Annotated in this window: 104 protein-coding genes, 1 tRNA gene, 2 pseudogenes and 1 riboswitch (1 of these 108 only partly in view); of the genes and pseudogenes, 46 read left to right on the top strand and 61 right to left on the bottom strand. The window is 62.5% G+C overall.

What is annotated here, in order from left to right; all coding sequences use genetic code 11:
* Positions 1-152 precede the first annotated feature (152 nt).
* Entirely contained in the window at positions 153-1,232 is a 1,080-nt protein-coding gene (tagH, locus tag AC0L2A_RS08365) for a type VI secretion system-associated FHA domain protein TagH (RefSeq protein WP_473608323.1), read from the bottom strand.
* A 201-nt stretch (positions 1,233-1,433) separates the two neighbouring features.
* Between tagH (AC0L2A_RS08365) and AC0L2A_RS08370 the strand changes: the two genes are divergently transcribed.
* The 3 genes from AC0L2A_RS08370 to AC0L2A_RS08380 are packed head-to-tail and all read left to right on the top strand — an operon-like array spanning position 1,434 to position 4,566.
* Positions 1,434-3,761 carry a type VI secretion system Vgr family protein gene (locus tag AC0L2A_RS08370; protein WP_473608325.1) on the top strand — a complete coding sequence of 776 codons (2,328 nt, stop codon included), beginning with the start codon at positions 1,434-1,436 and terminating at the stop codon, positions 3,759-3,761.
* An 11-nt stretch (positions 3,762-3,772) separates the two neighbouring features.
* The gene (locus tag AC0L2A_RS08375; RefSeq protein WP_473608326.1) at positions 3,773-4,198 is read left to right on the top strand and encodes a DUF6484 domain-containing protein; all 426 of its coding nucleotides are present in this window, start codon (positions 3,773-3,775) and stop codon (positions 4,196-4,198) included.
* On the top strand, positions 4,198-4,566 hold the full coding sequence (locus tag AC0L2A_RS08380) for a hypothetical protein (protein WP_473608327.1): 369 nt from the start codon (positions 4,198-4,200) through the stop codon (positions 4,564-4,566). Before AC0L2A_RS08375 ends, AC0L2A_RS08380 begins: the two co-directional genes overlap by 1 nt.
* A gap of 14 nt (positions 4,567-4,580) precedes the next feature.
* On the opposite strand, the gene AC0L2A_RS08385 is transcribed toward AC0L2A_RS08380, so the two are convergent.
* From AC0L2A_RS08385 to AC0L2A_RS08465, 17 genes are read right to left on the bottom strand one after another with little or no spacing between them, the layout of a single operon-like run.
* Entirely contained in the window at positions 4,581-5,531 is a 951-nt protein-coding gene (locus tag AC0L2A_RS08385; protein WP_473608329.1) for a hypothetical protein, read from the bottom strand.
* Positions 5,532-5,555: 24 nt separating this feature from the next.
* Complete coding sequence (locus tag AC0L2A_RS08390) at positions 5,556-6,530, bottom strand: DUF4150 domain-containing protein (protein ID WP_473608330.1); 975 nt, start codon at positions 6,528-6,530, stop codon at positions 5,556-5,558.
* Entirely contained in the window at positions 6,531-7,556 is a 1,026-nt protein-coding gene (locus AC0L2A_RS08395) for a beta-ketoacyl synthase N-terminal-like domain-containing protein (RefSeq protein ID WP_473608332.1), read from the bottom strand. It lies immediately after the preceding gene.
* A complete protein-coding gene (locus AC0L2A_RS08400; RefSeq protein WP_473608333.1) occupies positions 7,553-8,656 on the bottom strand; it encodes a DUF2169 family type VI secretion system accessory protein in 1,104 nt (367 codons plus the stop codon). Before AC0L2A_RS08400 ends, AC0L2A_RS08395 begins: the two co-directional genes overlap by 4 nt.
* On the bottom strand, positions 8,656-9,183 hold the full coding sequence (tagF, locus tag AC0L2A_RS08405) for a type VI secretion system-associated protein TagF (protein WP_473608335.1): 528 nt from the start codon (positions 9,181-9,183) through the stop codon (positions 8,656-8,658). The genes AC0L2A_RS08400 and tagF overlap by 1 nt, the downstream gene beginning before the upstream one ends.
* On the bottom strand, positions 9,180-12,716 hold the full coding sequence (gene tssM / locus AC0L2A_RS08410) for a type VI secretion system membrane subunit TssM (protein ID WP_473608336.1): 3,537 nt from the start codon (positions 12,714-12,716) through the stop codon (positions 9,180-9,182). Before tssM ends, tagF begins: the two co-directional genes overlap by 4 nt.
* Before the next feature lies 1 nt (position 12,717).
* Positions 12,718-14,040: a type IVB secretion system protein IcmH/DotU gene (icmH, locus tag AC0L2A_RS08415; protein ID WP_473608337.1), complete on the bottom strand. Its 1,323-nt coding sequence runs from the start codon at positions 14,038-14,040 to the stop codon at positions 12,718-12,720.
* Positions 14,041-14,044: 4 nt separating this feature from the next.
* Complete coding sequence (gene tssK / locus AC0L2A_RS08420; protein WP_023801305.1) at positions 14,045-15,379, bottom strand: type VI secretion system baseplate subunit TssK; 1,335 nt, start codon at positions 15,377-15,379, stop codon at positions 14,045-14,047.
* Between the two features lie 39 nt (positions 15,380-15,418).
* Positions 15,419-15,871 carry a type VI secretion system lipoprotein TssJ gene (tssJ, locus tag AC0L2A_RS08425; protein WP_023801306.1) on the bottom strand — a complete coding sequence of 151 codons (453 nt, stop codon included), beginning with the start codon at positions 15,869-15,871 and terminating at the stop codon, positions 15,419-15,421.
* Between the two features lie 4 nt (positions 15,872-15,875).
* Positions 15,876-17,357 (bottom strand): type VI secretion system-associated FHA domain protein TagH, encoded by a 1,482-nt coding sequence (gene tagH / locus AC0L2A_RS08430; RefSeq protein WP_473608339.1) that lies wholly within the window; start codon positions 17,355-17,357, stop codon positions 15,876-15,878.
* Positions 17,354-18,439 (bottom strand): type VI secretion system baseplate subunit TssG, encoded by a 1,086-nt coding sequence (gene tssG, locus AC0L2A_RS08435; RefSeq protein ID WP_473608340.1) that lies wholly within the window; start codon positions 18,437-18,439, stop codon positions 17,354-17,356. The genes tagH (AC0L2A_RS08430) and tssG overlap by 4 nt, the downstream gene beginning before the upstream one ends.
* Positions 18,403-20,277, bottom strand: a complete 1,875-nt coding sequence (gene tssF / locus AC0L2A_RS08440) for a type VI secretion system baseplate subunit TssF (RefSeq protein WP_473608342.1) — start codon at positions 20,275-20,277, stop codon at positions 18,403-18,405. Before tssF ends, tssG begins: the two co-directional genes overlap by 37 nt.
* A gap of 1 nt (position 20,278) precedes the next feature.
* Positions 20,279-21,034: a type VI secretion system baseplate subunit TssE gene (tssE, locus tag AC0L2A_RS08445; RefSeq protein WP_473608459.1), complete on the bottom strand. Its 756-nt coding sequence runs from the start codon at positions 21,032-21,034 to the stop codon at positions 20,279-20,281.
* Positions 21,021-21,476: an Hcp family type VI secretion system effector gene (locus tag AC0L2A_RS08450; protein WP_287070029.1), complete on the bottom strand. Its 456-nt coding sequence runs from the start codon at positions 21,474-21,476 to the stop codon at positions 21,021-21,023. Before AC0L2A_RS08450 ends, tssE begins: the two co-directional genes overlap by 14 nt.
* 49 nt (positions 21,477-21,525) lie before the next feature.
* On the bottom strand, positions 21,526-23,031 hold the full coding sequence (gene tssC, locus AC0L2A_RS08455; RefSeq protein WP_236378436.1) for a type VI secretion system contractile sheath large subunit: 1,506 nt from the start codon (positions 23,029-23,031) through the stop codon (positions 21,526-21,528).
* Positions 23,032-23,034: 3 nt separating this feature from the next.
* Positions 23,035-23,574 carry a type VI secretion system contractile sheath small subunit gene (tssB, locus tag AC0L2A_RS08460; protein ID WP_027154109.1) on the bottom strand — a complete coding sequence of 180 codons (540 nt, stop codon included), beginning with the start codon at positions 23,572-23,574 and terminating at the stop codon, positions 23,035-23,037.
* 6 nt (positions 23,575-23,580) lie between these two features.
* Entirely contained in the window at positions 23,581-24,774 is a 1,194-nt protein-coding gene (locus tag AC0L2A_RS08465; RefSeq protein WP_473608343.1) for a type VI secretion system protein TssA, read from the bottom strand.
* Positions 24,775-25,107: 333 nt separating this feature from the next.
* Here AC0L2A_RS08465 and tssH point away from each other — a divergent pair, with 333 nt between their 5' ends.
* Positions 25,108-27,873, top strand: a complete 2,766-nt coding sequence (gene tssH, locus AC0L2A_RS08470) for a type VI secretion system ATPase TssH (protein ID WP_473608344.1) — start codon at positions 25,108-25,110, stop codon at positions 27,871-27,873.
* 166 nt (positions 27,874-28,039) lie between these two features.
* On the top strand, positions 28,040-28,279 hold the full coding sequence (locus AC0L2A_RS08475; protein ID WP_023801316.1) for a hypothetical protein: 240 nt from the start codon (positions 28,040-28,042) through the stop codon (positions 28,277-28,279).
* A 665-nt stretch (positions 28,280-28,944) separates the two neighbouring features.
* Here AC0L2A_RS08475 and AC0L2A_RS08480 read toward each other — a convergent pair.
* Together AC0L2A_RS08480 and AC0L2A_RS08485 are read right to left on the bottom strand one after the other, a co-directional pair.
* Positions 28,945-29,636: pseudogene (locus AC0L2A_RS08480) on the bottom strand (DUF899 domain-containing protein).
* Positions 29,608-29,931, bottom strand: a complete 324-nt coding sequence (locus tag AC0L2A_RS08485; RefSeq protein ID WP_473608346.1) for a hypothetical protein — start codon at positions 29,929-29,931, stop codon at positions 29,608-29,610. Before AC0L2A_RS08485 ends, AC0L2A_RS08480 begins: the two are co-directional and overlap by 29 nt.
* Positions 29,932-30,756: 825 nt before the next feature.
* Here AC0L2A_RS08485 and AC0L2A_RS08490 point away from each other — a divergent pair.
* From AC0L2A_RS08490 to AC0L2A_RS08505, 4 genes are all read left to right on the top strand, one after another.
* Positions 30,757-30,975, top strand: a complete 219-nt coding sequence (locus AC0L2A_RS08490; RefSeq protein ID WP_473491534.1) for a hypothetical protein — start codon at positions 30,757-30,759, stop codon at positions 30,973-30,975.
* A gap of 238 nt (positions 30,976-31,213) precedes the next feature.
* Positions 31,214-32,500: an SDR family oxidoreductase gene (locus AC0L2A_RS08495; protein WP_473608347.1), complete on the top strand. Its 1,287-nt coding sequence runs from the start codon at positions 31,214-31,216 to the stop codon at positions 32,498-32,500.
* On the top strand, positions 32,500-32,973 hold the full coding sequence (locus tag AC0L2A_RS08500; protein ID WP_473608348.1) for a DUF2269 family protein: 474 nt from the start codon (positions 32,500-32,502) through the stop codon (positions 32,971-32,973). Before AC0L2A_RS08495 ends, AC0L2A_RS08500 begins: the two co-directional genes overlap by 1 nt.
* 59 nt (positions 32,974-33,032) lie before the next feature.
* Complete coding sequence (locus AC0L2A_RS08505) at positions 33,033-33,983, top strand: NAD(P)/FAD-dependent oxidoreductase (protein ID WP_287216961.1); 951 nt, start codon at positions 33,033-33,035, stop codon at positions 33,981-33,983.
* A gap of 60 nt (positions 33,984-34,043) precedes the next feature.
* On the opposite strand, the gene AC0L2A_RS08510 is transcribed toward AC0L2A_RS08505, so the two are convergent.
* The gene (locus tag AC0L2A_RS08510) at positions 34,044-34,661 is read right to left on the bottom strand and encodes a TetR/AcrR family transcriptional regulator (RefSeq protein ID WP_473608350.1); all 618 of its coding nucleotides are present in this window, start codon (positions 34,659-34,661) and stop codon (positions 34,044-34,046) included.
* 97 nt (positions 34,662-34,758) lie between these two features.
* Between AC0L2A_RS08510 and AC0L2A_RS08515 the strand changes: the two genes are divergently transcribed.
* Positions 34,759-34,983, top strand: a complete 225-nt coding sequence (locus AC0L2A_RS08515; RefSeq protein ID WP_023801326.1) for a hypothetical protein — start codon at positions 34,759-34,761, stop codon at positions 34,981-34,983.
* A gap of 37 nt (positions 34,984-35,020) precedes the next feature.
* On the top strand, positions 35,021-35,464 hold the full coding sequence (locus AC0L2A_RS08520; protein ID WP_473477169.1) for a GFA family protein: 444 nt from the start codon (positions 35,021-35,023) through the stop codon (positions 35,462-35,464).
* A 74-nt stretch (positions 35,465-35,538) separates the two neighbouring features.
* On the opposite strand, the gene AC0L2A_RS08525 is transcribed toward AC0L2A_RS08520, so the two are convergent.
* A complete protein-coding gene (locus tag AC0L2A_RS08525) occupies positions 35,539-35,856 on the bottom strand; it encodes a hypothetical protein (RefSeq protein ID WP_473477171.1) in 318 nt (105 codons plus the stop codon).
* A 186-nt stretch (positions 35,857-36,042) separates the two neighbouring features.
* Here AC0L2A_RS08525 and AC0L2A_RS08530 point away from each other — a divergent pair, with 186 nt between their 5' ends.
* The 3 genes from AC0L2A_RS08530 to AC0L2A_RS08540 all read left to right on the top strand — a co-directional run bounded on the left by AC0L2A_RS08530 (position 36,043) and on the right by AC0L2A_RS08540 (position 37,650).
* Complete coding sequence (locus AC0L2A_RS08530; protein ID WP_473608351.1) at positions 36,043-36,864, top strand: SIR2 family NAD-dependent protein deacylase; 822 nt, start codon at positions 36,043-36,045, stop codon at positions 36,862-36,864.
* Between the two features lie 81 nt (positions 36,865-36,945).
* The gene (locus AC0L2A_RS08535; RefSeq protein WP_287228727.1) at positions 36,946-37,194 is read left to right on the top strand and encodes a hypothetical protein; all 249 of its coding nucleotides are present in this window, start codon (positions 36,946-36,948) and stop codon (positions 37,192-37,194) included.
* A gap of 141 nt (positions 37,195-37,335) precedes the next feature.
* Positions 37,336-37,650 carry a hypothetical protein gene (locus tag AC0L2A_RS08540; RefSeq protein ID WP_473608352.1) on the top strand — a complete coding sequence of 105 codons (315 nt, stop codon included), beginning with the start codon at positions 37,336-37,338 and terminating at the stop codon, positions 37,648-37,650.
* Positions 37,651-37,663: 13 nt separating this feature from the next.
* Here AC0L2A_RS08540 and AC0L2A_RS08545 read toward each other — a convergent pair.
* A pseudogene (locus AC0L2A_RS08545) lies at positions 37,664-37,993 on the bottom strand (thiamine pyrophosphate-dependent enzyme); the annotation flags it as partial.
* 694 nt (positions 37,994-38,687) lie between these two features.
* Positions 38,688-40,010, bottom strand: a complete 1,323-nt coding sequence (locus tag AC0L2A_RS08550) for an NAD(P)/FAD-dependent oxidoreductase (protein ID WP_473608354.1) — start codon at positions 40,008-40,010, stop codon at positions 38,688-38,690.
* Between the two features lie 703 nt (positions 40,011-40,713).
* Between AC0L2A_RS08550 and AC0L2A_RS08555 the strand changes: the two genes are divergently transcribed.
* Complete coding sequence (locus AC0L2A_RS08555; RefSeq protein WP_091590277.1) at positions 40,714-40,959, top strand: hypothetical protein; 246 nt, start codon at positions 40,714-40,716, stop codon at positions 40,957-40,959.
* 16 nt (positions 40,960-40,975) lie between these two features.
* Positions 40,976-41,191, top strand: coding sequence for a hypothetical protein (locus tag AC0L2A_RS08560; RefSeq protein ID WP_027154083.1), 216 nt, complete (start codon positions 40,976-40,978; stop codon positions 41,189-41,191).
* Positions 41,192-41,400: 209 nt separating this feature from the next.
* On the opposite strand, the gene AC0L2A_RS08565 is transcribed toward AC0L2A_RS08560, so the two are convergent.
* Entirely contained in the window at positions 41,401-42,105 is a 705-nt protein-coding gene (locus AC0L2A_RS08565; protein WP_091590822.1) for a phosphoribosyltransferase, read from the bottom strand.
* 301 nt (positions 42,106-42,406) lie between these two features.
* Between AC0L2A_RS08565 and ku (AC0L2A_RS08570) the strand changes: the two genes are divergently transcribed.
* On the top strand, positions 42,407-43,210 hold the full coding sequence (ku, locus tag AC0L2A_RS08570; RefSeq protein ID WP_473608355.1) for a non-homologous end joining protein Ku: 804 nt from the start codon (positions 42,407-42,409) through the stop codon (positions 43,208-43,210).
* 41 nt (positions 43,211-43,251) lie between these two features.
* Positions 43,252-44,292: an ATP-dependent DNA ligase gene (locus tag AC0L2A_RS08575; RefSeq protein ID WP_473608356.1), complete on the top strand. Its 1,041-nt coding sequence runs from the start codon at positions 43,252-43,254 to the stop codon at positions 44,290-44,292.
* Between the two features lie 32 nt (positions 44,293-44,324).
* On the opposite strand, the gene ligD is transcribed toward AC0L2A_RS08575, so the two are convergent.
* Together ligD and ku (AC0L2A_RS08585) are read right to left on the bottom strand one after the other, a co-directional pair.
* Positions 44,325-46,874, bottom strand: a complete 2,550-nt coding sequence (gene ligD / locus AC0L2A_RS08580; protein ID WP_473608358.1) for a DNA ligase D — start codon at positions 46,872-46,874, stop codon at positions 44,325-44,327.
* Between the two features lie 3 nt (positions 46,875-46,877).
* Positions 46,878-47,747, bottom strand: a complete 870-nt coding sequence (gene ku / locus AC0L2A_RS08585; protein WP_473608359.1) for a non-homologous end joining protein Ku — start codon at positions 47,745-47,747, stop codon at positions 46,878-46,880.
* A 177-nt stretch (positions 47,748-47,924) separates the two neighbouring features.
* Here ku (AC0L2A_RS08585) and AC0L2A_RS08590 point away from each other — a divergent pair, with 177 nt between their 5' ends.
* On the top strand, positions 47,925-48,152 hold the full coding sequence (locus AC0L2A_RS08590) for a hypothetical protein (protein WP_236378400.1): 228 nt from the start codon (positions 47,925-47,927) through the stop codon (positions 48,150-48,152).
* A gap of 60 nt (positions 48,153-48,212) precedes the next feature.
* Here the strand turns inward: AC0L2A_RS08590 and AC0L2A_RS08595 are convergent, their stop codons facing one another.
* Positions 48,213-48,587: a KTSC domain-containing protein gene (locus AC0L2A_RS08595; protein ID WP_473608360.1), complete on the bottom strand. Its 375-nt coding sequence runs from the start codon at positions 48,585-48,587 to the stop codon at positions 48,213-48,215.
* Here AC0L2A_RS08595 and AC0L2A_RS08600 point away from each other — a divergent pair.
* From AC0L2A_RS08600 to AC0L2A_RS08610, 3 genes are all read left to right on the top strand, one after another.
* Positions 48,581-49,228: an alpha-ketoglutarate-dependent dioxygenase AlkB gene (locus tag AC0L2A_RS08600; protein WP_473608361.1), complete on the top strand. Its 648-nt coding sequence runs from the start codon at positions 48,581-48,583 to the stop codon at positions 49,226-49,228. The genes AC0L2A_RS08595 and AC0L2A_RS08600 overlap by 7 nt on opposite strands.
* On the top strand, positions 49,225-49,662 hold the full coding sequence (locus AC0L2A_RS08605; protein ID WP_473608362.1) for a GFA family protein: 438 nt from the start codon (positions 49,225-49,227) through the stop codon (positions 49,660-49,662). The genes AC0L2A_RS08600 and AC0L2A_RS08605 overlap by 4 nt, the downstream gene beginning before the upstream one ends.
* A gap of 150 nt (positions 49,663-49,812) precedes the next feature.
* Positions 49,813-51,087: a DUF763 domain-containing protein gene (locus AC0L2A_RS08610; protein ID WP_473608364.1), complete on the top strand. Its 1,275-nt coding sequence runs from the start codon at positions 49,813-49,815 to the stop codon at positions 51,085-51,087.
* Positions 51,088-51,129: 42 nt separating this feature from the next.
* On the opposite strand, the gene AC0L2A_RS08615 is transcribed toward AC0L2A_RS08610, so the two are convergent.
* Entirely contained in the window at positions 51,130-51,573 is a 444-nt protein-coding gene (locus AC0L2A_RS08615; RefSeq protein ID WP_023801352.1) for a PPC domain-containing DNA-binding protein, read from the bottom strand.
* Positions 51,574-51,802: 229 nt separating this feature from the next.
* Between AC0L2A_RS08615 and AC0L2A_RS08620 the strand changes: the two genes are divergently transcribed.
* Positions 51,803-52,591 (top strand): TIGR02587 family membrane protein, encoded by a 789-nt coding sequence (locus AC0L2A_RS08620; RefSeq protein ID WP_473608460.1) that lies wholly within the window; start codon positions 51,803-51,805, stop codon positions 52,589-52,591.
* Positions 52,588-53,028 carry a TIGR02588 family protein gene (locus AC0L2A_RS08625; protein WP_473608365.1) on the top strand — a complete coding sequence of 147 codons (441 nt, stop codon included), beginning with the start codon at positions 52,588-52,590 and terminating at the stop codon, positions 53,026-53,028. The genes AC0L2A_RS08620 and AC0L2A_RS08625 overlap by 4 nt, the downstream gene beginning before the upstream one ends.
* A gap of 162 nt (positions 53,029-53,190) precedes the next feature.
* Here the strand turns inward: AC0L2A_RS08625 and AC0L2A_RS08630 are convergent, their stop codons facing one another.
* Both AC0L2A_RS08630 and AC0L2A_RS08635 read right to left on the bottom strand, forming a co-directional pair.
* Entirely contained in the window at positions 53,191-54,903 is a 1,713-nt protein-coding gene (locus AC0L2A_RS08630; protein ID WP_473608366.1) for an HAD family hydrolase, read from the bottom strand.
* 88 nt (positions 54,904-54,991) lie between these two features.
* Positions 54,992-55,963 (bottom strand): SDR family oxidoreductase, encoded by a 972-nt coding sequence (locus AC0L2A_RS08635; protein ID WP_473608368.1) that lies wholly within the window; start codon positions 55,961-55,963, stop codon positions 54,992-54,994.
* A gap of 279 nt (positions 55,964-56,242) precedes the next feature.
* On the opposite strand from AC0L2A_RS08635, the gene AC0L2A_RS08640 reads away from it, so the two are divergent.
* The gene (locus tag AC0L2A_RS08640; RefSeq protein WP_473608369.1) at positions 56,243-57,775 is read left to right on the top strand and encodes an FAD-dependent oxidoreductase; all 1,533 of its coding nucleotides are present in this window, start codon (positions 56,243-56,245) and stop codon (positions 57,773-57,775) included.
* Positions 57,776-57,814: 39 nt separating this feature from the next.
* Here the strand turns inward: AC0L2A_RS08640 and AC0L2A_RS08645 are convergent, their stop codons facing one another.
* The 4 genes from AC0L2A_RS08645 to AC0L2A_RS08660 all read right to left on the bottom strand — a co-directional run bounded on the left by AC0L2A_RS08645 (position 57,815) and on the right by AC0L2A_RS08660 (position 61,589).
* Entirely contained in the window at positions 57,815-58,585 is a 771-nt protein-coding gene (locus AC0L2A_RS08645; RefSeq protein ID WP_473608370.1) for a TIGR01458 family HAD-type hydrolase, read from the bottom strand.
* Between the two features lie 97 nt (positions 58,586-58,682).
* The gene (locus AC0L2A_RS08650; RefSeq protein WP_473608372.1) at positions 58,683-59,636 is read right to left on the bottom strand and encodes a dihydrodipicolinate synthase family protein; all 954 of its coding nucleotides are present in this window, start codon (positions 59,634-59,636) and stop codon (positions 58,683-58,685) included.
* Positions 59,626-60,621 carry a Gfo/Idh/MocA family protein gene (locus tag AC0L2A_RS08655; protein ID WP_473608373.1) on the bottom strand — a complete coding sequence of 332 codons (996 nt, stop codon included), beginning with the start codon at positions 60,619-60,621 and terminating at the stop codon, positions 59,626-59,628. The genes AC0L2A_RS08650 and AC0L2A_RS08655 overlap by 11 nt, the downstream gene beginning before the upstream one ends.
* Positions 60,618-61,589 (bottom strand): Gfo/Idh/MocA family protein, encoded by a 972-nt coding sequence (locus AC0L2A_RS08660; RefSeq protein WP_473608374.1) that lies wholly within the window; start codon positions 61,587-61,589, stop codon positions 60,618-60,620. The genes AC0L2A_RS08655 and AC0L2A_RS08660 overlap by 4 nt, the downstream gene beginning before the upstream one ends.
* Before the next feature lie 110 nt (positions 61,590-61,699).
* Here AC0L2A_RS08660 and AC0L2A_RS08665 point away from each other — a divergent pair, with 110 nt between their 5' ends.
* From AC0L2A_RS08665 to AC0L2A_RS08695, 7 genes are all read left to right on the top strand, one after another.
* Complete coding sequence (locus tag AC0L2A_RS08665; RefSeq protein ID WP_023801363.1) at positions 61,700-62,449, top strand: FadR/GntR family transcriptional regulator; 750 nt, start codon at positions 61,700-61,702, stop codon at positions 62,447-62,449.
* 40 nt (positions 62,450-62,489) lie between these two features.
* A complete protein-coding gene (locus AC0L2A_RS08670) occupies positions 62,490-64,076 on the top strand; it encodes an ABC transporter substrate-binding protein (protein WP_473608376.1) in 1,587 nt (528 codons plus the stop codon).
* Between the two features lie 82 nt (positions 64,077-64,158).
* A complete protein-coding gene (locus tag AC0L2A_RS08675; RefSeq protein ID WP_473608377.1) occupies positions 64,159-65,118 on the top strand; it encodes an ABC transporter permease in 960 nt (319 codons plus the stop codon).
* Positions 65,118-66,020, top strand: coding sequence for an ABC transporter permease (locus AC0L2A_RS08680; RefSeq protein ID WP_287327350.1), 903 nt, complete (start codon positions 65,118-65,120; stop codon positions 66,018-66,020). The genes AC0L2A_RS08675 and AC0L2A_RS08680 overlap by 1 nt, the downstream gene beginning before the upstream one ends.
* A 19-nt stretch (positions 66,021-66,039) precedes the next feature.
* Positions 66,040-66,957 (top strand): dihydrodipicolinate synthase family protein, encoded by a 918-nt coding sequence (locus tag AC0L2A_RS08685; protein ID WP_473608378.1) that lies wholly within the window; start codon positions 66,040-66,042, stop codon positions 66,955-66,957.
* A gap of 2 nt (positions 66,958-66,959) precedes the next feature.
* The gene (locus tag AC0L2A_RS08690; protein WP_128247496.1) at positions 66,960-67,967 is read left to right on the top strand and encodes an ABC transporter ATP-binding protein; all 1,008 of its coding nucleotides are present in this window, start codon (positions 66,960-66,962) and stop codon (positions 67,965-67,967) included.
* A 2-nt stretch (positions 67,968-67,969) separates the two neighbouring features.
* Entirely contained in the window at positions 67,970-68,938 is a 969-nt protein-coding gene (locus AC0L2A_RS08695; protein ID WP_473608379.1) for an ABC transporter ATP-binding protein, read from the top strand.
* Positions 68,939-69,054: 116 nt separating this feature from the next.
* Here AC0L2A_RS08695 and AC0L2A_RS08700 read toward each other — a convergent pair whose 3' ends face one another.
* The 14 genes from AC0L2A_RS08700 to AC0L2A_RS08765 all read right to left on the bottom strand — a co-directional run bounded on the left by AC0L2A_RS08700 (position 69,055) and on the right by AC0L2A_RS08765 (position 83,637).
* On the bottom strand, positions 69,055-69,819 hold the full coding sequence (locus AC0L2A_RS08700) for a hydroxymethylpyrimidine/phosphomethylpyrimidine kinase (RefSeq protein ID WP_473608381.1): 765 nt from the start codon (positions 69,817-69,819) through the stop codon (positions 69,055-69,057).
* Complete coding sequence (locus AC0L2A_RS08705) at positions 69,810-70,415, bottom strand: thiamine phosphate synthase (protein WP_473608382.1); 606 nt, start codon at positions 70,413-70,415, stop codon at positions 69,810-69,812. Before AC0L2A_RS08705 ends, AC0L2A_RS08700 begins: the two co-directional genes overlap by 10 nt.
* Positions 70,412-71,185: a thiazole synthase gene (locus tag AC0L2A_RS08710; RefSeq protein ID WP_128172631.1), complete on the bottom strand. Its 774-nt coding sequence runs from the start codon at positions 71,183-71,185 to the stop codon at positions 70,412-70,414. The genes AC0L2A_RS08705 and AC0L2A_RS08710 overlap by 4 nt, the downstream gene beginning before the upstream one ends.
* 4 nt (positions 71,186-71,189) lie before the next feature.
* Positions 71,190-71,387: a sulfur carrier protein ThiS gene (thiS, locus tag AC0L2A_RS08715; protein WP_287100067.1), complete on the bottom strand. Its 198-nt coding sequence runs from the start codon at positions 71,385-71,387 to the stop codon at positions 71,190-71,192.
* Positions 71,356-72,357 (bottom strand): glycine oxidase ThiO, encoded by a 1,002-nt coding sequence (gene thiO / locus AC0L2A_RS08720; RefSeq protein WP_473608384.1) that lies wholly within the window; start codon positions 72,355-72,357, stop codon positions 71,356-71,358. Before thiO ends, thiS begins: the two co-directional genes overlap by 32 nt.
* Positions 72,354-74,183 (bottom strand): phosphomethylpyrimidine synthase ThiC, encoded by a 1,830-nt coding sequence (gene thiC, locus AC0L2A_RS08725; protein ID WP_473608385.1) that lies wholly within the window; start codon positions 74,181-74,183, stop codon positions 72,354-72,356. Before thiC ends, thiO begins: the two co-directional genes overlap by 4 nt.
* 101 nt (positions 74,184-74,284) lie before the next feature.
* Positions 74,285-74,401: riboswitch (TPP riboswitch) on the bottom strand.
* Positions 74,402-74,502: 101 nt separating this feature from the next.
* Entirely contained in the window at positions 74,503-76,143 is a 1,641-nt protein-coding gene (locus AC0L2A_RS08730) for an ABC transporter ATP-binding protein (RefSeq protein ID WP_091590315.1), read from the bottom strand.
* Complete coding sequence (locus tag AC0L2A_RS08735; protein ID WP_473584247.1) at positions 76,140-77,063, bottom strand: ABC transporter permease; 924 nt, start codon at positions 77,061-77,063, stop codon at positions 76,140-76,142. The genes AC0L2A_RS08730 and AC0L2A_RS08735 overlap by 4 nt, the downstream gene beginning before the upstream one ends.
* Positions 77,064-77,066: 3 nt before the next feature.
* The gene (locus tag AC0L2A_RS08740; RefSeq protein ID WP_473608386.1) at positions 77,067-77,981 is read right to left on the bottom strand and encodes an ABC transporter permease; all 915 of its coding nucleotides are present in this window, start codon (positions 77,979-77,981) and stop codon (positions 77,067-77,069) included.
* An 81-nt stretch (positions 77,982-78,062) separates the two neighbouring features.
* Positions 78,063-79,571, bottom strand: a complete 1,509-nt coding sequence (locus AC0L2A_RS08745) for an ABC transporter substrate-binding protein (protein ID WP_473608388.1) — start codon at positions 79,569-79,571, stop codon at positions 78,063-78,065.
* Positions 79,572-79,675: 104 nt separating this feature from the next.
* Positions 79,676-80,581, bottom strand: coding sequence for a 5-dehydro-4-deoxyglucarate dehydratase (gene kdgD / locus AC0L2A_RS08750; RefSeq protein ID WP_287176748.1), 906 nt, complete (start codon positions 80,579-80,581; stop codon positions 79,676-79,678).
* A 63-nt stretch (positions 80,582-80,644) separates the two neighbouring features.
* Positions 80,645-81,397: a FadR/GntR family transcriptional regulator gene (locus tag AC0L2A_RS08755; RefSeq protein ID WP_473608389.1), complete on the bottom strand. Its 753-nt coding sequence runs from the start codon at positions 81,395-81,397 to the stop codon at positions 80,645-80,647.
* Positions 81,398-81,592: 195 nt separating this feature from the next.
* The gene (gene trxC / locus AC0L2A_RS08760; RefSeq protein WP_473608391.1) at positions 81,593-82,039 is read right to left on the bottom strand and encodes a thioredoxin TrxC; all 447 of its coding nucleotides are present in this window, start codon (positions 82,037-82,039) and stop codon (positions 81,593-81,595) included.
* A gap of 35 nt (positions 82,040-82,074) precedes the next feature.
* Positions 82,075-83,637, bottom strand: a complete 1,563-nt coding sequence (locus AC0L2A_RS08765) for a bifunctional aminoglycoside phosphotransferase/ATP-binding protein (RefSeq protein WP_473608392.1) — start codon at positions 83,635-83,637, stop codon at positions 82,075-82,077.
* Positions 83,638-83,965: 328 nt separating this feature from the next.
* On the opposite strand from AC0L2A_RS08765, the gene AC0L2A_RS08770 reads away from it, so the two are divergent.
* Together AC0L2A_RS08770 and AC0L2A_RS08775 are read left to right on the top strand one after the other, a co-directional pair.
* Positions 83,966-84,802: a universal stress protein gene (locus AC0L2A_RS08770; RefSeq protein ID WP_027154046.1), complete on the top strand. Its 837-nt coding sequence runs from the start codon at positions 83,966-83,968 to the stop codon at positions 84,800-84,802.
* Positions 84,803-84,937: 135 nt separating this feature from the next.
* Complete coding sequence (locus AC0L2A_RS08775) at positions 84,938-85,171, top strand: hypothetical protein (RefSeq protein ID WP_128172638.1); 234 nt, start codon at positions 84,938-84,940, stop codon at positions 85,169-85,171.
* A 162-nt stretch (positions 85,172-85,333) separates the two neighbouring features.
* Here the strand turns inward: AC0L2A_RS08775 and AC0L2A_RS08780 are convergent, their stop codons facing one another.
* Positions 85,334-86,458, bottom strand: a complete 1,125-nt coding sequence (locus AC0L2A_RS08780) for an aminopeptidase (protein ID WP_473608394.1) — start codon at positions 86,456-86,458, stop codon at positions 85,334-85,336.
* Positions 86,459-87,487: 1,029 nt separating this feature from the next.
* On the opposite strand from AC0L2A_RS08780, the gene AC0L2A_RS08785 reads away from it, so the two are divergent.
* From AC0L2A_RS08785 to AC0L2A_RS08795, 3 genes are all read left to right on the top strand, one after another.
* Complete coding sequence (locus tag AC0L2A_RS08785) at positions 87,488-87,934, top strand: SRPBCC family protein (protein ID WP_128247485.1); 447 nt, start codon at positions 87,488-87,490, stop codon at positions 87,932-87,934.
* Between the two features lie 268 nt (positions 87,935-88,202).
* Complete coding sequence (locus AC0L2A_RS08790) at positions 88,203-89,261, top strand: adenylate/guanylate cyclase domain-containing protein (protein WP_473608395.1); 1,059 nt, start codon at positions 88,203-88,205, stop codon at positions 89,259-89,261.
* 526 nt (positions 89,262-89,787) lie between these two features.
* On the top strand, positions 89,788-90,876 hold the full coding sequence (locus tag AC0L2A_RS08795; protein ID WP_473608396.1) for a hypothetical protein: 1,089 nt from the start codon (positions 89,788-89,790) through the stop codon (positions 90,874-90,876).
* A 344-nt stretch (positions 90,877-91,220) separates the two neighbouring features.
* On the opposite strand, the gene AC0L2A_RS08800 is transcribed toward AC0L2A_RS08795, so the two are convergent.
* A tRNA-Pro gene (locus AC0L2A_RS08800) sits at positions 91,221-91,297 on the bottom strand.
* A gap of 203 nt (positions 91,298-91,500) precedes the next feature.
* Between AC0L2A_RS08800 and AC0L2A_RS08805 the strand changes: the two genes are divergently transcribed.
* Positions 91,501-93,021, top strand: a complete 1,521-nt coding sequence (locus AC0L2A_RS08805; protein WP_473608398.1) for a phosphomannomutase/phosphoglucomutase — start codon at positions 91,501-91,503, stop codon at positions 93,019-93,021.
* A 40-nt stretch (positions 93,022-93,061) separates the two neighbouring features.
* Here AC0L2A_RS08805 and betB read toward each other — a convergent pair whose 3' ends face one another.
* The 4 genes from betB to betI form a co-directional block, all read right to left on the bottom strand.
* The gene (betB, locus tag AC0L2A_RS08810; protein ID WP_128172644.1) at positions 93,062-94,525 is read right to left on the bottom strand and encodes a betaine-aldehyde dehydrogenase; all 1,464 of its coding nucleotides are present in this window, start codon (positions 94,523-94,525) and stop codon (positions 93,062-93,064) included.
* Between the two features lie 162 nt (positions 94,526-94,687).
* Complete coding sequence (gene betA, locus AC0L2A_RS08815) at positions 94,688-96,349, bottom strand: choline dehydrogenase (RefSeq protein ID WP_473608399.1); 1,662 nt, start codon at positions 96,347-96,349, stop codon at positions 94,688-94,690.
* On the bottom strand, positions 96,349-97,878 hold the full coding sequence (gene betC, locus AC0L2A_RS08820) for a choline-sulfatase (RefSeq protein WP_473608401.1): 1,530 nt from the start codon (positions 97,876-97,878) through the stop codon (positions 96,349-96,351). The genes betA and betC overlap by 1 nt, the downstream gene beginning before the upstream one ends.
* On the bottom strand, positions 97,875-98,465 hold the full coding sequence (gene betI, locus AC0L2A_RS08825; protein WP_473608402.1) for a choline-binding transcriptional repressor BetI: 591 nt from the start codon (positions 98,463-98,465) through the stop codon (positions 97,875-97,877). The genes betC and betI overlap by 4 nt, the downstream gene beginning before the upstream one ends.
* 225 nt (positions 98,466-98,690) lie before the next feature.
* Here betI and AC0L2A_RS08830 point away from each other — a divergent pair, with 225 nt between their 5' ends.
* The 3 genes from AC0L2A_RS08830 (at position 98,691) to greA (ending at position 101,633) form a co-directional block, all read left to right on the top strand.
* A complete protein-coding gene (locus AC0L2A_RS08830; RefSeq protein ID WP_473608403.1) occupies positions 98,691-99,857 on the top strand; it encodes an acetyl-CoA acetyltransferase in 1,167 nt (388 codons plus the stop codon).
* A 129-nt stretch (positions 99,858-99,986) separates the two neighbouring features.
* A complete protein-coding gene (locus AC0L2A_RS08835) occupies positions 99,987-100,991 on the top strand; it encodes an asparaginase (protein ID WP_473608404.1) in 1,005 nt (334 codons plus the stop codon).
* A gap of 168 nt (positions 100,992-101,159) precedes the next feature.
* The gene (gene greA / locus AC0L2A_RS08840) at positions 101,160-101,633 is read left to right on the top strand and encodes a transcription elongation factor GreA (protein WP_473608406.1); all 474 of its coding nucleotides are present in this window, start codon (positions 101,160-101,162) and stop codon (positions 101,631-101,633) included.
* Here greA and AC0L2A_RS08845 read toward each other — a convergent pair.
* The 4 genes from AC0L2A_RS08845 to AC0L2A_RS08860 all read right to left on the bottom strand — a co-directional run bounded on the left by AC0L2A_RS08845 (position 101,630) and on the right by AC0L2A_RS08860 (position 105,866).
* Positions 101,630-102,019 carry a type II toxin-antitoxin system death-on-curing family toxin gene (locus tag AC0L2A_RS08845; protein WP_473608407.1) on the bottom strand — a complete coding sequence of 130 codons (390 nt, stop codon included), beginning with the start codon at positions 102,017-102,019 and terminating at the stop codon, positions 101,630-101,632. The genes greA and AC0L2A_RS08845 overlap by 4 nt on opposite strands.
* A complete protein-coding gene (locus AC0L2A_RS08850; RefSeq protein ID WP_023800850.1) occupies positions 102,016-102,237 on the bottom strand; it encodes an AbrB/MazE/SpoVT family DNA-binding domain-containing protein in 222 nt (73 codons plus the stop codon). Before AC0L2A_RS08850 ends, AC0L2A_RS08845 begins: the two co-directional genes overlap by 4 nt.
* Positions 102,238-102,306: 69 nt before the next feature.
* The gene (scpA, locus tag AC0L2A_RS08855) at positions 102,307-104,430 is read right to left on the bottom strand and encodes a methylmalonyl-CoA mutase (RefSeq protein WP_473608408.1); all 2,124 of its coding nucleotides are present in this window, start codon (positions 104,428-104,430) and stop codon (positions 102,307-102,309) included.
* Entirely contained in the window at positions 104,427-105,866 is a 1,440-nt protein-coding gene (locus tag AC0L2A_RS08860) for a methylmalonyl-CoA mutase subunit beta (protein ID WP_473608410.1), read from the bottom strand. The genes scpA and AC0L2A_RS08860 overlap by 4 nt, the downstream gene beginning before the upstream one ends.
* A 257-nt stretch (positions 105,867-106,123) precedes the next feature.
* On the opposite strand from AC0L2A_RS08860, the gene AC0L2A_RS08865 reads away from it, so the two are divergent.
* Positions 106,124-107,671 (top strand): helicase HerA-like C-terminal domain-containing protein, encoded by a 1,548-nt coding sequence (locus AC0L2A_RS08865; RefSeq protein WP_128172653.1) that lies wholly within the window; start codon positions 106,124-106,126, stop codon positions 107,669-107,671.
* 120 nt (positions 107,672-107,791) lie between these two features.
* On the opposite strand, the gene AC0L2A_RS08870 is transcribed toward AC0L2A_RS08865, so the two are convergent.
* Positions 107,792-108,616, bottom strand: coding sequence for a L,D-transpeptidase (locus AC0L2A_RS08870; protein ID WP_473608411.1), 825 nt, complete (start codon positions 108,614-108,616; stop codon positions 107,792-107,794).
* Between the two features lie 229 nt (positions 108,617-108,845).
* Complete coding sequence (locus AC0L2A_RS08875) at positions 108,846-109,508, bottom strand: haloacid dehalogenase type II (protein ID WP_023800845.1); 663 nt, start codon at positions 109,506-109,508, stop codon at positions 108,846-108,848.
* 157 nt (positions 109,509-109,665) lie between these two features.
* Between AC0L2A_RS08875 and AC0L2A_RS08880 the strand changes: the two genes are divergently transcribed.
* From AC0L2A_RS08880 to AC0L2A_RS08895, 4 genes are all read left to right on the top strand, one after another.
* A complete protein-coding gene (locus AC0L2A_RS08880) occupies positions 109,666-110,544 on the top strand; it encodes a branched-chain amino acid aminotransferase (protein ID WP_473608413.1) in 879 nt (292 codons plus the stop codon).
* A 107-nt stretch (positions 110,545-110,651) separates the two neighbouring features.
* Entirely contained in the window at positions 110,652-111,248 is a 597-nt protein-coding gene (locus AC0L2A_RS08885; protein WP_473608414.1) for a superoxide dismutase, read from the top strand.
* 198 nt (positions 111,249-111,446) lie between these two features.
* Positions 111,447-111,890, top strand: coding sequence for a c-type cytochrome (locus AC0L2A_RS08890; protein WP_473608415.1), 444 nt, complete (start codon positions 111,447-111,449; stop codon positions 111,888-111,890).
* Positions 111,891-111,899: 9 nt separating this feature from the next.
* Positions 111,900-112,731: the 5' portion of a c-type cytochrome gene (locus tag AC0L2A_RS08895; protein WP_473608417.1), read on the top strand. 116 nt of this gene lie beyond the right edge of the window; only the first 832 of its 948 coding nucleotides appear in the window; its start codon is at positions 111,900-111,902; its stop codon lies beyond the right edge, outside the window.

Here is a 112,731-nt window from a genome sequence, read left to right on the forward strand (position 1 = left end):
AGGGGGCGCCTCGCTCCGCGATCAAAGGTTCTGCACCGCGGCAGCGCTCCGAGGTAACGGCATGGATCCCAGGGTCTGCGCGCGTCGCTTCGCTCCTTGCTTGCCCTGGGATGACGAAGTGGAGGGGTGGGGCACCTGCCAGGGTTTCCGGTCTACTTTTGCTTGTCGGCTTTGGCATAGGCTTCGCTGAAATAGGCCAGGAATATGTCCAGCATTCCGTTTTCGTGTGCTTCCTCCATGGTCCGCCATTTGGCGACGAAGGCGTCCCAGGCCAGGCCCTTCTTCGATGTGAACGACGTCGGTGGGAGTTTTTTGCTGATCGCCTCAGGCGACAAATCGTCAAGCAGCCGGGAGAGCGCAGCTTGCATGGCTGCATAGGTGGCAAATTCGTGCGTCTTGAGATCGCGGAACGCGTCTTCGACACTGTGCCTGGCATCAAGGTAGCCGGATCTGCGCCGCGCAAACATGATTTCGAGGATGTCGTCGGTTCCCGGGACGAACTTTAGGGGATTGTTGTCGGCAGCGCTGATCATCGTCCGGTGCGTGCTCCTGGCCAGTATTTTCGCAGCCGCACGTGCCTTCAGCAGCTGGGCCAGCTCCTCGACAACCGTCCGCAGCACCGCGCCGATTTCGGCGCCCACTTCATGCGGATCACGCGATTGAAGCAGTTCCGGCGCGATGCCGGCTGCGATCGCGATGTCCCGCAGCACCTCGTCTCTGGTCGTAGCGAGAGGCGCGGGCGGCGAAGCGAGAGGCGCGGGCGGCGAAGACTTCGACACCGGTGCTCTCTGCCCGGGCCGTTGCTCCACCGGCTCGAAGAAAGCCTGGTCTCCGAAATTCTGCGGCCGGCCGGTTGCGACAGGCATTTGTCGCTGCGTCGAACCGTGGCTGCTTCGAGGATCACTTGTCGCGGCGCGCTCGTCATCGATCGAAACCAGGACGACATAGCGGCCGATCAGCAACCGGTCGCCTTGAACAAGCCGGTGAGGGCCGGCCATGCGCTGGGTCGATCCGTTGACGAATGTGCCGTTGCGCGAGATGTCGTGCAGCCAGAACGCGCCTGCCTGGTAACGCACTTCGCAGTGTCTGGCGGAGATGAACTTGTCGGGATCGGGCAAGGTCCAGTCACAGGCCTCGCGGCCGATTTCAAAGCTGCGATCACGAGCGGAGTAGCCGGTCGACATACCGGCGGGCAGGGAGACGACATTGTTGATCTGCAGCCTGATGTACATTCAAAATCGCCGTCGATCCTGTCGGGAAAACTCACCCAGGACACCCCATTATACCAGCAATTTCTGAGCGCGGCGGCACAGAAGCGTTCAAGTCGATGATTCCACTGGCGACCAGGCTGCAGTCGCCAAGCGTCCCCTTTGGTCGGTGCAAGACATGTGCTAGGCTCGGGCAGAAACGAGCGGCGGGAGGGGGCACGACCCATGCCGAACGAACGTGCTACGGTTGTGCAGACGCCGGTTGGCGCTGAGCTGTTGACCTTCACGCATCTTGTCGGGCGCGATGAGATCAGTCGTTGTTTGGCCTACACGGTCGGGTTCGTCAGCAGCAGCCCCGAAATCGATCCGCTGAAGATGCTGGGCGGTGCGGTTTCGATCGAAGGTGAATCCGATCCCAAACGCTGGTTCAGCGGCCTTGTCTCCGAGTTTCGGCTGACCCGGATCGAGGACCGTCTGGCTTACTACGAAGCCGTCATCAGGCCATGGCTTTGGTTTCTCGGCAATACCACCGATTGCCGTATTTTCCAGAACATGAGCGTCATCGAAATCGTCGAGGAGGTTTTCTCGAAATACAGCACGGCAAAATTCGAGAAGCGCCTGCAAGGGTCTTATCCGCCGCGTGAGTACTGCGTCCAGTATGACGAGAGCGATCTCGATTTCGTGCAGCGGCTGCTCGAGCACGAAGGCATCCTGTATTTCTTCGAGCACGACGAGGGCAAGCACACGCTTGTGCTGGCCGACGCCATGAGCAAGCTCAAGCCGGCGCCGGGCTATGAAAAGGTGCCTTATCACTTTGAAGGGCAGGGCTCCCGGCGCGATGTCGAATACATCACCGAATGGATTCCGGGCAGCTCGGTGCGGCCGGGCGCCTATGTCCATACCGACTATGATTTCGAGAAGCCGGGCGCCGACCTGATGGCCAAATCCGCCCAGCCGTTCAGTCACAAGCTGGCCGCGGGCGAGAATTACCGCCAGCCCGGCGCGCATCTCGACGTCGGCCGCGGCGACAGCCTGGCCGCGATCCGGCGCGAGGAAATCCAGGCCGTGCACCAGCGCATCGCTGCAGTCGGCACCGTGCGCGGCCTGTTTTCCGGCTGCACGTTCAAGCTGGACGGCTTCCCAAGGGAAGACCAGAACCAGGAATATCTGGTGGTCAGCGCCGAATACAGGCTGTTCGATCCGGGCTACAGAGCCCTTGCCGACGTCGAAAGCGAGAACTTCAAGGTGATCCTCGGCGTGGCGCCGACCGCCTTGCCCTATCGCCCGCCGCGGGTCACGACACGGCCGATCATGCGCGGTCCGCAGACGGCGACGGTGGTCGGCCCGTCCGGCGAGGAAATTTTTACTGACAAATATGCCAGAGTGAAGGTGCAGTTCCACTGGGACCGTCTCGGCAAGAAGGACCAGAACAGTTCCTGCTTCGTGCGCGTGTCGCAGACCTGGGCCGGCAGCGGCTGGGGTTTCATCCAGATACCGCGCATCGGCCAGGAGGTGATCGTCGACTTCATCGAAGGCGACCCGGATCTGCCGATCATCACCGGCAGGGTCTACAACGCCTCGCAGATGCCGCCCTACGGACTGCCGGGCAACGCCACGCAATCCGGCTGGAAATCCGACTCCTCGAAAGGCGGCGGCGGTTACAACGAGCTGATGTTCGAGGACAAGGCCGGCTCCGAACTGGTCAATTTCCAGGCACAGAAGGATCACAACCTTCTGATCAAGAACGACCGCACCAAGCTGGTGCAGCACGACCAGTCCGACCGCATCGACCATGACGCCAAGCACTCCGTCGGCCACAACCTCGACGAGGACGTCGGCAACAACAAAACGGTCAAGGTCGGCGTCGACCAGACCACGGATATCGGCAACAACGACACCGAGATGGTGGGGGTGAATCGTTCGCTGACGGTGGGGTCAAACGAGACGATCGGCATTGGGGCGAACTCGACGGAGACGATTGGGATAGCGCACACGCAAACGGTTGGCGCTGTCCAAACGGTGACCGTCGGCGCGGCTCGGGTCGACTCGGTCGGAACATCGGAGACCCGAACCGTGGGTGGCCCGCAGGCGAATACAATCGGTGCGACGCGGTCGGTCAGTGTCGGTGCGGCGCAGAGCCATACGATCGGGGCGAGCGACAGCTGGACCATATCGGCCAGCCAGAGTATCGAGATCGGCGCGGACCAGGGCATCAAGATTGGTGGCGCCCAGATGGCCGAGATCACCAAGACGCGCAAGATAGAGATAGGCGTCGATGACAGCACACAGGTAGCGGGTGCGCATGAGCTGAAAGTCGGAAAAAAGAGCCTGGTTCAGATCGCCGACGACTCTGCCTTCAATGTAGGCAAGAATTATACGCTTGAGGCGAAGGATTCGATCACGCTGAAGTGCGGAAGTGCCGAGATCATCATGAAGAAGGATGGGACGATCAACATCAAAGGCAAGGATGTTTCCATTGATGCTTCTGGAAAAATCAGCGGTAAGGCATCCAGCGACATCAAGTTCAAGGGCAGCAAGATCCACCAGAACTGAAGAGGTGAAGCATGGCCGACGTTCGTGGTCGCATCGATGGTGTCGTGATAGGCATTTTCTTGGGATTTGACGACACGTCGCCGCTGGTGGTCTTTCCTGGGAACCTTGTCGAGACGGCGGTTGCCGCAAGGAGCCTGACCAAACTCGATGCCAGTATGATCGGCGCTGAAGTAGCGCTTCTCTTTCAGGAGGGCGATCCCTTGCGCCCACTGATCGTGGGCAAACTTGTGGATTCTTCACGCCGAGCCGACGCCAAGCAGATCGTGCGCGACGGTGAATTGGTCCACATTGTCGGCAATGAGCGCATCGAACTGCGTTGCGGCAAGTCGGTCATTATCATGGAGAAGGATGGCCACATCACCATCCGAGGAACCTATGTCACCAGCCACGCCAGCGCGGCCAATCGAATCCGCGGCGGCTCTGTGAACCTGAACTGATGCCGGCGCCAATCCTTCACGAGATCGTGCGCCAGCATGTCGAACAGGCAGCCTTCCTGTGGACGGTGTACCATTATCATCTGCTGCATCCGGACGAAAACCCGGACATGGACGACGAGCGCCTTGCGAGGTTGATAGAGCGCCTTGAAGCTTATCTCGACGGGGCCAGGGTCGCGGGCGAGGCAGGTCGCAAGATCGCGCAACAGTGCTTCGAAGAGATTCCGGAAGCGGGAGAGCTGTTCGTGGTGCAGATGCTCTCCGCTCAAAAACCGATCCGCATCATCGACCTCGACCTTGCCAAGGTGCAGCGCTTTATCGAAGTCAACCTGGAAAAGCCTGAGGCGACCGTCGACACCTCGGAGCCGTAACCTTCCGAGGCGGACTAGTCCGATCTTTCGAGGAGTTCGGGAGGCACGGGCATGAGGGTCCAAGCTATGCCGTCGTGACGAGCCAGGCCTTCGCGATCGAAGTACCAGATAATGCCCTCCTTCACCTCGATGTTCTTCGGGCTGCGATACTCGGCAGGCAGGGCCAAGGTCTCCAACAGATTCAGCTTCGCGTCGAATATGAAGATTGCCGTCTTGCCCAGCACATAGAGTTTCGAGCGGTCGAAGCGGATACGGAGGAACTTCTCGAGCAAACCTTCGACAGAGGCGTCCTCCATCGTGCCCGGCCCCGTTCCCGTAACAATCGTGCCGCCACCGCCCACAGCAACAAGGCGCGACTCGTCTACAAAAACAAGGTCATACAAGGCCTGATTGTTTGGGAGCTCTGCCGGGCTCCATATGCCATCGTTGTAAAAGTAGAGGCAACCTTTTGCCGCATGCTTGGGCCGGCTGTGCGTGTATCCGCAGACCGCCAGTTTTTTCGGGCTAATCGCGGCGATGCCCTCGAAGAAATTGTTTGCCATACCATCGACATCGCGCTCGCAAATCCGGACCCATTCATCCTTCCTGGGCCTGAAATAGACTTGGGAACCGTCGCCGCACACATAGAGGATGCCCGCATTATGGGTGATGGCGAGCGTCGAACCAAGATCCTCGGCATCCTCGCTGAGGACGCCGGCACCGGGGATCTTTTCGTAGTCCACGTCCTCGGTAAGAAAGTAGAGGTCGCCTTCATTGGTTAGCGCGACGAACACATTCTCGTTATCGCTCTCGAACGGGTAGGCGCAAACCGAGACGACTGTTCTGGGGATGTCAACATCCGCGACCTGTTGTTCTGTCGTGTCCTGAAACATGAGAAAGCGCGAGTACGGATCCTCGTCGTCGAGTTCGGTCGGGACCGCGGCGATAAGATCTGGGGCAATGTAGCCCGACGCTCGAATCTTCATCTGCGCTCTCCTGCTGTTGTCTGTCTATTTTCTAGGCTTTGGCGGCTTCATCGTCTTCTTGGCTTCCTTGCCGGGCAACGGGTTGGAGGTTCGACCCTTCTGGCCTGGCCCGAATGCGCTTTGTTGTGCCTCGACCGCTTCCTTTGCCTTGTTGATGCAATTTGCATTGAGATCCTGGAGGTCACCGAGAGATGAAATGGTTGCCTTGGTGATCTTGCTCATCGGTGCAACGCCGAGCTTGCCTTCCTCTTTCAACTTGGCTTTCGCAGCCACTAGGTCTTTGCCCTTGAGTTTGGCCAAACCGGGTCGGCCCAGCGTGACGATCTTTTCACGGTCGGCCTCATGAATCCGTTCGTGATCATCAGGGCTGAGACAGACGCAAACCCCCTCTCCGAGCGTCGGAGCGTTGGCGATGCGCGTGGATGCAACATCGGCGTCGGCCCGACTGCCGGTCCGGAAACACTTGTCCGGGACGATGTGATGTGCCTCGCCGCCGTTGTCATTGCAGACCGCGGCGATCGCATCATAGGAGCCAATCAGGCATTTTTCCGTGCTGTAAATGACTCCGGCGCCGGTGGCCAGTTTCGGAAAGGTCAGCGTATTTCCCTGCGGAGAGGCGTGATTGTTGGTCGACAGGTCCGTCATTCGGTTGACGGGTTCGCCGTCGGCCTTGACATTGCTCGACCAGGCGACGGCGTATTCCTTGCCGGTATTCTTCGAAGTGATGATGCCTTTCTTGGCCGCGCAGCCGGCCTCAGTGCCGGTCGTCTTGGTGTAGTAGGACTTGTTTTTCTGCGTTATCGTCTGACCGCCGATCTTGACAGTGCTGGTGCCTTTGTCCGTGTCACTGTCGAAGCCGAAAGAAGGGTAGGGAATCGGAACGCCAGGGGGTGTTGCCGGATTCTCCGGCGGCGTGAAGCAGACATCAGGAAAGGCCGCTATGACCTTGTTACCCTGCGCCTTGCAGGCGACTTCAAGGCTGTTGGCGTAGACTGTCATCTATGCAGCCCTAGCAGCAAAGATAGCGGCGCCGCAGGCACCGGAGTCGTCGGAGGCCTCGATCAGTACCGGATTGCCCGCCGCGTAGCCCTTCCTTGCCGCCGCAAGGGCCATGCCGATCATCACCGGCACCGCCGCCGCCCCGATATTTCCAAGCGATTCGCCCGGCGACCACAGGTCCTGAAAGTCATGGGCACCCCGCACGAGCCGAAGGCTTGCCAGGGCCGTTTGCTTGAACCAGTACTGCTCGCCGATAAGGTCCGAAATACGGAACCCCAATTGGTTCATCTCAATGCCGGCTTCGTTCAGCGCGTGCCGATAGGCGGTCGTCATTCCGTCGCCGCGCAACGGTTCGTCAGCCTCGTTGTAGATGAATGCATTCTCCCGGGCGAGGCCGAGACCGTGCAGTCTGAGTGCGGACCCGTGACCTGTATGGGTGCACAAAACAGCGCCCGCAGCTTCGCCGGGGATAAAGCCGTTCGGATTGTTGGTGGCCAGCAAGCGGCGGTTCGCCAGATAGAAGCCTATCGCTTCGGGAGTGAGATAGCTGTCCACCCCGGCGACAATGACTGCTGACGTTCCCCCTTCGGCCAGCAGTCGGCGCGCCTGCTCAAGCGCTACCAGACCGGATGGCCGGCCATGCGATACGATGCGAGATCGTGGGTCGACGTCCATATCGAGGACCGCGCACACGTTCCGCAAGAACACTGATACATCCTGGACGGAAGAACTAGGCCGCGACGCCTCTGGAAGGCACAACAGCATCGGAGTCCGTTCGCGTGCTTCTGGCACCGCAGTGCATATCTCGCTTATCGCAGCCGCTACCATATGGATCATACGTTTTTGGCCGATCCATCTTCGCGGCATACTGACCGGGGCGCCAAGCAGCCATTCGCCTTCGCCATCGGCGTAAGGCGTCTCCTTGAAGCCGTCCAAGCGCGCGCGGAGCGCCGCACAAGACGACGGTGCATCAAGACCGACAGCCGTCACCATACCGGTCGCTATGATATCGAGCGCAGCCGTCATGCGTCCTCGACCTCCGGCTGAATCGGCTCCGCGATTGGACGCACATATGGCTTCTTGACGACTTTGGCGTGGAGCATGCCTGGCGTCGGCGGCCCGACCCAGCATTCCGTAAAGTCGAGGATCGTGCGCTGAAGGCGTTGCGACACACGCCAGACCAATGAAAAGCGACGGTTCTCGGTGTCGAACAAAACAGTGTCCGGATGGATATCGGCCTCGAATGCCTTGGCGTGGCCCTTGAACATCGCAACTTTGATGGCCGTGGCTGGCATTCTAAAATGTTCGCGCCCCAGAGGTGTCAAATTGACAAGCTGCACTTCCTCGCCGCCGCGTGGCGGATCGATCTGCTGGTCGGGCGGGGCCATCTGGAAGTAGCGTTCGTCGAAGTCCGGCGGCAGAAAAGGGAAAATGTTATTGGCCCAGTTGTCGTCATAGGTGCCGCCATATTCAATGCGGCCCGGCCAACCGCGGCCCATCGGACCGAAACTCATCGGCTTGTAGTCGCCGAAGGGTGAGCGCATGTCCTCACCAATCGCCTGCGTATTGGGAAGACGCAAACCTGGGACCAGGTGTTGGTTCTTCGCGCGCGACCAGCCCGTTCCGACCGGGTTGTATTTGTAGCTGGCGGGGAGCTTGTCCTCCGGGTCCAGTCTGTCGACGCCACCCCAGGCAACGTCATAGGAGATGGGTAATTTCAGGAAGGGCCGCGGCGACGTGGCGGTAAAGACCGGGCCGATGGAGCGCCATTCGCGGTGACCGACGACCTCGAACAGTTTCGACCAATTGCCCACCTTGATGCCGACCGGCACACGCTCGGCTGGTCTGCCGTTTGGTGCGTAGGCACAGCCATTGGCGACGATGTCACAGCGTGACTTGCGGAAGGCGAAATCGGTTTCCCACAGTGTGGCGGAGTAGCCGGGTTCGCCGGTCTGTGTATCGGCAAAAACCAGCGGCACCTGTTCGGCCGATTTTTGCACCAGCCCGCCAGGCGTCGCAGGAAAGTCGAACGTGCCTTTGACCACCACTACGACCCACTCACGGCCGGTCGTGTCCGCACTCACGGAGAATTCGTGCCGGTAACCCATCTGGTTCCAGATCCGCATCAGCTGGTCTCCAAGCTGGTGGCGAAGATCTGCTCCAACGTCCCCTGCGGCGCCAGCGGATCAACATCGAAAATGTCCGAACGGGCGGTCCACATCACCATATCGCTGATGACCTCTTCGCCCGGCTCGACAGACGGCACCGGCAGCGTACTTAACGCGCCATCCAGTTCATCAGGCGTGATCTCGCCGCGCTGTGCGGCAAAGGCAGCCTCTTCGATCCCGGCAAACCACGTATCGGCGCGAGCCAGTTGAATGAACGCATCAGGAAGCTGCGCAACGACGCTCAAAGGGAACTGCCGGCCGACCCTGTCGGCGCTCTGCAGAATAATGCCTGCCGATGGCCCGAACGCAGCCGGGCCGGCCAGGAAGCGCAGCGCGGTGGTGCGCGGCCAGGTTTCCATGCCGATCAGCGGCACGATGTGCTGCGCCAGCCAGCGGTCCCAGATGCGCACAAAATCCCCCGGCAGCCGCCGCGTGACGAAATCGCCGGTGGCGGGCATTTTGCCGTAAAAGCCAGGCAGGATCATATCTGCGGCGGACATGAGAATTTCTTGAACATCTGCAAATTGTATGGGTTCTCGACGCTTGCCGCCTTGAGTTCGAAATCGGCGTACATGCCTTGCGTGCCCAGTCGCAGGCTGTAGACGTCGGACAGCGAGGTGCCGGTGAAGCGGCCGCTGCGCAGCAGCCTCAGCCACGCCCAGCTGCCGGTTTCGTTCAGCATGACTTCGGGCGAGCCGTCGATCGGCTGGAAGGCCAGCGAGATCACGCCGGTGCCGTCCTTGCCGGGCCAGGTCATCGGTTGCGGCCGCGTCGCGTTGTTGTAATAGACGAGGTTCTGGCCATCGAGATTGAGCGTCACGCGCGTGACGTTGGGCGACAGGTCCTTCGGTTGCAGCGTAAAACTCATCACCGGGCCGGTACCGCCTGGAAACAGATCGTCGCGGATCCGCCTGGCCTGTTCGAACGCCGCCAGGGCCGCCGCGTCGAGGCCGAAATCGGCGCGCCATTTCCATGGCTGGCTGGCGGTGTCGACGTAGCTGATCAAATGGTCGTTGATGAAGGTGTCGATCATCCCGGCCGGCCCGAACAGGCGGGCGAAATCGCGGACATTGACGTCAACCGCGCTTTCGGGGCTGAACGGATAGCGGTCGTTCAGCGCCGCCTGGCAGAACGGCAGGATGTCGGCGCGCCAGATGGCGTTGAGCTCCGAGGTGACCGCCTTCTGGGTCAGGCCGCTGGTGTCGCCGGCAATGCCGCCGAGCCAGTCGTCGACCGGATCGGGGAGGATCTGCGCTTGCCTGGCGACCGCTCCGGTCAGTTCGGCCAGCCCACCCTGTTTCTTGATGGCGTCCTGCGGGTCGGGATTGGCCGTGACCGTCTGCAGCACGTTCGAAAGTGCGGTCAGCGCCACCACCGCGGCATCGAGTGCCGGCGGCTGGCCGTCGACCTCGGCGATCGCCCCCTTGAGCGGCTTGAAGTGTTCGGCAACCAGAGTGCCGGTAAGATCGACCTCGTTGGCGGAGCCTGCGCGCGGCAGCAGTTTTGCCCCTGTCTTTACGATCTTTCCCAGCTTCCCCAGCTTGCCGAGCAGTTTCGAGGTGCCCTTGGCTGCCGCCTTGTTGTCGGCCGGCGCTTCATCGGACCGGGTCAGCTCGGTCTCCTGAACGACCGCCGTAAGCAGGCGCTTCAGCGCGGAATCGGCGCTCGACAGGTCTTTTAGGTTCTCGCTGGCGACGTTCAGGTCGGCCAATGGCGCGAGCCTGATATCGCGCAGGATGCTGTCCCATTGCGCGATGTAGTCTTCGTAGTAGAGTTTCAGGATATCCTCGGACAGCGCCGAGACAGAAGTTTCGGAATTTTCCGAACAGCCTCCGGCAAAAACCGCCCGATCGAGTGCGGCCTGGGCGGCGACATCCTCGATCCGGTCGAGAATGGCATCGTGGAAGCCGGAATAGGTGAACGCGCCCGAAATGCCGACGCGCAGCGTCTTGTCGGAACGCCGCGCAAAAACCTTGGCGCCGTTGGGGCCGGCGAAATTCGCCGGGATCCATTCCTTTAGGCCGGCCACCGCCGGGTCGGCCAGCAACTGCCTGTAGGCACGCGCCGGCAGCGAAATCGTGCAAACCGTTTTCAGCGCCTCGGCGACCAACGCCTGATCCGCTGATATGTAGCTATCGTCGACCGTCATGCGACGGATCGCGGCAAGCTGGTGCTCTTCCGCGTCGGCGGTCGGAAACGGCGCCGCCGGTGCGAATTCCGGCAAGTCGTTGACCCACCAGCTCTGGACGTAATCGGCGTCCATCTGCGACAGGCCGGTCATCATGCGATAGGTTTTTAGCGCCCCCAGCATGAAATCCGGATCGCGGATCTGCCGCCACATGGTCGCCTCGAGCAGGGCGACCATGTGCGGCTCGAGGACGTTGCGCAAAGCGTGCTCGTAAGTGTCGGCCTGCGCCCGCAGCAGCTCTGCCGACGCCGACGGCCCGAGCAGGTCCTGGGCGCTGCTCGGCGGTGCGGTACGGGCGTTTGCGACCTCGGCCATCGCATAGAGCGCGCTGTCGATGGCGGGCTGCTCCACCGATGCCGGGCTCGCAGCGGCTGCGGTCAGCGGCGCCTGCAGCGCTTCGAATTGGCCCGCCTGCGCTGCGATCGCATTGCGGTTGTCATAGTAGGACCAGGTGAACATCGCACCGGCCAGCAGGGCGGCGGCGGCACAGGCGGCCGCGGCGCCACGCCAGATCCAGGCGCGGCGGCGCTGCGCCAGCGGATCGAACGTCCCCAGGCCGGCTTCCCTGAAAATGACCTCGGTCAGCAGGTTCTTCAGGAAAAAGCTGCGTTTTTCAACGCGCGGCGCCGGCATCGCCCGTCGCGGCGGAAGACCGAAGGATGACGACAGCGCCGCGGTCAGCCGGTCGATAGGCGCCCCTTCCTGGGTTGCCGACGTCAGATAGAGGCCGCGCAGCCAGGCGGCTTCTTCGTAGCGGCTTTCGCCGAACATCGCCTCGACCAACACCTGGATAGGCTCGGACAGGCTCGTCAGCTGGGCGGGAAACCTGAAAATCTCGGCGCGGGCGGCGAGTTTGTCCTCGTCCTCCAGGCGCGGCACCAGCCGCCGCTCGAGTTCCGTCGCAAGGGTGGCGATTTCCCGTTCAATGGTCTTTGCGTCGACACGTGCATCCAGCGCGAAGGTCGTGCCCCACACCTGCTCGCGCGAGGCCGTCGACAGGCCGCCGAAGAAAGCCTCGAAACCCTTGATCAGATCGGCCTTGGTCAGCATCAGGTAGACTGGAAGGCGGATTTCGAGCCGGTCGTTGAGCTCTGCCAGGCGACGACGGATCTTGCGGCCATGCGCCTTGATGGCTTCGTCGCCCTCTGAAAGCGCATCGATCGACAGCGCGACGATCACGCCGTTGAGCGCCCGGCGGCCGCGATGCTTTTTCAGGAGGTCGAGGAAGCCCAGCCATTCCGCCGCATCGACGTCCGGCTGGCTCTCCTGCTGCACGTAGCGGCCCGCCGTGTCGATCAGAACTGCATTCTCGGAGAAAAACCAGTCGCAGTTGCGGGTGCCGCCAACCCCCTGCAGGTCGTCGGTGAGGTCGATCGGAAAGTTCAGGCCGGACTGGCGCAAGGCCGTGGTCTTGCCGGTGGCCGGCGGCCCGACGATCACGTACCAGGGCATCTCGCGCAGGAACTTGCGTCCGCCCAGTTTGCGGCGCTTCAATTCGACCATCACCTCGGCGAACTTGGCGCCGACGGCGGCGACGTTCTCTTCGCCGGGGCTCAGCGGTTTCTCCACCACGGGCGCAGCGATTTCGGCGACGAACATGCGGTTGGCCCGGATCGCCCGGCGCTGCGCGACGATCAGCCAGATCAGCCAAAAAATGACCAGCAGCGCAATGATGACGATGCGGACATTTTCCGAGGCGAAGGGTTCGTAAGCACCGACCCTGACGATCGGGCCGAACACCCAGATAACCAGAGAAAGCAGCGCGATGCCGATCAGCGTCCACAGCCAGCGCGATGTCAGAACCGCCCAGAGGAAGCGCAGGATGAACATCTCACAGCCTCTTTTCGACCAGCACCTCGACGCGGCGGTTCAAGGCCCGTCCCGCGCGGGTGCTGTCGTCGGCCACTGGATCGGTAGCTGCACGTCCTTCGAAGCGAATGCGGTCCTGCGGCACGCCGTTCTGGACCAGCATCTCGGTAATGGTTGCCGCGCGCGCTTCCGACAGCCGCTGGTTGGTGGAAAGCGGATTGGATCGTTGCAAAGGAATACTGTCGGTATGGCCGACCACGGTGATGTTTCCGATCAGTTCCTGATTGGCGAGGATCACCTTGGCGATTGACCCGATCAGCGGTTCGAAGCCTTCCGTCAGTGTCGGCCGCGACGACTGGAACAGTTCGGGGTTGGAGGCCTGAATGATCAGCCTGGCCAGCGAAACGCTCTCGGTGCCGCTTAGCGCGGCCCTGAGGTTGTCCGGCGCTCCGGCCTGAAACTCCGGCACCAGCGCGAAATCCACTGCCTCCGGCGGCGGCGCGTCGACCTGTGGCGATGTCCGGCTGATCTCGCCGCGGGCTGGCGGCGGCAAAGCACGAACCAGCGTCGAAAGCTCGACCGCCTGACTGCTCAGTCCCATCGACAGGCCGAGATAGATTGCAGTGGCGAGAACCGCCGCGCCGAGCCCCATCACCCAGATCGGCACGATGAACCGCTGCGGCTCGTCGGATGCGTTCACGCCTTTCCAGTTCGGCGACAGCGGCGCGCCGTCGGCGTCGGCATCGCGCAGAAAGCGCGCCGCAGCAACGCGAACCGCATTGAGCGAGCGGTCGCCCGACCGGCCTGGAACACGATATTTGCCGCGGAAGCCGAGCGCCAGGCAATGATATTGCAGTTCGAGCAATTCGCGATCCCGGTTCGGATGCCGCTCCAGTTCGTCGAGACGCGTGAAGAACTGGGTGCCGGCATCGACATCGCCTCGCAGCATCACCACAAGCGGCTGGCGCGGCCATGCGCTGGCGCCGCCCCATGGCGTGTTCAGGGCCAGGTCATCGAGCAATGCCGCCACCACCCAGGCTGCCTGGTCGGCGCGCTCCAGGGAGGACCCCGCCGCCATTGCCGCGTCACGTGCCCGAACCAACTCATCGAGCAATCGGGTGCGCAACGCTTCCGGGTTTTCCGGCGGCAGCGCGCTTTCCAGCTCGGGCGCGAACTCGAGCAGCGGCGCGAATGCGTTGACCAGCGTATTGGGATGCGTACGCGAGCGTTTGATTGGCACGCCCGACAACAGTGGCGTCATCGGTCGCGGCATCGGCGCGCCGGTCAGTCGTATGCGCGTGCGTTCGCGATCCTCCGACAGTCCGAAAGGATCATCCCGGCTCATCATCTCACCTGTTTACCGAATAGCAGTCGACCTGCGGCTCGCTCGGCAGCACGCCCGACACGCCAATGACGAAGCCGGGGGCATCGAGCAACGAGGCCCAATGCTCGCTTTTCTGATCCAGCTCAAGGCACAGCCGATCGCCATCGTAGGGGATTTCGCGCGGCTGGGAATGAAGCGGTTTCAGTGGAATGCCAGGCAGGCGGGATTTCCACAGGCCCTCGAACTGATCGGCCGAACCGACGGTCGCCTGGTTGACGAAAATCTTGCGCAAGGCATCTTCCGACAGCTCGGAACCGACCCGGATGACGATCCGGCTGGCCACCAGCAGTTTTGGGTTGTCGATGCGGATCTTCCAGACATTGGTCGAATGCCGCATGACCGGCAGCGCGCGTGATTTAGGCTCGATGTAGCGCAGGCTCAGGATGAGCGAGCGCAGGGCGTCGGCCAGCGCCGAATAGGCGGGGCCGGGCGCCATGTGATCGTAGGCCGGCAACTCGCTTAGCCGTCGCGCGCTCGAGCCATAGGTCGCCATTGAACCGGCAAGACCGGCAAGCTCCAGGTAAAGCTCGGCCGGATGGAAAACATCCTGCGCCAGCATGTGCGCCAGTCGCGGACGCGCCGCATTGGCGAGATTGAGCATCAGCAGGTCTTCGACGCTGCGCCCTGGCCCGCCCATGACCATTTTGCCATGCGCCTCGGCGATCTGGTCGAGGCCGGTGACAACTTCCAGAAGCAGCTGCCGGTACCAGGCCACCGCTCCGGTAACCAGTGTCGGCGGCAGGAACGTCTCGTCCAGCGAGACGCCACCGTCGGCTCGAACCCCTTTGATGTCGGCTATCGGCAGCGCGGTGTAGCCGCCAACCGATTTTCCCGGTGCAATCAGCAGCGCCTGCGGGCGGGCGATTTCGATTTCTTCAGGATCCGAACCGCCCTGGACGGCGTCACGCACCGAAACGATCCGCCCATGATAGCGCGCGCCTGTCGATGCGGCGTGCGCCGGATCGAAGCCGACACCGCCGGCAGGCTCGAGCGGCAGGGCGACCAGCACCGGTCCGGCGCCGGTATCGGCGGTGACCGGCAGCGGTCGTGGCGCGTCCATCAGGTCCGGGATGGAGAAGGGGGTTCCATCCGGAAAGATGCCCCGTGCCGACAGGATCGAGACCTGGCCGGCATCGAGCATCGCCTGGTCCAGCGTCAGCTGCTGAAAGCCGAACGTATGCAGCTGCCCGGCCTGCAACGCGCCGCGCACGGTCGCCTCGAAAAAGCGATCCTGCTGCTGAAAATGCTGGGTCCGGAGAAACAGGCCCTCGGACCACAGCACCCTGTTTGCATCGCTCATGCCGCTACTTCCTGCATCGAGCACCCCTTGCCCTGGCCGCTAGGCGGAAATGCCGCCGCTGCCAAGCGTGACGTTGACGGTAACTGTTGATCCCGACGACACCGACTTGGTTGTACGCCAGGTCCGGCCGCCGGGCTCGCGAACGAGGGCAACGAAGCCCAGGGCAGCCGCGTCCGGCTCGACCGTGATGGTTTTGGATGCGGTCTTTCCAGGCCCGACGGAGATCTGGTCGGATCCGATGAGATCGCCTGCGAGTGCGGAGCCGGCATCCCCCTGCAGGGCGAAATAATCGGCCGAATTGAATTTGCCGGTGCTGCGCAGCCGCATCACCAGGACCGTCACCGGCCGGTCGCCGCCGCCTGGTCCCGGGTTCATGCCGGCCGCGCCGGTCAGGTTGACGGTCACCGCGGATGGTTTCGGCGGACCGCTCTGGCAAGCAGCAAGCAGCCCGGTTGCGCCCAGGGCAACGATGAATTCGCGGCGATCGATCATGTTTTCACTCCTCCTCATATGCATCCCGAAAATCAGCGCCGATTTCGCCCAAAAAGCTCGATTCCGCACTCTGGGCGATGTCACGATGGCGTTTCTGGTAAAGCTCCCACAGTTTTGCGCGGCGCCCGCCCGAAAGCACGGTGGCGATCGCGGAACTCGATTTGAGCTCTTGCTCGATCGCGGCCGGGTCAAAACGGTCTATCATTCGTCGCAAGGCGGACTGCACGCCTCGCCAGGCGCGCACATGATGTTGCGCGAGATCGCGGACCGCGTCGGCGATTGCCGCTTCACCGGCCAGAAATCCGGGGCTGCGCTCCGCGATGAGGGTCACGATGGCGTCGTCGACCGTCGGCAGAAACTTGAGCGGATTGACTTCAGAGGCCCCAACCACCGTCTGGGCGACGCGCGCGTTGCCTTTTTCCTCGGCTCGCTTGCGCAGCAGCTGCATCAGGCCTTCCATCATCAGCCGATACTCGCGACCGAATTTTTCCATTTCCGCGACGCTGTCGCGTCCGGGAAAATCGGCTTCCTCGACACCCATGCCGCGCAAGAATGCGCTGCGAAGCGCCGTGTTCGCCGGTTGCGCCGCTGCCGGGGAGGGGGCGGGCCTGGGCGCGGCACGTGGCGGAGAAGGGCTAGCTGCCGCGGGGCCCGGCAAATCCCAGGGATTGGCCGGCTGCGGCTCTCCGGCGCTATATTTGTGTTGACCGGTCGAGCCGGCGCCGTTTCTCAAATCGGGCGACGCGGCCGGCCCGAAACCGAAACCGTCATCGAATTCGGATGACTTTCTTGGAACAGACTGGCTTGAAACGGGCTGGCCTGGAACGGGCTCGCTTGCACCGGAAGGCGCCGGATCGAAGCTGAATGGGTCTGCGGCGTCCGGCGCACGACGCGGTTCGGAATAGCCGGCGCCGTTCGGCGCCGGCGTCGCTACCGGGTCGAGGCTGAACGGGTCGTCGAAGGCAGGCGAACTGCGCTGGTTGGCGCGCTCGAACGCTCCTGGAACGGGTTGCTCGAACGGGTTCGGCAGATCGGCGGGACGCGGCCGGCGCGGCTCTTCTTCGACCGTGGCTGAGAAGAAGTCATCGCGGCCGATGCTTACCGGCGCTCGCGATGCCGGCGGTGACCGCTCTGTGAACGTTTGGCTGGCCGCTGGTGCGTGAGCGACCGGCGTCTGCAGATCGACGCATACGATGTAGTCGCCCAGCCTCAGCCGCATGCCGTTCTGAAGACGGGCCGAGGTGCCGGTGCCGAGCGGGCTGTCGGAATCGTTTATGAACAATCCGCTGCTTGATGTGTCGGTGACGAAATAGCCATCCCGCCCGCCGGTGATCCTGCAATGGGCGCGTGAAACGAACATGTCGGGATCGTCGATCTGCCAGTCCGCGTCCGCGCTGCGGCCGATCACCAGTTCACCCTCGTCCAGCCGGGTCTGCCGTACCGCCTGGGTGCGTGGTCCGTGCTCCAGCGTCAGCAGCAGACTCATGCCGCGACCTCCGCCATTTCCGGCCGCCATCCGACGATCGTCCGCAGCCGCATATCGTCAGCATCGCCCCTTTCGGTGGGCCGCGCAAGCCAGGTGGTTCGGCCGAGCTGTACCGCTCCGATACGCGGCGGCGGCACAGCTTCGCGCGCCAGCACGATCCGCAGATCGACGTCGAGCGATTCGCCGACCATGTCGCGAACCGCCTGCTTGAACATTTTCAGGCGTTGGCCGCCCGGCAGGAAGGTCTTGAACTCCTCATAGCCGATCGGGCCGACGCGGAGCTCGATCCTGCTTTGGCGGCTGAAAACGCGCGGGCCGATCGTCGCCCCGCGACCCAGCACTGCGTAAGCCTGGGTAAGCCGGGTCTGGAGCGTCGCCGGTATGGTCATCCAGGTGGCAACGAACTCCTTGATCGCGACCGGCACCTTGAACGCTTCCGCCAGGAACAGCGTCAGCCGCTCCGGGCCGTCGACCTGGCTGGCGAGCGACGCAGCCTGGCGAAGTTTTACGGCGTCGAGATCGGAATTTTGGGTGCCGGGAAGTCCGGTTCCCGCCATCGCTTCAAGCATGGCCCTGACCCGGCCGCCGACCGCACGTTCGACCTGTACCGCCGGATGCGCGTCCGCCCAGGCCCGATAGTACAGGGCGATCATCCGGTGCTGGAGAATGTTGACGAAATCCACGAACGTCGTGTCGACGGTCTGGTGTGCATCAGCGCCGGTGAACCAGCGCTGCGACAGACGATCGAGCACCCAGCGTGTCAAATGAAGCGGCATCGGGCCTTCCGGTCCCATCAGCCCGAGATTTGCAACGGTGACCCGGGCCGGTGTCCCGTCCGTCCCCGGCGTCTTGTCCTTCGCTTCGCGGAATTCAACCACGTCCTTGGCGGAAAAGCTGAGGCGCACATGCTGTCCGAGCCTTGCCGGCTCGCGATCGGCGCGGCCGGAATAGCCGAACAGCCCGCCGCGTTGTTCGAGCCGGCGCAACAGTTCGAAAAAGTCGAACGTATCGTCCAGCGCTTCGGCCCGGCCCGGGTCGAGATTGCCTAGATCAGGTAGCGATTGCCGGGCGTCATCGGCCATGGCACATCCTCCTGCTTCTGCAGCAGCCGCGTGCGGGTCCGCACAAAGCCGTTTATTCCGGCGTGACGGGCAAACAGCCGGGCAAGCAAGGCCGAAAGCAGCAATGTGCTTTGCCCGGCCAGGACCGACTGGTCCACATGCAATGTCACTTCCGTGCCGCGTCCGAAGCACATCGGCCCATCGATCTGCAGCCGTTCGATGACGGAGCGCGAGTCGATGCGAACGATCGAGTGCACGTTGCGAGCCAGGCTCGGATCTCCCCGGTCGGCGTAAAGATCGAGCAGCGCATGCAGCGGATCGACACCGCGGCCTTCCTTGGCGAGGCTGAGGAAGTTGAGGGCCAACTGCGCCACCAGCCGCCATGCGAGATTATCGGCTCGGGATTCGCTTTCGGCGCCCGCGGGCAGCGCCGCCGGGATCGCCGGCTGCGGCGGGCGCAAGGCACCGGTAAGCCGGACCGTTTCGACCGGATCGCCTGTCTCCAGCGTCAAGGTAGGGTTGTCGTCGAGGATCGGCAGATCGCGGTTGGTGCAAAGCGCCATGATGTCGAGACGTTTCAGCGGCCGGTTCGCCGGGCTTCCGGCCGGCCGTGAAACCGAAAGGAAAACGTCGTCTCCGGTGTAGGAAGTCCGGGTCAGTCCGTCGCGCCGTTCATCTTCGGTGGCCCGGCGAGGGCGCCGTTCGGTGGAATAGACCCAGCCATTGCTGCGGTTTTGCCCCAGGCTGAAGAGTTCTGGAATTTCGGCGTCAGGACCCTCGGCATCGGCGTCCTCGACATGGGTCACCCGATAGATTTCGAAGTCGCGCGCCCGCGTGCGGTCGGCATGCAGCACTTGCCGCGTTCTGCGCGGATCAAGTTCGATGACGTTGCAGTCACGCTCGAACAGGTTGATGATCGGTGTCGCGAAAAGTTCGAAATCCGCCGGCGTCACATCGGCAAGCTCGGGCACCGGGCGCCGGAACATGAAGATGATCTCGACCCCGGCCTCGCATCGGCGCACGACCGGTTGCAGTCCTGAAACCCGCACGTAGTGAAAGCGCTCGGGCATCATGAAATATTCACGCAGCAGGCGGTAGCCTTCGAATGTCGGCCGGGTACGAGGCATCAACGCCTCGTCGTCGCTGATGCCGACCATTTCGGGTTCCGGCAACCGCGATAGCGGATTGGCCTTGCCCTCGGCGCGTGCGCCAACCGCCGAGCAGGCGCCGAAAATCGCGTCGAACAGCAATGGCGCCTTGGTGCGCCCGGCAAAATGGAAATCAAGCCGGTCGAGCGCCAATTCGCCGAGCTTGCCTTTTCCTGTTCGACCCAGCGTGATGCGCAGCGCCGCCTCGCCGGCTACGCCGCCGATCGGTGTTATGCCGGCCGCCGCCAACCCGCTGCGATCCTGGAAATAGCTGACCGAAATGATGGTTATCGGCCACAGCGTGATTTCCTGCGCGGTGGTGAATGTGCAGCGCGTCGACAGGCCGGGTTGCAGACTGGACACCAGACGCGTGTTCCGCTTGATGACATGGCCGGCAATCATCGACTGGACCTGCTGGCCGGGTTTCAGCACTGCCATCGCCGTTGCCGGCGCCGGGGTAACCAGATCGGGATAAAGGACATCCAGCACGCTGCGTGAAAACCGCGAACGCTCGGCGTCGACTTTCAACCGGGTGCGTGCAGCGAGGAAAGCGACGCCGTCGAGCAGCCGCTCGACATACGGATCCGGGCAGGGGACGGTATCGAGAGAAAGATTGCGTGCCACCGCCGGATGCATGTCGGCAAATTCCGCCGCGAGTCCGCGGATATGGGTCAGTTCCTCCTCGTAATATTCTACGAAGACCCGATCCATCTCAGCTTTCCCTGAATTCGGTCCGCGCCAAGCCGTTATCGAGGTTGACTGTCGTGCGCAGGCGCATGCGTTCCGGCGTCGGCGTCATGATCAGCACAGCGTCTATCTCGATTTTCAGGCCCGCATTCTTGTCGCCAAGGGTCACCGCTACCTTGGTTGCGCTTTCCTTGAGACGCGGCTCGAACGTGGCAAGGACCGAGCGGATCTCGCGCGCCAGCGCCTCGCGATCAAAGTCGCGCGACGAACGGCCCGAAAACGACGGCACGCCGTAATTAACCACGCTTCGGCGCACTTCGGGAAAATCGGCCAGCGATGGTGGATTGTCCACAACCTGTTCGTTTTCGAAATCGGTAAGAAGCGGGACAGCTTCGAAGCGCTCGGTGTTGAACAAGGCCTCGATGTCGCGCCGTACCGCCTCCCTGAGGACGCGGGCCGATACGACCACGCCACGGCTTTCGATCTCGGCGCGGTGTTGGGTCTGAAAGCCCAGGCGGTGCAGACGCCGCTTCTGATCGGACGTCAGCTCCGCGTCGGCGTCGATAAGCCGCGCGCTGCCGGCAAGCAGCGTGTCCAGCCGGTCAGCGCCCAGCTCGTCCTGCAAGGTCTGGCGCAGCCCGTCGATCTCGGAGGTGACGCCCGGCAGGTCGTTGACGAGGCGGTCCCAAAGAGAGGGCTGGACCGCCTCGCGTTTCGCCCGCGAACTGCCGGTAACCTGCAGCTTGTCGGCGCCGGGCCGCCGCGCCTCACTTGCCGACATAGACATCCATTTCGATTTCGTCATCCTTGTCATAGACGAACTTGATCTTCTTGTAGGCGAAGCTGACCTCCTCCTCGATCAGGTCTTCCTCGTCCTCGGCCTGCGTCATGTCGTATTCCATGATCGAGGCGTCGGTCAGGGTGACGACCAGATAGTCGCTGGTCTCGCCATCGATGGTCCGGCGGGCGGAGAACACCACTTCGTCCAGTGCCTTGTTGTCGAATAGCGCCTTTTTCAGATACGGCGATGACTTGTCATAATGCTTGGTGAACTTGATCATCCCCAGCGACACGCGACCGCGGCGTGAGAGCGAATTCGGATCGTATGGCGCGATTATCTTGTAATCGACCCCGTGGACTTCGATTTCGTCCTCATGGCCGTCTCGAACGCTTGGCCCTTTGATATCCGGAACTTTTAGAAAACCATCAATTTTCACGGGCATTGTCTTCCTCCAGCGTTTTCAAAACAAAACAGGATTATGTTTCTGCAAATCAAGCCTTTACGGACGGAAGTTCCGACACCAGACGAAGCGAGGCGTTGATGCCCTCCAACTGGTAATGCGGGCGCAGATAGAAGCGGGCGTTGTAGTAGCCCGGCCGCCCCTCGACGCTGTCCACCTGGACTTCTGCGGCGGCAAGCGGGCGCTTGGCGCGCGCCTTGTCGTCGGCAAAAGCCGGGTTGGCCAGCACGTATCGGTTGATCCACTCGGTCAACCAGATCTGCATGTCCGACCGCTCCTTGAACGACCCTATCTTGTCGCGCGCGATGGCCTTGAGGTAATGCGCAAACCGGGAAACCGGGAACAGATAGGGCAGGTTGGCGCTCAGCCGCTCGTTCGACTGCGCGTCGGGATCGACCAGCCGGCCGGCGCGGGTCTCGTCGTCCTGCAGCGAATGCGCGCCAATGAAAGCCGCCAGATCGGTGTTCTTGCGGTGCAGGATGGGCATCAGGCCGAGCTTGGCCAGTTCCGCTTCGCGCCGGTCGTCGATGGCGACTTCCGTCGGACATTTCATCGCCACCGATCCGTCGTCGGTGGGGAAGGAGTGCACCGGCAGGTTGATGACCGTGCCGCCATTCTCGACGCCGCGGATCTGCGTGCCCCAGCCATAGAGCTTGTGGCTGCGGTTTATGTTCACGCCCATCGGGAAGGCGGCGTTCATCCAGACATATTTGTTGTGGTCGCCCTGGACCTCTTCCTCGAAAGTGAAACCCTTCACCGGAACGGTATCCGTGCCGTAGGGAAGCCGTGCCAGGACCCGCGGCATCGTGAGGCCGATATAGCGCGCATCCTCGCTCTCGCGCAGCGATTGCCACGAGGCGTAGGCGGCGTTGGAGACGATCTGCTGCAGATCCTGCGGGTTCGGCAGTTCCTGCCAGCTGTCCATGCGGAACAGGCGCGGCGAGGCCGCCGCGATGAACGGCGTGTGCGCCGAGGCGCAGACGCCCGAGATGTTGCGCAACAGGCCGACGTCACGCGGATGGTTGGAGAATTCGTAGGCGCCGATCAGGCAGCCGATCGGCTCGCCGCCCAGCATCGAATACTCGTCCGTATAGACCTTCTTGAAGATCGGGCTCTGGTCCCACATCTGGCCTTCATAGTCTTCAAGCGTGTCGGCGAGCTGCTCCTTGGAAATGTTCATCACCCGGATCTTCAGCTTCTGATCCGTCTCGGTGTTGTTGATGAGATACCACAGGCCGCGCCATGTGCCTTCCATTTCGCGCACTTCCGGCGCGTGCAGGATCTCGTTGACCTGCTCCGATAGCATCTTGTCGATGCCCGCGATCAGCGACTTGATCGACTTGATCGCATTGGACGAGATGGTCGTGGTGTCGGATCGCGACTGTGCCGCCAGCGCGAGGTTGCGAACGAGTTGCTGCAGCTTCTCGCTGTCGTCCTTCTTGACCTTGAAATCCTTTTCCAGGAGCCCGCTGAATTCTCCGAGATCGATGGTCTCCGCCTCGGCGGCGACGGCTGCGGTCTTTTGCTGTTCGGCCATGACTTACACCTCAACCTTGTCTTCGTCCGACAATGCCTGGCTGGCGATTTTGCCAAGAAGCGGCTCGTTGTTCAGAAGCTGCGCTATGCGCTTTTCGGCGTCGACGCGGCCATCCATGAAGCCGAGCAGTTCTTCGAGCTGGCGACGCATCTTGAGGATCTCGGCCAGTTGCGGGACTTGCTCGGCAATCTTGTCCGGGGCGAAGTCGCCCATCTTGGTGAAGGTAAGATCGAGTGCTAGCTCTTCGTCCCGCTCGGCGCCCTCCGCCTGGGGCAGCGTATTCTTCACGCGGGCTTTGACGCGCGGCCCAAGCGCCTCCATGAAACGCGGGAAGCGGTTCGCATCGGTCTCGACAAAGGAGCGGTCCAGCACCGACTTCATCGCTTCCTTGGTCTGTGAAGCGCCGGAAAGATCGGCCATCACCCCCATGACGAACGGCAATTCGATCGTCGTCGGGCTGCCATAGGTTTCCACGTCATAGGCGATCTGCACGCGCGGAGCGCGGTTCCGTTCGATGACTTTCGCTTTGCTTTCAGCTGCCATGGCTCGTTACCTTTCATCCTTCTGGGCCGTCTTCTTGGCATCGGGAACGCCGGCAAGCAGCCGGAATTCCTTCAGCCCCGAGGGGGCGAGATCTTCCATCAGTTCAACGAAATCCATATGCACCATCCGGCGCACCCGGCGGGCGAGGTGCGGGATCGGGCTCGACGGTTCGGTGCGGTCATAAAAGGCGACGACGAGGTCGAGGCATTTCACGACGTCGTCGCGCGAGAAAATCCGCTCCGGCAACCCCGTGCTCGGTTCCGCGTAACTCGCCATACTTGCCATGGTATCGGCTCCATGACCCTTTGCAGGCATTTGACCGTTTCGAGCCGGCATTTCCGGATCTGCAGTCGTGGCGGCTGGCTCGGCCGCGCCGTTCGTCGCGGTCTCGATTGCCGAATTCCGTTCGAGGGTCGACAGCAAACGCTGCAGAAACCGTTTCAATTCCGGAACAGCGGCGCCACCGCCCTGTAGACGGACGTTGAGAGCCGTCTCGACCGCATCAAGAGCCGTGATCGCCGCTTGAGCATCGGCAATGAGGGACATCATCTCCGCATTGGCTTGATCGGCCTGCGCCTTGCATCCGCCATGAACCCGGTTCAGCAGTTGACCGTGCGCGCTGGCCAGCGCTGCCTTTTCCGCCGCATTCAGTCCTGAAGCCGCTTCCAGAAGCATGACCCGTTCGTCGAGTGCGCCTTGTTCCAGGTCGCGTCCGCTGATCGGTCCCATAGGGCGCGGCGCGAAGAAAATCATTTGCCGCAAGTCCGCCAGCAGCCCGTCCTGGCCATTCTGGAGGTCGAGCAGGGCGTTGATGCGACGCAAGGCGGCGTCGCGTGGTGAAGCACTGGGCCGCAGGGCCGGGTGCATGGTCTCCCAATGCAGATCGAAGGTCTGCGCAACAAGGGTCAGGCCATGCGCAAGCCCGGCGAGCCGCTGCTCGTTGGCCAGCGCGCGCGTGACAATGACGAGCAGACGCAGATCCCGGCCATGCGCACGCAATTCCTCTGCCTTGTCGAGGACGGCAGGCCAGTCGACCGGAATGGTGCTTCGCGACGAGGGCTGGTTGTGGCCGCCATGGACGACCTTGACCTGCGGCTCGGTGAGACGCTCCAACTCATGAAAGGCTGGATCGTTGCGCAAATCCTCCCCTGACGGATTTTCACCGTCCAGCGGATTCAGCCAGAGTGCGAGATCAAGCACACCATCCCCCAACGCGCGGCTCTTGGGCCGTGCCTGACCCAACGTTACCACACTGCGACACTTTACCACAATTTAGTTGATGCTCAATCTCAATACGAGCCTGCAACCGGCGCGCTGGGCTCGAAAGCGCTGGCTCGATTGTCGAACCCTGTCGGTGAATGCATCGCCGACAGGCGGGGCGTTCGATGGCGTTGCAGCCGATGGCGCCGGCGCCTGCCGGCACGGAAGAAATCGACTGAATCGAACACCCGGACGGCCCGCTCATAAACGCTCTTTGTCAAGTCGCTGCTTATGTGGCAATTTGTTGGCTGGCAGATTGGAGGGGCAAGTTCGATGGAACAGCGCCGGTCGTCGCAGAGCTTTAAACGCAAGGAACTGGTCGGCAAGCTCAACCCCGTCTGTTTGCGCGCCTTCAAGGCTGCGGCCGACACCGCCAAGCTGCGTGGCAATCCTTATGTCGAGCTCGTTCACTTCATCGAGCAGCTGGTGCTTTCAGAGCGCTCGGATGTGCAGCTGATACTGGCAGACGCCGGGGTGGATGCGAGCCGGCTCACGGCCGATATGACACGCGCCGTCGACAAGCTGCCTTACGGCGCCACTTCGATCGAGGAATTTTCCGATCATATCTTTCACGCCATCCAGGAGGCCTGGGGCCTGGCGGGACTGGAATTCAGCGTCGAGGAAGTGCGCAGTGCGCATATTCTGCTCGCCTGCCTGAAGACGCCGGTGCTGGAGGGCCTGCTGTCGAAGATCAGCGGCGAATTCGACAAGATCGATGCGCAGGCCGTTATTGCGCGGTTCGCAGACGTCATGGAGGGTTCGCTCGAAGCCGGCGCCGCGACTGCGGTTGCCGCCGCCGAAACACCGCGGCGGGCTCCGGGCGGGGATTCGGCGCTGGCCAAATATGCCACCGACCTGACCCAGCGCGCCCGCGACGGCAAGATCGATCCGGTCGTCGGCCGCGATCCCGAGATCAGGCAGATCGTCGATATCCTGATGCGGCGCCGGCAAAACAACCCGATCCTGACCGGCGAGGCGGGGGTCGGCAAAACCGCGGTCGTCGAGGGCTTTGCCTTGCGCATTGCCGAGGGCGACGTGCCGCCGACGCTGCAGGGCGTCAGCGTGCGCATGCTCGATGTCGGCCTGATGCAGGCGGGCGCCAGCGTAAAGGGCGAATTTGAAAAACGGCTGAAGGCGGTCATTGACGAGGTGCAATCCTCGGAAACGCCGGTCATCCTCTTCATTGACGAAGCGCACACCTTGATCGGCGCCGGCGGCGCGGCAGGAACCGGTGATGCGGCCAATCTGCTGAAGCCGGCGCTGGCGCGCGGTGAGCTTCGCACGATCGCAGCAACGACTTGGGCCGAATACAAGCAGCACATCGAGAAGGACCCGGCGCTTACCCGTCGCTTCCAGGTCGTCAAGATAGAGGAGCCGTCGGAAGCGGTCGCCGTTCTCATGCTGCGTGGTGTCGCCGGTGTCCTCGAGCAGCATCACAAGGTGCAGATACTCGATGAGGCGATCGAGGCGGCGGTCAGCCTGTCCCACCGCTACATCCCGGCACGGCAACTGCCCGACAAGGCCGTGAGCCTTCTCGACACCGCCTGCGCCCGTGTCGCCATTTCGCAGCATGCCACCCCGGCCGAGGTCGAGGACATCATGCGCCGCCGCCAGGCGCTGGAGGTCGAGCGCGCCATCATCGGCCGCGAGGCAGCGATCGGCATCGACGTGGCCGACCGGCAGGCTCGGGTCGAAACCGGGCTTGCCGAGACCGAACTCACGCTTGCTGCCGCGCAGCAACGCTGGGATCGGGAAAAGGCGCTGGTTGGCGAGATACTCGAACTGCGCGCCAGGCTGCGCGGCGAGGGTGTGCCGCTCGACGCCGTGGAGCCTTCGGGGGCGGTCGCCGAAACCGCAGGCGCCGATGTATCTGAGATCAAAGCGCCCGAACCCGATGCGCCCGAACCCGATGCGGAAGCAACGGCCGCTGCCGGTCCTTCTCCACCCGACCCGGCTGCCGATCTCGCGCGGCTGCGCGAGCTGATGGCCGAACTCGCAGAAGCGCAGGGCGAGACGCCGCTGATCCTGCCGTCGGTCGACCGCAACGCCGTGGCGGCGGTGGTGCAGGACTGGACCGGCATCCCGACTGGCCGGATGCTGTCGAGCCAGACCGAAAAGGCGCTGCGGCTCGCCGTCACGCTGTCCGAGCGCGTGGTCGGTCAGGATCACGCCATGGAAATGATTGCCAAGCGCGTGCAGACCAGCCGCGCCGGGCTCGGCGCGCCCGAAAAGCCGGTGGGGGTGTTTCTGCTCTGCGGTCCCTCGGGCGTCGGCAAGACCGAAACCGCGCTGGCCCTGGCCGAGACGCTCTATGGCGGCGAGCAGAACCTCATTTCGATCAATATGTCCGAGTTCCAGGAGGCGCATACGGTCTCTACCTTGAAGGGCGCGCCACCCGGATATGTCGGCTACGGCAAGGGCGGCATTCTCACCGAGGCGGTCCGGCGCAAGCCCTATTCGGTGATCCTGCTTGACGAGGTCGAGAAGGCGCATCCGGATGTGCATGAAATCTTCTTCCAGGTCTTCGACAAGGGAATGATGGACGACAGTGAAGGCCGGCGGATCGATTTCAAGAACACGCTGATCCTGCTCACCTCGAACGTTGGTTCCGAAGTCATCATGGACCGGACCAGCAGCGGCACGGTGCGGGCGGGGCTCGACGATCTCGACACAGCACTGCGCGCCCCGCTGCTGAAGGTTTTTCCAGCGGCCTTCCTGGGCCGGGTGGTGACCATCCCTTACTACCCACTCTCGGACATGATGATCGAAGCGATCACCCGCCATCAGTTCGCCAAGATCGCCCGCCGGCTGCGCTCGAGCAACGATGCCGAGTTGGTGATCGGTGACGGTGTCATGGATCTGGTCAAAGCCCGCTGCACCGAGATCGAATCCGGCGGCCGAATGATCGACGCCATTTTGACAAACACGCTTCTGCCGGAGTTGAGCCGTGGCGTTCTGAACCGGTCGCTCGAGGGCGAGAAGATGACGAAGGTGACGGTTGGAGCCTCCGAAGGAGGTTTCACCTATTCCTTCGAATAGCTGAGCAGCAATCTGTGGTTAACCGGCGCCGTAGCACCGCTCAGGGTTGATCCGCCGCATTTTGCGCCCGAGTACCAGAGCCAATTTGGCGTGGTTTCGCGCGTCGGTTGCATCCTGGCCCCAGACACGCTACTATACCCTCTCGCGTTCCCGGGGGGGAAGGTGGATGAGCATCGTCCATAGGGTCGGTCCAGTTCTAGATCAGGCGATTGCCGCAGTCCTCAACAGGGCCGGCTATGGCGACACTGTCTCGGTCAAAGCGGCATTAAACCAGGTTCGGCAGGCTGCACCTGGTTTGGTCGCATCCAACGACGATCTGACCGAAGCCATTCTCGAAGTCGCTGCTGCCCTGGGCCTGTTGGTGGCTTTCGATGAGCACGAGCAGTATCCGCTCAATCCCGCTTAGTTATCCGATCACCGCTCGAAAGATCTAATGCATGTCGCGTAAGCGGTTTTGCGATAACGACATGCATAAACATGAATCCATTCAGCCGAGACGCGCTTTAGCGAGATAATCCGGCCCCTCATGGAACCCTTTAGCAATCGACGAGTTGCGTTCAAAGCTGAAGGTGACGGTCATGGCAACCAGAGAGAGCGATCGTGGCTTCCGAGAACTGGTCCGTTCGGAAGACAATCGTCGGAGCCTACGCAAGCGATTAGGACTGGAAGGCGATCCAACCCTGTCGCCGAGGCTTCTCGCATTAGCTCTGAAGCTTCAGAAGGAGCTTGACCGGCGCGAGCAAGAACTGGCTGACGAGAACCCTCCATCACCCTGAAGTCACAGCACTCATTCCGGTGACCGTAGGTGACGCGTCAGAGAGCGGGCCATAAGACCCCTGCCGACGCCGTTCGCGAATTGATCGGCGCCGAAGACAATCGTCGTCACGTACACACGCTGTTGGGGCCGGCGTTTGATCCAGAATTACCTCCAACACTTGCCCCATTGCTCGAAGCCATTGGCAAGGCCAAGGACGAATCCCAACACTGTTACGAATAGGGAAGCAACAGCTTGTGGGTGCGACGGATATTTCTCGTTTTACCGTCCGGCATCATTCCACCGTCCTCGCGGGCCTACGCGTAGCGGTCGTGGCGGCGCACCCAGTCCATTCCCTCGGCTTCGTTGCGCCCCCTTGGCATGAGGTCGAGCATGGCGTAGGTGCCCATCATCACCTCTACACCGCGGCCGAAGGTGGAGTACGTGTGAAAGACGGTGCCAGCCTCATCCTTGTAGAAGGCGCTCAGGCCAGGCCATTCCTCGCCGGTTTCCCGCCATTCGCCGTAGTTGTAGTCGATGTGCCCGGTGGCGACCTCTTCGGGCGTGAAACTGACCCGGAAATCGTAGTTGAACGGACTGCCGTTGAGGACACCCATCGGAACTGCCAGCCCATACGTCTGCGGTAGCGCTCAATATCGGCAAGCGGCGCGCGCGAGACGGCGATCATGGTTACATCGTGATGCGCCAGATGCTTGTTCATGCCGTCGGTGTGATCAGCCATGAACGAGCAACTCGGGCAGCCTTCCTTCCATCCCGGTGCGAACATGAAATGTTGCATGAGAAGTTGCGAGCGGCCGTCGAAGAGATCGGCGAGCGCACGCGGACCATCCGGCGTGTCAAACACGTATTCCTTGTCGATACGCACCCAGGGCAAGGCGAGCCGCTCGCGTGCGACCTTGTCGCGAAGCTGCGTGAGTTCCTTCTCCGCTCGCAGGAGGTCCCGGCGGGCGGTCAGCCAGTTATCGCGTGAAACAACAGCGTGTTGCATTGTCAGTTTCTCCTTGGGTTTGGGCGACGGAAGTGTTGCAGTGTTGCGAACGGGCGGAAAAGAGCTTCAGCCACGGCGATACGTGAAAGAGGCTCATCAGCAGGTACATCAGGGCCATGTCGTTGATCGGCATGAAAGGCGGGGCGGCAGAGCACATGGTCATGCTCGAGCCGACAGTAGAAATCCAGGCCATCAGTGCAAAGGTCGGTGCGGCGGCGAGCCCGAGCCAGCGGGCAAAACCGACCGCCTGCCCGAGCAACGAAGTGGCTTTCTCTTTTGCTGCAAACATCGTCATTTCCGGTCCTGCGGTCGAATTCGCCGTTTCCACGGTTTTGATAAAAAGACGCTATCTCGGGCAGCCGGAGAGGTGAGAGTTACAAGTGTGACGGGATTTCAATGTGGGGCTGCAAACGGACCTGCAGCAATCGCCTACCGCAATAATCAGGAGCGCGCATTTAGCCCTCAATCCAACGCATTCTACCCGCGTCCTGGCCGACACGGAAACGAATGAGACGACGCCCAGTTGCGAGCATCGCTTGCTGGAGCTGCGTTGGTCGGTCGAGGCCAATGGTGTTTCTAATGGAACGCTAATATACATGGACGCTCGAACGAGCAGCGCCTGCCAAATACCTGGGGAACGCCATGCGAAGCCTCGTCTTCACGATGTGTATCGCCACCGCAACTGCCGCCAGCGCCCATGATTGGTACGAGGACAGGATTGACCCACTGACGAAATTCAAGTGTTGCGGTGGCTCTGATTGCCGCGCCATACCTCGGTCGTCGGTACGGTCCAGGATAGACGGTGGTTACACTTACTTGCCGCATAATTTCAACATCCCACGGGACCGTGTGCAGGAATCGCCGGACGGCCAATACCACATCTGCGAGAGTACCTACGTCGTCACTAATCAGCTGTATTGGCGTTGCTTTTTCGCCCCTCGCGCAAATGTCTCTCTAATTCTCCCACATTAAGACACTGCCTGAATTCCTTGCCGCCCGGACAAGTGGAGCTGGACCAGTCCCAGTGCTTCGGCCGGAGAAGCAGCTGTTGTGATCGATCATCCGGGGAACATTTTCGTCAACCTTTTATTAAGCAGAGAAGCTGGTTTGGAGCAGATCAATGGGCATTTTTTCCGACCTTGATAAGAAATTGACGGAAAATCTCTACGCGCACGGCAACGACCTCGTCGATCCTGCTGCGGATCTTCCCGAGAGCGTCGAGGAACGGGTCGAACTCTTGATGCCGTTCGTTCAGCCCGAGGCTCGCGAGTTGGTCCGCTCGCAAATCCTTGGTCTCATTCATGAGTACATGAATGAGGATTCCGCCCCATCGCGTTAGAGACCGTGGTCATGCGGCGCCGGGAGGACAATCGTGTGGGAGCAACGCTGCAAGCGCGCACCATAAACAGCAGTAAACGTCGCCACTTTCGACTTGAACGCCTATGGTCATCATCAACCCTGAGCCGCCGGCCGAAAGACGGGTGCTTTCGCAGCGCCGGAAAAACATCGACGATGTGGAGGAGATTCGCGCCGAATAGAACGGCGACGATCTCGTGGCTGCCGGAGATCGGGGTCCGATGAGAATTCTCGTTGTTGGAGCCACCGGCTTGATCGGCGCTTCGATCTGCGCCCGCCTCGTTTCCGAAGGACATGAGGTGGTCGGCATCGCCCGTAGCCCTCGGGAAAATGCAGCCCGTGATTATCAGACATTGGTGCTGGATATGGCCGCCGCGCTACGCCCTGAAGATTGGCTGCCGCATCTGACTGGCGTCGATGCCGTGGTGAACTGCGCCGGCGTTCTGCAGGACAGCCCGCGCGAAAAGACCGGGCAAGTCCATCGCGATGCGGCGGCGGCTCTTTTTCTCGCCTGCGCGGGGGCCGGCGTTGCCAAGGTGATCCACTTCTCGGCAATGGGAGTGGATCGGGCACAGCCCTCGTCGTTCTCGTCGACGAAATATGCCGGCGATCAGGCGCTGATGGCGCTTGACCTGGACTGGATAATCCTTCGCCCTTCGGTGGTGCTCGGCCGGCCTGTGTTTGGGGCCAGTGCATTGTTTCGCGGCCTGGCCTCGCTGCCGGTCCTGCCGTCAATGCCAGATACCGGCCGGCTGCAGGTCGTGCAGCTCGAGGATGTGGTCTCGACGGTGCTCTTTTTTCTCAATCCCGGCAGTCCGTCTCGTCTGGCGCTGGAACTCGCCGGTCCCGAACAGCTGACCATGGATGAGATTGTCGGTACTTTCCGCCGCTGGCTCGGCTGGGCTCCTGCAGCCAGGCTGGTCTTGCCGGGCTGGGGTGCGCGGCTTCTCTATCGCCTCGGCGATTTTGCCGCGATGCTCGGCTGGCGGCCCCCAATGCGCACCAACGCCGCCAGGGAGATCGCACGGGGGGCGCTCGGAGATCCCTCGGACTGGATTTCCCTGACAGGCACGCGGCCACAAAGCCTGGCGCAGTTCCTCGCGCTAAACCCTGCGACGGTGCAGGAAAAATGGTTTGCCGGGCTTTATTTCACCAAGCCTGCAATCTTCGTCGTGCTGCCGTTCTTCTGGATCATGACGGGGGTTGTGTCGCTGACCACTGGCTACGGCAACGGGATCGGCCTCATGCAAAGCACGGGGGCTGGCATGTTGTCGGCGCCTGCCGTGATCGCCGGCGCTGTTGCCGACATCGTCGTCGGCGCACTGATAGCCTGGCGGCCAACGGCGCGAAAAGGCCTCTACGCTGGCATCGCGCTCTCGCTGTTCTATCTGGCCGTGGGCACTTTCCTGCGCCCGGACCTGTGGAACGAGCCACTTGGGCCATTCCTGAAGGTCTTGCCGATCATCGTCCTTCACTTCGTTGCCTTGGCGATCCTGGAGGAGCGCTGATGCTCTATTTCGTACTGAAGTTCCTGCATGTCATCGGTGCCAGCGTGCTGCTTGGCACCGGGGCCGGCATCGCATTCTTCATGCTTCTCGCCCACAGGACCGGCAATGCGGCAACAATTGCGGCAGTGGCGCGCATCGTCGTGGTCGCCGACTTTCTGTTCACGGCAACCGCCGTCGTGGCGCAGCCGATAACCGGCGTCGCGCTCGCCTGGCTGGCGGGCTACTCGCTCTCCGAAGGCTGGATCGTGCTGTCCATCGCGCTCTATATCGTCACCGGTGTGTTCTGGCTGCCGGTGGTATGGATGCAGATGGAAATGCGCAATCTGGCGTCCGCAGCCGCCAAAACGGGGACCCTGCTGCCGGCCCGGTATATCAGGCTTTTCCGGCTGTGGTTCGCCTTCGGCTTTCCCGCCTTTGCTGCCGTCCTCGGGATTTTCTGGCTGATGATCGCGCGGCCGACGATCGAGTGGTAACGCCTTGCAGCGACAGATGTCGTGGCTTCGATTTCGGCGCTGGAACATCTTTCCCATGAATGCGTTCGGCGCGGATGGATCAACCCGCGCGCAAACGCCGACATTCAGCCTCGTCCGCCACTGAAGCGGATGTTCTCATCGTTGGCGGTGGACCTGCGGGGCTGGCGGCGGCTATCTATCTCGCCAGGTTCCGTCATCGGGTCGTCGTGGTCGACGCGGGTGAACCGCGCGCGAGGCTGATTGCGGAAAGCCGCAACTGTCCGGGATTTCCGGAAGGGATCAGCGGCCCCGATCTTTTGCAGCGGCTTCGTTCCCAGGCCGCCAAGTTCGGAGCGACACTGATCCAGGATCACGCGTCATCGGTCGAGCCGACCGTAGGCGGGTTCGGCGCCGAAACCAACGGCGGGCGGATCGTCGCCCGCAAGGTATTCCTGGCGACAGGTATGGTCGATGTCGTGCCTGCAATTCCGCGTCTGCGCGAGGCCATCGCCAAAGGCAGCGTACGCCTTTGCCCGGTTTGTGACGGCTACGAAGTCATAGATCGTCAGGTCGCGGTCATCGGTCACGAGGCGCAGGTGCTGCGAGAGGCCTTGTTCCTCAAGCAGTATACGCAGCACGTCACAATGATCGCACGCTATCTTCCAGATTTTTCCGCCAGCACACGACGCGTGGCCACGGAAGAGAACATTGCTATTTGCGACGCATTCAAAAAGTTTGTTCCCACCGACAGCGGCTACCAGGCCATCCTCAAGGACGGCGAGGTGCGCCATTTCGACGTCATCTATCCGGCGATGGGATGCCAGGTGCGTTCCGACCTTGCGCTGGCAATGGGCGTCAAATGCTGCGACGAGGGCTATGTCATCGTCGACAAGCATCAGCGGACTTCGGTCGAGGGGGTGTATGCCATCGGCGACCTGGTCAAGGCTCTGAACCAGATCGCAGTCGCCTTCGGCCACGCTGCGATCGCTGCGACCGATGTTCACAATGACCTGGCCCTCGGCTACGAATAACGCCCCTGAACATTAAAGGGCACAGATATACGGTAGGCGGGGCGAGCGGGATGGCACCAGCTATTGTTGTGGTGCTGGGTTTCCCAGCCCCTCCAACAGTGTGCTCAAGGCCGCATCCAAGGGGGCCGATCCCACCTTTTCGGGCACCAGGAGTCCATCGATCGCAAGCATGGTCATGCCGTGGATGAGCCCCCAGCCGGCTGCCGCCTGACCTTCTATAGGCCGCTTGCGAATGCTCCCCGCGGCCTGGCCCCGCCGGAGGATTTCGACGAGAACGTCGAATACCGCCAGCGCCCGCTCATTGAGATGCATTCCCACCGCTTTTCCCTCCTCCGCGCTAAACATCAGGCGGTAGAGAGCCGGATTGTCCGTTCCGAACGCGACGTAGGCTCGAGCTATCGGAATAATTTCCTCGCGCAGAGTTTTCGGCGCTTCAGCGTTCGCCGCCGATAGGGACACGCGCAGCCGGTCGAACCCAATCATAGCGATCTCCGCAAGCAGCGCGGACTTATCGGGGAAGTGCTTGTACGGTGCCGCGTGGCTTACGCCAGCCCGGCGGGCAACTTCCCGCAGCGTAAACTGCCAGCCCTTCTCCTCCCGAAGCATATCCAGCGCCGTCTCGATAACCGCACGGCGGAGATCGCCGTGGTGATAGGGGCGGTTGGGTGCGTCCTGCATGCTACCTCAAAGTTTCTTGGGAATACATTGTTGACACTGGCTACTTTAGGGACTACATCAGGGGCGTAAGTTTCTTCTGTCTACATCGGAGTGGACCATGAACGCAATCGCAAAAATCACCGATGCAGATCGGCTAGGCAGTCTCCTCGCCGGCCAGCGTGCTGCCTTCATGCATGATGCTGCGCCTTCGCTGGCGCAGCGACGCGCTGATCTGGCCAAGTTCAGGGTCACGATCATCGGGCGCCGCAAGGCGATCGAAGATGCCATCAATGCCGATTTCGGACATCGATGCTTCGGCGATTGGAATTCCGTTTCCCAATGACAACGAGGAGCATCAGCACATGACCATGGACCCATCGTTGGCGCTACGCGGCTCCTGCGAATGCAGCGCTTGCTCGTTCGAGGTGCATACGTTGCCGAAAGCCAGGTTCCGGTGCCACTGTTTGATCTGCCAGGCCTTCAACGGCAAACCGTTCGCGGATGTGGTCGCCGTTCGCGCCAAGGGTGTCGTGCTGAAAAACGCCGGCAATATTTCATTCAAGAAATACCGTCCGCCGCCGAACTTCAATCGCGGGGTCTGCCGGACCTGCGGCAAGCCGGTTGTGGAGGTTGCCGGCGTCGGGCCGCTCAAGGTGATGTTCATCCCGGTCAGCAATTTCGAGCCCGAGGCCCGGCTGCCGCCGGTTCGGATGGATATATTCTATCACCATCGTGTGCTGGACGTGCCCGGTAGCCTGCCCAAGTACAGCGGCTATTACCCGAGCCTTTTGGCAGTCGGGAAAATGATCATGAGTGGCTTGTGAATTGGTGAATCGATTTACTTGGGTGCCTGTGCCCGTTTCATGTTCGGGACCATAAGCTCTCGAAACCAATCTCGCTAGCGCAGCAGGGCTGCCAGCAGGAAGGCCGCGGCGGCTACGAGAACGACTGCGGCAATCACCAGCACCGGCCAGTTCTTGCCAGGCTGAAGACCAGGCTCGCTTGCTGCCGGTCGCATCGCATCGCCGAAGCTTGCTTCATTCGTGAACTCAGGCTGTCGCCGTGGACGAGCCTCGGCGACAGGATTTGGCATACCGGCCGCTTCGGCGTCGGTCTTTTCAGGTGCCGCGGCAGGGTCGAACCCCGGGGTCTTGTCCTGTGTCGCCCCGGCCTGAATATCGCCTCTCGCTTTGGTCTGATCTCGTCGGACGGCCATCATGGTCTCTCCCCTGACACCAAACTTCGATCTGGCTCAGCGGTTCCAGTCTGCGCCGCATTTGCTGAACACACCCGATTTTCCGAACAGACCCGGTTTCTGAACAGACTTGGCGCTGATCCGGCTTCTGCGGAACAGAGGGCGGCTTTCGCAGTTGTGTTTGGATCATTGCCTGGTGAGTTGGCCATGCCGTCTGCACTTGAGCAACTGGCTCAATCCGTGAAAGAGCGACGAGCGATCTTGTTCGTGGGGGCGGGTGTGTCGATGAGCGTCGGCCTGCCATCCTGGGAGACGCTCATCGAGCATATGGTGGATGAACTCGGCCTCGATCGAGACGTGGTCGACAGGCCAGAGTCCAGTTACCAGGCTCTTGCCGAATATTACCGGCTAAAGCATGGCAGTCTCGGCCCCTTGCGCAGCTGGATGGATCGCGAATGGAGCGTCTCGCGGGAAAAAGTCAAGCGATCGGCGATCCACAAGCTGATCGTGTCACTCGATTTCCCGATCATCTACACAACCAACTATGATCGAAACCTTGAGGTTGCGTTCGAAGTCCACGACCGCGCGTTCGTAAAAGTGGCCAATGCCAAGGATATCGCCAAGGTGAACGGCGAGGTTACCCAGATCATCAAATATCACGGCGATTTCGACGACGACGCATCGCTGGTCCTGGCGGAGTCCGACTATTTCGAGCGGCTGTCGTTCGAGTCGCCGTTGGACGTGAAGTTTCGCGCCGACGCACTCGGGCGCACCGTCCTGTTCATCGGCTACAGCATGTCAGACATGAACATCCGTCTGTTGCTGTATCGGCTTTGGGAAACCTGGCGCCGGTCCGGTTATGAAAGGAATCGTCCGAAATCGTTCGTCTTCATGCCGCAACCGAGCGTCGTCCAGGAAGCGGTCCTCGGACGCTGGGGTATCGACATGCTGACCGACGAGGCCGATCGGCCGGAGGATGCTCTGGTGGCATTCCTGAGCAAGCTCAAGGACGCGATAGACCAGGCTTAGTGCCGATGCGTTCGGCCGGGAACATTGTAGATCGTTGCGACGTTCATAGCTGCGAAGGGATGCTGTTTGCGGAGGCCTATGATGGGCCAGTTCCAAATGATCGATCTCGTTTCCGTCATCGACGCCTGCACCACCGACCGCGCCGCAGGGCGATTGGTGTCGATGGCCAAAGCCGTCGAAGAGTTGCGGGTGCTGACCGGTGATTTCATCTCGCCGGACGAAATCGTGGCCAACGCACTGTCGCCGGTGGCGTGGGCGCGCGGCTGCGCGGTCCTTTTCGACGAGCAGCCGGGCGCCGATATCCTGCACACGCCATGGCAGGATGCCTGACTGAGGACGCCTGAGCGCGCCGAATATCGGCAGCCGCGCCGGCCGGGCGCTGCACGCATTGCATATGCCGCCGCCGGGAGCGCTGGCGGCGGTACCGCAACAGGAGTGTTTAGCCACAATCCGTGAAACCGGAGAAATGCTATGAACAAAAACGAGACCCGTTACGAACATGGCGCGACAAAGTACCCGGCAAAGAAAGATGCCGACGCGTCGGATCAATTCTCGCAGGAGGCAGCCGGCAACAAGATGCCTGCCGGCGGCATGGGCCTGACCCGGTCAAGGGACGAGGTGGAGGACAAAACCCATCAATCCGAAGGGCAGGACCCGCCCAGGCGGTCTACGCCCAGCGCAGCGACCGAAAAGACATCCGGCGCCGGTCCGTCGATCGCCGAGCGTTCCAAGGACGCCAAGGCTCCGAAGAGCGGCCGCCAGCCAGGCGCCTACACCAAGGACTGACCGGCCAGGGAGCTCAGCCCATCATCGTCTTCAGCGGCTCCCTAGCGAGGTTTGCTTCGATCTCCTTGCGGCCCGGCGTTTCCCGCAGGGCTGTGCGCATGTTCTTGCGATATTCGTTCGGCATGCGCGGCGGCAGCATAGGTTCATATGCGTCGACGACCGCCTCTATGATCACCGGACCTTCCGCGGCAAATGCAGCATCAAGAACCCCATCGACGTCCTCAGGCCGGGTGACGCTGTAGCCGATGCCCCCCATGGCTTCCGCGGCCAGGGCGAAATCGATCGGCTGGAGTTCGCAGGCAAATTGCGGGTTGCCGAGGAACATCATTTGCTCCCAGGCGATCTGGTTGAGCATGTTGTTCTTGATCACCAGAAGCTTGAGCGGAAATCCTGTAACGCACGGCCGTCGAAATGTGTCGACAAGGATCTCGGCGGTGTTGGGCATGGTTGCCTCCAGTGTGTTGTCCCGGGCCAATGACCGCCCCAGGCCAAGGACAACCGGGAGAAGCAGGGCGAGGGCGCTTGTAAGAAGCGGCGCTGAGATTGACGCCTCCGGCGTGGACGAGGTGCGGGGCCGCTCCGCCTGTGGAAGAGCTGGGTGAGATAAAGCCGTGCGTGCCCCGCGCAGGGGGCGAGCATCCACAGGTTGGTTAAGACGTTGTCGACGACACCCCAGCGCCGTAGAAACCGGTCTCCCGCATGATGCCGTAGTGCAGGGCCACGGCGTTGAGTTTGCGCTGCCACGTGTGTAGGTTGCGGCAAACATCCCGGCCGCTGGCGCGGCGTATGGGCCGAGCAATTCGCCTTACCGGCAGAAGCAGAAAACGCTAGAATGAACTCCTGCGACGGTTCCAACTGCGCCAAAGACGAGCGCGATGAGCGCGGCGCTCTCCCGAGCGGATTCTGGTGCAACTCCTACCACGTTGCGCTCATGCACCCGGAGACTTGACTGCGAGGGAACGTGGGGATTCCGCTCACCCGTCTGCTGACACTTTGACTTCGCTTGGTGCGCGTCAGGCCTGACTTCCGGCTGATCTTCAGATAGCGGCGATGTCCAGCTTCGAGCCGTCGACCAGACGCGACAGGCGGAACGGTGTAGGATCGACGCATGGCTTGTCGTTTACGACAAGCTCTGCGGCCAGATAGCCAAGCCCCGGGCCCAAACCGAAGCCGTGGCCCGAGCAGCCCGCCGCGAGGACGAGGCCTTTCACCCCGTCCACCTGCGACACCACAGGCACTGCGTCCGGCGTGCAATCGACGAAGCCGCCCCAGGCACTATCGATCTCTATATCGCCGAGTTGGGGGAAGGTCTTCCGGACACTCTCCACCACTTGGCTTACCAGCCATTTTAAGGGTGGAGGATCCAGCACCCGATTCTGTTCGAAGATCCGATCGTCGCTGGTCAGCAGCGCCGGCATTGAATCCGGCCCCGAAAGGAACGATTGGCCGATGCCGAGCCTGACGTTCTTCAGGCGACGCAAGAATTGCGGCATGAATTCCCGGCTATACCGGATAGCCTGGGGCGTGATTTCGAGGTTCGCCTTGCCGCTGATCGCAAGCGTATAGCTGCCGTCCAGTCGGCGCGTGATCGTGCAGTAGGGTGTGGAGACCGCCTCGCCTATGTTGATTGTCGGGGTGGAACGCAGCGCGGTCTGCCGGATGCTCGCTTGGGGGAAACTGATCCCGAGCGGCCTAAGGAAGCGCGAGGACCAGGCGCCAGCGGCGCACAGCACCGCGCTGGTTCTGATGTAGCCCTTCTCCGTGTGCACGCCCGCAATCTTGCCATTGGCCAAGTCGAGCGCCCGCGCGGCGCATTCCTGGTGGATGGTGGCGCCCAGAGCTCTGGCCCCATCGGCGATAGCCGGCGCGGCGAGCGCAGGTTCGGCCTTACCATCCCGGTCCGAATAGGTCCCGCCGACCCATTTGTCGCGCGCTTCGGGGACGCGCTCGGCCACCTCCGCCCGGCTCAGCATGCGGGTGTCGACCTCGTACTCCCTGGCGACCTCGCGCCACCTTTCCCAGCCGGCGAGCACAGCCTCGTCGTGAGTGGCATAGACGAGACCGCAGCGTCGAAATCCAAGGTCCCGATTGATATCGCGCGTCAGCTCGTCCCACAGTCGCATGGAGATCACCGAGAGCGGCAGTTCGCGCCGATCGCGGTTCTGCTGGCGGCACCAACCCCAGTTTCGGCTCGATTGTTCACAGGCGACGTGGCCCTTCTCGAGCAGAGCCACAGAGAGGCCACGCTTCGCCAGGAAATAGGCGGCCGTAGAGCCGAGGATGCCGCCGCCGACGATGACGACGTCGACCTCGGCCGGGAGACGCTCATCGCTGTGAATGCGTTCGACTCGGGGCGACATGTTCCAACCAACCTCGGCTGCCAAGAATGCGGAAGCAAAGTTCCGATCAGCCCTTCATCGCATCGTGCGCTCGAAAGAATGTGCCGAAATCATCCAGGACTTCGCCAGATGTGCGGGTTTTTGATCCCTTGATCGATACGAGATGCTCAAGCCCGACCGAGTTCCAGTTCGGCGCAGGGCGGCGTAACCTGCTCGCGAGTCCGTTGGATCGCGCTTGAGGGTCTTGAGCCTGCGAGCGAAGTTGTTGGCAGCAACGAAGTCGGCGAGGTGTTACCTGAGCTGATCGTGGCTCTCGTAGTAGAAGCGTTTGACCGTGGCGTCCTTGATCGTGCGGTCCATCCTCTTGCAGCTTTACGCGCTCGCTGCGGCGGGGCGTCAGACGTGGACATAGGCGATCAGTCGCCGAACGACGGAGATGCTCTGATGTTCCATCGGAACACCGCGGGGAGAAAAACTGACGGATCATGGCAAATGCGGATAGCAGCCCGGAGCAGATGAGCGAATAGACGGTTTATTCGGCCGCCATCTCGGAACGATCCCGCCGCCCTGCCATTATCGCCATAAGGACAGGCTCAGATCGTGGTGGCGCACGATTGGTCCGGTTCGGCAAGGACCGTGGCCAACTGCAATCACCGGAAGTGGACGGTTCCGCCAGCTATCTGGGCCTCAAAAAATCGAACGCAAGGCACCTTGGAGGAAACCAATGGCTGGACGCAGAACCCATGAGCAGCAATTGCGCATCATTGAAAAGCGGGAGAACACGAAGGGCGCCGGCAAGGATTTCGACGCAGAGGCTGACCTGAAGCGATCAGCAGCGGAACGTGAAGCGCTGCGCAAGGGGTCGGAAATCAGGTCCAAGACACCCGACCTCGTTGACCCTGACGATCGCAACATCCTTCGCGGAGAAAATCAGCAGAGCGTTCATCACAAGAACCGTCCCGACGACTAAGAATTGGAGCAAGCCCATGGCAAAAGGTAGCAAGAAGCACATCGGAGCGGGTGCGCGGGGAAAGGGTTCCGGTGCAGGCGCCATGACCACCACCCCAAAGGACAAGCTCGAGGAAAACAAAGTCCTGTCCAACCGCGACAAGGCCCAGCACACGAAGCAACGCGGTCTGGATTCCAGGCAGATCGCGACTGAGCAGCGCCAGGATCACGCTGCCAATCGTTTGCGCGATTGACGGCTCAACCGCCGCTGGCGCGCGGTGGCGCGGCCCTGACCGGGGCCGCGCTTCAGGTCGGCTGCGAGCGCAAGGGGAGGGGCCGTTTGGCTCAGGCCAGGCCTATTCGCCACTGAAGAGCGGTTCTATCGGATGGCGCGATTTGGTCATTTTGAGTTCGCGCAGAAATATCGCCGCGCTCGACGATCGCCATCGGTTGTCGGTCCTTGCTAGCCATGGCGTGCTCCTTCGGCAGATCGCGTCGACGACCTGCTCTCAAACTGCTCTGCCTCACGCAGCAGCCGGATCACTTCCGCGTCCGTGGTCTGTTCGAAGTCCTCATAATACCGGCTCACCGCAACAAACGGCTCAGGCGTGGCGAGACAGACCACTTCGTCCGCATCGGCTTTGATCAGGTCCAGCGTGTCCCGAGGTGCGACCGGGACGGCCAACACGACATGCGCGGCGCGATCCTTCCTTAGCGCCTTGAGCGCCACTCTGACCGTGCCTCCGGTCGCAATGCCGTCATCGACGACGATGACGGTCCGGCCCAGGACCGAAGCCGCAGGCCGGCTTCCGAGATAAAGGTTTCTGCGACGTTCGATTTCGAGCAGTTGCCGCCGCTTCTCTGCTTCGACGTATTCGTCTGACGGCCGGACCAAAGCCATCGCCTCCTCGTTGAGGACGAGCTGCGGATTTTCCCCGTCGACGACCGCGCCGATGCCATATTCGGAATGGCCCGGCGCGCCGATCTTGCGCACAAGCAGCACGTCGAGCCGGGCACGGAGTGCCTTCGCCACTTCGAAGCCAACCGGCACGCCGCCGCGCGGCAGCGCCAGCACCATTGGATCGGTTGCCGCGAACCTGGCCAAAGCGGCGGCAAGCTGGCGCCCCGCATCCGTTCGATCTTTGAATCCCAAGGCGTCAAAGCGCATGGTCTTCACCCTTTTGACCCTGGCATCGCGCTGCTCAGGCCCGGATTGTCGAAAACACCCCGGCCGGTCGCGCTCCTCGACCAAAATTCCTTACTGGCGAAACGACGATAGGAGGCAATTGTTTCGTCTCACCTTGGTAAAAATTTGCCGAGCCATGCGATTGGCCCCGGTTCTGCTGCTGGCCCGGAGGGCGTCTCAGGCAATGGGCTAATGCCGTGGCCTTGGCGCGCGAAAAAAACGCTGCTGGAACAATCGATCGCCCTGCTGCGTTCGACTGTTTTACTCCTGCCGGGGGTGCTCGATGGCGCCACGTCCTTTCTGGAAAGGCTATCTGAAGCTTTCGCTGGTGACCTGTCCGGTGGCGATGACGCCCGCTACCACCGAGAGCGAGAAGGTCCGGTTCCATACGCTCAATCGCAAGAGCGGGCATCGGGTGGTCAGCCAATATGTCGATGCCGTCAGCGGCAAGCCCGTTGCTGAAGACGACGAGGTGAAGGGCTACCAGCGCGGCGAGGACGAATACGTCCTGCTCGAGGACGACGAGATCGAAGCGGTTGCGCTCGAGAGCACGCGTACCATCGATATCGACATGTTTGTCGATGCCGAAAGCATCGGCTGGATCTGGTACGACAAGCCGCACTATCTCACCCCTGACGACCCGGTAGGGGAGGAGGCATTCTCGGTCATTCGCGGCGCAATGAAATCGACGGGGACGGTCGGAATATCGCGACTGGTCATGTACCGCCGCGAGCGCGCCGTCATGCTTGAACCACGAGGCAAGGGCATCGTGCTGTGGACACTGCGCTATGGCGATGAGGTTCGCGATCCCGAGGATTATTTTGGCAAGATCGACGACGTCAAACCCGATCCGAAACTGATGGATATGGTCTCGACCCTGATCGATGAGCGAACCAGGCAGTGGGATCCCGCCATGACCGGAGATCCGGTCCAGGCGCGGCTGCTGGAGATCATTGCCTCGAAGAAGAAGGGCAAGAAGGGTCCGGCCAAGGCGAAGGCCAAGGCCGAGCAACCGGCCAGCAACGTGATCAACATCATGGATGCGCTGCGCAAGAGCATCGGCTCGGAGCCCGGAAAGCGGAAATAAGCGCCTGGGAGCAGGCTGGGCTGGGAGACAAAGGCAGCACAATGAAGGTCATACCCCGCGATCCTGCTTTCGACAGCACCCGCCGATCCAGCGATTTCCTCCTGCCGCTCGATACGCCTCCAATGGAGGCAAAGGCGGCCGATGCGATTCCCGAAGGAGATGGATGGCAATACGAACGCAAATGGGATGGTTTTCGCTGCCTGGCATTTCGCCAGGATGATGCGGTGGAGTTGCGCGCAAAGTCAGGCAAGCCGCTAGGACGCTATTTTCCCGAACTCCTCGCGACATTGAAGGGACTGCCGTCGCGCCGTTTTGTCGTCGACGGGGAAATCGTCATCTCGGTCGACGGCAAGTTTTCGTTCGACGCGCTCCAGATGCGGCTTCATCCCGCCGAGAGCAGGATCCGCAAGCTGTCCGCCGAAACCCCGGCTAGCATCGTCCTGTTCGACATGCTCTGCGATCAGCACGGAACCGTCTGGTTGGCGCGGACCCTGAAAAAACGGCGAGCGATCCTTGAGGCTTTCGTCGCTTCGGCAAACCGCAGGAACATCGTGCTTTCGCACTGCACGCGCGATGTGAAGGAAGCCCGCTCCTGGCTAGGGGATGCCGGACATGGGGCGACAGACGGCGTCGTTGCCAAGCGGCTGGACGGTCCGTACCAACCGGGGGTGCGCGCGATGGTGAAGGTGAAGCGGCTGCGGTCGGCCGATTGTGTGGTCGGCGGCTTTCGCTATCTCAGCAGCAGTCGTCAGGTCGGATCATTGCTGCTGGGTCTGTACAACGAGGCCGGCAAGCTCGACCACGTCGGTTTCACCTCGACCATTGCCAAGGAGGACAGGGCCGAGCTTACCCGCAAGCTCGAAGCCATGCGCGAGCCACCGGGCTTTACCGGAAAGGCGCCGGGCGGGCCGAGCCGCTGGAGCACCGAGCGCAGCGGCGAATGGGAGCCGGTGCGGCCCGAACTGGTGGTCGAAGTGCGCTTCGATCACGTCACCGGCGACCGTTTCCGGCACGGCACCAAGTTCCTGCGCTGGCGACCAGACAAGGCGCCCGAGCAATGCACTTTCGAGCAGATCGCCTGATTATTCCGATGCATGCACTCGCAGTGCCGTCCTCAAGCCGCTCTCTTGCGCCGGTTTGCACGGTCTTCGATTGGCGCTGCGGCCGCGCGGAAATCCTGCCAGGGGTCCGACGACAGCGAGGCAAGCCGGGTCGGTGTGTTCTCGACGGTAAAATAGGCCGGTCCGATGCCGGGGCCGAGCTCGTCCCAGGCAAGCGGCATCGACACCGCCGCACCCGGTCGTGCTCTTGTCGAATAGGGTGCGACCGCGGTCGCACCACGCTGGTTGCGCAGATAATCGACCAGGATTTTCCCGCGCCGTTTCGATTTGGTGATGGTCGAGACGTAGCGGTTGGGACTGTCGGCGGCCATGGAGTCGGCAATCGCCTTGGTGAAGGCTTTTACAGCTGGCCATTCGGCTTTCGGCTTCAATGGCGCCACGACGTGCAGACCCTTGCCGCCGGAGGTCTTGATGAAGGGGACAAGCCCCGCATCCTTCAGCCGGTCGCGGGTCTCGACGGCGGCTTCGATCACCGCCTCCCACCTCACGCCTTCGCCGGGGTCGAGATCCATGATGATCGTGTCCGGACGCTCCCAATCGCTCACCGTCGAGCCCCAGGGGTGGATCTCCAGCGACGCCGACTGGACGAGACCGATCAGCCCGTCGAGATCATTGATGCTGATCAGCCGCTCGTCTGGCGGATCCTTGGGGTCGTGGACCAGTACGATGTTGGGGTTCAGCCCCTTCCAGGCATGCTTCTGGAAGAATTGCTCGCCCGAAATCCCGTTGGGACAGCGCACCAGCGCCAGCGCGCGGCCGACGATGTAGGGCGACACATAACGCCAGACCTCGGCATAATAGTCGGCGAGGCCTTCCTTGGTCACGCCCTCGTCCGGCCAGTAAAGACGGTCGGGATGGGTGAGCTTGACGGTCCGGCGCTGAGGTTTAGCCGTCTCCTTGCTCGTCTTCGGCGTCTCGCGCGTGATTTCTTTCGCCGGCTTGTCTTCGCGCAACCCGCGGAACGAGGCGTGGCGCAGATGGCCGTCGGCGGTCCACGCCCGGAACTCGACTTCGGCGACGAGGTCCGGCCTGACATAGCGGACTTGCCGAGCCTCGTCGGCGCTCAGCCGTTTTTCGAACGGGCTTGACGGAATGCGTAACCGCTCGAGCTTCTTGAACAGGCTCTCGGCGACCGCTGCCGTGTAGCCGGTGCCGACGCGCCCGACATGATGCAGCTTGCCGTGGTCATAGACACCCAGGACAAGCGAACCGATCGCCTTGCGCGACGTTGTCGAGGGGACATAGCCGGCCACGACAAATTCCTGCCGCGCCGAGCATTTCGACTTCACCCAGTTCTTGCTGCGGCCGGCGCGGTAGGGCGCATCGCGAAGCTTGGAGACAATGCCTTCCAGGCTCAGCCGACAGGCATGTCGCAGCACCAGGGCGCCATCCTCCTCAAAATGACCGCTGTAGCTGATGATGCCGCTGTTACTGCCGATGATTTTTTCCAGCAATTCCTTGCGCTTGATTAACGCAACGTCGCGCAGATCGTAGCCGTCGAGATGAAGCAGGTCGAAGACGTAGAAGTGAAAGCGATCACTGCGGCCCTCGCTGAGATCGGCTTGCAGCGCGGAAAAATCCGATGCGCCGGCTGACGTCTCGACCACGAGTTCACCGTCGATCAGCGCCGTCCCGACAGGGATATCGGCCAGCGCCGAAACGACCGCCTTGCCGAATTTCTTCGTCCAGTCGAGACCGCTCCGCGTCAACAGTTTGACGCGGCCGGCTTCGATCCTGGCCTGCAGCCGGTAGCCGTCGAATTTGATCTCGTGCAGCCAGCGCTCGCCCGACGGCGCTGACGAGACCAGGGTCGCCAGCGTCGGTTCGACGAAATCGGGAAGCGCCGCCTTCTTGGCGCCCTTGATCTTTGACGGTTCGGGAACGCTGATAGTGGCGGGGGCCTCTTCCGCTGGAGCTGGCCTGGTGCTGCCGCCGCGGCGCCTGCGAATGCGCCCTGTCTTAGACGACCAGCCGGGCTCTTCGCCGGCGACGTCCTCTATCTTGCGGCCGGTGGCGACGGATTCCGGCCGCTCGTCCAGAATGTCGGGATCACGTTCGGTGCGCGCGGCGTCATCGTCGCCTTTGATCAGTAGCCAGTTCTCGCGCTTCTCCCGGGGCTTTCCGGCCATCCGCACAAGATGCCAGCGGCCGCCAAGCTTCTCGCCGTGAAGTTCGAAGTCGAGATGGCCTTTCGCATAGCCGCGATGCGCGTCGCCGATCGGCGTCCAAGTGCCTCTGTCCCAAAGGAGGACGGTGCCGCCGCCATACTCGCCCTTCGGGATTGTGCCTTCGAAGTCGCCATATTCCAGAGGATGGTCCTCGACGTGGACGGCAAGACGCTTCTCGCCGGGGATCAGGCTCGGCCCTTTTGTGACGGCCCAGCTCTTCAGGACGCCATCCATTTCGAGACGAAAATCATAATGGAGCCGGGTGGCATCGTGCTTCTGTATGACGAAGCTGTTCCCGGTCCTCGGCGCCCTGCGGCCCTGCGGCTCCGGGGTAACGGAAAAATTGCGCTTCTTGCGGTAGGTCTCGAGCGCCATCGGTCAGCCGGCCTTCCGACGCGGCGCTGTCTGCTTCGCCTTGGCATGGCGCGCTGGCTTTGACTTTGCCGCGGGCTTTCTTGTCGAGGGCTGCTTCCCGCCAACGCCGGCACTCTGGCGCAGCGCATCCATAAGATCAACGACCCTCTCCCGCTTGGCCGGCTTCGGAACGGCGATCTTCTTGCCCTCGAGCTTTGCCTTCACAAGCTCGGCCAGCGCCGCCTCATAACGGTCGTCGAATTTGGTCGGATCGAATTTGCCTTTCTTGGTCTTGATGATGTGTTCGGCCAGTTCGAGCATCTCGCCCTCGATCTTCAAGTCGGGGATGTTGTCGAAAGCCTCCTCCGCCGAGCGCACCTCGTAATCGAAATTCAGCGTCGTTGCGACCAGGCCTTCGTCATAGGCGCGGACAAGCAGGGTCCGGACGCGCCGAAACAGGACGGTCTGGGCGATGGCGGCGACTTTCTTCCTGCGCATGCCTTCGCGGACCAGCCCAAACGCTTCCTCCGCGTGTTTGTCCGACGGGGCCAGGTAATAAGGCTTGTCGAAATACACGTCGTCGACATCGGAACAGCCGATGAAGGCCGAGACCGACAGCGTCTTGTCGCTCTCGGGGACAGCGGCTGAGACCTCATCGGGTTCGAGCATGACGTACTCACCCGAGCCGATCTCAAAACCTTTGACCTGGTCGTCCTTCTCCACCGGCTTGCCGCTATCGCTGTCGACGAAGGCGCGATGCACCCCATGGCCGGTGGCGCGGTTTATCGTGTGGAAAGCGATCCGCTCTGAGGTTGAGGCAGCCGTGTAGAGCGCCACCGGGCAGCTGAGTTCTCCGATTTTCAGAAAACCCTTCCAATTTGCTCTCGGCGCCAAGACGATAGCCTCACTGTCACAAGCGTTTGCACTGGAAATGCAACGTGGCGGCGCGGAGATTTGTTCCTTTGGCGCCTGCGCGGCGATGATCAGAAGGGTCATGGGCCAGCAGACAAGCCATTCCGCTGCAACCAAATTCACCACCCGCCGTTGTCGAGCAGCAAGGAGCGGTTGGCCATGACGGGATTGTCATTGAAGAGACTGTCGTTTTTGTCGGCGCTGGTGGCGGCTCTGGCTCTGGCGGGTTGCAGCAACGAGGCCGAGCCGACACAGGGCAGCACCAGCAGCACTGAGCCGACACAGAGCAACACCAACACCGTCGATCAAAATCCCGAGGTCGACAAAGACCCGACGCCGAAGACGACCACGGGCGGCGATCAACCCGGAACGCCGCCGGCGCAATGAGGGATCGGCCGACTGACCGGATTCTCCCGGATGCATGACGCGCGACAAGGGCTAAAGATCTCATCCCGACTGGCTCTGCTCGACCAAATGGTAGCTATACCGGTCTCGAATGAAAGCGTTGAAGAACCGGCCTTTTGGCGAGGCGTTGCGGAATGCGGCGTACGTTTGCGGCGGCACGTTGTGGTAATCGTAGCGATTTCCGCTTGGGACAAACCATACGGAGAGGATCCTCGTCGCCGGATCGTAATTCATACGTTGAATAGCAGCTGAAGGCATTTCCCAACACTCGGCCCCAATACTCGCCGCGTCTGGACAATAACCCACCAGGGCAAGCCAGGTTCCGTCTCGCCCGAGATGGGGGCGATGATCGGCCGGCTCGTCGCCTCCAAGGCCTTGCCGCCTTGGGCCGGCTTCACCAATTAGGGTTGATGCCATCGCTCAAAACCAGGCAGCGGCAATTCGCCGGACAAGGCGACCTGTTTCTCGCGCCCGACTTTCACGCACGTGACGACCTGCCGGAAGGATTTTGCTACCAGCCGGAGTTGATCACGGCGGCGGAAGAGGCCGAACTGGTACGGCAGCTCGAAAGTCTCGCCTTCCAGCCTTTCGACTTTCATGGCCATCTGGCAAACCGGCGCGTCGCCGGTTTTGGCCTGCGCTACGATTTTGACCAACGCAAAGTCGTCGAGGCGCCGCCGATCCCTGCTTTTCTGATGCCGCTCAGGGATAAGGTGGCAGCATTTGCGCGGCTGCCCGCCGATGCTTTCGTGCAGGTCTTGATCAACGAGTACCGGCCCGGGGCGGGTATCGGCTGGCATCGCGACAAGCCGCATTTCGATGCCGTGGCCGGCGTTTCTCTTCTTGCGCCATGCAGCTTTCGGCTCCGCCGGAAGAACGGCACGAGATGGGCTCGCCAGACCGTCACCCTCGAACCAAGGTCGGCTTACCTGATGACGGGCCCGGCGCGCACCGAATGGCAGCACAGCATCCCAACGGTTTCCGCGCACCGCTATTCCATCACCTTGCGGACCCTGCACCCTCAACGGTCGCCTCGATCAGAAGCGATAGTTCGATGACCAGAATCGAGACCGGCTCCTGTTTTTGCGGTTCGATAAGTGCTGAGATGCATGGTGACCCGTTCTGGATTTGCTCCGATCACGATGACGATTGTCGCAAGGCGATAGGCAGCCCACTGACCGTCTGGGTCGGCTATCGACCGGCCCAATTCAGATTGCTCACCGGCGCGCCAAAAAAATTCTCAAGGACCCGAGGCGTGCTCCGCACCTTCTGCGCCGATTGCGGGACATCCATAGCCTACTTCGACCAGGGGCTTCCCGAGGAACTTTATCTGACGATCGGCTTCTTCGACCACCCCGAGCGCTTTGCGCCGCAGGCTCATGCCTATTGGGACATGAAGCTGCCGTGGGTGGAATTTGGCGACCATCTGCCGCGTGTGGGAAGATATTCAAGGCGGCGCAATCCGGCGGTCGGAAATCCGGCCGACCGGTAACCGGCAACGCCGCCGATGGGACCCGAATGGCCCAGCTGAATTGAATTGCGATCAGTTTGTAATCCAAACGGACCGGCATCATCGCTTCTTCACGCCGCTTTCTATACTATCTGTTGAGCGCAAGGCATAGGTCGGAACAGGCAGAAAAATTTGGAACAACGATCGGGAAGCGCAGACCTTCCACTTCATGGCGGACGCGTGCCGAAATGGCTCGGCGACCGTATGACGCGCCTTGGAGCCGTCATGTGCGAGGCGATCATTCACCATTACGGTCGCGAAGAGCTGCTGCGCCGGCTGGCGCATCCCTTCTGGTTCCAGTCGTTTGGCGCCGTCATGGGAATGGACTGGCATTCCTCCGGCATCACGACCAGCGTCATCGGCGCCCTGAAACGGGGTTTGGCTCCGCTCTCCGGCGAACTCGGCATTCACGTGTGCGGCGGCCGCGGCGCGCATTCGCGCAAGACCCCGCATGAGCTTGCCGTCATCGGCGAGCGCGTCGGCTTCGATGGAACAGGCCTGGCGACGGCCAGCCGGCTTGTCGCCAAGGTTGACAGCGCCGCCGTCCAGGACGGCTTCGACCTTTATCTGCATGGCTTTATCGTCACCGATGACGGCGATTGGGTCGTGGTGCAGCAGGGCATGAACGGCGACAGCAAGGTGGCGCGCCGCTATCACTGGCTGTCCGAAGGCCTGAAGAGTTTCGTCGACCAGCCGCATGCCGCCATCGAAGGCGCCAACCAGGGCGAGATCGTCAACCTGACCGACCGCCGCGCCGACGCCTCGCGCAAGGGCCAGTTGAATCTCCTGCAAGATCTCGGACCGGATCGCATTCTGAGGGAGTTCGCTGCGCTCGAACGTGATGTGGCTGTCGCACCGGAGCCCGATCAGCCAATGCTGCCGCATCTGGTCATGCCGGCGCACCACGACGTTCGCGAAAGCGATGTCGTCATGCGTCGTCTTCATGGCAACATGGCGGCGGCTGCCGAGCGTGGCCCCGCCGATTTCTCCGAGCTTCTCCTGGTGCCCGGCGTCGGTGCGCGCACGGTGCGGGCGCTGGCGCTGGTCGCCGAGGTTTTGCATGGCGCGCCATGCCGGTTTTCCGATCCCGGGCGCTTCTCGCTGGCACATGGCGGCAAGGACAGGCATCCATTCCCCGTGCCGCTGAAGGTCTATGACGAGACGATCGGCGTGCTAAAGTCGGCCGTCCACAAGGCCAGGCTCGGTCGCGACGAAGAACTCGGCGCCTTGAAGCGGCTCGACGAGCAGTCGCGGCAGGTCGAACGCTATGTCACCGGCCCCAGTCTGAAGGAAATCGTTGCCGGAGAGTTCGATCAGTCGCACCTGCTCGGCGGCCGCAGCGTGTTCGGCTGGGAGACCGCACCCGAGGCGCCCGCGGATGCTAAACAAATCAAACAAAAGGGATGATCGGACCGGAACGCAGTTCAGCGGACCTGGCCTGATCCGTGTTCAGGCATCCAGATCAATCAAGGCGATGCCGAGTTCCGGACGTTTTCTGCGGCGCAGATGACCAGGCGTTTCCACCAAAGTGACTTCGAGTGTAGGCCGAACAATGCCATCGAGCAGATGTCCGCCCTTCGTGCTGCCGTCGCGCAATCCGAGCACCGCATGGACGTGAAGGCTGGGCTTGCCGTCGTCGCCGATCGCAACGTCGCCGATCGCGCTGAGCACCTCGCACTGCTCCAGCACCGGGATTTTCCGATAAGTTTTTTCCTCGATGTCGAACCAGCCGACAGTCGCCTTTTCGAAGGCGCCGAGCGCGGTCAGCGAGGCGCCGCCAATATCGTTATCGACAGCGAAAGATGTGAGCGCCGCGAACGCTTCCTCGCCGGGATCAAGCACCACAACGAACGTCCTTTGTCCGGCGCTTTCGGCGACGAGCTGCGATTTCATGATTTCACTCCAGACGCTGTGTCGGCTTTGGGTTGTCATTCGATCGAGATGTTGAACGGAAAGCTGGCTGGCGAGTTCCCATAGCGCCGTTCGACTGTGGAGAAGTTGCAGTGGCCCGGAACAAAGATCGCGCAGGAAGCATTGTTCCCCTCAGGCTATCTCCAGGGGAGCGGACGTGGCGACAACCGATATCACCGTCAGGCATGCGCCAACGCCGCGTGAGTTCTGGATTGGCCTTGGCCGTGCTTTTGCCGGAGCGTTGATCTTCGCCGCCCCGGTGCTGATGACCATGGAGGCCTGGGCGCTTGGCTTTCACCTTCACCCACTGCGGCTCGCCCTGTTCCTCGCTGTCACCTTGCCAATGCTGGTGCTGCTGCACAAGTACGGAGGCTTTCGCCACACGGTGGCGCTGCGCGACCGCATCGCCGATGCTTTTGTGGCGATACTTGTGGCCGCTGTAGCGGCTACGGCGGTGTTGTTTATTTTCGGCATCGTGACCGCCGAAATGCCGCTGCGGGAGGTGATTGGCAAAATTGCGGTGCAAATTGTCCCAGGCAGTCTCGGGGCATCCTTGGCACGCGCTCAGCTCGGCCCGAGTTTGTTGGAGGAGGAGGACATTCCCGAGCCCGGCTACACCGGAGAGCTGTTCCTGATGGTGGTCGGAGCGCTGTTTCTATCGGTGAACATCGCACCGACGGAAGAGGTCGTCCTCATCGCCTACAAGATGGAGCCCTGGCAGGAAATCGCCCTGGTGGTGGTCACCCTCGCTCTCATGCACGCCTTCGTCTATGAGTTCGAATTCCGCGGCTCGCACAGTCCCGAGCCAGGCGCTGGATTCGTCAGCATCTTCTTTCGCTATGCGATCGTCGGCTATGTCCTGGTGATGCTTGTGAACCTCTACATCTTGTGGACCTTCGGCAGGACCGATGGCGCCGGCTTTTCGGAGACACTCAGTGCAGTCGTGGTTCTGTCGTTTCCTGGCGCGCTCGGGGCGGCGGTTGCGAGGCTCATTCTGTGACAAGGAACCCCGCAAAAGGCGACAAGCAACAGCAGTCCGACAACAAAGCAAAGACACGCAAACCCGGGACTTCGCTCACGGAGTGGGTCGTAGCGGGTATAAGTTCCGTAGTCCTGCTTGCCGTGCTCGGTTATCTTGTCGTCGATGGCGTGAGCACGCGCGATGGGAGCGCCCGGATCGTTGTGCTGCCGCTTGGCGTCGCGGCCACCGAGGGCGGCTACGTGGTCGAGTTCGCCGCTGCAAACAGGGCGGGGAAATCAGTTGCTGCTGTCGAGATCAAAGGTGAGCTCCGAAATGGCGATGAGGTCGTCGAGGAGAGCAGCGCTACGCTCGACTATGTCCCACAAAAATCCCAACGGAAGGGCGCGTTGATCTTTCGTCGCGATCCCGAGGGCTATGACCTGCGCCTGTTTGCTAGTGGATACAGTGAACCCTGACCAGTCAAAACGCCATGGATGAAAGGGAACTCGGCGTGGATGACGCGGTCAACCGGCCACTGCTTCGCCCTGCTGTAAAAGCGACATGGCTGCAGAGAACCAACACGGCCGGTGCCTCCGAGAATGATGTGCGTGGGCGATCCTTTCGCACCCTATTCCTCTCTATTCCTCCGGGGCGGTGGCAGGAGCCGTATAACGGCGACGCACCGCATCCAGAACGTGCTTGCGGCTCTCCTGCGCCGACAGCTTTTGGTCCTTTTCCGCCTCGGCGGTCTCGCGCGCCAGATCCTTGTCCCTGATCTGTCGGCGAAACCATTCGGAATAGTCGCCGGCGCGCAGGTGATGCTCCCAGGTTCTGTCGTCGATGCCCTCGGCAATCTGAGCGAAGATCATCAGGTTGTGGGCCCGGAGGTTCATCGCGTCGTCGGGACCTCTGAAATAGAAGCTGCCGGCCTCGTCGAGTTGACCTTCTGCATATTTGCGGCTGTGACGCTTGAGCGACTGGCGCGGCTCGATCGCTTTGACCATGGCAATTTTCTTGCGGGCTTGCGGCCGCCAGAACAGCACACGCTCGCCTTTTGGCGTGGGAATATCCTTTGGCGGCTTGGTGTCCGTCTCCTGACAAAAGGCCTTGATGACATTCTTGGCCTTGGGACCGAGGGCAATGACGGCAGTGACCAGACGCAGGGCGTCGGTCGAGATCGCTTCCGGATGAACGGTGATCAGGACAGTGCCCGGCAATTCCAACGACAGGATGGCGCGCGTGTCGTCGCGCCTCTTGGGCAGAAGATGATGCGCCTCGTCGATGACCAGCCAATGCGGCCTCGCCGTACGGTAGCGGAAATTGCCAAGACCGGGGAGCAGGTCGGCAAAGAAGCCTGGTCGCTCGTTGACCCGCAACGCCAGCCCGTTGACGACCACATTGGTGTCGGGCTTTTCGATCAGGTCGAGCACTTGTGCCTTTGTCGGTTCGCTTGAGGCATCGCCTACCCGGACGGCGCCTTCGAGGCCATCATAGTCGCCTTCCGGATCGAAAACGCAGAATTGAAATCCGTTCTCGACGAAGCGTTCCGTCAGCGCGGTGGCCAAGGTGGATTTGCCGATGCCGGAGCTTCCGGCGATCAGAACCGTGTCGGTCGGCGTCAGATAGACTTCGTCGCCGCCGACCGAACCGAGAAGGATGCCGTCACGGGCTTTTCGGACAAATTCCCGATCACGCTTTACCAGCTTTTCGATTAGTTCCTCGACGCCCTTTCCACGTGCGCCGCGCGTTACAAGATCCGCTGTATCCTTGACCGCCGCAAGGGCGTTCTCGACAGCGACGCTGCAGCCGCAGGCCCGCAGGAACGCATGATCGTTTTCAGCATCGCCAATACCGACCACATTGTGTGGCGACAGCTTGAGGTCCTCAAGTGCGGCTGCCAGCCCGGCTGCCTTGTTGATGCCGGTGGGCAGCACCATCACCGCGCCCTTGTTGAAGATGATTTCCAGCTCCAGCCCGAGTTCCTTGATGACCTCAAGAATTGTTGCCTGGTGTGGTTCCCAGGTCGCGACGATCGACCGTCCAACTGAAAGCGGCTTGACGCCGCGTTTCTTCAAACTGGCGACAAATTTCGGCGCCGGCGCCGGTGAGATCGCACGTTCTTCCTCGCTGGCAGGCGTGTAGATCAACGCCCCATTTTCGGCGACGACCTTGTCGAACACGCCGAGTTCGGGAAAAACCCGCTTGAGGTCGGGCAGTTCGCGGCCAGTGACGAGGATGAGCTTGCGGCCACTTTTCTTGAACCGTTCGAGGGCTGCAAGCGTCTTTTCGACTACGATCCCATCGTGCGCCAGCGTGCCGTCATAATCCGTCGCCAAGGCAATGAAATACATCTGTCGACCATTTCATATCTGAGATCGCCGCTACCTCCGCCACAGGCGAGAGGTCCACGATGATCGAGGCAGTGCGGGCGACACGTTCTCAGTAGCCGCCGATGATCGGCAATATCTCGCCGGTGATGTAGCTTGAACAATGCGGCGAGGCGAGGAACACATAGGCGGGCGCGATCTCCTCCGGTTGCGCCGGCCGTTTCATCGGTGTGTCTGCGCCAAATTTCGAAACGTCGCCGGCTTGCTTGTCCGACGGGTTGAGCGGGGTCCACACCGGGCCTGGCGCCACGCAGTTCACCCGAATTCCCTTTTCGATGAGGTTGCCGGACAGTGCGCGCGTGAAGGCATGAATGCCGCCCTTGGTCATCGAATAGTCGACCAGCTGCTTCGAGCCCTCGATGCCGGTTATGGAGCCGCTGTTGATGATCGCCGAACCGGGCTTCATATGCGGAACGGCCTCCTGCGCCATGTGGAAATAGCCGTAGAGGTTGGTCTTCAGCGTCGTGTCGAAATGCTCCTCGGTTAGCTCGCTGAAGTCGCTGGAATGGACCTGGAAAGCGGCGTTGTTGACCAGCACGTCGATCCGGCCAAATTCCTTCACCACGTTAGTCACAGCCTTGTGGCAGTGGTGGCGTTCGCTGACGTCGGCCTTGACCAGCGTGCAGCGCCGGCCCTCGGCTTCTACGGCCCTCTTCGTTTCTTCAGCATCCTTGTCCTCGCACAGATAGACGATCGCCACATCGGCGCCTTCGCGCGCATAGAGCACGGCCACGGCTCGGCCGATGCCGGAATCGCCGCCGGTGATGACGGCCACTTTGCCGTCCAGCTTTTTTGATCCGATATAGAATGGCGCGTCGTAAAGCGGCGCCGGCTCAATCGCCCATTCATGCCCTGGCTTCGGCTGGTGCTGCTCGGGAAAGGGCGGCTCGGGATATTTGCGTGCTCCGGCCTGCATGGCGCCTTGTTGCTTGCCGTTGCCCTTCGTTTTGTCCTTGGCGTCGATGCCGCGCTGGATGTGGCGTTGCTTGGCGGCCTCGCCGGCGATTTCCGATTTCATCTGCATGGCTGCCTCCTTGGCTTGGAGAAGGGACAACGCATGTCCGGCGAAAAAGTTTACGCGACGGCGTCATTCCTTCGGCAACGAGTCCAAACGCCAGGAAATCGACGGCGTGTACTGCGCAACTGGCAACGAATGACGCGGCCGGACGTTTGGGCACAAGCGGTGTCCGAGAACCTGAAGGCGCGCTGGCCAAGCAGAAGGTATTCCGAGGCTGGTGACCTGACGATTTCCCGCTTCTCGGCCGTACAGGCGATTTTCTGGATCGCGCCAAGGGAGAGGAAAATGGCTGAAGATCATGCCAAACCAACCGGGCCGGATCTGGTCGAGGGTATCGCGTTATCCGACCTTGCCGATGGCGGAAAGCTCCTCGGCCATTGCGGCGATGAGCCGGTGCTGCTGGTGCGCCGCGGGGCCGAGATCTTCGCCATCGGCGCGACATGCACACATTATGGCGGGCCGCTCGTCGACGGTCTTGTGGCGGAAGACACCGTCCGGTGTCCCTGGCATCACGCGTGTTTTGATTTGCGTACAGGCGAGGCCTTGCGCGCCCCTGCTTTCAGTCCACTCGCGTGCTGGTCGGTGGAACAACGCGATGATCGGATAGTCGTGGGCGAGAAGCGCAAGCGGACGGTGTCCAAGCCGCGCCCTGGCGGCTCCAGCCAGGCTCCCGAAAAAATTGTCATTGTCGGTGGCGGCGCCGCAGGTTTCGCGGCGGCAGAAACACTGCGGCGCGAACATTATCAAGGCAGCATTGTCATGCTCAGCAACGACGAAGCGCCGCCGGTTGATCGGCCCAATCTTTCCAAGGACTACCTCGCCGGCAAAGCACCGGAGGATTGGATTCCGCTGCGCCGAGAAAGCTTCTATTCGAAGAACGGCATCGACCTGCGCCTCAATGCGGATGTCGCCAGCATCGATACGCGTTCTGGCGAGGTTGTGCTCGCGGACGGGGCCCGGACTGCCTACGACAGGCTACTCCTGGCGACCGGAGCCGAACCGGTTCGCCTGACCATACAAGGCGCCGACCAGCCACATGTTCACACGCTGCGCTCGTTCGCAGACTGCAAGGCGATCATCGAGCGAGCCACGACTGCGCGCCGCGCCGTCGTGCTTGGCGCCAGTTTCATTGGCCTGGAGGTTGCCGCGGCGCTGCGCTCGCGCGCGATCGAAGTTCATGTCGTGGCGCCGGAAAAACGGCCGATGGAACGGATCATGGGTCCGCAAATGGCCGACTTCATCCGCGCCCTGCATGAGGAGAATGGGGTCGTATTCCATCTCGAGGACACTGCGAGCAGCATCGACGCCAGCGAGGTGAAACTCAGCGGTGGCGATATTTTGGCGGCGGATCTCGTCGTCGCCGGCATCGGCGTGCGACCGCGGACAGGGCTTGCCGAAACGGCGGGGCTCACCCTTGACCGCGGTGTCGTCGTAAACGCCTTTTTGGAGACGAGCGCACCAGGCATCTTCGCGGCCGGCGACATTGCGCGGTGGCCGGATCCTCACAGTGGCGAGAACATTCGGGTCGAGCATTGGGTGGTTGCCGAGCGGCAGGGGCAAACCGCGGCCCTCAACATGCTCGGCCATCGCCAGAAATTCGTCGCCGTGCCGTTCTTCTGGAGCCAGCACTACGATGTTCCCATCAACTATGTCGGCCATGCCGCGCAATGGGACGAGATCGCGATCGATGGCGACATCGTTGCCAAGGATTGCCTGCTCCGCTTCAAGCGCGAAGGGCGCACGCTGGCTGTCGCTTCGATCTTCCGCGACATCGAAAGTCTGGGGGCCGAGGTGGAAATGGAGCGCCAGACGACCTAGCCCGGAGATCTCAAGCGAAGCGCACGCTGTACGGCCGGTTCAGTCCCGGCGCGCAAGGATCCAGTCGGTCGCCGCCGCAAGATCGGCGACGGTTGCGGTCGGGCGCGGATCAAACCGTTTCTCGTCGCCGTGCCGGTATTTGCCGGTCCGCACCAGCAAGGCGCCCGACAGTCCGGCGCTTAGCGCGCCAGCTATGTCGGCCTCGGCGTCGTCGCCGACCATGATCGCCTGGTCTGGCGCACAGTCCATGCTTGCCAGCGCCGACAGAAAGAATTCCGACGACGGCTTGCCGAGAACGGTTGCGCGTTTCAGCGAGGCAAATTCCAATGCCGCGACGAATGGCCCGGCATCGAGACTGAGCTCGCCGTCGGCATCCCGAAACGTCCGGTTGGTGGCAAGGGCCAGCAATTCGGCCCCGGCGCTCAGCTCGCGGAACGCGTCATTCAACGCCGCATAGGTGAAGGCGTCTCCGGCGTCGCCGACGATGACGGCGCGCTTGTCGCGATCCGGCAGTTCGCAAAAGTCCGGCGCAAGGCCGGGGTGAATCAGCAAATATGGCGCACGGCCATTGCGAAGCAGCCATTCGCGTGCAGCGTGCGCCGGGGTGAAAACATCTGCCCTGGTAACGGTGAGCCCCATCGCCTGCAGACGTTCGAGAACGCTCTGTTTCGACGAGCGCGTGGTATTGCTTATGAAGCGTATGGCCAAGCCGGCCTGGCGCAAACGCGCGACGGCGTCGATCCCGCCTGGTATGGCGGTCTCGCCATCATAGATGACGCCTGCGAGGTCCAGCAGTACACCTCTTGTCATCGATCCAGCATGACCACGAGTCTGTCAGGCGTCAAATCCGGAACAGGCCATGGTTGTTCCCCTTGGATCAGGGGGCAGGCACATGCGATAGCCGAGGTCACTGCCACCATTCGGGAAAGGTCATGCGTGCGGCCTCGGCCAGCGTCGCGATCGCCTCGTCGGGGACCGAGCTGTAAGGCCAGAGCAGTCGCGGGCCAAGCGGCGCCCAGCCGCCGGCCGCCGCCATCGCTTTGTCGAGCGCCGCATCGCTGACGTCATAGCGAGCGCGAAAGGGCAGTACGTGGGTGGCGAGAAAGGCCTGGATGCGCGTCTCGACCTCGGCAGCGGCCGCCGCGTCGGTGCGGATCGTCTGCCACCACAGTACCGCGCCCTTGGGGTTAAGGCAGGCGACGTTGGAGTAGCTGCCGTGCGCTCCCTGGGCAAATCCGGTCGCCAGCGTATGGCCGGGCACGAAGACCGAAAATCCCGGCAGTTCGCGGCGCATGTCGGCGTACCAGCCGGGGTCGCCGCCCGGCAGCTTGGCGCCGACCAGCGACGGCACCGCTGCACGCAGCCTGGCGATGGCTTCGAGCGTCAGGCGGCGCTTGGCATGCGGTGGATTGTAGAGCACCAGCGGCATGTCGGGCGCGGTCTCGCACAGGCCGCCGACGAAGCACATGACCTCGCCGTCGCTGGGCGGCCACCAGTCGGGCAAGGTGAATTGCACCGCGGCCGGACGAATCGCCGACACCCGCATCAGCCGCTCGCGTGCGACGCGCGGATTGGACTGGCTGATGCCGATCTGGAAGGGCAGGCGCGCGCGGCCGGCAATCGCGGCCACCAGGGCGCAAAGCCGGTCGAACTCGGGCTCGGTCTGGCAGTGGAATTCGCAGGCCGTGCCGTTGGAATAGATGCCGTCGACGCCTGATGCGCAGAGCCGGGCGATCGTTTCCTCCGTCGCTTCCCAGTCGATTGCCCCGCGATCGTCGATGGCCAGCATCACCGCGCCCCAGACGCCGCGCGGCGCGTCTGCGGGCAAGTGGCTCGGGTGATCGTCGAGCTCAGGGCGCATCGGCGATCTCGTGCTCGCGGCGCGTTTCGTTCGACGCAAAGGCGGCCTCGATAATGGCGATGATCTTGCGGCCATAGGCGCCGTCGACCGGCACCGGCTTGTCGTCGGCAATGGCATCGCGCATCGCGCTCCATTCGCGCACCAGCGCGGCATGCATCCAGTTCGGCTCGAACGAGCCGGGCAGGTCGGTCCAGGCCGTGTCGCGGCCAAGCATCGTGCCGCGGTCCATGTCGATGCGCAGCGTTGCCTGCTCGCAGACCAGGTCCATGACGTAGCCGGCCGCGCCATTGCGATAGCCGACGCTCTGCACCTGGCCGAGCCCGCCGCCGGCGAAGCGCAGTCCGAGCAGGGCGGTGTCGTCGGCTTCCTGATCATGGGACATGGCGCCAAGCATGGCGCTCACCGACACGACGTCGTCATCCATGAGCCAGACGAGGCGGTCGAGCGCATGGATGCCGGCCGTCAACAGCATGCCGCCGCCGGTGGCCTTGCGCAGATGCCAGTCGCGGCGATTGTGCTCCATCCACAGCTTGATGATCCAGCTCGATCCGACGAGCGGCCGGCCGAGCGTTCCTTGCTCAAGCATTTGCCTGGCCGCCATGCAAGGCAGCGCGAAATGCATGAGATGGGCGACCATCAGCTTGACGCCAGCGGCGGCCACGGCGGCGTTGATCGCATCGCAGGCCGCCGCCGTCGGCGCCATCGGTTTTTCGAGCATGATATGCTTGCCGGCGTTCGCCGCGCCGATCGCCATTTCGGCATGCAGATGGTGAGGACTGGCGATGAGGACTGCCTCGACTTCCTTGTCGTCGAGCAGCTTGCGCCAGTCGGTGTAGCCGCGACCACCATGTTCGCTGGTGAAGGCGGCCAGGGCATCGTTGTTCCCGCGGCACGATGCGACGAGATGCAGGCCCTGCACCTGCTTGATTGCCCTTGCATGGGCGGCGCCGAAATCGCCCGCTCCGATAATACCTATTCCAATCATCGTCCTGCCTTTTCATACGCGGCGTCGATCAGCGACATCGCCGCAACATAGTCATCGATCGAAGTCGCCGGCGGCGCTTTTCGAGCCAGCCGGTCGAGCGTGTCTCTCATGCACAGGCGGTAGCGCGTCGCCGGCAATTCGATCGGCAATTCGATGATAGCGCCATCGTCGAGCGTCGCACAGAAGGCGCGCTCGCCATAGTCGATGAGGGTCGCATTCTCACTGACGATACGCCATTCGAAATCGCCGCCGGGGCGCATCGAAGCGAAAGTGTATCCGGCCTCGACGACGAACAACGCTCCGGCAGCGTCTTGCAGCACAAGCAGCGCATGGTCCTCGACCGGGGCGCGGTGGATGCGGTTCTCGATCGAAACGGTTTTTAGCCTGAGCGCGCCGGTTGCCAGGCCGAGCGCGGCATTGACGCCGTGTATGCCGAGGTTCCTCAGCGCGCCGCCGCCGCCGATCGCCGGATCCACCACCCAGGCGACGCCGTCGGCCGCATAGCGCTGCGGCGGGCCATTGACCAGCCGGAACTGGCAATGCGCAACCGCACCGGCGCGGCCTTGGCTGCGCAGCCGTTCAAAGGCAGTGGCGGCCGGCCCAAAGCGGTTGGGCAGGGGAACGCTGACAAAGGCCTGGTGCTGCCTCGCCAGCTCGCTGAGCGCGGCCAACGCTGCGGTGCTGCTGGCCGCCGGCTTTTCCAGGATCAGCGGTATGCCGGCTTCGATCACGGCACGGGCCCGCGCCGGCACCGTCGAAGGGTGTCCCATCAGCAGGATCGCGTCCGGCGGGCCGGAGAGGATTTTCGCAAAATCGGCGATGAACGGCAAATGATGGCGCGTCGCGAAGGCGCGCGCATGCTGCGCGTCCTCATCCCAGATGCCGGCAATCTCGGCGCCGCAAAAACGTGCAGCGTCGAGATGCATTTCGGCGTGCCAATGGCTTGAGCCGGCCAGGACGATCTTCATTCAGCGTGGAATCCTCTTGCTTGCAGGATATCCTACAAGTCGCTATGCTACAAGCATCGACCGCTTTTCGACGCGCCATCGGCCGCAATTGCAGCGGCGCTGGGAGAAAAATGCCGGAACCCAAGTTGAGCTCGGAACCCAAGTTGAACCCGGACCAAAAATCGATCGAACCGCTGGCCCGACCGCCGCTGCTTCACGTTAGCGTGCAGGAGAGCCTGAGGAAATATATCCAGAGTAACCAGCTCAAGGCGGGGGACCCCTTGCCTCCGGAGACCTTCCTGGCGCAGCGGCTCGGCGTCGGCCGCAACTCGGTGCGCGAAGCGATCAAGGCACTGGAGTCGATCGGCATTCTGGAGACGCGTCGCGGCATTGGCGTGTTCGTCAAGGAATTCTCCTTCAAGCCGTTGCTGGATAATCTGGCATACGGCCTGCAGGATTCGCTGCGCGACGTCGAGGAACTGCGCGAGATCCGCCGTGTCCTTGAAACCGGCCTGATCGCAAAAACCATCGAGATGATCAGCGCCGAAGACATCGCCGCGCTGCGCCAGCTGACCGAAAGCATGCGGCGGCGCGCCGAGCGCCAGGAGAGCTTTGCCGAAGAGGACCAGCAATTCCATCAGTTGCTGTTCCGCTGCCAGAACAATCACATGTTGAGCGCGCTGATCGACATCTTCTGGGTGGCGTTCAACAAGGCCTCGAATTTCACCAGCCTCGACAATCCGACGCCGCTGGCGACCTGGCGCGACCATCACGAGATCGTCGAGGCGGTCGCCGCCAAGGACGTCGACCGGGCGCGCGAGCGCCTCGACGACCACTACAGGGGTATTCAGCAAGTGATCGCCAAAAACCGGATTACCTGACCCAACGCCGAACTACCTGAGAATGCCAAGGGAGGAAACCATGCGCATCAGAACTATAGCTCGTCATCTGGCCATCACCGGGCTGCTGCTCGGCGGCATTAGCCTTGCCACCAGCGTCCAGGCACAGGGCGCCAAGACCATCACCGGAGGCTTCGATGTCGGCCCCGGCGGCTTTCCCAAGAACTTCAATCCGCTGGCTGCGACCGGCGGCTTTACCTGGCTCAGCACCTATTTTGAACCGCTTGTCATCTACAACGCCGAACTGACCGAGCTCGAAGGCGATCTGGCCAAGGACTACAAGGTCAGCGACGACAAGCTGACCTACACGTTCAACCTTGCCCAGGAGAGCTGGCACGACGGCAAGCCGTTCACGTCCAAGGACGTCAAATTCACGCTTGAGCTCGCCAGGAACAAGGCGTCCGGCAGCCTGTTTGCCGCGCGCCTTGGCGACATCGCGTCGGTCAACGCGCCGGACGATCGCACCGTGGTCGTCAAATTGTCGAAGCCCAACGGCTCCTTCCTGTCGATTCTCTCGCAGGTGATGATCCTGCCGGAGCATGCCCTGGCCGCGATGCCGCCGGAAACGCTGGCCACGAGCACCTGGTGGTCCACGACGCCGGTCGGCACTGGCCCCTTCAAGTTCAAGCGCTATGTCAGCGATCAATATGTCGAACTGGCCGCGGATGACGACTATCGCGGCGGCAAGCCGAAGGTCGACGTGCTCATCAACAGGTATTTCGAGAGCCCGGCGGCGGCCGTTGCGGCGCTGCGCGCCGGCGAAATCCAGTTCACCTATGTCGAGCCCGACGACGCGGTAACCTTCAAGAGCGACAGCAATTTCAAGGTGATCGAGGGCGCCTCCTATGTGGTCAACTACATCGGCCTCAACCAGAAGGTCGAGCTCTTTAAGGATGTTCGCGTGCGCCAGGCGATCATGTACGCGATCGATCGCAATGCCATCATCGAGAGCCTCTATGGCGGCGCGGCCAAACCGGCCAATTGCGGCTACGTCGCGCCGCACCTGCTTCCCGAAGGCCTCGAACCCTATGCCTATGATCCGGCCAAAGCCAAGGCTCTGCTTGCCGAGGCCGGCTGGGACAAGATCAACGGCGACAAGCCGATCACCTTGCTGACCTATTACGGCTCGCCGCAAGCCGCCAACGTGATGGCTGCCATCCAGTCGATGCTGGCCGAGGTCGGGATCAATGTGGTGCCGCGCGTCGTCGATACGCCGACTTATAACGGCATCGTCTACAAGGAAGGCACGCCGGACTGGAACGCGTTTGCGATGGTCTATGCCGGCCTGCAGAACGGTCCCAATCCGGCCGGCATCAGCCCGGGTCTCAACAAGTCCCAGATTCCGCCGGCAGGCTTCAACACCATGCGCATCGAGTTCGATGATCTCAGCGCCGCGTTGGACGCTGCGCTCGCCCAGACCGATCCGGCCAAGATCGATCAATCCTGGCAGCAAGTCTGCAAGGTGATGAACAAGGATCTGCCCTGGGCGACGTTATGGGTGGCCAACCGCTATGGCGTAGCCTCCAACAGGCTACGTGACTTTGTCTGGACGCCGGCGCCGGGCGGCGGTCCTTATGCGGCTCACCCGGAACGCTGGGACATCCAGTAAAACGGCTGGCGGGCCATTCCGGCCCGCCAATGATACGGGCCGGCACGATGCCGGCTCCGCTCACCATCGCCACGGACAGCCAATGCTGAGTTTCATTGCCCGCCGCAGCGCTACAGGACTGTTGATGCTGGTCGCCCTGAGCGTCCTCATTTTCATCCTTCTGCGGCTGGCGCCCGGCGATCCGATCGATGCCTATATCAATCCGTCCAGCCCGATGACGGCTTCCGACCTCGAAGTCCTGCGCGACCGGCTTGGGCTCGACCAGCCGCTTCCCGTGCAATACCTCGCCTGGCTTCGCGCTGCGCTCGGCGGCGACTTCGGCTATTCGATCCAGCGCAGCGGCGTTGGCGTGCTGCCGCTGGTCATGGAGCGCATCGGCCCGACCGCGCTGTTGATGGGCACCGGCCTGGCCATCGCCATTGTGCTCGGCATTTCCGCCGGCATCTTCAGCGCCGTCCGCCGTAACACGCTGCCCGACATCGCGCTGTCGGTGGTTTCCTTCGTCGGCATCTCCAGCCCGGCGTTTCTAACGGCACTTCTGGGACTGTACTTTTTCTCGGTGCTGCTGCGCTGGGCGCCATCAGGCGGCATGCAGACCGCCGGCGCGCCTTTTTCCGTAGCGGACGTGCTCGCGCACCTGGTCCTGCCCGCCTGCCTGCTGTCCATCGGACACGCCGCGCTGATCATGCGCTACATGCGCGCGTCGCTGCTGGAAGTGCTCAACCAGGACTATGTGCGGACCGCACGTGCCAAGGGCGTGCGCGAATTCTGGGTGATCATCAAGCATGCAACCCGCAATGCGCTTTTACCGGTCATCACCCTGATCGGGTCGACGGTCGGCATAGCGATCGGCGGCGCCATCTTCCTCGAAAGCGTGTTCAACTGGCCGGGCATGGGCCTGCTGCTGGTCAACGCCGTCGGCACAAGGGACTACCCTGTGATCATGGGCGCCACTTTGGTAATCGGCATCTGCGTCATTCTGGTCAATCTCCTGACCGATATCGTCTATGCCGTCGTCGACCCGCGCATCCAGGTGTCGTGATGACGATCACCGCACCAGATCCGACAATCGACCCGACAGCCGGGCCGCAAACCAAGGGACCGCTTCGCCGCGCGCTCGGCCGGTTCTTTGAAAATCGTGCGGCGCGCGCCGGTCTGCTTATCGTCATCCCTATTCTGCTGGCGGTCTCGACCTATTCCCTGTGGTGGCCGTTCAGCCCCAACGCCATCGATCTCAGGGCGATCAACAAGGGGCCGTCCGCCATTCATTGGCTCGGCAGCGACGGCGTCGGCCGCGACGTCATGGCCCGGCTGCTGCAAGGCGGACGGATCTCGCTGCTGGTCGCCGTCTGCTCGGTCGCCATCTCGATCGTCATCGGCTTCCTGGTCGGCGCTGTCGCCAGCTTCGGCGGGCGCCTTGTCGACGGCACGGTGATGCGCTTCGTCGACCTCGCCATGACCCTGCCGCCGGTGATCTTCCTGCTCGTGCTCGCTTCGATCGCCGGCACCGGCATCGCGCCGACCATCCTGGTGATCTCGCTGCTCTCCTGGCCGGTGCTGTCGCGCATGGTGCGCGCCCGGCTGCTCGAGCTGCGCGAGCGTGACTTCGTCGTCGCCGCCCGTGGCATGGGGGCGGGGCTGCCGCATCTCCTGTTCCGCCACGGCCTGCCGAACTGCATCGACATTCTTGTCGTCTACGCCACGCTGCAGATCGCCAATGCCATTCTGCTCGAAGCCGGCCTTTCCTTCCTCGGCCTCGGCATCGCACCGCCCGAAGCCAGTTGGGGCAACATGCTCAATCTCGCCCGCTCCACCGTGGTGCTCGAGCAATACCCCTGGCAATGGATGTTTCCCGGCGCCGTACTCGTGCTCACCGTGCTGGCTATCAACTTCATCGGCGATGGCCTGCGCGATGCATTCGACCCTCGTTCCGATCTCAACTGACCTGAAGGTTTTTGAAAAAATGCCCCTGTTTACCGGTGTCGTGCCACCCGTCGTCACCCCACTGCATTCCGATCTCAGTGTCGATTTTGCGTCGTTCACGCGGACCATCGAAAACCTGCTCGACGGCGGCGTTCACGGCCTGTTCGTGCTCGGCTCGACCAGCGAGGTGATCTTCCATGACGAGGCCGGCCGCCGGGCCATCATCGAGCACGCGGTCAAGGTCAACAATGGCCGCGTTCCGATCTTCGCCGGAGTCATCGACCCGACAACCGATCGCGTCATCAACCACGCCCTGATCGCCAGGTCGGCCGGCGCTGACGCAGTCGTGGTCACCGCGCCGTTCTATGCCCGCACCAGCCAGCCCGAGATCGGCGATCACTTCCGCTACATCAAGGACGCAGTCGACATCCCGATCATCGCCTACGACATCCCGGTCTGCGTCCATGTCAAGCTGGAGCGCCAGACCACCGTCGGCCTGGCCAGCGAGGGCGTTATCGCCGGCATCAAGGATTCCAGCGGTGACGACGGCAATCTGCGTTATGTGCTCAAGGACATGGCCAACGACCCGAATTTTTTCGGCATGACCGGGTCCGAGATCCTGGTCGACAGCGTGCTTGCCATGGGCGCGCATGGGGTCGTGCCGGGCCTCGCCAATGTCGACCCGCACGGCTACGTCAGGCTGTGGAACCTGATGCAGGCGGGTCGGCACGCCGAGGCCCGCCTGGAGCAGGAGCGGCTGTTGAAGCTGTTCGAGATCGTCTGGATCTCGCTCGGCAGGACGAGCGCCGGCTCGGCCGGGGTCGGTGCCTTCAAGACCGCGATGAGGAGCCTCGGCATCATCGCCTCCAACACCATGGCGCGGCCGCAACGCAGCCTGAACGACGAGGAAGCCGCAAAGGTCGACATCATCCTTCGCGACGTCGGCTTGCTGCGCTGACCGTGGACGCTCCGATCCTCTCGATTTCCGGTCTGCGAGCGGTGTTCCGTATCGCCGGACGCGACATCGCCGCCGTGCAGGACGTCGACCTGGTGATAGGTTCGGGCGAGACGGTTGCGCTGGTCGGCGAGTCGGGATCGGGCAAGTCGGTCACCAGCCTGTCGATCATCGGCCTGCTGCCGAAGAAGGTCGGACGCATTGCCGAGGGCTCGATCGCGCTGCGGCGCAGGGACGGCACGGTCACCGAACTGACCGGCCTCGATCCCGAGTCGCTGCGCAAGGTGCGCGGCAACGACATCGGCATGGTGTTCCAGGAGCCGATGACCAGCCTCAATCCGGTCTACAGCATCGGCGAACAGATCGCCGAGCCGATCCGCATCCATCTCGGCAGATCGCACCGTGATGCGGCCACTGATGCCGTGCGGCTGCTGGCTCAGGTCGGAATTCCCGACCCTGATCGGCGGGCGCGGCAATACCCGCATGAGCTGTCGGGAGGGATGCGCCAGCGCGCCACCATCGCCATGGCCTTGTCGTGCGATCCGACCTTGTTGATCGCCGACGAGCCGACCACCGCCCTCGACGTCACCATCCAGGCCCAGATTCTCGACCTGCTGGCCGCGCTGCAGGCGCAACGCGGCATGGGCATTCTATTCGTCACGCACAATCTCGGCGTCGTTGCCGAGATCGCCGACCGGGTCGCGGTGATGTATGCCGGGCGCATCGTGGAATCGGGTCCGGTGAGCGAGGTGTTCAACCGTCCGCGTCATCCCTACACCGCCGGGCTGATGCGTTCGGTGCCGCGGCTTGGCCAAGCCACCACGCTCAAGGCAGCAGGAACGCCGCTGCCGACCATCGCCGGCAATGTTCCATCGCTTGCCTTGCTGCCCAAGGGCTGCTCTTTCGCGCCGCGTTGCGCCCTGGCTGTCGATGCCTGCCGCACTGCTGTACCGCCATTGTTCGCGGCGACGTCGACCCAGCAAAGCCGCTGTTTGCGCTGGGAGGATCTCTGACAGTGGACGCTCCCTTCCTTTCAGTCAGGAACCTGACCAAGCATTTTGCGCCGACGGCGTTCGCGCGCGGTCCCGTCGTCAGGGCGCTGGACGATATTTCCTTCGACATCGCGCGCGGCCAGGTGGTCGGCCTCGTCGGCGAATCCGGGTCGGGCAAGACCACGATCGGCCGCTCGGTGCTGCGTCTCATCGAGCCGACGTCCGGCGAAATAAGGTTTGACGGCGTCGATATCACCAAGCTGAGCGCCGGGCCGCTGGCCCGCCAGCGCCGCAAGATGCAGTATATTTTCCAGGATCCGTTCGCCAGCCTGTCGCCGCGCATGACCATCGGTCAGATCCTGACCGAAGGCCTCGATATTCAGGGCATCGGCAGCAGGCGCGAGCGGCGGGAGAAGGCTGAGAAGGCGCTTGCTGCGGTCGAACTGCCGGCCGATGCCTATGATCGCTACGCCCACGAATTTTCGGGCGGGCAGCGCCAGCGCATCGGTATCGCCCGGGCGCTTACGCTCGAACCCGAATTCATCGTCGCCGACGAGCCGGTCTCTGCTCTCGATGTCTCCATTCAGGCGCAGATCATCAATCTTTTGCGCGACCTGCAGGTCCGGCTCGGCCTGACCATGCTGTTCATTTCGCATGACCTGGCCGTCGTCGAATATATCTGCGACACGGTGATCGTCCTCTACCTCGGCCGCATCATGGAAGTCGCGCCTGCTGCCGAGCTCTATGCCCGGCCGCAGCATCCCTATACGCGCGCGCTGCTTTCGGCCATTCCGTCGCTCGACCCACTGGCCAGGCAAGGCCGGCAGGTGCTGAAGGGCGACATTCCAAGCCCGGCAAATCCGCCGACCGGGTGTGTTTTCCGAACCCGTTGCCCGGTTGCCCTCGACGCTTGCGCCGGAATCGTCCCGCCGTTGCGGGCAACAACGTCCGACGACCATCTGAAGGCCTGCATTCGCGACGACATCGCTTGAGACAAGAGCCGACATGGCGATTTACTTCGCGTGCTGTCTGAGAGACTCTCCGAAGGGAGGCGAAGAACCGGCCGCCAGCTTGCTGCCCAGAAAAGCCCCCGCCAAGCTCAACCGCCTCAATCCCGAGAGATCGATTTCCGAAGCTGCTCGAAAACTAACAGCTTGCTTTTGCGCACGCCGTCTTCAAGGAGGCTTCCGTTTGCCAGGTGCGCGGCGATGGCGCTGGCCAGCGCGCAACCCGTCCCGCGCATCGATCCGCCAAGACGCGGCGCATCGAAGCGGATGGGCTCTTGATCGGCGCGCAGCAGGATGTCCGTCGATCGACACCCCGCGGCGTGGCCGCCCTTGATCAGCAGGGCCTGCAATCCGGCGGTGAGCAATTTCTGACCTTGTTGCAATACGCCGTCCTCGTCGATGGCCAGGTCTGAGCCGGCAAGGACAGCCAGTTCGATGAGGTTGGGTGTGACGAGACGGCAAAGCGGGATGAGTTCATGCTTCAGGACGCCGATAGCGCCTGTGTCCAGAAGCGGCCAACCCGAAGAAGAGACCAGCACCGGGTCGATGACTGCCGGTATCTGTGGGTTTTGGCGCAGCACATCCGCGACGGCGACGACGGTTTGCTCCGTCGCGAGCATGCCGATTTTGATCGCCCCTACCGCGTTGGCTTGCAGCGCGGTACGCATCTGATCGGCCACCAGACCGGGTCGCAAATTGTGGATTTCCGTGACGGCTTCATGCGTCTGCACCGTCACGGTGGTAACTGCAAGGCAGGTACGCAAGTCGAGGGCGGAGATCGTCTCAATGTCACGGGCTATGCCGGCGCCGCCGCTGGAGTCCGAGCCGCCAACGACAAGCACATGCGGTTCGCGCCTCAACGCCATCGGCCCGTCTTTTCAATCCACTGGCGCGTTCGCGCTTCCGGATCGGCATCCAATGTGATGTCGGTCACTACCGCGGCGCTGTCCGCACCGGCACCGAAGACGCCTTCGATCCGGTCGGGATTGAGGCCGCCAATCGCGACCAGAGGTGTCGGCGCGATCCGGCGCTTCCATTCGCCAAGCCGTTCGAGCCCCTGCGGCGCCCATTTCATCTGTTTCAGGATGGTCGGATAGACAGGGCCGAGCGCGATATAGTCCGGTCTGGCGGCAAGGGCTGTTTCGAGTTCGAGATGGTCGTGCGTGCTGAGGCCGAGACGGAGACCCGCAGCCCTTATCCGGGCAAGGTCCGCCGCTTGCAGATCTTCCTGTCCGAGATGAATGAAATCGCAGTCCTCCTCGATCGCCAGCCGCCAGAAGTCATTGATGATGAGCTGGCATTTGTATCGGGCGCACAAGGCCTTCGCCTTGCGGATCTCGGCGCGCAACGCAGCCTCGTCGAGGTTCTTGACGCGAAGCTGCATCAGCCTGACGCCGAGCGGCGCCAGCCTTTCAATCCAGGCGGCGCTGTCGACGATCAGATAAAAAGGATCGAGTTTCATTGAAAGACTGCCCGGCCGATTGTCGGCGTCGATGGGACGGCGAGGTCGCGTGGCTCGAGCAGGCCCGAGCGATAGGCCTCACGGCCGGCATCGACCGCCTTGCCGAACGCGCGCGCCATGCCGATCGGATCGGCGGCCTTGGCCACTGCCGTGTTGAGCAGCACCGCGTCGAAGCCGAGTTCCATCACGAGAGCCGCGTGAGATGGGCGGCCGAGGCCCGCATCCACGATCAGCGGGACATCCGGGAAATGGCCGCGCATCGAGCGGAGCGCGGTGATATTTACCGGTCCAAGCGCAGAACCGATCGGCGCGCACCAGGGCATGAGCACCCTGCATCCGGCTTCCAGCAATCGCTCGGCGACGACGAGATCGTCCGTCGTGTAAGGAAATACAGCAAAGCCGTCGTCGCACAAGATTCGCGCGGCCTCGACCAAGCCGAAGACGTCAGGCTGCAGCGTGTCATGATTGCCGATCACCTCGAGCTTGATCCAGTTCGTGCCGAAGACCTCGCGCGCCATATTTGCGGTCGTGACGGCTTCCTTGACGGAGTGACAACCGGCGGTGTTGGGTAGGACATGCAGCCGCAGCGATTGGATAAGCGACCAGAATTTCTCGCCACCCTTGCCGCCGGCCATTTCGCGGCGCAATGAGACGGTCACCGCGGACGCGCAGGATGCCTTGACCGCATCGGCAAGAATGGCGGGCGAGGGGTACTGTGCGGTGCCGAGAAGCAGGCGCGACGGAAGCTTGGTTCCGTAAAGCTCGATCACGTCACTAACCTCCTTGCATGGGTGAGAGGATTTCGATCCGGTCGCCGTCCTTCAGCTGGAACAGCGCCCGCTCAGTCGCGTGCACAAGCTCGCTGTTCACGGCCGTTGCAAGCCAGTTGCCTTCGTAGTCGAGCGCCGCGAGAAGCTCCGCCAGGGTGGCGGCGGTGATCTCATGCGCTTCGCCGTTGACCGTCAGTTTCATCAGCAAGTTCCACCGGTTTGTCAGAATCGAAAACAAGGTCGGCCGCCCGGCGCGCCATGGCGGGGGCCAGAAGGAAACCATGGCGGTAGAGCCCGTTGATCGCGACGGTCCTGCCATGCGCTTCGACGCGCGGCAGGTTGTCGGAAAACGCCGGGCGAATGCCGACGCCCGTCTCAACGATCGCGGCCTCGCCGAAGGCGGGATGAACCGAATAGGCGGCGTTCAGGAGTTCCATTATCGCCCGCACCGTGACCGGCTCCGTGGACAGACTCTCGACCATCGTTGCACCCGCCATGAAATGGTGGTCGGCGCGCGGCGCCAGATAGAGCGGCAAACGCGGGTGCAGCAGCCTGACCGGGCGCGACAGCGAGATGTCCGGTGTACGCAGGATCAGCATCTCGCCGCGAACGCCGCGAAGCCTTTCATCGCTGGACGCCATTCCCATGCAGTGGATCTCGCGGTCGAATCCCGTCATGTGCCGGGCGTCCACTCCGAAGCAGAACTCGACGCCGCTTCCGGCGAGTTTTTCATGCAGCGCCGCCATTGCACGGCGTGGGTCGAGATGGGCTTCGCCCGGGAAGAACAGCCCGCGACGGAAGCGGCCGGCGAGATCGGGTTCCAGGAGCGCGATTTCGTCTTCGTCGACCCGCCGATGTCCCGACGTGCGGCTTGCAAACCGGTCGAGTTCGCCCGCATCCCGCGGCATTGCCAAAACGAGCGTTCCGGCCCGCGTGACATGACCCGGCAGGACCGCATCCCACCAGTCGGCGGCGTCGCGTCCGAGATCCAGCACCGGCTGCTCGGCGCTTTCGCGCTCGCACCAGGGCGCCAGCATGCCGCCGGCCATCCATGATGCGTTGCCGCCAAGGCCATGCCGGGTCTCGGCAATGGTTACCGCAGCACCGCGGGCGGCGAGTTCGAAGGCGGTGGTGAGGCCGGCGACGCCGGCCCCTTTGACCAGCAGCCTCATGACGGCTCCGGCATCTTCGGCATGGGCGGTTCGCCGTCCACTGGCATGTAAAGATTGCCGCCCTCGCGGTACTTCGCGGCCATCGCCGCCATGCCCTCTTTCTGTGCCTCGGCCCGAATGTCGTGGGAGATGCGCATCGAGCAGAATTTCGGCCCGCACATCGAGCAGAAATGCGCCAGCTTGTGCGCCTCCTTCGGCAAGGTCTCGTCGTGGAAGGAGCGCGCAGTTTCGGGGTCGAGCGACAGGTTGAACTGGTCTTCCCAACGAAACTCGAAGCGTGCGCGGGAAAGGGCGTCATCCCTGACCTTCGCCGTCGGATGTCCCTTGGCGAGGTCGGCGGCGTGCGCGGCTATCTTGTAGGTGATGACGCCCGTCTTGACGTCGTTGCGGTCCGGGAGACCGAGATGTTCCTTGGGCGTGACATAGCAGAGCATCGCCGTGCCGTACCAGCCGATCATCGCCGCGCCGATGCCTGAGGTGATGTGGTCGTAGCCGGGTGCGATGTCGGTGGTCAGCGGCCCAAGCGTGTAGAAGGGCGCCTCGCCGCAGACTTCGAGCTGCCTGTCCATGTTCTCCTTGATCTTGTGCATCGGAACATGGCCCGGCCCCTCGATCATGACCTGGCAATCCTTGGCCCAGGCGACCTTTGTCAACTCGCCGAGCGTTTCCAGTTCGGCGAACTGCGCCGCGTCGTTGGCGTCGGCGATCGAGCCGGGACGAAGGCCGTCGCCGAGCGAGAACGACACGTCGTAAGCGCGGCAGATGTCGCAGATTTCCTCGAAATGCTCGTAGAGGAAGCTTTCGCGGTGATGATGCAGGCACCACTTGGCCATGATGGAGCCGCCGCGCGACACGATGCCGGTGACCCGGTCGACCGTCAGCGGGATGTAGTGCAGCCGCACACCGGCATGGATGGTGAAATAGTCGACGCCCTGTTCGGCCTGTTCGATCAGCGTATCGCGGTAGATTTCCCAGGTCAGGTCCTCGGCGATCCCTCCGACCTTCTCAAGCGCCTGGTAGAGCGGCACGGTTCCGATCGGCACAGGCGAATTGCGGACGATCCATTCGCGGATGTTGTGGATGTTGCGACCGGTCGACAGGTCCATGACGGTGTCGGCTCCCCAGCGGATCGCCCAGACCATTTTTTCGACTTCTTCGGCCATCGACGAGGTGACGGCTGAATTGCCGATATTGGCATTGATCTTGACCAGGAAATTGCGGCCGATGATCATCGGCTCGCTCTCCGGGTGGTTGATGTTGGAGGGAATGATAGCCCGTCCGCGCGCTATCTCGTCGCGCACGAATTCCGGCGTGACGAAGTCCGGGATCGCCGCGCCGAAAGAGTTGCCGTCGCGCTGTATCCCGCCGCGTAAGCTCTCGCGGCCGAGATTCTCGCGAATGGCGACGAACTCCATTTCGGGGGTGATGATCCCGGCGCGCGCATAGGCAAGCTGCGTCACCGCTTTGCCCGTTTTTGCCTTTAGCGGCCGGTGGCGCACGGGAAATTCCGGGGTCAGGCGCTCACCTGACGCAAAGCCGTTGTCCTCCGGCCTGACACTGCGGCCATCGTGGAATTCGACGTCGCCGCGTGCCGTAACCCACTCATGGCGAAACCTGGCGAGGCCCTTTTCGATGCTGGTTTCGACAGTCGGGTCCGTATAGGGGCCGGACGGATCGTAAACGGTGACAGGCGGTTCGCCTGCCGTCGGATGGACGGCGATTTCCCGCATCGGCACTTTGATGTGCGGATAGAGGACGCCGGACTTGTGGATTTTCCGTGAGGCAGGCAGCGGTCCCGTTGAGACGGCTGGAGAAATGGCATTCATTTTGAGGCTCCTTTGCTCATGCATTGGAGACCCAGTTCTGTGCCGGAAGGATGAAAAGACGCTTTGGTCTGCCTGCTTACAGGTTTTCGGGCATGGACTCCCGCAAAGCGCTTGCACCGTCCCTACGCCAGTATGAACTGGATCAGGTTCAACGGGTCACTGCGCCGCGAAAGCCAGCAGTATCTCAGCCCCTTGCCGGGACCCCCCTGGTGAATGGGTCAAATTGAGCGGGCGATCGCCATTTTGTCAAGCGCATTCGGCCCATCAGTCGGCAACGCTAGCTGGGCGCGCGCGGACAATCGAGGCCGATATCCAGGAACTATTGAGCCTGCGTAAGCCATTTGGGCTGCGGCACAGCCTGCAGCAGGCTTTGCGTATAGTCGTGGCGAGGCGCCCCGAACAGCGCCGCGGTTTGGCCTTCCTCGACAATCCGTCCGTCTTTCATGACCATGATCCGGTCGGCAAAATGGCGCACGATCGGCAGATCGTGGGTGATGAAAATATAGGAGAGGCCGAGCCTCGTCCTGAGGTCGGCCAAAAGGTCGATCACCTGCGCCTGGATAGAGACGTCGAGCGCCGAAACCGCCTCGTCGCAGACGATCAGTTCCGGCTCGCTGGCAAGTGCGCGCGCAATGGCGATGCGCTGTCGCTGGCCGCCGGAAAACTGGTGCGGGTAGCGCTCGGCGTGCTCCGGCAACAGCCCCACCAATTCCAGCAGCTCTGCCACGCGAGCCTTCCACCTGTCCTTCGGCAGGATATCGCGGTGGATCACCCAGGGTTCGGAAATGATCGAATAAACGCGCATGCGCGGATTCATCGATCCGTACGGATCCTGGAAGACCATCTGGACCTTGCGCCGAAACGCCATGAGGCGCTTCCCATTCATGTCGAAGATGTTCTCACCGGCAAAGACCGCCTTGCCGGCGCTTGGCGCGTTCAGCCCCAACAGCATGCGCGCGACGCTCGATTTGCCGGACCCGGACTCGCCGACGATGCCGAGCGTTTCTCCTCTCCTGACCTCGAAGCTTATGTCGTCCACCGCCTTGAACGTCCGCTTGCTGCTGAAAGCTCCGGAAGCAAGCTCATAGTGCTTGGTGAGATGTTCCACCTTGAGCAGCGTCTCGCCGGCGATCGCCGTCGAACGCCTGTTCGGCGCCTCCGCTGCGTTGCCGTGGGGCAGGGCGGCGATGAGGCGGCGCGTATAGGGGTGCTGCGGATTGCTGAACACCTCCCTGGCGATGCCTGTCTCGACGACCTTGCCGCCGTTCATGACGATGATCCGGTCCGCCATCGACGCGGCGACTTCGAGGTCGTGGGTGATCATGATCAACGCCATGCCGGTTTCGCGCTGGAGATCGCGCAGCAGATCGAGGATCTGCGCTTGCACGCTGACGTCCAGGGCGGTCGTCGGCTCATCGGCGATCAGGATGTCCGGTTTCAACGCGATCGCCATGGCAATCATCACGCGCTGGCGCTGTCCGCCCGAGAACTGATGCGGATAGAAGTCGACGCGGTTTTGCGGCTCCGGAATGCCGACCCGCCGAAGCAGTTCTATCGTCTTGGCGCGTGCGCCCTTGCCGCTCTCTGCGCCGTGGCTCTCATAGACCTCCTCGATCTGGCGCCCCACCGTGTAGACCGGGTTCAGATAGGCGAGCGGATCCTGAAAGATCATCGCAATCCTGCGGCCGTTGATGCTTCGGCGCGCCTCGGCGCCGAGGCCTGACAGTTCGACGCCGTCGAAGAGGCAGGAGCCGGCCACGATGTCGCCTGGCGGACAGTCGACGAGATCCATCACCGTGCTGGTGCTGACGCTCTTACCCGAACCGCTTTCGCCGAGGATCACCAGTGTCTCGCCACGGCTGACGTGGAAAGAGACATCGTCGACGGCGCGTACCGGCTGATCGTCCGAAAGAAAATCGACGGTCAGACCCTCGACCTTGAGAATGGTCGCGTTGCTCATCGGGCAGCTTTTCGCAATGTCTGAAGGCGCCAGCGTTGCTGCGGATCGGCAACGGTGCGCGCCCAGTTCGAGAGGATGTTGAGCGACAGCGTCGTCAGCATGATTGCAAGGCCCGGCCAGAATGCGATCCACCAGGCGGTGGCGAGATAACCGCGGCCGTTTGCCACCATCGCACCCCACGTGAAGTCCGGTGGCTGAATGCCGAGGCCAAGGAAACTCAGCGCCGATTCCGACAAAATGACGGTCGCGAAATCAATGGCTGAAATCGTCACCAATGTCGGCAGGACCAGGGGGGCGATGTGCCGGATGATGATCCGGGCCGGCTTCGCGCCCATGGCTCGCGCGGCGCTGACGAACATGCGCTCGCGCAGCTCCAGCACTTCCGCGCGCGCCGTTCTGAGGTAGATCGGCATGCGCGTGACGGCGAGAACGATCACCAGGTTGGTGATGCTCGGACCCAGCGTGTAGAGCACGATGAGCGCCAGCAGCAGCGAGGGAAAGCTCATGACGACATCGGCCAGACGCAGGATGAGATGGCTGTACCAGCGCTCCGAATAGCCCGCTATCAGGCCCAGTGTTCCACCGACCAGCATCGACGCGAACACCGCCGCCGCGGCAATGCCGAACGTGTTCTGTGCGCCGACAATCAGCCTGGCCAGGATCGGCCGGCCGAGGGTGTCGGCGCCCAGGACATAGATCCAACCGCTGGCCAGCGAGAACGGGGCGAGGTTGCGCTGGCGCAGCCCCAGCCGCGAAGCGGCGTCGCCCACCAGCCACGGACCAAGGACCGCCGCGATGACGACGATCGCCAGGAAAATAGCAGCGGCGAGCGCAAGCCTGTCGCGCTTCAAATAGGCGAAAAGCACGCGACCGCTGCCTGGAACGGCCGCCGGCTTGATGTCGGGGGTGATGATCGTCATGGCTCAGTACCGGATGCGCGGATCGAGAACCGCGTAGAGCAGGTCGATCGCGATGTTGAGGATGAAGATGGCGGTTGCCGTCACCAGAATGGTCGACTGGACGACGGCAAAATCGCGCTGGATGATCGAATCGATCATCAGCTTGCCGATGCCGGGCCAGCCGAATATCGACTCCACGACGACGGCGCCGTTGACAAGGCTGGTCGCCAGGTCGCCGGCGACCGTGACGACCGGCAGCAGGGAGTTGCGAAGCGCATGCCCGAAGATGATCTTCTGCCGCGGCAGGCCCTTGGCCCTTGCGGTCTTGACGTATGGAGAGGCAAGCGCCGACAGCATGGTTCCGCGCACGACCTGCACCAGGAGACCGAAAGGGCGAAGCATCAGCACGAAGGTCGGCATGATCCAGTGCGCCCAGCTGCCGGTGCCCGATGTCGGCAAAACTCCGAGCCCCACGGCGAAGACAAGGATGCCGACGATGGCGACCCAGAAATCCGGCGCGCTTGCGCCGGCCAGCGAGACGAGGCTGGCGATACGGTCGAAGATGCTGCCCGGCCGCGCGGCCGCCAGCGAGCCGACAAGGATTGCCAAGGCGGTCGACAGCGTGATCGCGACGACGGCCAGCTTCAGTGTTTCCGGGAACGCCTCAAGTGCGACCTGCATCGCCGAGCGGTTCTGGCGCAGCGATTCACCGAAATCCAGCTGCAGCAGATCGCGCAGATATCCCAGAAACTGCCAATGGATCGGCTGATCGAGGCCGTTCAACCGCGCGAACGCGGCCCGAGCTTCCGCAGTCGAGTCCAGAGGCAGGTACAAGGCGGAAGGATCGCCGGTGAGCCGTGTCAGGAAAAAAACCAGGGTCAAAAGACCGATGACCGACAGGATGCTGTGCGACGCCCGGCGTCCAAGATAGGTTATCATTTCGGATGCCCTTCGGCGGATATCGACGGAGGCAACGGGTCGGGGGCGCAGGGCGACGACCGCCTGGCGCCCCCGTATCGCTCAGTCTTTGATGGCGATATTGGCCAGCGGTATTTCGCTGTTGGTGGTGATATCGGGCTTCCATTCCAGCCTGGTGCCAACCCGGGTGTAGCCGATCATGTGGAACATCGGGATGTCCGCCACCACTTCGTTGCGGGCCTTGCCGAAAATCGCCTTGAAGCTGTTGGTGCGGGCTTCGCCGGTCGCCGCCAGTGCCTCGTCTATCTGCTTGTCGAATGCCGGATCGGCCAAGGTCGAGTAGCTGCCACTCGATCGATAGAAGATCGGCACCGTGAAGGCCGCATCGCCCTTGTTGTTGTCATGCATCATCTGCAGGAGATTGGGGCCGCGCTCCGCCGGGAACGGCTTTTGCAGATAGCGCAGCCAGTCGGCGACATCGAGCATGGTCAGCTTGACGTTGAGGCCGGCGTCCTGCCACATCGTCATCATCGCCTCCATCGCTTCGGCGCCGTTCGGATAGATGCCGTTTCGCCCGATGAGCTTGATCTCGGTGTCGACCGCGACACCCGCCGCGCGCGCCTCTTCGATGAGCTTTTTCGCCTCTTCCGGATCATACGGCCAGGGCTCGAGCGCATCGTCATGGCCGTTGATCCCGGAGACGACCATCTGCGACGCACGCTTGACGTCGTCGCCGAACAGCTGCGCAAGGCCTTCCCAGTCGATCGCCAGGTTGAGCGCCTTGCGGACGCGCAGGTCATCAAGCGGCGGCTCGGCGGCATCGATGCGGATGGCAGTGGTTTCGGAGTTCAGGTAGGCGAAATCCGTCTCCGGATTGCTGGCGTCCTGGATGGCAATCGACGGTGTCAGGTCGGCTTCGCCGGTCTCCACCATGGCGGCTCGAATCGAGGATTCGGGTCGCCAGACATAGGTTGCCTTGGTGATCTGCGGCTTGTCGCCCCAATAGCCGTCGAACGCGTCCAGCACCACGGTCTGCGGGGAAAAGGTCGACAGCGTGAACGGGCCGGTGCCGACCGGATCGTTCACCGCCTGGTCGACCGGCGTCTTCGGCGAGACGATCATGACCACGCTCAACAGCGTCGGCATGATGGGCTCGGGCCTGTCCGACTTTATTTCGACGGTCAGCTTGTCGACCGGCGTCAGCGTCAGTTTGGCATCGCCGAATTTCGCAATGTTGCTGCAGGTAAGCTTGCCGCTGATCATCCTGTTGATGGAGAAGACGACCGCATCCGCATTGAGTTCGGTTCCGTCCTGGAATTTGACGCCCTCGCGCAGCTTGATCCGCCAGGTGGTCGGGTCCACGCTGGTCCACTCCGTCGCCAGTTTCGGCTGGGGCTGTCCGCTGACCGGATCGATGACGGTCAACGATTCAACCACGTTTTGGCTGAGTATCTGGCCGACATTGGTGATGATGGTGCCGCAGGGCTCCAGATTGGCCGGCTGCTCCGGCAGGACGATACGGATCTCCTGCGCCGCTTCCTGTGCGACGGCCGATGGCGCGGCAGCGGTCATCAATACGACAGCTGCAATCGCATGAATGCTTCTGTTCATGTCACTCCTCCCTTGATCTTCCGTTTGGGATCTTCCGTTTTGGCTGTCGCACCAGACGATCCTCCTCATCCCGTGCGGCCGACGATTTGCCGATCTCGCGGCGGCTAGGCGGCGATCTTCTCGATCAGTCCGCGCAGCACGTCTTTCTCCTGCGGCTTCAGATCGGTCAGCGGCGGCCGAAGCGGGCCGGGTGTCCGTCCGATGAGCTCGACGCCGGCCTTGATGATCGACACCGGATAACCTTGCTCGCGATCGCGCAAAGCCGCGAAGGGGAAGAAGAAGCTGTGCAGGATTTCTTCCATCACAGCGCGATCACCTGTCCGCATCGCCCTGTAGAAGCGCTGGGCCAATTCCGGCACGAAGTTGAAGACCGCGGAGGAATAAGTCGTCACGCCGGCGCCGTTGAAACCCTCGGCGAACAGCTCATGCGTGGGCATGCCACCGATGTAGCAGAGCCGATCGCCGAGCTTTGCGGTGACGTGGCGGACAAGATCGACCTTGCCTGTGCCGTCCTTGAAGCCGATGAGGTTTGGGCACGCGTCAGCAAGGCGGGCAACGGTGTCGGCACTGGCGACCGAGTTCGCACGGTTGTAGATGATGACGCCGAGGCCGGTGGACTGGCACACGGCCTTGACATGCCGAAAAATCCCTTCTTGCGAGGCCTCCATCAGATAGTGGGGCAGAAGCAGGAGACCGTCGGCTCCCGCAGCCTCGGCGCGGCGGGCGATTTCCGTGGCGAGCGCCGTGCCGTAACCGCAGCCGGCGATGATCGGCACGTCTCCCGAGGCATCCTTGGCCGCGCGGGTAACGTCGGCGACCTCTTCCGGCGACAGCGAGAAGAATTCACCGGTGCCGCCGGCCGCGAACAGGGCAGCGGCACCGAACCCCGACAGCCATTCGACATGCGCGCGATAGCTTTCGAGATTGAGGCTGAAATCCTCGTTGAAATGCGTGACCGGAAACGACAGCAGCCCTGAAGCGACCCGCGACTTGATTTCATCTGGCGACAAAGGAACTCATCCCACAAATTAATATGATGTCATCTAGATTCATATGATGAATATCCAGACGAGTCAACCGCCGCTGTTGTCCTGATTTGTCGGGCGCCGGACGGTCAGGGCGCGATAGCGCTTTATCCCGGTCACCAAATGGCGGCGCATCGCCTCACGCGCCTTTTCCGGGTCGCGGGCGAGGATCGCATCGGCGATTTCCCTGTGCTCCTGCAGAATCGGATGGTCGCGATTGGGCAAGGGGTCGACGCCGCCCATCATCGTCTTGAACTTCACCCGCGGGATCATCCGCCGGCCGACATGTTCGAGGAAGGCCTTGAACCTGGCGTTGTTGGTTGCGGCGGCAATCGCCATGTGGAACTGGAAGTCGGCATCGTCCGTGGGTTGCCCTTGCGCCATGAGGTCGGCGAACCTTTCGACCTGGGCCTCGATTTCGGCCTCTTGCGCCGGTGAGCTGCGGGCGGCGGCAAGGCCGGCTGCCTCGACTTCGATGCCGATGCGCAGCTCGAGCTCTTCGATGATGTCCGAGATCTTGTTCGTTTCGTCAGTGAACAGCTTCAATCCCTCGTCGACGGGTTTCGGGCCGAGAACGAAGACGCCGGCGCCTTGCCGCGATTCCACCAGCCCATCGGCACGAAGCGCGGCAATGGCCTCCCGGACCACGGTGCGGCTGAACCCGAACCGGTCGATCAGCGCGGGTTCTGTCGGCAATTTATCGCCAGGCGCATAAAACCCGGCTTCGATCTGGCCGCGCAGGGCGTCGGCAACCTGAGAGACGAACGACCGCCGGGACGTTCGATGTTCGGCCTGCTGCATGGGTCCTCCCAACTTTGCCGGATCTGAGGATCCATACTCCGAGTGCGGGCCAAAAGCGAGGTCATCATATGAAAATTCGTCGTTCGATGTTTCGAACGTCTTAAGGTCATCATATGGCTTCTGTGCTCAGTGTCGGCCTCAATCGCCCGTCGTGCTGGGCACGGCGATCAGCGAAATCCACGCAAGTAGCAGCTTTCAGGCTTCGGCCGGCAGGTGATCGCGGACCCACCTGACGATCTGTCCCGCCGTCATTGCGCCGGATGTGCGCGCAACCTCCCGTCCGCCGTGGAAGATGATCATGGTCGGGATGCCGCGGATGCCGAGCCTGGCTGCAACGGCCTGCTCATTGTCGGAATTGAGCTTGATCAGTCGAACATGCGGCTCCAGTTCGTTGGCTGCCGCTTCATAGGCCGGCGCCATCATCTTGCACGGGCCGCACCATGGTGCCCATATGTCGACGACGACGGGGAGGCTGCCTCGCGTGACCTGGCGATCGAAACTCTGTGCATCGACGTCTGCCGGATGACCCGGGAACAGCCTGGAGCCGCACTTTCCGCATTTCGCGTCCCCGGCATCGCGTGCCGGCGGCAGGCGATTGACCCCGCCGCATTTGCCGCAAACCACCAGTTTTTCCTGCGTCATGCCCATTTACCCTTTATGCGCGTCGATCGTCGCCGTCACGATGCGGTCTTGAGTGGAGGATTCTGCGCAAAAGCGACCGCGTCCGAAACCTTGGCCAATTCTGCGGCGATATCGGCGAGCTTTCGATCGGCGTCGACCTTGCGCCAGTTGGACGGGGTAGCCTTTCGCTGCAATTGCCGCGACAAGATATCGACTGTGGCGTCAGAAGGACCGCCACTGCGCTCGCTCACCCGCTGCCAAAGAACGAGCGGATCCGCCTCCAGCCAGAATCCGGCGAAAGCAACGTCTCTGCCGTTTGCAGCTTTCTCGATGCGGTCGCGATCGGCCGGCCGGTCAAAGACGGCATCGGCGACCACCGAACCGCCTTCGGCAAGGATCAAGTCGGCGCGCCATGCCATTTCGCGGTAGACGCGGTCCGACACATCAGGTCGATAAGCCCTGTCCGGCAGCTTCGTCTCGGCTGGCACCCCATGCAGGGCTTTGCGGATGCGGTCGCTTTCGACGATGCGTGCGCCGGGCGGCGCGCCAACATGTGCGGCGAGTGCCTCGGCAACGGCCGTCTTGCCGGAACCGCTCAAGCCGCCGATGGCGATCAGCCGAGGAGGCTTTTCCTCGAGAAGTGTTCGGGCAAGCCCGAAATAGGATCTGGCCTCGGCAAGCAGCCCGCTGGAATCGTCACCGCTTTCCTCGATCTGGGTTGCGGTGACATGCGCGCGCACCGCGGCCCGCACTGCCATGAAAAACGGCAGGAGGATGAAGCCGTCCTCGTCGTCTGCTTCGTCGAGATAGCGGTTCATGACCAGGTTGGCGAGTTCCGGAAAGCCGCGATTCCAGAGGTCCATCAGCAGGAAAGCCAGGTCGTAAAGCACATCGATGCTGGCGATCTGGTCGTTGAATTCGATGCAATCGAAGAGGCGGGGCTCGCCGTCGAAGAGACAGATGTTGCGCAGATGCAGGTCGCCGTGGCATCGTCGGATCTTGCCTGCAGTCTCCCGCCGGTCGAGCAACTCGCAATGGCGGGCGATGGCGGTGCGAAACATCCCGGTGAATGCCTTTATCTCGGCTTGCTCGAAAACATGGCTGGTGGCAAAGCCGGCTTCGTTGATGGCGAGCACGCCTGCCAGGTTCGAGGATCCGCTGCCCTTGTGGACCTCCGGCGCGCCACGATGATAGCGCACGATCATGCGCGCGACATCCGTCATCAGCGCAGGCGTCAGTTCGCCACCGACTGCCATTCGGTCGAGCAGCTTCGACTGATCGAAGCGGACCATCTCGATCGCCGCATCGACCAGATCGCCGCTTCCGTCGAAGGCCAGCTCGCCGCCGGCCTCGCGGGTGACGCGCCGCACCCCCAGATAGAGGCCGGGGGCAGTCCTGGAGTTGAGATCGACCTCCTTCTCGCAGGCGGCGAGCCGCAGCGCCGGGGTCGAGAAGTCGACATAGGGCAGCTTGACCGCTCGCTTGATCTTGTAGGCGCGCTGGCCAACCAGGAATATCCGCGAGATATGGGTCTCGATCGCCTCGACCGGTCCGCTCTCGCCATATGCGGCAGGGTCCATCAACATCGCGGCCACGGATTGCTGATCCTCGACGATCATCGGATGCCTCTTTGTTTTGTACCCAACCTGGGGAAGCCAGCGAGCGTGGTCGCTGAAATTCCACGCCATCAGGCCCTTGCTGCCACAGCGCCTGGATATAACCAGCCAGGTCACGAATGCGTTCCGTGATGCTGCTGCTCCGGTGTTCGGGGCGTATTCTTGGCGTCCTCCAGCGGCCTGAAACCTGTTGGCGTCGGCACGTGGGCATGTTGATACGGATCAAATGATGACCGGCGGCGTTCTTGACTCAGCGCTAGCAGCGCGCCGAGCCGTCTCGCTGTTGTTGCAACGATGATTGGGCTTTGGGACAAAATCGGGAGCAGCCGCCATGGCTTTCAGGACGATACTTGCCGTTACGGGACCGCACGAGGGAGACGGTGATCTCAAGCCTGCCGCCGACCTGTGCAACGAGATCGGCGCCCATCTTGCTGTTCTGGTCGTTGCCGTAGCTGCGCCGCCACCAGTCGGGGAGTATGCCGCGGTCGTTTCAGAAGCCTGGCTCGACGAGCGTCGGGCCGTCGAGGATCTGTTGAAGAAGCGGACTGCTGACCTGTCGGCTTTTCTCGCCGGCAGCGTGCTTTCGGCCGATGTCTCCAGCGAATATCCGGAAGCCGGCTGGGCCGACGACACCATCGGCCGCCGTGCACGCTATGCCGACATTACGGTCATTGGACCGGAGCTGCTCGCCAACGAAACGCTGAAAAGCAAAGCGATCGAAGGCGCATTGTTTTCTTCGGGAAAGCCCTTGCTGCTCATCCCCGCGGGGGCGCAGCCGACCCTGAAGCCGAAACGCGTGCTGATTGCATGGGACGCCCGTCTGGAGGCATCGCGTGCCGTCCGCGAATCCCTCGGCCTGCTGCCAGGCGCCGATGAGGTGCACCTCGTCATGGTCGATCCGGTGGAGGACGAGTACCGCCACGGGGCCGAACCCGGGGCCGACGCCGCCGCCTATCTCGCGCGGCATGGCGTGAATGTCACGGTCGACCGGCTGCCCAGCCTGGACCATTCAGTCGTCGACGTGCTTCGCCGGCACGCGCTCGACATCGCCGCCGACCTGATGGTGATGGGCGCTTACGGTCATTCCCGGTTGCGCGAGCGCATCTTCGGTGGCGTCACCGTCTCGATGCTTGAAGACCCGTCGATGCCGATCCTTATGGCGCGTTAGCCGCCGGCGCCCGTCATTGGCATCCCTTTTAAGCCCCAAGGGACACTGTTGCCGCCCATCTAGCCGTCTCATCGGTATCGGCGGAGCCGCGAATCTGTGGTAAGCCGCCGCTCAACCAACCAAAGGACGACACCTGTGAGCGAACCGACCGTGGCCGAGGCGACCGAAAGTATCTATGCATCGCTGCGGGCGGACAATGCCGACATCGACGCGCATATCGCGACGCTTAAGGTGGCGATGACACGAGAAGGGATAAAACAGGCGGTGTTCGATCCGACCAGACTGGCGCAGAACAACCGTTCGGGCCGCAAGCTGATGCAGGCTTATTTTCGGCAGCGCGGCGTGAGCGTGAGGTTTTCGGCCTCGTAGGGCGCAGGCTGAGGCGCCACGGCCCGCCGGCAACCATTGTGGTCCAGGATCCGCCGGCGAGTTCAGGCAAGTCCGCTTTTGGCTTCTGTAGGCCGACATGCGGCTTCCGGCCCCGCCGACGTCAAAGTTCCTAGGAAATCGGCCGACAAATGGTCAATTCAATCACCTGCGCCGGCTGCCGAGCACATCGGCGACCGACTCGCCGCTTCTGGCCTTCGGATTTGACCGGCTATCGCATGAATCTGCTGCTTTGAGCGCTTCGGCGCGGTAAGCCTTGTCTAACGCTCCGATCCGTCGAACCGACGCGAAGAACCGTGGATAGTCGCCCGAACACAAATCGAACAAGCGGAGAAACGTCGCCACCTGATCGCCGTAGACGGAAGTCGCGGCGAGCTTCGCGTTGTTAATCGGAGAATCGAACCAGACATCGTATCCCTGGTATCCACGCCAGCGACTGTCGCGCATCTCTCGGTAGCGCATCCGCAGCCGTTCGATCGCGGCCATCTTCGCGGCCCGCTTCTGCTCAGAGGTAGCGCTGCCGTCATAGACATGGCTTAGCTCGTCCCGGGTCTGCGACACCAGCGCAAGAAATTGAGCTCTGCGCCTCCGGTCGGCTTTGTAACGGCGCAATTCGCCGGTATCACCAGCCGCGTGCAGCCATTTTCTCACGCCGGTTGTTTCGACGGCGACAGCGAATGCCTCGTTGAATGCGGAATCGTCCTTCACATAGACGCGTTGGTGGGCCAGCTCATGGAAAACTAGCCCCGCAAGATACGTTTCATCTTGGCTGAGCATCGTGCTTAGCAGCGGGTCACTTGACCAGCCAAGCGTGGAATATGCAGTGATGCCCGTCACATAGACGTCCAGGCCCTGTCTCTGAAGTTCGACAGCGCTTTCAATCGCAGACCTTTTGGAGAAGTATCCTCGGTACGGAACGCATCCGAACACCGGAAAGCACCATGTTCGTGGCGTCAGCGAGAATTCCGGCGCGGCGAAGACGGCCCATGTCACCGCGTCCCGACCAACGTTAACATAGCTGCGGTAGCTATTGTTGTCCGGCAGCGCTAGTTCATCTATCGCAAACTGTCGGATGGCGCTCGCCGATTCCATTCGAGCGCGTAGTGTCCCAGGGATCGAAGGATCGTCGATCAGCTCTTCGACATCCTGGCGCGCCGCCATGATCTCCACGTGACCCTTCAAGGATTGTGCGTAGTAAGAAATGCTGGTGCAACCGGCCACGCCGGACATCACGATCGTCGCAGCAACCGAACGAAAAAATGCACGCATCAAGGTTGCCCACGGCATTTGCTCACACGTCCGGATAGGGCAAACGTCGCAACTACGCCCGGTCCCAAACAGTGGCTCCAATTCGGTTGATATCCTGGGATGAGGGTTTAGGTTAGACGTTCGTCTTCGGCAAGATTGTCACAATGTGATCATTCGCTGCCAAATTGCCGAATGTCCGCTATAAGCCGGACACGGCGGCATGCGAACTATCCGCCTAGCAGGTCTTTTTCTCCTGGAGCTTCCGGTCGCATCCGGCCCACCGCTGTTGGTCCGCAGCGCGCCGATGTCAGCCGTAGAGATGAACTTGTCTCTGCCTGGAAGCAGACATCGCCGGCGACGGCACCGGAGGTCACGGTTGCGCCAGCAGCGGACATATGCTCTGGACGCAGCGAAAGTCGCAATCCGGACCCCTTGCGGACCTACGGAAAGCTGCTCCGAGAGCGGAGGCGTCGAGTCATGATCGCGCGTCCCGGCTCGCCAAGCACGTGAAGTCGATCGAGCGGGTCGGCGGCATCGAGTCCTGGAACCTCCAGACCATAAACAAGGCTTTCGGACCGCCTCGAGCGCTTCTGAAGCCAGCAGATCCACTACCGCCGAATGTATGGGCGCGGGAAGATCGACCTGCTTCAGGCCCGACTGATAGGTGCCTTCTGATGGCAAACTGCACCACAATTGCGTCAGATCCAACATTGCAGGCGATCTCACACCTCCAGATGCGCCTGCCCGAAGGCACCTCGTGGCGCAGGAGGCCAGCGTCAAACCCACAATGCCGATTGAAGCGCTTAAACGTGGGAGATGCGTCGGAGTGATCTCCAATGCGACTGACTTAGGCGACAATCAGGTCGTGTCGATCAGGAATCGCTCAAGCCGGGTGCGGATTTCTTCTCGCCAAGCTGCTTGGGCGGCACCTTGTTGAGGGCGATCTTCCGCCTACATGCTGTCAGAAAAGACCTCCCACACTAGGACAGAAGGCGCCCGTCCATCCTCCGCCTCAGGCGGAGCAGGTCATCGCAACCGTAGGAGAGACCGATGCAAGAGTCCCTCGTCGTCCGCCGCGAGACGCACATCCCGGCGCCGCCCGCCGCGGTGTTCGCCCTCCTGACCGATCCGGAGAAGATCCTGCGCTGGATGGGAACGGAGGCTGAGGTCGAGCCGCAGCCTGGCGGGCTCTATCTCGTCAATGTCACTGGGGCTCGCTGCGCTCGCGGCTCCTTCCTCGAGGTGGTGCCGGTGCACCGCCTGGCCTACAGTTTTGGCTGGGACGGCAGCGAGGTGGTGCCGCCGGGGTCGAGCCTGATCGAGGTCGACCTGATTGAGCAGCCGGACGGAACGCTGCTGCGCCTGACCCACACCGGCCTGCCTAACGCCGAGCAATGCGCCGGCCATGCGGAAGGCTGGGCCCATTACCTCGGCCGGCTGGCCGAGGTTGCGGCCGGGCGTGAACCGGGGCCGGACCCCTGGCATGGCAGGGACTGACTCTTTCCGCTCGTCGCTCGCAGGGGTGTCGAAGGCTGCCTCATCGAGGATTGGACCGTGAGTCTGGAGGATGGCGTCTATGTAAGGGAGTAGTTGTGCCGGCGGCAGCCCATGGCCTCGCCCTGAATGTCACCTCTCCCTTAAGTACGCCCTTAACGACGTCCCGTCCGGTCCCGTTGAGGGCGTCCTCACGTGACAACATGACAGGCAGAAGCGTCATCCCGCGGCGCGGATGACAGGCTAGTGGCCGCGGTGGCATAATCGCGGCATGGATCTGCCCGCGCCCCTCGCCTGGTTGTTGGACGAGGCCGGCTCTTCGCCCGGCTCTGACTGGTTCCTGGCCGAGCTCGGCGGCCGGCTGCTGGCCGACGGCCTGCCGTTGGCCGGGGGCGCTCTGACGGTCGCGGTGCCGCATCCGATCATCGCCCGCCGCACCTGGCTGTGGCAGGCGGAGACCGGGGCGGTGATCGAGGCGCTGGGCTTCGCCGGCGGCCCGCTCAACCAAGCCGGGCGCGACTGGCTGGCCGAGCTTGGCCCTGTGCAGGAGGACACGATCGGCCCGGAGCCGGACAGTCCGGTGCTGGGCTGGGCAGGGACCCAGCCATTCGGCCCCGCCGAGGCCGGCCGGCTGCGCCAGGCCGCGCGCTTCGCCGCAGCGCCCTTAGCCGCCCTGACCGCGCGGGCGGCGCTGGCAGCGCTGCTCGAGGCCTATCTTGGCAGGCGCAGTGCCGCCCGGGTGCAGGCCGGCGCGCTGCGCCGCGGCACCGGGGAGACCATCCGCGCCGCGCTGCTCTGTGCCGATCTGCGTGACTTCACCGCCCTGTCCGAGGCGACGGAGCCCGCAGCGATGATCACCGCCCTCGACGCTTGGTTCGATCGCGTCGCCGGGGCGGTGCATGCTTTCGGGGGCGAGGTGCTGAAGTTCATCGGCGACGGGGTGCTGGCGATTTTCCCGGTCACGGGCGCCCCGGCCGAGGCCTGCGAGGCGGCGCTGCGGGCTGTTGTCGCCGCCCGCGCCGGCATGGCCCATCTCGATGCGGTGCGGCAGACGGAGGGGCTGCCGCCGCTGCCCTTCGGCGCGGCACTGCATCTCGGTGAGATGCTGTGGGGCAATATCGGCGCGGCCGACCGGCTGGACTTCACTGCCATCGGCCCTGCGGTCAACCTGGTCAGCCGGCTCGAAGGGCTATGCAGGCCCCTTGGTCGCAGCGTGCTCATCTCGGGCGCTGTCGCGGCGGAGACGACAACGGCTTTGATCCCTTTGGGCGAGCACTTATTGCGCGGTATCGCTGATCCCTGCGCGGTCTTCACCCTGCCGGAGGATTGAGCCCCGCGGGCCGGGGTCCGGGCAAGGGTACCAGATGCGTGACTAATACAAGCGGGAGCCGGTACGTCTGTGCAGGCAATCGGCTTTGCAGCCACGAGCGGCGACGGACTGAGCTGATCATGTCGCCTCATGTGCTCCGGCCAATAGCAGCACGTAGGTTGCCTTTTCAAGCTTCCTTACCGCTCGCTCAGATTTGTCTATCTGACAACGAACGTCAGCTGTCATACATTCCGGACGTTCGCTGCGATGCCACGAACGTCCGCAGGGGGGCACGTCACGGCGTTACGTTACTCGCACCGACGTGAAGGTCAGCTATTGAAGATCCGAGGGCCAAAGCTGCCAGTCCGCTTGCGGCCCCAAAATGACCATGAACGCCGAAGTTTGGTGGAAAACGGAACGTCCGCTGTCGGCCACCCTTCAGCAAATTTCCACCACATCCCAGAACTAACGATCGCTTCATCGGGATTGGCTGATAGCTTCGGCACGTCTTGGCATGACATGACTGCGGGAGGATGCCCCCTTGAGAATGAGATATCTGCTAGCAGCCTCACTCGTTGTGGCGATCGTCCTGACGCTCAGATGGGAATGGCTGGAGCCCCATCACTTCGAGGATGAGGTCATGCGAGCCGCGCTGGCGGAGGAAGTTCGCCGGGACGACACCCGTTGCCCGCTCAGCAGTAAAGCTGTGGAGCAGGCTCGGCCATGGGTTCTTGCAGCCTGCGCGGCAGGCGGGCTCGGCTGGCATGAGGCAGCGGCGAAATATGGCGACGATGCAGCCAGAGTGTTCCTCGTCTATGGCGAGGATGCGGATTTCGTGGAGGTTTTCGACCGTCTCGGCCATCCGGTCGTGCCGGTGATTGCTTACTTCGTGAAGAATGGATCGTCGCAGTACTTGTTGCAGGAAACCATCGGTCAGGGCCTCTCGAGCCTGTGGGACGACCGGCAGGTGGGATTCGGCCTCGCCGAGATTTCGCCGGAGCAATATGGGCTTATTGCCATTCGCGAGCTCAAGGATCGCGGGCATGAGATGCTGTCGGAGTTCGAGATCGTTGACGGAACAGCAGTCCGCAGACAGTTCACCCGCACGCTGCTTGGTGCGAAGAACATAGTCCTGGGCGGCGTTTCCGACCTGGAAGGGGTGATCACCCGCGGCGAGCGGCTTCCGACCTGGGACGAGATGGGTTGGGCGGCCTTCGATGCGGCAATCGTCGTCGGGGGCATCGGCGCCGCAGCCAAGGCATTGCGGGTTGCGAGGGCACCGGTGGCCGCAGCTGGTCGCGGAACTGTGCGGATCGCACATCTGAGGGCAGCAGGCAAAGGTGCGTTCCAATCGCTTTCCGCCGTCGGTACCGCAGCCGGTGTCGCCGCCGTCGTCGCACTTCCCTATGTGGCGATCACGCGACCTCACCTTCTGACAAACGCGGCCGGTTGGATAGCCGAACAAGCAGGTCTCCCGGCCTGGCTCGGCGCCTTTGCGGCCTACTTCATACTCTGCCTTGTCCTGGCTTCTCTGCTGAGGATGGTTCTGGCGCCGCTGGCCTGGACGCTGCGAACGCTGAGCAAGATCGTTGGACGACTCGCCGGTGCCGGCGGTGTCCGATCCGCGGCAGCCTAAAGCCGATGATAAAAGCGGATACTCCGTTCGCCCTTATGCTGGAGATGCACGCCGTGGTCTTAGGCGTTCCAGGGCTTATTCTGCTGGCATCAGCCGCAATCGTTGCATTGATACGCCCTTGGCGCTTTCGCCCCGAGTGAAGTCATTCGACAACTATCGCCGATTGAACACGTTTGGCGAAGCAGACATAGTTTAGATGGCGCGGCCCTCAGATTCTGCAAAATCGCGAGTGGTTTGGTATGCGTCTGCCAGCTCCATCGAGCGGCCTAGATGCTTTTCCATTTTTTCTGTGGGGATATCTGTGGGGCAGGCAGTCTTCGGGTTGCCTAACCCATTGTTTTTTCTGGTCGGAGTGGCAGGATTTGAACCTGCGACCCCATCGTCCCGAACGATGTGCGCTACCAGGCTGCGCTACACTCCGTGACCAGACCGCGGGCTTATAGCCGCCGTACTTCCTTCCTGCAAGCGCCAATGGCAGCGCTTCAGTCGCATTTCTTGCCGTTTCGCTCTAACGTCATACAGGTTTCAGTTCCCTGCGGGATAAACACCGCTTAACGGCTCGTGTTATAGGCATGGCCACCTGCGTTGAAACCACTCTGAATCCAGCCGCTTGGAGTTGCTGTCTTGTCCCTGAAGATCGTTAGTGAAGCCCTTCCCAACACCTTCGAGTTTGAAACCTCGGCGCTGATCAAGGCGTCCGGCTTTCGTGAGTATGATGCGCGCTGGTGGTTCGGCCATCCGGGCTCTGCCGAGCCGCCGGAGCTCAACCTGATCGGTGTCCAGGCGCTTGGCATGGGGCTCGGCACGCTGATCCGGCGCCTGGGCGCCGGACCGGATATCGTGACCGGGCATGATTTCCGTTCCTATTCGCTGGCGATCAAGCTGGCGCTGGTTTCCGGGCTGATGGCCGCCGGGGCGCGGGTTAGGGATATCGGGCTGGCGCTGTCGCCGATGGCTTATTTCGCCCAGTTCGCGCTCGACACGCCGTCTGTCGCCATGGTCACCGCCTCGCACAACGAGAACGGCTGGAGCGGCGTCAAGATGGGGGCGGCGCGGCCCTTGACCTTCGGTCCGGAGGAAATGAGCGCATTGAAGACGATCGTGCTTGCCGGCGACTTCGACCTGGTCGGCGGCGGCTCCTATGACTTCGTTGCGGATTTCCGCAAGACCTATCTCGACGACCTGACCCGCGACAAGCGCATAGCGAGAAAGCTCAAGGTGGTCGCCGCCTGCGGCAACGGCACTGCCGGCGCTTTTGCACCTGAAGCGCTGGAACGGATCGGCTGCGAGGTGATCCCGCTCGATGTCGAGCTCGATCATAGGTTTCCGAATTACAACCCCAATCCCGAAGACATGAAGATGCTGCACGCGATCCGCGACAAGGTGCTGGAGACAGGAGCAGACGTCGGGCTTGGCTTCGACGGCGATGGCGACCGCTGCGGCGTGGTCGACAATGAGGGCAACGAGATCTTCGCCGACAAGGTCGGCGTCATGCTCGCGCGCGACATTGCGCGCCTGCATCCAGGCTCGACCTTCGTCGTCGACGTCAAGTCGACCGGATTGTTCAATACCGACGCCGCGCTGCGCGCCGATGGCGCCGTCACCGATTATTGGAAGACCGGCCACTCCTATATAAAGCGGCGCGTGGCCGAGCTTGGCGCCATCGCCGGTTTCGAGAAATCCGGTCATTTCTTCTTCAACCCGCCGATCGGGCGCGGTTATGATGATGGTCTGATCACAGCCATCGCCATCTGCGAGATGCTGGATCGCAGCCCGACAAGGAGCATGGCCGATCTCTACCGCGACCTGCCGCTGACCTTCGGCACGCCGACCATGTCGCCGCACTGCGCCGACGAGCTGAAATATGGCGTGGTCGAGCGGGTCGTTTCCGACTTTCAGGCCATGAAGCATGACGGCGCCATCTTCGCCGGGCAGAAGATCGCCGAACTGATCACCGTCAATGGCGTTCGCGTCGTTGCCGAGGACGGCACCTGGGGCCTGGTGCGGGCGTCGTCGAACAAGCCGGAGCTTGTCGTCGTGGTGGAGAGCCCGGTGTCATCGGAGCGGCGCCGGCAGATGTTCGAAGCCGTCGATGCGGTGCTGCGCCGCAGCCCCGAAGTCGGCGCCTACAACCAGACGTTCTAAGTTCTCTGGCTAAGGTCTCTGGTCGGCGGCGCGGTGAGCCTCAGTATGGGCTCGCGACGTCGCCGGTCTCGACATAGACCGACTTCAACTGGGAATAGAGTGCCAACGCGGCAAGTGAGTTTTCTCGCCCGATTCCCGACTGCTTGAAGCCGCCGAAGGGAATTTCGACGGGCGTCAGGTTGTAGGCGTTGATCCAGCAGGTGCCGGCCTGCAGCTCGGCGATGACGCGGTGGGCGCGCGGCAGGTCGCGCGTGAACACGCCGGCGGCAAGGCCGAATTCGGTATCATTGGCGCGGTCGATCACCTCGTCCTCACCGTCGAATTTCAGCACGCTCATGACAGGCCCGAAAATCTCCTCGCGCGCGATGCGCATGGTGTCGGTGACGCCGGTGAAGACCGTCGGCTCGACGAAGAAGCCACCCTGGAAACCTTGCAGCGAAGGAACATTGCCGCCGCAGGCGAGCACGGCACCATCCTGCTTGCCGGCCTCGATATAGCCGATGACCTTCTCGTGCTGCGCCTTGGAGACCAGCGGCCCCATCTGCGTTTCCTGGTCGAGCGGATCGCCGATACGGATCTTCTTGGTCCGCTCGACCAGCCGTTCGACGAAACGGTCGTGGATGCCCTTCTGCACGAAGACCCGCGTACCGTTGGAGCAGATCTGGCCGGTCGAATAGAAATTGCCGAGCATGGCGCCGCCGATGGCGTTTTCGAGATCGGCATCGTCGAAGACGATCAGCGGCGACTTGCCGCCAAGTTCCATGGTGGCGTGCTTCATCTTCGAGCCGGCGAGCGACAGCACCTTGCGGCCGGTCGGCACCGAGCCGGTCACCGAAACCTTGGCAACGACATCGTGCCCGACGAGGCCGGCGCCGACATCGCCATAGCCTTGCACGACGTTGAACAGCCCGTCGGGCAGGCCGGCCTCGGTGTAGATTTCGGCGAGCGCCAGCGCCGACAGCGGCGTGTTCTCCGACGGCTTGAACACCATGGCGTTGCCCATGGCGAGTGCCGGCGCCGATTTCCAGCCGGCGATCTGGATCGGGTAGTTCCAGGCGCCGATGCCGACGCAGACGCCCAGCGCCTCGCGCCTTGTATAGGCAAAGGCGCCGCCGAGATCGACGGACTCGCCATTATAGGCAGCGACCGCGCCGCCGAAATATTCGAGGCAGTCGGCTGCCGATGGGGCGTCCGCCACCAGCGTCTCCTGGATCGCCTTGCCGGTATCCAGCGTCTCGATGCGCGCCAGGTCGGCGTTGCGCACGCGCAATATGTCGGCGGCGCGGCGCAGGATGCGCCCGCGCTCGACCGGCTTCAGCCGCGCCCAGGCCGGTTGTGCTGCACGCGCTGCTTCGATCGCCAGTTCAAGCACGTTCGGCGTCGCCGAACGCAGCATCGCGATGGTCTCGCCGGTTGCCGGATAGATGACCGGCAGCGGCGCACCTTGCTCATCGTCGATGTAGCGTCCGTTGACATAGTGCGATGCCTTTGGCTGGGCGCGCATGGGACCTTCTCCAAACTGTCTTTCGATGGGACCGGCGGGCGGGCACCGCCGGATCATGGCTTATCGCATCGGCTCGAAAATCGGAATCGATTTTCGGAAAGCACGATGCGAGGACTAAAAAAGCGATAGAGCGCTTGTGCGTCCGAATGGACGCACGTCGCTCTATCGATCCGACACCTGCCAGCGCGGATTGATCCATGGTTCCTGGTTGGACGGCGCTAGCGGCGTGCGGCCGAGAATGTGGTCGGCGGCCTTTTCGCCGGTCATGATCGACGGCGCGTTCAGATTGCCGTTGGTGACGCGCGGGAAGATCGAAGAATCGGCGATCCGCAGCCCGTCGACGCCGATGACACGGCATTGCGGATCGACGACGCTCATCGCATCATCCTTGCGGCCCATCTTGCAAGTGCCGCAGGGGTGGTACGCGCTTTCGGCGTGATCGCGGATGAAGGCATCGAGATCGTCGTCCGACTGCACCTGCGAGCCCGGCGAGATCTCCTTGCCGCGATAAGGGTCGAAGGCCGACTGGCCGAAGATCTCGCGCGTCAGCCGGATGCAGTGGCGGAACTCGATCCAGTCGTCCGGATGCGACATGTAGTTGAAGCGGATCACCGGCTTCGATCCGGGATCGGGCGAGCGCAGCGTGACGGAACCGCGCGACTTCGATCGCATCGGCCCGACATGCGCCTGGAAACCGTGCGCTTTCGCCGCCGCCTTGCCGTCATAGCGGACCGCCGCCGGGATGAAATGATACTGGATGTCGGGATAGTCGACGCCGGCGCGCGAGCGCACGAAGGCGGCCGCCTCGAAATGGTTGGTTGCGCCGAGGCCCGATTTGAAGAACAGCCATTGCGCGCCGATCAGCGCCTTGGAGAACGGGTTCAGCACCGAATTCAGCGTGATCGGCTGCGTCGATTCCTGCTGGATGTAGAGCTCCATATGGTCCTGCAGGTTGCGGCCGACGCCGGGCCGGTCGGCGATCACCGGAATGCCGTATTCCCTCAGATGTTGGGCCGGGCCGATGCCGGACAGCATCAGGATCTTGGGCGAATTGATCGAGGAGGCAGCAACGATCACTTCACGTCGCGCCTTGATCACCTGAATCCGTCTGCGCACTTCGATCTCAACACCGGTGGCGCGTTGATTCTCGATGATCACCCGTCGGGCGAAGCCCTTGACCAGGCTTACATTTCTCCGCCTCAGCGCCGGCCTGAGATAGGCACTCGCCGCCGACCAGCGGCGGCCGCCGCGAATGGTCTGCTCCATCGGACCAAAGCCTTCCTGCTTCGCGCCGTTGTAGTCGTCGGTCAGCTCGAAGCCGGCCTGACGGCCTGCCTCGACGAAGGCGCCGTAGAGTGGATTCGTCCTTGAGCCGCGCTGCACGGTCAGCGGGCCGCCGTGGCCGCGCCAGCCATTCTCGCCGCCGTTGGCGTCCTCCATGCGCTTGAAGTAGGGGAGCACGTCGGCAAACCCCCAGCCAGCCGCGCCCTGTTCTGCCCAATGGTCGAAATCGCGGGCGTGACCGCGTACATAGACCATGCCGTTGATCGAGGACGAGCCGCCGATGACCTTGCCGCGCGGCGTCGCCAGCACACGGCCGCCGAGATGCGGCTCCGGCTCGCTGGCAAAACCCCAGTCGTAGAGGCTCATATTGAGCGGGATCGACAGCGCCGACGGCATCTGGATCAGCGGCCCGATGTCGCTGCCGCCAAATTCGATGACGATCACCGAATATTTGCCATCCTCCGATAGCCGGTAGGCCATGGCCGAGCCGGCCGAGCCGGCGCCGATGATGACGAAATCCGCCTCAAGACCGTCTGTCATCATTCGCCTCGTGGAAAGCGCTTCTGCTCTTCGAGCAGGTCGAGGTTCATGTGGTTGCGCATGTAACGTTCCGAGGCCTTCTGCAGCGGCTGGAATTCCCAGGGGTAATGCGTGCCGTTGCGCAGCGCCGGATAGACCACCCAGCGGCGCGCCTGGCTGGCGCGCACGGCGGCATCGAAGGCAGCCATGTCCCAGCGCGCCCGGACCTTGCCGGTGAAAGAAGCCACCAAAGCCGCGTGCGCCGGGTCGGCGGCGAGGTTGGTCAATTCCCGCGGATCCGATTCAAGATCAAACAGTTGCGGCGGATCGATCTCGCAATGGATGAATTTGTAGCGGCCCTCGCGGATCGCCACCATCGGCGCGTTGGAGCCTTCGGCCGCATATTCCATCAGCACCGGTGCGGTGCGTTCCTTGCCGTCGAGCAGCGGCAGCAGCGACTGGCCGTCGGTCCATGGCGCAATCGCGCTCATGTCGATGCCGGCGAGGTCGCAAAGCGTCGGCACGACGTCGAGATTGGAAACCGGCGCGTCGATCAGGATGGCCGAAATGTCTTTTCCGGCGATCATCAGCGGCACCCGCGCCGAGCCCTCGAAGAAGCACATCTTGAACCACAGGCCGCGCTCGCCGAGCATGTCGCCGTGATCGGAGCAGAACAGGATGATCGTGTCGTCGAGCATTCGCGTGCGCTCGAGCACCGACAGCAGTTCGCCGACCTTGTCGTCGAGATAGGAGATGCTGGCGAAATAGCCGCGCCGCGCGCGGCGGATCTGCTCGCCGGTGATGTCGAAACTGTCATAGTCGCTGGCGCGGTAAAGCCGCTGCGAATGCGGATCCTGTTCGTCATAGGGGATGAAGCCGACTTCCGGCTCGAGCGCCGGGCAATCCTCGTAGAGATCCCAATAGCGCCGGCGCGCGACATACGGGTCGTGCGGATGGGTGAAGGAGACGGTCAGGCACCACGGCCGGCGCGCGGCATCGTCCGAGACGCGGGCGAAATCATAAAGCTTCTGCACCGCGTGAAAGGCGACCTCGTCGTCATATTCCATCTGGTTGGTGATCTCGGCGACACCGGCGCCGGCCACCGAACCGAGATTATGATACCACCAGTCGATCCGCTCGCCGGGCTTGCGATAATCCGGCGTCCAGCCGAAATCGGCCGGATAAATGTCGGTGGTCAGCCGCTCCTCGAAGCCATGCAACTGATCCGGCCCGACGAAATGCATCTTGCCGGACAGGCAGGCGTGGTAGCCGGCGGCACGCAGATGATGCGCATAGGTCGGGATCGACGAGGCAAATTCGGCGGCATTGTCATAGACCTCGGTACGCGACGGCAACTGGCCGCTCATGAACGCCGCACGGCCCGGCGCGCAGAGCGGCGAGGCGGTGTAATTGTTCTTGAAGCGCGCCGACCGAGCCGCCAGCGCCTTCAGATGCGGCGCATGCAGGAAGTCCGCCGGCCCATCCGGGAACAATGTGCCGTTGAGTTGATCGACCATGACGATCAGAAAATTGGGTCGCTTCGACGTCACTGCGCGCTCCGCTGGCCGAGTTTCGTTTCGAGATAGTCCTCGATCAGCGCGATCGCGGTCGCGGCATTGGGCACGCCGTCCTTCAGCGCGCGCCTGATGTAGAGCCCGTCGATCAGCGCCGCTGTCGCCTCGGCGAGACGGTCGGCTTCGCTTCTCGGCAGGATGCCGGTCAGCCCGCTCAACAGATTGGAATGCAGGCGTCGCGCATAGACCTTGAGCAGCCGGCGCAGCGCTGGCGATTTTTGCGCCTCGACATAGAAGGCGAGCCAGGCGGCTATCGTTTCCGGCTGGAACTGGGCGTCGGAGAAATTGACCGCGACCACCGCCGAAACGCGCTGGCGTGGCGTGCTGGCCGATCGAAGCGCGCGCCGCATGTCGGCGGTCAACTCGGCCAGGATGTGCCGCATCGTCGCCAGCAAAAGTTCGTCCTTGGCGCCGAAATAGTGATGGGCGAGCGCCGAGGATACCCCGGCGCGCCCGGCGATTTCCGACATCGTCACATCAAGCGAACCGCGCTCGCCGATCGCCGAGATCGTCGCGTCGATCAGCGCCCTGCGGCGCAGCGGCTCCATTCCGATTTTCGGCATCTTTGCTCCGGTCCGTTGCGGCAAGATTATTTTTTATTGACGGATCAATCAACAAAAATCCGACGCGATTGTGTGGCAAATGTCAGCTGCCGTGACCAGATATCAAGATCAAGTCGTTGTGTGGTTCTGGCCCCTTTACGAAGTCGCTGGGACGGTTCATTCTTGAACAATGTTGATAGCGCGCCGCGACATCGCGTAGCCCGGCCCGCAGGGATGGAGATAATCATGACAGCATGCATCGTCGGCTGGGCGCATTCGCGCTTCGGCAAGCTCGAAGGCGAGACGCTGGAGGGCCTGATCACCAAGGTGGCTAGCGAGGCGCTCGATCATGCCGGCATCGGTCCGGACGAGGTCGACGAGATCGTGCTCGGCCACTTCAATGCCGGCTTTTCCGCACAGGATTTCACCGCAAGCCTGGTCCTGCAGGCCGACGACCGGCTTCGCTTCAAGCCGGCGACGCGGGTCGAGAACGCCTGCGCCACCGGCTCGGCGGCGGTCAGGCAAGGCATCCGCGCCATCGACGCCAATGCGGCGCGTATCGTGCTGGTGGTCGGCGCCGAGCAGATGACGACGACATCAGGTCCGGAAATCGGCAAGAATCTTCTCAAGGCCTCTTATCTGCCCGAGGAGGGCGACACGCCGGCAGGCTTCGCCGGCGTTTTCGGCCAGATCGCGCAAGCCTATTTCCAACGCTATGGCGACCAGTCGGACGCGCTGGCGATGATCGCCGCCAAGAACCACAGGAACGGCGTCGACAATCCCTATGCGCAGATGCGCAAGGATTTCGGCTATGAGTTCTGCCGGCACGAGAGCGAGAAGAACCCCTTCGTCGCCGGTCCCCTGAAGCGTACCGACTGCTCGCTGGTCTCAGACGGCGCCGCCGCCCTAGTGCTTGCCGACACGGCGACGGCATTGAAGATGCGCCGCGCCGTCGCTTTCCGCGCCAACGAGCATGTGCAGGATTTCCTGCCGATGTCGAAGCGTGACATCCTGGCATTCGAGGGTTGCGAGCAGGCGTGGAATCAGGCGCTGAACAAGGCCGGTGTGACGCTCGACGATCTGTCCTTCGTCGAGACGCATGACTGCTTCACCATCGCCGAGCTGATCGAATATGAGGCGATGGGCCTGGCCAAACCGGGCGAGGGCGCAAAACTGGCGCTCGACGGCGAGACGGCGAAGGACGGTCGGCTGCCGGTCAATCCGTCAGGCGGGCTGAAGGCCAAGGGCCATCCGATCGGCGCCACCGGCGTGTCGATGCATGTGCTGAGCGCCATGCAGCTCGTCGACGAGGCCGGCGGCATCCAGGTGCCCGGAGCAAAGCTCGGCGGCATCTTCAATATGGGCGGTGCCGCGGTCGCCAACTATGTTTCCATTCTCGATCGGATCAGATAAAAACCGCCCGCATTACAGCGCCGCGCGCCCTTCCGGGCGCGCAAAGGACGCTGTAACACTTTGATTTTACGCATGATCCTTTTCGAAAATCGAATCCGATTTTCGAGGTCGTGCGTTAGCGGGGAATTCATGACAAATCCGGTTCTGGTCGAAGTTTTGCGCGGCGCCGTGGTCGAGAGCGCGCATCGTGGCGCCATTGCGGTCTTCGATGCCGATGGCAAGCCGGTCTGGGAAATCGGCGATACGGCTCGCCCGGTGTTCCCGCGCTCGGCGGTCAAGGCGATCCAGGCGCTGCCGCTGGTCGAAAGCGGCGCCGCCGATGCGTACGGTTTCGGCGACCGCGAACTGGCGCTGGCCTGTGCTTCGCATTCCGGCGAGCCGGCGCATGTCGAACTGGCGCGGGCGATGCTGGCCAAGGCCGGGCTGGACGTGGCGGCGCTGGAATGCGGCGCGCATTGGCCGTCGAGCCATGACGCGACAGTTGCGCTGGCCAGCACCGGCAATTTGCCAAACGCGCTGCACAACAATTGTTCTGGCAAGCATGCGGGCTTCCTCTGCACATGCGTCCACGCCGGCGTCGCCCATCGCGGCTATGTCAAATCAGGCCATGCCTCGCAGGAGATGGTGCGCGATGCGATGCAAGCGGTGACCGGTGCCGCTCATGATGTCGATCATTGCGGCACCGACGGCTGCTCGATCCCGACCTATGCCGTGCCGCTGCGCAGCTTCGCGCTCGGCTTTGCCCGCATGGCGACAGGTATCGGCCTTGAATCCGTGCGCGCCAAAGCCGCAAAGCGGCTGCTTTCCGCCTGCATGGGCGAGCCGTTTCTGGTCGCCGGCACGGGCAGGGCCGATGTTGCGCTGATGCAGGCCGCGTCAGGCCGGATTTTTGTGAAGGTTGGGGCCGAAGGCGTCTATTGTGCGGCACTTCCCGAGCTTGGCCTTGGCATTGCACTGAAATGCGATGATGGCGCAGGCCGCGCCGCTGAAGTCACGGTCGCGGCCGTGCTGGCCAGGTTTTTGCACGCCGACAAGGCGCTGGCGGCGATACTGATCGAAGAGGCACATCCGCCCATAGAAAGCCGGATCGGCGCCAAGGTCGGCTCACTCCGCCCCACTGCTGCGCTGAGCTGAGGACGGGCATTCAGCTCGCATGATTGCGTCCGACGGTCAGTTGCGCAAAGCCGCACAAATTCCCAGCGTCCTACCGTCGCGCCGCAGGAATCGTGTCACGCCGGATCGGCAGATCCGGTTTTCCGGCAATAGCTTGTGGAGTCGCCACGCGAGGCATAAGCTCGACTGATGAGCAGAGCCTTCACGCGCGAAGAAGATAGCGAAAACGCCATCGCCGGCATCGGCGAGCGGCCGATCAGCCACCATCGCAATCTGGTGACGCAACGCGGCCTGGCGCTGATGGACGCCGAACTGGCTGCCCTGCGCGACGATCTGGGCAGAGCGGAAAAGAGGGCCGACCGCGAGCGCATCGCGCTCATCTCGCGTGACCTGCGCTACTGGACCGCGCGGCGTGAAAGCGCCGAGCTTTCCGTGCCGGAACCGGGCAGCGACCTGGTTCGCTTCGGCATGGGCGTCACGCTGGAAGGCGATGACGGCAGGAAGGTGCACTGGAAGATCGTCGGCGAGGATGAGGCTGATCCGGCCAAGGGGACGATTTCCCATGTTTCACCGATGGCCTTGGCCTTGTTCGGCAAGAAGGTCGGCGAAATTGCCGTGGTGAACGGCAAGGAGTGGGAAATCGTCAAGCTCTCCGACAATTAGCCCTCGACCTTGACGACATGGTCGCGGAAGAACGCCGCAGCACCCACCTCGTCGATTTCGCCGGCGGCAACGCCCATGACGAACTCATAGATCGTGCCGTTGTCGGCCATCAGCACATAGCCGTTGACAATCAGGAACGCGCCGGCGGCGACGATGGCCGTGCGCTTGTTGCCGTCGACAAAGGCGTGATTTCTGGCGATGCCGAAGATATAGGCCGCGGCCAGATCCTCGATCGATGGATCACCATAGTTGGCCTTGTTCTCGGCTCGGGCGAGCGCCGATTCGAGGGCATTCTCATCCCTCAAACCGTGCGCGCCGCCGTGGCGACGCAACTGCTCGGCGTGCATGGCTTCGACCGCACGCCGGCTCAGGAACTCCCAGCTCATTCGGCGAGCTTCTGAAGCGCGACTTTGTATTTGTCCATGACTTGGCGAGCGGCTTCCATCTGCCGCTCGAAGCTGTCGTCCACTGGCCGAAGGGCGATGCCCTTGCTCGTTTCGACGATCTCAAGCTGATCGCCGGCCTTCAGATTCAGGTGATCGAGAATTTCCTTGGGCAGGATCACGCCTTCGGAATTGCCGATTTTGCGAATGGTCGTGTTCATGGATTCAGCCTCTGTTGCAACGCCAATTATAACTTCATTGTCGGTCGTTGCAACATGGATTATAACAATTCAGCCAGCCTGCAGCAGCCGGTCCATCAGCCGGTCGGCGGCCTCGGGAATAACCGTGCCTGGCGGGAAGATCTCCGCCGCCCCCGCCTGCCGTACCGCCTCATAATCCTGCGGCGGGATGACGCCGCCGGCAACGATCAGCATATCGTCGCGGCCAAGCTTCTTCAGCGCGTCCCTGAGTTCGGGAATGAGCGTCAAATGGCCCGCCGCCAGCGACGAGGCGCCAATGATATGCACGTCGTGCTCGACGCCAAGCCTGGCGATCTCGTCCGGCGTCTGGAACATCGGCCCGACGGTGACGTCGAAGCCGAGATCGGCAAAGGCGGTGGCGATGACTTTCTGGCCGCGATCGTGGCCGTCCTGTCCCATCTTGGCGACGAGAATGCGCGGCTTGCCGCCGGACTTCTCCTCGAACGCGACGATCTTGTCCTGCAGCCGATCGACCACCGGATTGTCGCCGAGCGCCTTGCGATAGACGCCGGAGATCGTCTGGACCGAGGCGACATGGCGGCCAAAAACCTTTTCCAGCGCCAGTGAAATCTCGCCGACCGTGGCGTTGGCGCGCGCGGCGCGAATGGCGAACTCCAGCAGATTTTCGCCACTCTCGGCAGCTCGGGTCAGTGCATTCAGTGCATTCTCCACCGCGCCGACGTCGCGCGTGCCTTTTAGCCGCTGCAGTTTCGACAATTGCCGGGCTCTGACTTCGGCGTTGTCGATCTTCAGCACGTCGACTTTGATATCCGTCTCGGGACGATGGGCGTTGACGCCGACCAGGATCTGCTCGCCGGAATCGATCCGCGCCTGCGTGCGCGCGGCGGCCTCCTCGATGCGCAGCTTCGGTATGTTTTTTTCGGTTGCGGCGGCCATGCCGCCCAGGCTCTCGACCTCTTCGATATGGGCAAGCGCGCGCGCCGCCAGATCATGCGTCAGCCGTTCGAGATAGGCAGAGCCGCCCCACGCGTCGATGATGCGGGTGGTGCCGGATTCCTTTTGCAGGATGAGCTGCGTGTTGCGGGCGATGCGGGCCGAATGGTCGGTCGGCAGCGCCATCGCCTCGTCGAAGGCGTTGGTGTGCAGCGATTGTGTATGACCCTGCGTCGCCGCCATCGCCTCGATCATGGTGCGAATGATGTTGTTGTAAGGGTCCTGCGCCGTTAGCGACCAGCCCGAAGTCTGGCAATGGGTGCGTAGCGACAGCGAGCGCTCGTCCTTCGGCGAGAAGTTCTTCAGCATCAGGGTCGACCACAAAAGGCGGGCTGCCCTCAGCTTGGCGACCTCCATGAAGAAGTTCATGCCGATCGCCCAGAAGAAGGACAGGCGCGGCGCAAAACGGTCGATATCGAGACCCGCCGCGACACCGGCGCGGGCATATTCGATTCCATCGGCGATCGTGTAGGCGAGCTCGAGGTCGGCGGTCGCCCCTGCCTCCTGCATGTGATAGCCGGAGATCGAAATCGAATTGAACTTCGGCATGTGCTGCGACGTATAGGAGAAGATGTCCGACACGATCCGCATCGAAGGTTTTGGCGGATAGATGTAGGTGTTGCGCACCATGAACTCTTTCAGAATGTCGTTCTGAATGGTCCCGGCGAGGTCCTTTTGCGCAACGCCCTGTTCTTCCGCGGCGACGATGTAGAGCGCCATGATCGGCAGCACCGCGCCGTTCATGGTCATCGACACCGTCATCTCGTCAAGCGGGATGCCGTCGAAGAGCTGGCGCATGTCGAGGATGGAATCGATGGCGACGCCTGCCATGCCGACATCACCGGCAACGCGCGGATGATCGCTGTCGTAGCCGCGATGCGTGGCAAGGTCGAAAGCGACCGACAGTCCCTTCTGGCCGGCCGCGAGGTTGCGCCGGTAAAAGGCGTTCGACTCTTCCGCCGTCGAGAAGCCGGCATATTGCCTGATCGTCCACGGCTGCTGGACATACATGGTCGGGTAGGGGCCGCGCACGAATGGCGGCAGGCCCGGATAAGTGTCGAGATGCGGCAACCCCTTGAGGTCGCCCTGGTTGTACAGATGCTTGATGGCCAGTCCTTCCGGGGTCATCCGCTGGCCCTTGACCTCGATCGGCGCCCGGCGCGGCGCCGACCAGCCGATCTGGCTGAAATCCGGAATCATGATGCTGCTCCGATCGATTGATCGATACGGATCGGAAACAGCGGCTCGCACACCGCGACGCCCTCGGTGACCGAGGGCCGCCGCTCCGCCGCCAAGGTTTCGACCGGACGTTCGATCTTCGACGGGTGAAGCGTCGTGCCGATGATGGCCCGGTCGCCCGCCTGATAGGCAGCATTGCGGCGGGCGGCGGCCGCCTGAACCCGTTTCTGGATGTGTCCTTGCTGCAGGCTGGACAGAACGCCGCCTTCCGCCTCGATCCGCTGGAATTCTTCCCACGCCGCTTCGCAGAGTTCGGCAGTCAGCGCTTCAACGGCGCCCGAACCGCAAGCAGGGTCGGCGACATGATCGATATGGCTTTCGTTGGCCATGATCAGTTGCGTATTGCGGGCGATACGGCGGGCAAAGCCCGCCGGCAGGCCATGCGCGATCGTATGCGGCAGGATGGAGACCGAGTCCGCCCCGCCGGCTGCCGCGGCAAAAGCGGCGATCGTGGTGCGCAGGATGTTCGTCTCCGGGTCTGCCGAAGTCATCATGCGGAACGATGTCTCGGCATGGATGTTGGCGGTGGCGGCGGAGATCGAGCATGCCTCCTGGACCCGCGCCCACAGCCTGCGCAGGGCCCTGACCTTGGCCATCGATACGAACTGGTCCTGGTCGACGCTCAGCGCAAAGCCGATATGGGGCGCCGCATAGACAAGCGGCTGGCGCGCCTCCTCAAACATCCGGAGATAGGAGACCGCCGAAGCCATCATGGTGCCCAGCTCCTGCGCTTCGGTGGCACCGGCATTGTGGAAGACGCGTCCGTCTGCCTCCAGCAGGACCCCGGGCACGCCCATCGAGAAAAAGTGCGCCAGGGACTGCGGCATCGACGCCTGCAAGGCCTCGATCGACATCCGCAACCGGCCGGTTCCGGCAAAGATCGCCGCCGGGTCGATGCCGAAGGACAGGTTGAGCTTTGCCGGGTCTGACCGGCGCTTGCTCAAGAACGCAACCAGCCAGTCGGCCACGGCGCGGCTCCAGGGATGCGCGTCGATGCGGACCTGGATGCGGTTGAGCGGCACGCCGTCCAGCACGGTCTCCAGCGCCTCGGCAGTCCTCGGCAGGCCGTAGCCGAACGCATTCGGCGCGCCTTCGAAGACAAGCGACAATCCGGTGGCGCCCTGTGCGACGTCCTCCAGGGCCTGGGCTTTGGCGCGGCCGACATCCGGATCGTCGATACGCTGGCTGACGATCCACGGCGATCCGGGGTTTGCCCGTGGGAGAGGCTCTGCGGTGACCGAACGATCATAAAGCGGTTCGATGCGGATGCCATCGTCCGTATGGGATACGAGTTTTTCCTCGAAGGATCCGCCGGCCAGGGCTTTTTCCGCAAGGGCCAGCCACCGCTGCCGGTCAGGGTTCGGAAGTTCGGCATCGTGGTTCAAGGCACCGGCCATCCGCTCTCCTCGTCTTCTCGGCCGATAGGCCTGGAACGTCAGTCTACGGTTCCCCGTCGCATATCACAATGCAACTCGCGCCCTGCGAGGGTGAACCGTCAACCGATTGCCAAACATGCGCAAAATCCGCAAGCTCCAAAACCCAATTTCGACCATGGCCATTGTCGCTGCGCAATGGCGTCATTATACCTGCGGCGAGCCCCGCTACTTTCAATAGATCAGGGCATTCAACACTTCAGGTTGCGGAGACCCGACACATGGCTGACGACACCAGTATTTTCATCGGAGCCAGCCGAAAGCCTGATGACAGCTACCAGCGCGCCGAAAACCTGCTGCTTCAGTATGGCAATCGTCATGGCCTGGTCACCGGCGCGACCGGCACCGGCAAGACCGTGAGCTTGCAGATTTTGGCGGAAGGTTTCTCCAATGCCGGCGTGCCGGTCTTCTGCGCCGATATCAAGGGCGACCTGTCCGGTATCGCCATGATGGGCGCGGCACAGGATTTTCTGGTCAAGCGCGCCGAGCAGGTCAAGCTCGATCCCTATGATTTCCAGGAATTTCCGGTCATATTCTGGGATCTTTTCGGCGAGCAGGGCCATCCGATCCGCGCCACCGTCTCTGAAATGGGGCCGCTGCTGCTGTCGCGGCTTATGAACCTGTCCGAGGCGCAGGAAGGCATCATGAACATCGCCTTCCGCATCGCCGACGAGGAAGGCTTGTTGCTGCTGGACCTGAAGGACCTGCAAGCGCTTCTTGCCAACATCGCCGAACGCGCCGAAGAAATCGGCGCTCGCTACGGCAATGTGACGAAACCTTCGGTTGGCGCAATCCAGCGCACGCTGCTGGTTTTGGAGCAGCAGGGCGCGACGAATTTCTTCGGCGAGCCGGCATTGCGGATCGCCGACATCATGCGCACCACCCGCGACGGGCGCGGCGCGATCAGCGTGCTGGCCGCCGACAAGCTGATGATGAATCCCCGGCTCTATGCGACATTCCTGTTGTGGCTGATGTCGGAACTGTTCGAGGAGCTGCCCGAAGTCGGCGATCCCGACAAGCCAAAGCTGGTCTTTTTCTTCGACGAGGCGCACCTTCTGTTCGATGACGCGCCGAAAGTGCTGATCGACCGCGTCGAACAGGTGGTCCGCCTGATCCGTTCGAAGGGCGTCGGCGTCTACTTCGTCACCCAGAATCCGCTGGATATCCCCGAGACCGTTCTGGCCCAGCTCGGCAACCGGGTGCAGCACGCTCTGCGCGCCTACACGCCACGGGAGCAGAAGGCCGTGAGGACTGCCGCCGAGACGTTCAGGCCCAATCCTGACTTCGATTGTGCTACCGTGATCACGCAGCTCGGCACCGGCGAGGCGCTGGTCTCGACGCTGGAGGCCAAAGGTGTTCCGTCCATGGTCCAGCGGACGCTGGTTCGCCCGCCGTCGTCGCGACTTGGCCCGATCACGCCTGACGAGCGCCGCACGCTGATCACCGAGAGCCCGGTTGTGGGGCAGTACGATCAGACCGTCGATCGCGAATCGGCTTTCGAGATGCTGCAGAAAAAAGCCAAGGATGCGTTGGACGCGGAGGCACAGCAGCAGGAGAGCGGCGGCTCACGCTGGACCATTCCAGGCTTCGGTAATGATGATCCCGCCCCCCAGCCCACCGGCGGCAGGCGAGCACCGGCGCCGCGAGCGTCCAATCGCCAGACGGTGGCGGAGGCGGCGATCAAATCGGTGGTTCGCTCGGTCGGCACGTCGGTTGGACGGGCGATCGTGCGCGGCATCCTCGGCAGCCTGGCCAGGGGGCGGCGCTGAAAGCACCGCATAGGACCCAAAACCGGGCACCGGTTTTGCGAGAATCCGATGCTCGGGGAAAAGCATCGGACCGGAAATTCGCGGCGCCGAAAGTCCGCCGCTCCAGCGCCTTCGACCAGCTCAGAAGATCGGTTCCGAGATCGCCCTTGCCGGGCCGAGCAGGATCGATCCTTCCGGGACGCCCGCATCGATTGGAATGGCTTTGCGGTCTGCCGTGGCAACCAGTTCCTGACCGACACCGGAGGTAACGATCACCGGCGTCTTGTTGGGCACACGGTCATAAAGATCGATAATGTCCTGATTTATCAAGCGAACGCAGCCAGATGAGACTGATTTGCCTATGGAAAACCACTCCGGCGAGCCGTGCAGGCGGTACAGCGTGTCCTCGTTGCCCTCGAAGAGATACAGCGCCCGCGCTCCGAGCGGATTGGTGAGCCCGCCGGGCATGCCGCCATTCTCGGCGCTGTATTTTGCGTACTCGGGCTGGCGGGCGATCATTTCGGCCGGCGGCGTCCATTTCGGCCACTTCTGTTTCCACTGGACGACGGCATCGCCAGACCATTCGAAACCGGCGCGACCCAGCCCGACTCCATAACGAATGGCTTGTCGGCCCGGACGCACGAGATAGAGGTGGTGGCCGGCCGTATCGACGACGATGGTGCCGGGCGCTTGGCCGGTCGGATCGGGAACGATTTGACGCAGAAATTGCTCGTCGATTTTCTCGTAGGGTATGCCCGGCAGCTCGAACCCATTGTCGCTGACCGGACCGTACATTGTTGCATAGTCCATGAGCGGCGGCTCGACATTGACTGGCGGCGGCGGCTCGACAGGCCGGCCTGCCGTCGTGGTGCAGGCGGAAACCGCAATCGAGGCGGCGCCGAGCGCAGCGGCGTTGAGAAAGCCGCGACGGCTCAGGCGATAGGAGTCGATTTCGGTTGTGAACATCGTTGCCTTTTTTAAGTCTCATATCGAAACGGAACATGAATACGCCAATCAGTACGGCGCGCCAGCCCTACCAATGCCTAGCGCGATAGGCGGTTCCGATTCTGGCCTGAGGGTGAACAAACAAAGGCAAAGCTGTGACGGTTCAGCCCCTGTTGCGCCGAGGCAACAGGCCTGCAGCGCCGCGCGTAATGATCCTTTCCAAAAATCGATTCCGATTTGGGCTCATGTGTCAGCCTGCGGCGAGCAGGCCTTCGAGCGAGGGCAGGATCAGGGCCGGCGGAAAGTCCCGGTATTCCTCGGGCTGGTCGGAGCGGTTGATCCAGACTGTCCGGAAGCCGAATTTGGTGGCGCCGGCGACGTCCCAGCGGTTGGATGACTGAAACGACACCGCACCCGGATAGAGACGCCAGCCTGTCGTGACCATGTCGTAGACCGACGGATCGGCCTTGAAGCGCTTGACGGCCTCGACGGAATAGATGTCGTCCAGAACCTGGTCGAGCGCGGCCGATTTGACCGCCGCTTCCAGCATTTCAGGCGAGCCGTTGGATAGGATCGCCAGCTTGGCGCCAGATGCTTTGAGCGCCTTGAGCACGGCCGGCACCTCCGGATAGCAGTCCAGCCGCCAATAGGCGTCGAGCAGCTTGGCCCTCAGTCCCTTGTCCGCGGAGGGAACCTTTCGCAAGGCGAAATCCAGCGCCTGTTCGGTGAGTTGCCAGAAATCAGCGTAGGCGCCCATCAGCGTCCTCACCCAGGAATATTCCAGTTGTTTGGCGCGCCAGATCTCCGACAGGAGCTGGCCGTCCGGTCCGATCTGGTCGGCATGACGGCGGACGGCTGCGTGCACGTCGAACAGCGTTCCGTAAGCGTCGAAAACGTAAGCCGCATGTTGCATGGTAACAGTTTTGCGGCGAGGCAAGGCCGGGCGCAAGCACGGATTGCAATTTCGCATGCCGCTGGCCTTAACAAATCTCAGCCAAATCAGTTGACGGCAGACGCCAAAGCATCTTCCAATGGCGAGACAGGACAGCTCTGAAACGCGGAATCAAGCGATGACACTGGCGGCTGCGGCGCAATCCGCGACATGGACCTTCGTGGATGGCGACTGGTATGAAGGCAACGTCGCCATTCTAGGGCCGCGCAGCCATGCCATGTGGCTCGGCACCAGCGTGTTCGATGGCGCCCGCTGGTTCGAGGGCGTCGCCCCCGACCTCGACCGCCACGCCGCGAGGGCGAACGCCTCGGCGATCGCGCTTGGTCTCAAACCATCCATGAGCGCCGAAAAGATCGTCGGGCTGACCTGGGACGGGCTGAAGAAGTTCGACGGCAAGACGGCGGTCTATATAAGGCCGATGTACTGGGCCGAGCATGGTGGCTATATGGGCGTGCCGGCCGATCCGGCCTCGACCCGTTTCTGCCTTTGCCTCTATGAATCGCCGATGATCCCGCCGTCGGGCTTTTCGGTCACCGTCTCGCCGTTCCGGCGCCCGACCATCGAGACCATGCCGACCAACGCCAAGGCCGGCTGCCTTTATCCCAACAACGGTCGTGCCATCCTCGAAGCCAAGATGCGCGGCTTCGACAACGCGCTGGTGCTCGACATGCTGGGCAATGTCGCCGAGACCGGAACCTCGAACATTTTCGTGGTCAAGGATGGCCATGTCCTGACGCCGGCGCCGAACGGCACGTTCCTGTCCGGCATCACCCGCTCGCGAACGATGACGCTGCTTGACGAGTATGGCTTCAAGACCATCGAAAAGGCGCTGTCGGTGCGCGAATTCCTCGAAGCGGACGAGATATTCTCGACCGGAAACCATTCGAAAGTCGTGCCGGTCACCCGCATCGAGGATCGCAGTCTCCAGCCCGGGCCTGTAGCGAAAAAGGCGCGCGAACTCTATTGGGAGTGGGCGCATTCGACTTCGGCGGGCTGACTGGCTAAAAAGCGAACCGGCGCTTCGTTCCGGAGTTGCTCCACACCAATCCAGACCTATGTTAGTCCGGTATCGACACCGGATTTTTTCCACGAGGAGTACGACCGATGGCTTTTGAACTGCCCGCCTTGCCCTATGACTACGAGGCCTTGCAGCCTTACATGTCGAAGGAGACGCTGGAGTATCACCACGACAAGCACCACAAGGCCTATGTCGACAACGGCAACAAGCTGGCTGTCGAAGCCGGGCTCGGCGATTTGTCGGTCGAAGAGGTTGTGAAACAATCCTTCGGCAAGAACCCCGGGCTCTTCAACAATGCCGGTCAGCACTACAATCACATCCACTTCTGGCAGTGGATGAAGAAGGGCGGCGGCGGCAACAAATTGCCGGGCGCGCTGCAAAAGGCGTTTGACAGCGATCTTGGCGGTTACGACAAGTTCAAGGCCGATTTCATCGCCGCCGGCACCACCCAGTTCGGTTCGGGCTGGGCCTGGGTTTCGGTCAAGGACGGCAAGCTGGCGATCTCGAAGACCCCGAACGGCGAGAACCCGCTGGCCCATGGCGCGACCCCGATCCTGGGCGTCGATGTCTGGGAGCACTCCTACTATATCGACTATCGCAACGCTCGGCCGAAATATCTCGAAGCCTTCGTCGACAGTCTGATCAACTGGGACCATGTCCTCGAGCTCTACGAAAAGGCGTAGGCCCGACTGAGTTGCAAAAGAGCCCCGGCAAAACCGGGGCTTTTCTCTATGTGCCAAATGATCGGCCGCCCTTTTCCAACGACCGTCGCGAAAAATTCACACAAGCGTGAGGCGAATTTCCGGAATTTTCAAGCCAGTTTTGCCGTTATCGATCAGTCGGGCCTTCACCCGAAGCATCTTCACCATGGAGCCAGTTGAATGAGAAAGCTTATCGTCGTCATCTCGATGCTCGCCTTCACCGGTTCGGCGGCGTTTGCCGATCCGATCCAGGAGCGGCAGGCCATTATGAAGGAACGTGGAAAGATCGCCGGCCAATTGTCGAAAGTTGTCAAGGGCGAGACTCCTTATGACGCAGCGGCCGTGCTGGCGGCGTTGAAGGCGCTGGAGGCAAACGCCGAGAAGTTCCATGCAAACGTCGACACTCTTTTCCCGGCTGGCAGCGACACCGGCGACACCACCGCTGCCCCCAAAATCTGGGACGATATGGCCGGCTTCAAGGCGGTGGAAGAGAAATATCTCGCCAACGTCAAGGCTGCGGCGGCCGCCGCTCCTGCCGACGTCGACGCCTTGAAGGCGGGGTTCAACACCATAGGCGGCGATTGTGGCACCTGCCACAAGACATACAGGATTAAGAAGGGCTGATAGCGGGCGATGCGCCTGCTGAAAAAACTCGTCGGCGCCGCCCTCGTTCTGGGCGCCGCCGGCGCGGTCGCCGGCTGGTTCCTGTCGGCACCGGTCAGGCTCGACAGCGAGACCCTGGCGCAGCTCGGCCCCGGCGATGCCGCCAGGGGCAAGCGCATTTTTTATGCCGGCGGCTGCACGTCCTGTCATGCGAAGCCAGGCTCGCAAGGCGATGCCCGTCTTCAACTGGCCGGCGGTCTCGAACTCAAGACGCCGTTCGGCATCTTCGTGCCACCGAACATCTCGCAGGATACCACACACGGTATCGGCGGCTGGTCGGTCGAAGACCTCGCCAACGCCATGCTGAAGGGCGTATCGCCGAGCGGCGAGCACTTCTATCCGGCGTTTCCCTATGCGTCCTACGCACGCATGAAGCCGGCCGACATCGCCGATCTCCATGCCTTCCTGAAAACGCTTCCGGCGGTGGCGGGCAAGGCGCCGCCCAATTCGCTGGGGTTCCCGTTCAACATCCGTCGCGGCATCGGGCTGTGGAAACGTCTCTATTTGAGTGACCAGCCGGTGGTCTCCTTCCCCGATGGCACGCCGGATCCGGTGATGGCCGGCCGTTACCTGGTCGAAGGGCCCGGCCATTGCGGCGAATGCCACACGCCGCGCGATTTTGCTGGCGGCACCAGGAAGAGCGAGTGGCTGGCGGGGGCCGCGGCTGCCGCAGGCAGCGGCATCGTGCCGAACATCACCTCGGGCGAAGGCGGGCTCAGTGACTGGTCGGAGGCCGACATCGCCTACTTTCTGGAAACCGGCTTCACGCCTGATTTCGATTCCGTCGGTGGCGCCATGGTCG

The organism is Mesorhizobium sp. WSM4844 (assembly GCF_055811775.1).

What these genes read in the sequence shown, in the direction of transcription:
- tagH (WP_473608323.1), bottom strand. Translation starts at nt 1,232, where the DNA reads ATGTACATCAGGCTGCAGATCAACAATGTCGTCTCCCTGCCCGCCGGT.
- AC0L2A_RS08850 (WP_023800850.1), bottom strand. Translation starts at nt 102,237, where the DNA reads ATGAACACGACCATTCGCAAAATCGGCAATTCCGAAGGCGTGATCCTG.
- AC0L2A_RS08550 (WP_473608354.1), bottom strand. Translation starts at nt 40,010, where the DNA reads ATGTCGCCCCGAGTCGAACGCATTCACAGCGATGAGCGTCTCCCGGCC.
- thiS (WP_287100067.1), bottom strand. Translation starts at nt 71,387, where the DNA reads ATGAAACTGACGGTCAACGGCGAAGCGCATGAGATCACCGCCGCCACC.
- tssJ (WP_023801306.1), bottom strand. Translation starts at nt 15,871, where the DNA reads ATGATCGATCGCCGCGAATTCATCGTTGCCCTGGGCGCAACCGGGCTG.
- AC0L2A_RS08870 (WP_473608411.1), bottom strand. Translation starts at nt 108,616, where the DNA reads ATGTTCACAACCGAAATCGACTCCTATCGCCTGAGCCGTCGCGGCTTT.
- AC0L2A_RS08565 (WP_091590822.1), bottom strand. Translation starts at nt 42,105, where the DNA reads ATGCGCTTTGACGCCTTGGGATTCAAAGATCGAACGGATGCGGGGCGC.
- AC0L2A_RS08380 (WP_473608327.1), top strand. Translation starts at nt 4,198, where the DNA reads ATGCCGGCGCCAATCCTTCACGAGATCGTGCGCCAGCATGTCGAACAG.
- AC0L2A_RS08835 (WP_473608404.1), top strand. Translation starts at nt 99,987, where the DNA reads ATGACAAATCCGGTTCTGGTCGAAGTTTTGCGCGGCGCCGTGGTCGAG.
- AC0L2A_RS08555 (WP_091590277.1), top strand. Translation starts at nt 40,714, where the DNA reads ATGGCTGGACGCAGAACCCATGAGCAGCAATTGCGCATCATTGAAAAG.
- AC0L2A_RS08890 (WP_473608415.1), top strand. Translation starts at nt 111,447, where the DNA reads ATGAGAAAGCTTATCGTCGTCATCTCGATGCTCGCCTTCACCGGTTCG.
- AC0L2A_RS08680 (WP_287327350.1), top strand. Translation starts at nt 65,118, where the DNA reads ATGACGATCACCGCACCAGATCCGACAATCGACCCGACAGCCGGGCCG.
- AC0L2A_RS08645 (WP_473608370.1), bottom strand. Translation starts at nt 58,585, where the DNA reads ATGACAAGAGGTGTACTGCTGGACCTCGCAGGCGTCATCTATGATGGC.
- AC0L2A_RS08605 (WP_473608362.1), top strand. Translation starts at nt 49,225, where the DNA reads ATGACCAGAATCGAGACCGGCTCCTGTTTTTGCGGTTCGATAAGTGCT.
- AC0L2A_RS08395 (WP_473608332.1), bottom strand. Translation starts at nt 7,556, where the DNA reads ATGACGGCTGCGCTCGATATCATAGCGACCGGTATGGTGACGGCTGTC.
- tssH (WP_473608344.1), top strand. Translation starts at nt 25,108, where the DNA reads ATGGAACAGCGCCGGTCGTCGCAGAGCTTTAAACGCAAGGAACTGGTC.
- AC0L2A_RS08390 (WP_473608330.1), bottom strand. Translation starts at nt 6,530, where the DNA reads ATGACAGTCTACGCCAACAGCCTTGAAGTCGCCTGCAAGGCGCAGGGT.
- AC0L2A_RS08730 (WP_091590315.1), bottom strand. Translation starts at nt 76,143, where the DNA reads ATGAGCAACGCGACCATTCTCAAGGTCGAGGGTCTGACCGTCGATTTT.
- AC0L2A_RS08845 (WP_473608407.1), bottom strand. Translation starts at nt 102,019, where the DNA reads ATGAGCTGGGAGTTCCTGAGCCGGCGTGCGGTCGAAGCCATGCACGCC.
- AC0L2A_RS08595 (WP_473608360.1), bottom strand. Translation starts at nt 48,587, where the DNA reads ATGGCATCAACCCTAATTGGTGAAGCCGGCCCAAGGCGGCAAGGCCTT.
- AC0L2A_RS08475 (WP_023801316.1), top strand. Translation starts at nt 28,040, where the DNA reads ATGAGCATCGTCCATAGGGTCGGTCCAGTTCTAGATCAGGCGATTGCC.
- AC0L2A_RS08685 (WP_473608378.1), top strand. Translation starts at nt 66,040, where the DNA reads ATGCCCCTGTTTACCGGTGTCGTGCCACCCGTCGTCACCCCACTGCAT.
- tagH (WP_473608339.1), bottom strand. Translation starts at nt 17,357, where the DNA reads ATGAGTCTGCTGCTGACGCTGGAGCACGGACCACGCACCCAGGCGGTA.
- AC0L2A_RS08675 (WP_473608377.1), top strand. Translation starts at nt 64,159, where the DNA reads ATGCTGAGTTTCATTGCCCGCCGCAGCGCTACAGGACTGTTGATGCTG.
- greA (WP_473608406.1), top strand. Translation starts at nt 101,160, where the DNA reads ATGAGCAGAGCCTTCACGCGCGAAGAAGATAGCGAAAACGCCATCGCC.
- AC0L2A_RS08790 (WP_473608395.1), top strand. Translation starts at nt 88,203, where the DNA reads ATGGATCTGCCCGCGCCCCTCGCCTGGTTGTTGGACGAGGCCGGCTCT.
- AC0L2A_RS08530 (WP_473608351.1), top strand. Translation starts at nt 36,043, where the DNA reads ATGCCGTCTGCACTTGAGCAACTGGCTCAATCCGTGAAAGAGCGACGA.
- AC0L2A_RS08880 (WP_473608413.1), top strand. Translation starts at nt 109,666, where the DNA reads ATGACACTGGCGGCTGCGGCGCAATCCGCGACATGGACCTTCGTGGAT.
- AC0L2A_RS08385 (WP_473608329.1), bottom strand. Translation starts at nt 5,531, where the DNA reads ATGAAGATTCGAGCGTCGGGCTACATTGCCCCAGATCTTATCGCCGCG.
- AC0L2A_RS08630 (WP_473608366.1), bottom strand. Translation starts at nt 54,903, where the DNA reads ATGTATTTCATTGCCTTGGCGACGGATTATGACGGCACGCTGGCGCAC.
- AC0L2A_RS08655 (WP_473608373.1), bottom strand. Translation starts at nt 60,621, where the DNA reads ATGATTGGAATAGGTATTATCGGAGCGGGCGATTTCGGCGCCGCCCAT.
- tssF (WP_473608342.1), bottom strand. Translation starts at nt 20,277, where the DNA reads ATGGATCGGGTCTTCGTAGAATATTACGAGGAGGAACTGACCCATATC.
- tssM (WP_473608336.1), bottom strand. Translation starts at nt 12,716, where the DNA reads ATGTTCATCCTGCGCTTCCTCTGGGCGGTTCTGACATCGCGCTGGCTG.
- icmH (WP_473608337.1), bottom strand. Translation starts at nt 14,040, where the DNA reads ATGAGCCGGGATGATCCTTTCGGACTGTCGGAGGATCGCGAACGCACG.
- AC0L2A_RS08745 (WP_473608388.1), bottom strand. Translation starts at nt 79,571, where the DNA reads ATGAACAGAAGCATTCATGCGATTGCAGCTGTCGTATTGATGACCGCT.
- AC0L2A_RS08515 (WP_023801326.1), top strand. Translation starts at nt 34,759, where the DNA reads ATGAACGCAATCGCAAAAATCACCGATGCAGATCGGCTAGGCAGTCTC.
- tssB (WP_027154109.1), bottom strand. Translation starts at nt 23,574, where the DNA reads ATGGCAGCTGAAAGCAAAGCGAAAGTCATCGAACGGAACCGCGCTCCG.
- AC0L2A_RS08525 (WP_473477171.1), bottom strand. Translation starts at nt 35,856, where the DNA reads ATGGCCGTCCGACGAGATCAGACCAAAGCGAGAGGCGATATTCAGGCC.
- AC0L2A_RS08650 (WP_473608372.1), bottom strand. Translation starts at nt 59,636, where the DNA reads ATGCGCCCTGAGCTCGACGATCACCCGAGCCACTTGCCCGCAGACGCG.
- tagF (WP_473608335.1), bottom strand. Translation starts at nt 9,183, where the DNA reads ATGATCCTGCCTGGCTTTTACGGCAAAATGCCCGCCACCGGCGATTTC.
- AC0L2A_RS08670 (WP_473608376.1), top strand. Translation starts at nt 62,490, where the DNA reads ATGCGCATCAGAACTATAGCTCGTCATCTGGCCATCACCGGGCTGCTG.
- AC0L2A_RS08660 (WP_473608374.1), bottom strand. Translation starts at nt 61,589, where the DNA reads ATGAAGATCGTCCTGGCCGGCTCAAGCCATTGGCACGCCGAAATGCAT.
- AC0L2A_RS08450 (WP_287070029.1), bottom strand. Translation starts at nt 21,476, where the DNA reads ATGCCCGTGAAAATTGATGGTTTTCTAAAAGTTCCGGATATCAAAGGG.
- AC0L2A_RS08755 (WP_473608389.1), bottom strand. Translation starts at nt 81,397, where the DNA reads ATGCAGCAGGCCGAACATCGAACGTCCCGGCGGTCGTTCGTCTCTCAG.
- AC0L2A_RS08370 (WP_473608325.1), top strand. Translation starts at nt 1,434, where the DNA reads ATGCCGAACGAACGTGCTACGGTTGTGCAGACGCCGGTTGGCGCTGAG.
- AC0L2A_RS08495 (WP_473608347.1), top strand. Translation starts at nt 31,214, where the DNA reads ATGAGAATTCTCGTTGTTGGAGCCACCGGCTTGATCGGCGCTTCGATC.
- AC0L2A_RS08885 (WP_473608414.1), top strand. Translation starts at nt 110,652, where the DNA reads ATGGCTTTTGAACTGCCCGCCTTGCCCTATGACTACGAGGCCTTGCAG.
- tssC (WP_236378436.1), bottom strand. Translation starts at nt 23,031, where the DNA reads ATGGCCGAACAGCAAAAGACCGCAGCCGTCGCCGCCGAGGCGGAGACC.
- AC0L2A_RS08830 (WP_473608403.1), top strand. Translation starts at nt 98,691, where the DNA reads ATGACAGCATGCATCGTCGGCTGGGCGCATTCGCGCTTCGGCAAGCTC.
- AC0L2A_RS08535 (WP_287228727.1), top strand. Translation starts at nt 36,946, where the DNA reads ATGGGCCAGTTCCAAATGATCGATCTCGTTTCCGTCATCGACGCCTGC.
- ligD (WP_473608358.1), bottom strand. Translation starts at nt 46,874, where the DNA reads ATGGCGCTCGAGACCTACCGCAAGAAGCGCAATTTTTCCGTTACCCCG.
- AC0L2A_RS08400 (WP_473608333.1), bottom strand. Translation starts at nt 8,656, where the DNA reads ATGCGGATCTGGAACCAGATGGGTTACCGGCACGAATTCTCCGTGAGT.
- AC0L2A_RS08860 (WP_473608410.1), bottom strand. Translation starts at nt 105,866, where the DNA reads ATGGCCGGTGCCTTGAACCACGATGCCGAACTTCCGAACCCTGACCGG.
- AC0L2A_RS08665 (WP_023801363.1), top strand. Translation starts at nt 61,700, where the DNA reads ATGCCGGAACCCAAGTTGAGCTCGGAACCCAAGTTGAACCCGGACCAA.
- AC0L2A_RS08375 (WP_473608326.1), top strand. Translation starts at nt 3,773, where the DNA reads ATGGCCGACGTTCGTGGTCGCATCGATGGTGTCGTGATAGGCATTTTC.
- AC0L2A_RS08700 (WP_473608381.1), bottom strand. Translation starts at nt 69,819, where the DNA reads ATGGCGTTGAGGCGCGAACCGCATGTGCTTGTCGTTGGCGGCTCGGAC.
- thiO (WP_473608384.1), bottom strand. Translation starts at nt 72,357, where the DNA reads ATGAGGCTGCTGGTCAAAGGGGCCGGCGTCGCCGGCCTCACCACCGCC.
- thiC (WP_473608385.1), bottom strand. Translation starts at nt 74,183, where the DNA reads ATGAATGCCATTTCTCCAGCCGTCTCAACGGGACCGCTGCCTGCCTCA.
- AC0L2A_RS08865 (WP_128172653.1), top strand. Translation starts at nt 106,124, where the DNA reads ATGGCTGACGACACCAGTATTTTCATCGGAGCCAGCCGAAAGCCTGAT.
- AC0L2A_RS08765 (WP_473608392.1), bottom strand. Translation starts at nt 83,637, where the DNA reads ATGATCGTCGAGGATCAGCAATCCGTGGCCGCGATGTTGATGGACCCT.
- AC0L2A_RS08705 (WP_473608382.1), bottom strand. Translation starts at nt 70,415, where the DNA reads ATGAAACTCGATCCTTTTTATCTGATCGTCGACAGCGCCGCCTGGATT.
- AC0L2A_RS08640 (WP_473608369.1), top strand. Translation starts at nt 56,243, where the DNA reads ATGGCTGAAGATCATGCCAAACCAACCGGGCCGGATCTGGTCGAGGGT.
- AC0L2A_RS08635 (WP_473608368.1), bottom strand. Translation starts at nt 55,963, where the DNA reads ATGCAGATGAAATCGGAAATCGCCGGCGAGGCCGCCAAGCAACGCCAC.
- AC0L2A_RS08510 (WP_473608350.1), bottom strand. Translation starts at nt 34,661, where the DNA reads ATGCAGGACGCACCCAACCGCCCCTATCACCACGGCGATCTCCGCCGT.
- betA (WP_473608399.1), bottom strand. Translation starts at nt 96,349, where the DNA reads ATGACAGACGGTCTTGAGGCGGATTTCGTCATCATCGGCGCCGGCTCG.
- AC0L2A_RS08780 (WP_473608394.1), bottom strand. Translation starts at nt 86,458, where the DNA reads ATGCGTGCATTTTTTCGTTCGGTTGCTGCGACGATCGTGATGTCCGGC.
- betI (WP_473608402.1), bottom strand. Translation starts at nt 98,465, where the DNA reads ATGCCGAAAATCGGAATGGAGCCGCTGCGCCGCAGGGCGCTGATCGAC.
- AC0L2A_RS08770 (WP_027154046.1), top strand. Translation starts at nt 83,966, where the DNA reads ATGGCTTTCAGGACGATACTTGCCGTTACGGGACCGCACGAGGGAGAC.
- scpA (WP_473608408.1), bottom strand. Translation starts at nt 104,430, where the DNA reads ATGATTCCGGATTTCAGCCAGATCGGCTGGTCGGCGCCGCGCCGGGCG.
- AC0L2A_RS08795 (WP_473608396.1), top strand. Translation starts at nt 89,788, where the DNA reads ATGAGATATCTGCTAGCAGCCTCACTCGTTGTGGCGATCGTCCTGACG.
- tssK (WP_023801305.1), bottom strand. Translation starts at nt 15,379, where the DNA reads ATGAGCGATGCAAACAGGGTGCTGTGGTCCGAGGGCCTGTTTCTCCGG.
- AC0L2A_RS08615 (WP_023801352.1), bottom strand. Translation starts at nt 51,573, where the DNA reads ATGAAATCGCAGCTCGTCGCCGAAAGCGCCGGACAAAGGACGTTCGTT.
- AC0L2A_RS08735 (WP_473584247.1), bottom strand. Translation starts at nt 77,063, where the DNA reads ATGACGATCATCACCCCCGACATCAAGCCGGCGGCCGTTCCAGGCAGC.
- AC0L2A_RS08505 (WP_287216961.1), top strand. Translation starts at nt 33,033, where the DNA reads ATGCGTTCGGCGCGGATGGATCAACCCGCGCGCAAACGCCGACATTCA.
- tssG (WP_473608340.1), bottom strand. Translation starts at nt 18,439, where the DNA reads ATGGCCGATGACGCCCGGCAATCGCTACCTGATCTAGGCAATCTCGAC.
- AC0L2A_RS08560 (WP_027154083.1), top strand. Translation starts at nt 40,976, where the DNA reads ATGGCAAAAGGTAGCAAGAAGCACATCGGAGCGGGTGCGCGGGGAAAG.
- AC0L2A_RS08600 (WP_473608361.1), top strand. Translation starts at nt 48,581, where the DNA reads ATGCCATCGCTCAAAACCAGGCAGCGGCAATTCGCCGGACAAGGCGAC.
- AC0L2A_RS08540 (WP_473608352.1), top strand. Translation starts at nt 37,336, where the DNA reads ATGAACAAAAACGAGACCCGTTACGAACATGGCGCGACAAAGTACCCG.
- AC0L2A_RS08575 (WP_473608356.1), top strand. Translation starts at nt 43,252, where the DNA reads ATGAAGGTCATACCCCGCGATCCTGCTTTCGACAGCACCCGCCGATCC.
- tssE (WP_473608459.1), bottom strand. Translation starts at nt 21,034, where the DNA reads ATGTCGGCAAGTGAGGCGCGGCGGCCCGGCGCCGACAAGCTGCAGGTT.
- AC0L2A_RS08740 (WP_473608386.1), bottom strand. Translation starts at nt 77,981, where the DNA reads ATGATAACCTATCTTGGACGCCGGGCGTCGCACAGCATCCTGTCGGTC.
- AC0L2A_RS08785 (WP_128247485.1), top strand. Translation starts at nt 87,488, where the DNA reads ATGCAAGAGTCCCTCGTCGTCCGCCGCGAGACGCACATCCCGGCGCCG.
- AC0L2A_RS08875 (WP_023800845.1), bottom strand. Translation starts at nt 109,508, where the DNA reads ATGCAACATGCGGCTTACGTTTTCGACGCTTACGGAACGCTGTTCGAC.
- betB (WP_128172644.1), bottom strand. Translation starts at nt 94,525, where the DNA reads ATGCGCGCCCAGCCAAAGGCATCGCACTATGTCAACGGACGCTACATC.
- AC0L2A_RS08500 (WP_473608348.1), top strand. Translation starts at nt 32,500, where the DNA reads ATGCTCTATTTCGTACTGAAGTTCCTGCATGTCATCGGTGCCAGCGTG.
- AC0L2A_RS08485 (WP_473608346.1), bottom strand. Translation starts at nt 29,931, where the DNA reads ATGACGATGTTTGCAGCAAAAGAGAAAGCCACTTCGTTGCTCGGGCAG.
- AC0L2A_RS08490 (WP_473491534.1), top strand. Translation starts at nt 30,757, where the DNA reads ATGGGCATTTTTTCCGACCTTGATAAGAAATTGACGGAAAATCTCTAC.
- AC0L2A_RS08590 (WP_236378400.1), top strand. Translation starts at nt 47,925, where the DNA reads ATGACGGGATTGTCATTGAAGAGACTGTCGTTTTTGTCGGCGCTGGTG.
- ku (WP_473608355.1), top strand. Translation starts at nt 42,407, where the DNA reads ATGGCGCCACGTCCTTTCTGGAAAGGCTATCTGAAGCTTTCGCTGGTG.
- trxC (WP_473608391.1), bottom strand. Translation starts at nt 82,039, where the DNA reads ATGACGCAGGAAAAACTGGTGGTTTGCGGCAAATGCGGCGGGGTCAAT.